Annotated in this window: 114 protein-coding genes, 2 tRNA genes and 1 pseudogene (1 of these 117 only partly in view); 66 read left to right on the top strand and 51 right to left on the bottom strand. The window is 41.6% G+C overall.

Translation table 11 applies throughout. From position 1 onward, the window contains the following. Positions 1 to 168: 168 nt before the first annotated feature. The 7 genes from FET73_RS06525 (at position 169) to FET73_RS06555 (ending at position 4,771) form a co-directional block, all read left to right on the top strand. A complete protein-coding gene (locus FET73_RS06525) occupies positions 169 to 555 on the top strand; it encodes a VOC family protein (protein WP_154223148.1) in 387 nt (128 codons plus the stop codon). Between the two features lie 225 nt (positions 556 to 780). After that, positions 781 to 1,626, top strand: coding sequence for a pyrroline-5-carboxylate reductase (gene proC, locus FET73_RS06530; protein ID WP_154223149.1), 846 nt, complete (start codon positions 781 to 783; stop codon positions 1,624 to 1,626). Between the two features lie 77 nt (positions 1,627 to 1,703). Further along, complete coding sequence (locus tag FET73_RS06535) at positions 1,704 to 2,105, top strand: CPBP family glutamic-type intramembrane protease (RefSeq protein ID WP_154223150.1); 402 nt, start codon at positions 1,704 to 1,706, stop codon at positions 2,103 to 2,105. Between the two features lie 54 nt (positions 2,106 to 2,159). Next, positions 2,160 to 3,236: a M24 family metallopeptidase gene (locus tag FET73_RS06540; protein ID WP_154223151.1), complete on the top strand. Its 1,077-nt coding sequence runs from the start codon at positions 2,160 to 2,162 to the stop codon at positions 3,234 to 3,236. Continuing rightward, positions 3,236 to 3,745 carry a hypothetical protein gene (locus FET73_RS06545; protein WP_154223152.1) on the top strand — a complete coding sequence of 170 codons (510 nt, stop codon included), beginning with the start codon at positions 3,236 to 3,238 and terminating at the stop codon, positions 3,743 to 3,745. The genes FET73_RS06540 and FET73_RS06545 overlap by 1 nt, the downstream gene beginning before the upstream one ends. Continuing rightward, positions 3,732 to 4,115 carry a hypothetical protein gene (locus FET73_RS06550; protein ID WP_154223153.1) on the top strand — a complete coding sequence of 128 codons (384 nt, stop codon included), beginning with the start codon at positions 3,732 to 3,734 and terminating at the stop codon, positions 4,113 to 4,115. Before FET73_RS06545 ends, FET73_RS06550 begins: the two co-directional genes overlap by 14 nt. A 98-nt stretch (positions 4,116 to 4,213) precedes the next feature. Beyond that, entirely contained in the window at positions 4,214 to 4,771 is a 558-nt protein-coding gene (locus FET73_RS06555; protein ID WP_154223154.1) for a lipocalin family protein, read from the top strand. A gap of 10 nt (positions 4,772 to 4,781) precedes the next feature. On the opposite strand, the gene FET73_RS06560 is transcribed toward FET73_RS06555, so the two are convergent. Beyond that, positions 4,782 to 6,437 carry a serine hydrolase domain-containing protein gene (locus FET73_RS06560; protein WP_154223155.1) on the bottom strand — a complete coding sequence of 552 codons (1,656 nt, stop codon included), beginning with the start codon at positions 6,435 to 6,437 and terminating at the stop codon, positions 4,782 to 4,784. A 111-nt stretch (positions 6,438 to 6,548) separates the two neighbouring features. Next, the gene (locus tag FET73_RS06565; protein WP_154223156.1) at positions 6,549 to 7,079 is read right to left on the bottom strand and encodes a hypothetical protein; all 531 of its coding nucleotides are present in this window, start codon (positions 7,077 to 7,079) and stop codon (positions 6,549 to 6,551) included. 285 nt (positions 7,080 to 7,364) lie between these two features. Here FET73_RS06565 and maiA point away from each other — a divergent pair, with 285 nt between their 5' ends. The 4 genes from maiA to FET73_RS06585 are packed head-to-tail and all read left to right on the top strand — an operon-like array spanning position 7,365 to position 11,821. Further along, the gene (maiA, locus tag FET73_RS06570; RefSeq protein WP_154223157.1) at positions 7,365 to 8,018 is read left to right on the top strand and encodes a maleylacetoacetate isomerase; all 654 of its coding nucleotides are present in this window, start codon (positions 7,365 to 7,367) and stop codon (positions 8,016 to 8,018) included. A gap of 18 nt (positions 8,019 to 8,036) precedes the next feature. After that, entirely contained in the window at positions 8,037 to 8,969 is a 933-nt protein-coding gene (locus FET73_RS06575) for a DMT family transporter (RefSeq protein ID WP_154223158.1), read from the top strand. Next, entirely contained in the window at positions 8,956 to 10,149 is a 1,194-nt protein-coding gene (locus FET73_RS06580) for a BaiN/RdsA family NAD(P)/FAD-dependent oxidoreductase (protein WP_154223159.1), read from the top strand. Before FET73_RS06575 ends, FET73_RS06580 begins: the two co-directional genes overlap by 14 nt. Positions 10,150 to 10,180: 31 nt before the next feature. After that, the gene (locus FET73_RS06585; protein ID WP_154223160.1) at positions 10,181 to 11,821 is read left to right on the top strand and encodes an AMP-binding protein; all 1,641 of its coding nucleotides are present in this window, start codon (positions 10,181 to 10,183) and stop codon (positions 11,819 to 11,821) included. 5 nt (positions 11,822 to 11,826) lie between these two features. Here FET73_RS06585 and rnt read toward each other — a convergent pair whose 3' ends face one another. The 9 genes from rnt to pdhA form a co-directional block, all read right to left on the bottom strand. Next, complete coding sequence (rnt, locus tag FET73_RS06590) at positions 11,827 to 12,423, bottom strand: ribonuclease T (protein ID WP_484502568.1); 597 nt, start codon at positions 12,421 to 12,423, stop codon at positions 11,827 to 11,829. Positions 12,424 to 12,551: 128 nt separating this feature from the next. After that, the gene (locus tag FET73_RS06595; protein WP_154223161.1) at positions 12,552 to 14,723 is read right to left on the bottom strand and encodes an endonuclease; all 2,172 of its coding nucleotides are present in this window, start codon (positions 14,721 to 14,723) and stop codon (positions 12,552 to 12,554) included. A 139-nt stretch (positions 14,724 to 14,862) separates the two neighbouring features. Then, complete coding sequence (locus FET73_RS06600; protein ID WP_154223162.1) at positions 14,863 to 15,531, bottom strand: HvfX family Cu-binding RiPP maturation protein; 669 nt, start codon at positions 15,529 to 15,531, stop codon at positions 14,863 to 14,865. Continuing rightward, positions 15,528 to 16,283 (bottom strand): HvfC family RiPP maturation protein, encoded by a 756-nt coding sequence (locus tag FET73_RS06605; RefSeq protein WP_154223163.1) that lies wholly within the window; start codon positions 16,281 to 16,283, stop codon positions 15,528 to 15,530. The genes FET73_RS06600 and FET73_RS06605 overlap by 4 nt, the downstream gene beginning before the upstream one ends. Next, positions 16,270 to 17,148 carry an HvfB family MNIO-type RiPP peptide maturase gene (locus FET73_RS06610; protein WP_246172690.1) on the bottom strand — a complete coding sequence of 293 codons (879 nt, stop codon included), beginning with the start codon at positions 17,146 to 17,148 and terminating at the stop codon, positions 16,270 to 16,272. Before FET73_RS06610 ends, FET73_RS06605 begins: the two co-directional genes overlap by 14 nt. Then, the gene (locus tag FET73_RS06615) at positions 17,130 to 17,630 is read right to left on the bottom strand and encodes an HvfA family oxazolone/thioamide-modified RiPP metallophore (RefSeq protein WP_154223164.1); all 501 of its coding nucleotides are present in this window, start codon (positions 17,628 to 17,630) and stop codon (positions 17,130 to 17,132) included. Before FET73_RS06615 ends, FET73_RS06610 begins: the two co-directional genes overlap by 19 nt. Positions 17,631 to 17,837: 207 nt before the next feature. Further along, positions 17,838 to 19,127 carry a dihydrolipoamide acetyltransferase family protein gene (locus tag FET73_RS06620; protein ID WP_154223165.1) on the bottom strand — a complete coding sequence of 430 codons (1,290 nt, stop codon included), beginning with the start codon at positions 19,125 to 19,127 and terminating at the stop codon, positions 17,838 to 17,840. After that, positions 19,124 to 20,104 (bottom strand): alpha-ketoacid dehydrogenase subunit beta, encoded by a 981-nt coding sequence (locus FET73_RS06625; protein WP_154223166.1) that lies wholly within the window; start codon positions 20,102 to 20,104, stop codon positions 19,124 to 19,126. Before FET73_RS06625 ends, FET73_RS06620 begins: the two co-directional genes overlap by 4 nt. After that, a complete protein-coding gene (pdhA, locus tag FET73_RS06630; RefSeq protein WP_154223167.1) occupies positions 20,097 to 21,179 on the bottom strand; it encodes a pyruvate dehydrogenase (acetyl-transferring) E1 component subunit alpha in 1,083 nt (360 codons plus the stop codon). The genes FET73_RS06625 and pdhA overlap by 8 nt, the downstream gene beginning before the upstream one ends. Before the next feature lie 230 nt (positions 21,180 to 21,409). Between pdhA and FET73_RS06635 the strand changes: the two genes are divergently transcribed. Further along, positions 21,410 to 22,255: a tryptophan 2,3-dioxygenase gene (locus tag FET73_RS06635; protein ID WP_154223168.1), complete on the top strand. Its 846-nt coding sequence runs from the start codon at positions 21,410 to 21,412 to the stop codon at positions 22,253 to 22,255. On the opposite strand, the gene FET73_RS06640 is transcribed toward FET73_RS06635, so the two are convergent. Next, on the bottom strand, positions 22,250 to 23,023 hold the full coding sequence (locus FET73_RS06640; protein ID WP_154223169.1) for a hypothetical protein: 774 nt from the start codon (positions 23,021 to 23,023) through the stop codon (positions 22,250 to 22,252). The genes FET73_RS06635 and FET73_RS06640 overlap by 6 nt on opposite strands. Before the next feature lie 361 nt (positions 23,024 to 23,384). Here FET73_RS06640 and FET73_RS06645 point away from each other — a divergent pair, with 361 nt between their 5' ends. The 14 genes from FET73_RS06645 (at position 23,385) to pruA (ending at position 36,228) form a co-directional block, all read left to right on the top strand. Next, positions 23,385 to 24,119, top strand: coding sequence for a pyridoxine 5'-phosphate synthase (locus tag FET73_RS06645; RefSeq protein ID WP_154223170.1), 735 nt, complete (start codon positions 23,385 to 23,387; stop codon positions 24,117 to 24,119). Between the two features lie 104 nt (positions 24,120 to 24,223). Beyond that, positions 24,224 to 26,131, top strand: a complete 1,908-nt coding sequence (thrS, locus tag FET73_RS06650) for a threonine--tRNA ligase (RefSeq protein ID WP_154223171.1) — start codon at positions 24,224 to 24,226, stop codon at positions 26,129 to 26,131. An 18-nt stretch (positions 26,132 to 26,149) separates the two neighbouring features. Beyond that, on the top strand, positions 26,150 to 26,677 hold the full coding sequence (gene infC / locus FET73_RS06655; protein ID WP_179952174.1) for a translation initiation factor IF-3: 528 nt from the start codon (positions 26,150 to 26,152) through the stop codon (positions 26,675 to 26,677). A gap of 202 nt (positions 26,678 to 26,879) precedes the next feature. After that, positions 26,880 to 27,074: a 50S ribosomal protein L35 gene (gene rpmI, locus FET73_RS06660; RefSeq protein ID WP_154223172.1), complete on the top strand. Its 195-nt coding sequence runs from the start codon at positions 26,880 to 26,882 to the stop codon at positions 27,072 to 27,074. A 17-nt stretch (positions 27,075 to 27,091) separates the two neighbouring features. Next, a complete protein-coding gene (gene rplT, locus FET73_RS06665; protein WP_154223173.1) occupies positions 27,092 to 27,448 on the top strand; it encodes a 50S ribosomal protein L20 in 357 nt (118 codons plus the stop codon). Positions 27,449 to 27,595: 147 nt separating this feature from the next. Continuing rightward, positions 27,596 to 28,561, top strand: a complete 966-nt coding sequence (gene pheS, locus FET73_RS06670; RefSeq protein ID WP_154223383.1) for a phenylalanine--tRNA ligase subunit alpha — start codon at positions 27,596 to 27,598, stop codon at positions 28,559 to 28,561. A 15-nt stretch (positions 28,562 to 28,576) separates the two neighbouring features. Then, on the top strand, positions 28,577 to 30,946 hold the full coding sequence (gene pheT, locus FET73_RS06675; protein ID WP_154223174.1) for a phenylalanine--tRNA ligase subunit beta: 2,370 nt from the start codon (positions 28,577 to 28,579) through the stop codon (positions 30,944 to 30,946). Then, positions 30,943 to 31,251 carry an integration host factor subunit alpha gene (locus FET73_RS06680; protein WP_154223175.1) on the top strand — a complete coding sequence of 103 codons (309 nt, stop codon included), beginning with the start codon at positions 30,943 to 30,945 and terminating at the stop codon, positions 31,249 to 31,251. Before pheT ends, FET73_RS06680 begins: the two co-directional genes overlap by 4 nt. Beyond that, the gene (locus FET73_RS06685; RefSeq protein WP_154223176.1) at positions 31,229 to 31,582 is read left to right on the top strand and encodes a MerR family transcriptional regulator; all 354 of its coding nucleotides are present in this window, start codon (positions 31,229 to 31,231) and stop codon (positions 31,580 to 31,582) included. Before FET73_RS06680 ends, FET73_RS06685 begins: the two co-directional genes overlap by 23 nt. Positions 31,583 to 31,656: 74 nt before the next feature. After that, a tRNA-Pro gene (locus FET73_RS06690) sits at positions 31,657 to 31,733 on the top strand. 282 nt (positions 31,734 to 32,015) lie between these two features. Then, the gene (locus FET73_RS06695) at positions 32,016 to 32,231 is read left to right on the top strand and encodes a cold-shock protein (RefSeq protein WP_154223177.1); all 216 of its coding nucleotides are present in this window, start codon (positions 32,016 to 32,018) and stop codon (positions 32,229 to 32,231) included. Positions 32,232 to 32,364: 133 nt separating this feature from the next. After that, positions 32,365 to 33,339, top strand: a complete 975-nt coding sequence (locus FET73_RS06700) for a malate dehydrogenase (protein WP_154223178.1) — start codon at positions 32,365 to 32,367, stop codon at positions 33,337 to 33,339. 118 nt (positions 33,340 to 33,457) lie between these two features. Further along, complete coding sequence (locus FET73_RS06705; RefSeq protein ID WP_154223179.1) at positions 33,458 to 34,555, top strand: GGDEF domain-containing protein; 1,098 nt, start codon at positions 33,458 to 33,460, stop codon at positions 34,553 to 34,555. Between the two features lie 44 nt (positions 34,556 to 34,599). Continuing rightward, complete coding sequence (gene pruA / locus FET73_RS06710; protein WP_154223180.1) at positions 34,600 to 36,228, top strand: L-glutamate gamma-semialdehyde dehydrogenase; 1,629 nt, start codon at positions 34,600 to 34,602, stop codon at positions 36,226 to 36,228. A 68-nt stretch (positions 36,229 to 36,296) separates the two neighbouring features. Here the strand turns inward: pruA and FET73_RS06715 are convergent, their stop codons facing one another. Further along, the gene (locus FET73_RS06715; protein ID WP_154223181.1) at positions 36,297 to 36,863 is read right to left on the bottom strand and encodes an NUDIX hydrolase; all 567 of its coding nucleotides are present in this window, start codon (positions 36,861 to 36,863) and stop codon (positions 36,297 to 36,299) included. Positions 36,864 to 36,872: 9 nt separating this feature from the next. Beyond that, complete coding sequence (gene rsgA / locus FET73_RS06720) at positions 36,873 to 37,751, bottom strand: ribosome small subunit-dependent GTPase A (RefSeq protein ID WP_154223182.1); 879 nt, start codon at positions 37,749 to 37,751, stop codon at positions 36,873 to 36,875. 48 nt (positions 37,752 to 37,799) lie between these two features. Here rsgA and orn point away from each other — a divergent pair, with 48 nt between their 5' ends. Then, complete coding sequence (gene orn / locus FET73_RS06725; RefSeq protein ID WP_154223183.1) at positions 37,800 to 38,354, top strand: oligoribonuclease; 555 nt, start codon at positions 37,800 to 37,802, stop codon at positions 38,352 to 38,354. 44 nt (positions 38,355 to 38,398) lie between these two features. Here the strand turns inward: orn and FET73_RS06730 are convergent, their stop codons facing one another. The 15 genes from FET73_RS06730 to FET73_RS06800 form a co-directional block, all read right to left on the bottom strand. After that, positions 38,399 to 38,764, bottom strand: a complete 366-nt coding sequence (locus tag FET73_RS06730; protein ID WP_154223184.1) for a response regulator — start codon at positions 38,762 to 38,764, stop codon at positions 38,399 to 38,401. Positions 38,765 to 38,979: 215 nt separating this feature from the next. Continuing rightward, positions 38,980 to 39,927 (bottom strand): isopenicillin N synthase family dioxygenase, encoded by a 948-nt coding sequence (locus FET73_RS06735; protein ID WP_154223185.1) that lies wholly within the window; start codon positions 39,925 to 39,927, stop codon positions 38,980 to 38,982. Beyond that, complete coding sequence (locus FET73_RS06740; RefSeq protein ID WP_154223186.1) at positions 39,924 to 41,033, bottom strand: tetratricopeptide repeat protein; 1,110 nt, start codon at positions 41,031 to 41,033, stop codon at positions 39,924 to 39,926. Before FET73_RS06740 ends, FET73_RS06735 begins: the two co-directional genes overlap by 4 nt. Then, a complete protein-coding gene (locus FET73_RS06745) occupies positions 41,026 to 41,415 on the bottom strand; it encodes a cytochrome c-type biogenesis protein (protein WP_154223187.1) in 390 nt (129 codons plus the stop codon). The genes FET73_RS06740 and FET73_RS06745 overlap by 8 nt, the downstream gene beginning before the upstream one ends. Beyond that, positions 41,415 to 41,942 (bottom strand): DsbE family thiol:disulfide interchange protein, encoded by a 528-nt coding sequence (locus tag FET73_RS06750; protein WP_154223188.1) that lies wholly within the window; start codon positions 41,940 to 41,942, stop codon positions 41,415 to 41,417. Before FET73_RS06750 ends, FET73_RS06745 begins: the two co-directional genes overlap by 1 nt. Then, positions 41,939 to 43,882: a heme lyase CcmF/NrfE family subunit gene (locus FET73_RS06755; RefSeq protein WP_154223189.1), complete on the bottom strand. Its 1,944-nt coding sequence runs from the start codon at positions 43,880 to 43,882 to the stop codon at positions 41,939 to 41,941. The genes FET73_RS06750 and FET73_RS06755 overlap by 4 nt, the downstream gene beginning before the upstream one ends. Next, positions 43,882 to 44,349 carry a cytochrome c maturation protein CcmE gene (gene ccmE, locus FET73_RS06760; RefSeq protein WP_154223190.1) on the bottom strand — a complete coding sequence of 156 codons (468 nt, stop codon included), beginning with the start codon at positions 44,347 to 44,349 and terminating at the stop codon, positions 43,882 to 43,884. Before ccmE ends, FET73_RS06755 begins: the two co-directional genes overlap by 1 nt. Beyond that, the gene (gene ccmD, locus FET73_RS06765) at positions 44,346 to 44,558 is read right to left on the bottom strand and encodes a heme exporter protein CcmD (RefSeq protein WP_154223191.1); all 213 of its coding nucleotides are present in this window, start codon (positions 44,556 to 44,558) and stop codon (positions 44,346 to 44,348) included. The genes ccmE and ccmD overlap by 4 nt, the downstream gene beginning before the upstream one ends. Further along, positions 44,551 to 45,333 carry a heme ABC transporter permease gene (locus tag FET73_RS06770; protein WP_154223192.1) on the bottom strand — a complete coding sequence of 261 codons (783 nt, stop codon included), beginning with the start codon at positions 45,331 to 45,333 and terminating at the stop codon, positions 44,551 to 44,553. Before FET73_RS06770 ends, ccmD begins: the two co-directional genes overlap by 8 nt. Positions 45,334 to 45,341: 8 nt before the next feature. After that, positions 45,342 to 46,007 (bottom strand): heme exporter protein CcmB, encoded by a 666-nt coding sequence (ccmB, locus tag FET73_RS06775; RefSeq protein ID WP_154223193.1) that lies wholly within the window; start codon positions 46,005 to 46,007, stop codon positions 45,342 to 45,344. Continuing rightward, positions 46,004 to 46,648, bottom strand: coding sequence for a heme ABC exporter ATP-binding protein CcmA (gene ccmA, locus FET73_RS06780; RefSeq protein WP_154223194.1), 645 nt, complete (start codon positions 46,646 to 46,648; stop codon positions 46,004 to 46,006). Before ccmA ends, ccmB begins: the two co-directional genes overlap by 4 nt. 272 nt (positions 46,649 to 46,920) lie before the next feature. Then, positions 46,921 to 47,340, bottom strand: a complete 420-nt coding sequence (arfB, locus tag FET73_RS06785) for an alternative ribosome rescue aminoacyl-tRNA hydrolase ArfB (protein ID WP_154223195.1) — start codon at positions 47,338 to 47,340, stop codon at positions 46,921 to 46,923. Positions 47,341 to 47,444: 104 nt separating this feature from the next. Then, complete coding sequence (locus FET73_RS06790; RefSeq protein ID WP_154223196.1) at positions 47,445 to 49,076, bottom strand: AMP-binding protein; 1,632 nt, start codon at positions 49,074 to 49,076, stop codon at positions 47,445 to 47,447. Between the two features lie 226 nt (positions 49,077 to 49,302). Then, positions 49,303 to 49,683, bottom strand: coding sequence for a YkgJ family cysteine cluster protein (locus tag FET73_RS06795; RefSeq protein WP_154223197.1), 381 nt, complete (start codon positions 49,681 to 49,683; stop codon positions 49,303 to 49,305). Positions 49,684 to 49,727: 44 nt separating this feature from the next. Continuing rightward, on the bottom strand, positions 49,728 to 51,347 hold the full coding sequence (locus FET73_RS06800; RefSeq protein ID WP_154223198.1) for an ABC-F family ATPase: 1,620 nt from the start codon (positions 51,345 to 51,347) through the stop codon (positions 49,728 to 49,730). 114 nt (positions 51,348 to 51,461) lie between these two features. Here FET73_RS06800 and FET73_RS06805 point away from each other — a divergent pair, with 114 nt between their 5' ends. After that, positions 51,462 to 52,064, top strand: coding sequence for a DUF6265 family protein (locus FET73_RS06805; protein ID WP_154223199.1), 603 nt, complete (start codon positions 51,462 to 51,464; stop codon positions 52,062 to 52,064). A gap of 226 nt (positions 52,065 to 52,290) precedes the next feature. Here FET73_RS06805 and FET73_RS06810 read toward each other — a convergent pair whose 3' ends face one another. After that, positions 52,291 to 52,434, bottom strand: coding sequence for a hypothetical protein (locus FET73_RS06810; protein ID WP_154223200.1), 144 nt, complete (start codon positions 52,432 to 52,434; stop codon positions 52,291 to 52,293). Positions 52,435 to 52,708: 274 nt separating this feature from the next. Here FET73_RS06810 and FET73_RS06815 point away from each other — a divergent pair, with 274 nt between their 5' ends. The 3 genes from FET73_RS06815 to FET73_RS06825 all read left to right on the top strand — a co-directional run bounded on the left by FET73_RS06815 (position 52,709) and on the right by FET73_RS06825 (position 54,505). After that, the gene (locus FET73_RS06815; RefSeq protein ID WP_154223201.1) at positions 52,709 to 52,960 is read left to right on the top strand and encodes a hypothetical protein; all 252 of its coding nucleotides are present in this window, start codon (positions 52,709 to 52,711) and stop codon (positions 52,958 to 52,960) included. 12 nt (positions 52,961 to 52,972) lie between these two features. Continuing rightward, positions 52,973 to 54,214, top strand: a complete 1,242-nt coding sequence (locus FET73_RS06820) for a hypothetical protein (RefSeq protein ID WP_154223202.1) — start codon at positions 52,973 to 52,975, stop codon at positions 54,212 to 54,214. Between the two features lie 144 nt (positions 54,215 to 54,358). Then, on the top strand, positions 54,359 to 54,505 hold the full coding sequence (locus FET73_RS06825) for a hypothetical protein (protein ID WP_154223203.1): 147 nt from the start codon (positions 54,359 to 54,361) through the stop codon (positions 54,503 to 54,505). A gap of 77 nt (positions 54,506 to 54,582) precedes the next feature. Here FET73_RS06825 and FET73_RS06830 read toward each other — a convergent pair whose 3' ends face one another. Next, a complete protein-coding gene (locus FET73_RS06830) occupies positions 54,583 to 55,206 on the bottom strand; it encodes a sulfotransferase (RefSeq protein WP_154223204.1) in 624 nt (207 codons plus the stop codon). After that, a complete protein-coding gene (gene soxR / locus FET73_RS06835) occupies positions 55,199 to 55,687 on the bottom strand; it encodes a redox-sensitive transcriptional activator SoxR (protein ID WP_154223205.1) in 489 nt (162 codons plus the stop codon). The genes FET73_RS06830 and soxR overlap by 8 nt, the downstream gene beginning before the upstream one ends. A gap of 77 nt (positions 55,688 to 55,764) precedes the next feature. Here soxR and FET73_RS06840 point away from each other — a divergent pair, with 77 nt between their 5' ends. The 3 genes from FET73_RS06840 (at position 55,765) to FET73_RS06850 (ending at position 58,117) form a co-directional block, all read left to right on the top strand. Further along, positions 55,765 to 56,178, top strand: a complete 414-nt coding sequence (locus FET73_RS06840) for a VOC family protein (RefSeq protein ID WP_154223206.1) — start codon at positions 55,765 to 55,767, stop codon at positions 56,176 to 56,178. A 24-nt stretch (positions 56,179 to 56,202) separates the two neighbouring features. Beyond that, positions 56,203 to 56,388 (top strand): hypothetical protein, encoded by a 186-nt coding sequence (locus FET73_RS06845; protein ID WP_154223207.1) that lies wholly within the window; start codon positions 56,203 to 56,205, stop codon positions 56,386 to 56,388. Between the two features lie 73 nt (positions 56,389 to 56,461). Next, positions 56,462 to 58,117: a serine hydrolase domain-containing protein gene (locus tag FET73_RS06850; protein ID WP_154223208.1), complete on the top strand. Its 1,656-nt coding sequence runs from the start codon at positions 56,462 to 56,464 to the stop codon at positions 58,115 to 58,117. A gap of 110 nt (positions 58,118 to 58,227) precedes the next feature. On the opposite strand, the gene pepN is transcribed toward FET73_RS06850, so the two are convergent. After that, positions 58,228 to 60,861 (bottom strand): aminopeptidase N, encoded by a 2,634-nt coding sequence (gene pepN, locus FET73_RS06855; RefSeq protein WP_154223209.1) that lies wholly within the window; start codon positions 60,859 to 60,861, stop codon positions 58,228 to 58,230. Positions 60,862 to 61,086: 225 nt separating this feature from the next. On the opposite strand from pepN, the gene FET73_RS06860 reads away from it, so the two are divergent. The 9 genes from FET73_RS06860 (at position 61,087) to FET73_RS06900 (ending at position 72,909) form a co-directional block, all read left to right on the top strand. Then, on the top strand, positions 61,087 to 63,969 hold the full coding sequence (locus FET73_RS06860) for a serine/threonine protein kinase (RefSeq protein ID WP_154223210.1): 2,883 nt from the start codon (positions 61,087 to 61,089) through the stop codon (positions 63,967 to 63,969). Positions 63,970 to 64,057: 88 nt separating this feature from the next. Next, the gene (cobB, locus tag FET73_RS06865) at positions 64,058 to 64,738 is read left to right on the top strand and encodes a Sir2 family NAD+-dependent deacetylase (RefSeq protein ID WP_154223211.1); all 681 of its coding nucleotides are present in this window, start codon (positions 64,058 to 64,060) and stop codon (positions 64,736 to 64,738) included. A gap of 161 nt (positions 64,739 to 64,899) precedes the next feature. Beyond that, the gene (gene rpsF / locus FET73_RS06870; RefSeq protein WP_154223212.1) at positions 64,900 to 65,313 is read left to right on the top strand and encodes a 30S ribosomal protein S6; all 414 of its coding nucleotides are present in this window, start codon (positions 64,900 to 64,902) and stop codon (positions 65,311 to 65,313) included. Between the two features lie 3 nt (positions 65,314 to 65,316). Next, positions 65,317 to 65,571 carry a 30S ribosomal protein S18 gene (gene rpsR / locus FET73_RS06875; protein ID WP_154223213.1) on the top strand — a complete coding sequence of 85 codons (255 nt, stop codon included), beginning with the start codon at positions 65,317 to 65,319 and terminating at the stop codon, positions 65,569 to 65,571. A gap of 11 nt (positions 65,572 to 65,582) precedes the next feature. Further along, the gene (gene rplI / locus FET73_RS06880) at positions 65,583 to 66,035 is read left to right on the top strand and encodes a 50S ribosomal protein L9 (RefSeq protein WP_154223214.1); all 453 of its coding nucleotides are present in this window, start codon (positions 65,583 to 65,585) and stop codon (positions 66,033 to 66,035) included. A 139-nt stretch (positions 66,036 to 66,174) separates the two neighbouring features. Then, on the top strand, positions 66,175 to 67,590 hold the full coding sequence (gene dnaB, locus FET73_RS06885) for a replicative DNA helicase (RefSeq protein ID WP_154223215.1): 1,416 nt from the start codon (positions 66,175 to 66,177) through the stop codon (positions 67,588 to 67,590). Continuing rightward, positions 67,590 to 68,669 (top strand): alanine racemase, encoded by a 1,080-nt coding sequence (gene alr / locus FET73_RS06890; protein WP_154223216.1) that lies wholly within the window; start codon positions 67,590 to 67,592, stop codon positions 68,667 to 68,669. The genes dnaB and alr overlap by 1 nt, the downstream gene beginning before the upstream one ends. Continuing rightward, positions 68,656 to 69,942 carry an NTP/NDP exchange transporter gene (locus FET73_RS06895; RefSeq protein ID WP_154223217.1) on the top strand — a complete coding sequence of 429 codons (1,287 nt, stop codon included), beginning with the start codon at positions 68,656 to 68,658 and terminating at the stop codon, positions 69,940 to 69,942. The genes alr and FET73_RS06895 overlap by 14 nt, the downstream gene beginning before the upstream one ends. A gap of 105 nt (positions 69,943 to 70,047) precedes the next feature. Beyond that, entirely contained in the window at positions 70,048 to 72,909 is a 2,862-nt protein-coding gene (locus tag FET73_RS06900; RefSeq protein WP_154223218.1) for a penicillin acylase family protein, read from the top strand. An 80-nt stretch (positions 72,910 to 72,989) separates the two neighbouring features. Here the strand turns inward: FET73_RS06900 and FET73_RS06905 are convergent, their stop codons facing one another. The 7 genes from FET73_RS06905 to FET73_RS06935 all read right to left on the bottom strand — a co-directional run bounded on the left by FET73_RS06905 (position 72,990) and on the right by FET73_RS06935 (position 77,666). Beyond that, positions 72,990 to 73,796, bottom strand: coding sequence for an SDR family NAD(P)-dependent oxidoreductase (locus FET73_RS06905; RefSeq protein WP_154223219.1), 807 nt, complete (start codon positions 73,794 to 73,796; stop codon positions 72,990 to 72,992). Between the two features lie 69 nt (positions 73,797 to 73,865). Further along, on the bottom strand, positions 73,866 to 74,189 hold the full coding sequence (locus tag FET73_RS06910) for a c-type cytochrome (protein WP_154223220.1): 324 nt from the start codon (positions 74,187 to 74,189) through the stop codon (positions 73,866 to 73,868). Between the two features lie 12 nt (positions 74,190 to 74,201). Beyond that, positions 74,202 to 74,513 carry a c-type cytochrome gene (locus FET73_RS06915; RefSeq protein ID WP_154223221.1) on the bottom strand — a complete coding sequence of 104 codons (312 nt, stop codon included), beginning with the start codon at positions 74,511 to 74,513 and terminating at the stop codon, positions 74,202 to 74,204. Positions 74,514 to 74,619: 106 nt separating this feature from the next. Next, positions 74,620 to 74,922, bottom strand: coding sequence for a c-type cytochrome (locus FET73_RS06920; protein WP_154223222.1), 303 nt, complete (start codon positions 74,920 to 74,922; stop codon positions 74,620 to 74,622). A gap of 103 nt (positions 74,923 to 75,025) precedes the next feature. Further along, on the bottom strand, positions 75,026 to 76,021 hold the full coding sequence (gene murB / locus FET73_RS06925; protein WP_154223223.1) for a UDP-N-acetylmuramate dehydrogenase: 996 nt from the start codon (positions 76,019 to 76,021) through the stop codon (positions 75,026 to 75,028). Next, complete coding sequence (locus FET73_RS06930; RefSeq protein WP_154223224.1) at positions 76,018 to 77,022, bottom strand: quinone-dependent dihydroorotate dehydrogenase; 1,005 nt, start codon at positions 77,020 to 77,022, stop codon at positions 76,018 to 76,020. The genes murB and FET73_RS06930 overlap by 4 nt, the downstream gene beginning before the upstream one ends. 104 nt (positions 77,023 to 77,126) lie before the next feature. After that, on the bottom strand, positions 77,127 to 77,666 hold the full coding sequence (locus FET73_RS06935) for a TetR/AcrR family transcriptional regulator (protein WP_154223225.1): 540 nt from the start codon (positions 77,664 to 77,666) through the stop codon (positions 77,127 to 77,129). 317 nt (positions 77,667 to 77,983) lie between these two features. Here FET73_RS06935 and FET73_RS06940 point away from each other — a divergent pair, with 317 nt between their 5' ends. The 6 genes and pseudogenes from FET73_RS06940 to FET73_RS06965 form a co-directional block, all read left to right on the top strand. Beyond that, positions 77,984 to 78,469, top strand: coding sequence for a pyridoxamine 5'-phosphate oxidase family protein (locus tag FET73_RS06940; protein ID WP_154223226.1), 486 nt, complete (start codon positions 77,984 to 77,986; stop codon positions 78,467 to 78,469). 134 nt (positions 78,470 to 78,603) lie between these two features. After that, positions 78,604 to 79,113, top strand: a complete 510-nt coding sequence (tssD, locus tag FET73_RS06945; protein ID WP_154223227.1) for a type VI secretion system tube protein TssD — start codon at positions 78,604 to 78,606, stop codon at positions 79,111 to 79,113. A 31-nt stretch (positions 79,114 to 79,144) separates the two neighbouring features. Next, on the top strand, positions 79,145 to 79,375 hold the full coding sequence (locus FET73_RS06950; RefSeq protein WP_154223228.1) for a hypothetical protein: 231 nt from the start codon (positions 79,145 to 79,147) through the stop codon (positions 79,373 to 79,375). A 601-nt stretch (positions 79,376 to 79,976) separates the two neighbouring features. Beyond that, positions 79,977 to 80,045 (top strand) — tRNA-Lys (locus tag FET73_RS06955). A gap of 588 nt (positions 80,046 to 80,633) precedes the next feature. Then, the gene (locus FET73_RS06960) at positions 80,634 to 81,551 is read left to right on the top strand and encodes a slipin family protein (RefSeq protein WP_179952156.1); all 918 of its coding nucleotides are present in this window, start codon (positions 80,634 to 80,636) and stop codon (positions 81,549 to 81,551) included. A 229-nt stretch (positions 81,552 to 81,780) separates the two neighbouring features. Further along, positions 81,781 to 82,029 (top strand): annotated as a pseudogene (locus FET73_RS06965) (slipin family protein); the annotation flags it as partial. 47 nt (positions 82,030 to 82,076) lie between these two features. On the opposite strand, the gene FET73_RS06970 reads toward FET73_RS06965, so the two are convergent. Further along, a complete protein-coding gene (locus tag FET73_RS06970; protein ID WP_154223230.1) occupies positions 82,077 to 85,019 on the bottom strand; it encodes a carboxypeptidase-like regulatory domain-containing protein in 2,943 nt (980 codons plus the stop codon). 219 nt (positions 85,020 to 85,238) lie between these two features. On the opposite strand from FET73_RS06970, the gene FET73_RS06975 reads away from it, so the two are divergent. Next, on the top strand, positions 85,239 to 86,870 hold the full coding sequence (locus FET73_RS06975; protein ID WP_179952157.1) for a right-handed parallel beta-helix repeat-containing protein: 1,632 nt from the start codon (positions 85,239 to 85,241) through the stop codon (positions 86,868 to 86,870). Between the two features lie 145 nt (positions 86,871 to 87,015). Continuing rightward, positions 87,016 to 87,423, top strand: coding sequence for a hypothetical protein (locus FET73_RS06980; protein ID WP_154223232.1), 408 nt, complete (start codon positions 87,016 to 87,018; stop codon positions 87,421 to 87,423). Between the two features lie 26 nt (positions 87,424 to 87,449). On the opposite strand, the gene FET73_RS06985 is transcribed toward FET73_RS06980, so the two are convergent. Next, positions 87,450 to 88,109 carry a Bax inhibitor-1/YccA family protein gene (locus FET73_RS06985; protein WP_154223233.1) on the bottom strand — a complete coding sequence of 220 codons (660 nt, stop codon included), beginning with the start codon at positions 88,107 to 88,109 and terminating at the stop codon, positions 87,450 to 87,452. 363 nt (positions 88,110 to 88,472) lie between these two features. Between FET73_RS06985 and FET73_RS06990 the strand changes: the two genes are divergently transcribed. Further along, positions 88,473 to 89,933 carry a DUF11 domain-containing protein gene (locus FET73_RS06990; protein ID WP_154223234.1) on the top strand — a complete coding sequence of 487 codons (1,461 nt, stop codon included), beginning with the start codon at positions 88,473 to 88,475 and terminating at the stop codon, positions 89,931 to 89,933. 220 nt (positions 89,934 to 90,153) lie between these two features. Here the strand turns inward: FET73_RS06990 and amaB are convergent, their stop codons facing one another. The 6 genes from amaB to FET73_RS07020 form a co-directional block, all read right to left on the bottom strand. Continuing rightward, positions 90,154 to 91,671, bottom strand: coding sequence for an L-piperidine-6-carboxylate dehydrogenase (gene amaB / locus FET73_RS06995; protein ID WP_154223235.1), 1,518 nt, complete (start codon positions 91,669 to 91,671; stop codon positions 90,154 to 90,156). A 9-nt stretch (positions 91,672 to 91,680) separates the two neighbouring features. Next, the gene (locus FET73_RS07000) at positions 91,681 to 92,616 is read right to left on the bottom strand and encodes an electron transfer flavoprotein subunit alpha/FixB family protein (RefSeq protein ID WP_154223236.1); all 936 of its coding nucleotides are present in this window, start codon (positions 92,614 to 92,616) and stop codon (positions 91,681 to 91,683) included. After that, positions 92,613 to 93,365, bottom strand: coding sequence for an electron transfer flavoprotein subunit beta/FixA family protein (locus tag FET73_RS07005; RefSeq protein ID WP_154223237.1), 753 nt, complete (start codon positions 93,363 to 93,365; stop codon positions 92,613 to 92,615). Before FET73_RS07005 ends, FET73_RS07000 begins: the two co-directional genes overlap by 4 nt. Positions 93,366 to 93,475: 110 nt before the next feature. After that, positions 93,476 to 94,879, bottom strand: coding sequence for a hypothetical protein (locus FET73_RS07010; protein WP_154223238.1), 1,404 nt, complete (start codon positions 94,877 to 94,879; stop codon positions 93,476 to 93,478). A 139-nt stretch (positions 94,880 to 95,018) separates the two neighbouring features. Continuing rightward, positions 95,019 to 96,410, bottom strand: a complete 1,392-nt coding sequence (locus FET73_RS07015; RefSeq protein WP_154223239.1) for a M12 family metallo-peptidase — start codon at positions 96,408 to 96,410, stop codon at positions 95,019 to 95,021. Positions 96,411 to 96,556: 146 nt separating this feature from the next. Beyond that, positions 96,557 to 97,384 (bottom strand): DUF4097 family beta strand repeat-containing protein, encoded by an 828-nt coding sequence (locus FET73_RS07020; RefSeq protein ID WP_154223240.1) that lies wholly within the window; start codon positions 97,382 to 97,384, stop codon positions 96,557 to 96,559. A 96-nt stretch (positions 97,385 to 97,480) separates the two neighbouring features. Here FET73_RS07020 and FET73_RS07025 point away from each other — a divergent pair, with 96 nt between their 5' ends. From FET73_RS07025 to FET73_RS07050, 6 genes are all read left to right on the top strand, one after another. Further along, positions 97,481 to 98,110, top strand: a complete 630-nt coding sequence (locus FET73_RS07025) for a sulfotransferase family 2 domain-containing protein (protein WP_218944287.1) — start codon at positions 97,481 to 97,483, stop codon at positions 98,108 to 98,110. 422 nt (positions 98,111 to 98,532) lie between these two features. After that, positions 98,533 to 99,732 (top strand): RtcB family protein, encoded by a 1,200-nt coding sequence (locus FET73_RS07030; protein WP_154223242.1) that lies wholly within the window; start codon positions 98,533 to 98,535, stop codon positions 99,730 to 99,732. Positions 99,733 to 99,909: 177 nt separating this feature from the next. Continuing rightward, entirely contained in the window at positions 99,910 to 100,884 is a 975-nt protein-coding gene (locus tag FET73_RS07035) for a hypothetical protein (protein WP_154223243.1), read from the top strand. A 272-nt stretch (positions 100,885 to 101,156) separates the two neighbouring features. Then, complete coding sequence (dbpA, locus tag FET73_RS07040; protein WP_154223244.1) at positions 101,157 to 102,542, top strand: ATP-dependent RNA helicase DbpA; 1,386 nt, start codon at positions 101,157 to 101,159, stop codon at positions 102,540 to 102,542. A gap of 27 nt (positions 102,543 to 102,569) precedes the next feature. Continuing rightward, on the top strand, positions 102,570 to 102,815 hold the full coding sequence (locus FET73_RS07045) for a hypothetical protein (protein ID WP_154223245.1): 246 nt from the start codon (positions 102,570 to 102,572) through the stop codon (positions 102,813 to 102,815). Between the two features lie 163 nt (positions 102,816 to 102,978). Continuing rightward, positions 102,979 to 104,397, top strand: coding sequence for a DUF4407 domain-containing protein (locus FET73_RS07050; protein WP_154223246.1), 1,419 nt, complete (start codon positions 102,979 to 102,981; stop codon positions 104,395 to 104,397). Between the two features lie 88 nt (positions 104,398 to 104,485). Here the strand turns inward: FET73_RS07050 and FET73_RS07055 are convergent, their stop codons facing one another. Further along, on the bottom strand, positions 104,486 to 105,292 hold the full coding sequence (locus tag FET73_RS07055) for a M90 family metallopeptidase (protein ID WP_154223247.1): 807 nt from the start codon (positions 105,290 to 105,292) through the stop codon (positions 104,486 to 104,488). Between the two features lie 166 nt (positions 105,293 to 105,458). On the opposite strand from FET73_RS07055, the gene FET73_RS07060 reads away from it, so the two are divergent. The 5 genes from FET73_RS07060 (at position 105,459) to FET73_RS07080 (ending at position 110,704) form a co-directional block, all read left to right on the top strand. Further along, positions 105,459 to 106,244: an SAM-dependent methyltransferase gene (locus FET73_RS07060; RefSeq protein WP_343032277.1), complete on the top strand. Its 786-nt coding sequence runs from the start codon at positions 105,459 to 105,461 to the stop codon at positions 106,242 to 106,244. Between the two features lie 67 nt (positions 106,245 to 106,311). Beyond that, positions 106,312 to 106,485, top strand: a complete 174-nt coding sequence (locus FET73_RS07065) for a hypothetical protein (protein WP_154223248.1) — start codon at positions 106,312 to 106,314, stop codon at positions 106,483 to 106,485. Between the two features lie 45 nt (positions 106,486 to 106,530). Beyond that, positions 106,531 to 108,273, top strand: coding sequence for a GGDEF domain-containing protein (locus FET73_RS07070; RefSeq protein WP_154223249.1), 1,743 nt, complete (start codon positions 106,531 to 106,533; stop codon positions 108,271 to 108,273). Positions 108,274 to 108,291: 18 nt separating this feature from the next. Then, the gene (locus FET73_RS07075) at positions 108,292 to 108,798 is read left to right on the top strand and encodes a GNAT family N-acetyltransferase (protein ID WP_154223250.1); all 507 of its coding nucleotides are present in this window, start codon (positions 108,292 to 108,294) and stop codon (positions 108,796 to 108,798) included. Positions 108,799 to 108,940: 142 nt separating this feature from the next. Next, positions 108,941 to 110,704 carry a GGDEF domain-containing protein gene (locus FET73_RS07080; RefSeq protein WP_154223251.1) on the top strand — a complete coding sequence of 588 codons (1,764 nt, stop codon included), beginning with the start codon at positions 108,941 to 108,943 and terminating at the stop codon, positions 110,702 to 110,704. On the opposite strand, the gene FET73_RS07085 is transcribed toward FET73_RS07080, so the two are convergent. Then, the gene (locus FET73_RS07085) at positions 110,692 to 111,783 is read right to left on the bottom strand and encodes a pyridoxal phosphate-dependent aminotransferase (protein ID WP_154223252.1); all 1,092 of its coding nucleotides are present in this window, start codon (positions 111,781 to 111,783) and stop codon (positions 110,692 to 110,694) included. The genes FET73_RS07080 and FET73_RS07085 overlap by 13 nt on opposite strands. Then, a complete protein-coding gene (gene ovoA, locus FET73_RS07090) occupies positions 111,759 to 113,873 on the bottom strand; it encodes a 5-histidylcysteine sulfoxide synthase (protein WP_154223253.1) in 2,115 nt (704 codons plus the stop codon). Before ovoA ends, FET73_RS07085 begins: the two co-directional genes overlap by 25 nt. Before the next feature lie 156 nt (positions 113,874 to 114,029). Between ovoA and rsfS the strand changes: the two genes are divergently transcribed. The 3 genes in view from rsfS to FET73_RS07105 are tightly spaced (each overlapping or abutting the next) and all read left to right on the top strand, a layout consistent with a single transcriptional unit that may run on beyond the window. Next, complete coding sequence (rsfS, locus tag FET73_RS07095; RefSeq protein WP_218944288.1) at positions 114,030 to 114,392, top strand: ribosome silencing factor; 363 nt, start codon at positions 114,030 to 114,032, stop codon at positions 114,390 to 114,392. Continuing rightward, the gene (gene rlmH / locus FET73_RS07100; RefSeq protein WP_154223254.1) at positions 114,389 to 114,859 is read left to right on the top strand and encodes a 23S rRNA (pseudouridine(1915)-N(3))-methyltransferase RlmH; all 471 of its coding nucleotides are present in this window, start codon (positions 114,389 to 114,391) and stop codon (positions 114,857 to 114,859) included. The genes rsfS and rlmH overlap by 4 nt, the downstream gene beginning before the upstream one ends. After that, a protein-coding gene (locus tag FET73_RS07105; RefSeq protein WP_179952158.1) for a Maf family nucleotide pyrophosphatase crosses the window boundary here: on the top strand, positions 114,852 to 115,343 show its 5' portion. 129 nt of this gene lie beyond the right edge of the window; only the first 492 of its 621 coding nucleotides appear in the window; the start codon lies at positions 114,852 to 114,854; its stop codon lies beyond the right edge, outside the window. Before rlmH ends, FET73_RS07105 begins: the two co-directional genes overlap by 8 nt.

Consider the following 115,343-nt stretch of genomic DNA (forward strand, 5'->3'; position numbering starts at 1 on the left):
AATGTTTGTTCATTGGGGTGGTGGAAATTAAGAGCGGGTTAGAGATTGGTGGGCGGAGCCCACCCTACGGTTCTTATGGTTGATATTCAGTATAAGCAATGTCTCCAACCAGCTTGACCCTTTGTTTTAAATCTTTGATAATGATTGTTCTATTCAGCGGAAAGAACAATGGAAAAAGTTAGAGGCGTGGGTGGTTTGTTTTTTAAATGCAAAGAGCCCGAAAAATTAGCGACTTGGTATAAAGAAAATTTGGGTTTTGAGTTGGCGGCGCCGTTTTGTGCGGCATTCACACCGGGCAATCACAAAGTGGGTGACCAAACTATTTGGGGTGCGTTCAGTGCCGATACCACCTATTTCGAGCCATCAAAGCAGGATTTTATGTTCAATTTCATTGTTGATGACGTCGAAGCGATGTTGTCACAAGTTGAAGCGGCTGGTGCAAAACGAGCCGGTGACATTGTGAAAGAGGAATATGGTGTGTTCGGTTGGTTCCTTGATCCTGAGGGATTTAAAGTCGAATTATGGCACCCGATAGCAGAAGGGATTGATAAATAAAGGCGTCATTTCGAGGGAGCCTAAGCGAGTTGAGTAATCTCCATTAGGCATACGATGCAATTGTCATGATTATACGAATTCAGCGCTCAACAACTCTAAATGAGCAAGGGGTTGGTGTGGGTTTTACTGTGAACTGTATGAGGTCCCTCGGCTTCGCTCGGGATGACGGGGTTTAGGTGCTTCGCTAGGGATGACAGTTTATTCAATATCAGTTAACATCATCAAATGAAAAATATTACAGATTTACGCATCCGTTTTGTCGGTGCAGGGAATATGGCGGCCAGTTTGATTGGTGGTTTGATCAACAAAGGTTTGATGCCAAGTCAAATCACGGCCAGTGATCCAGGAAAGAACCAACGCGAGCACATTGAAAAACAGTTTCAAGTGCAAACCTTCAGTAACAATACCGAACATTTTGGCATGCCTGATGTGGTGGTGATTGCGGTGAAACCTCAAATCATGCAAATGGTGCTGGAAAGTGTTAAAGCCGATTTTGCTCAGGTTAATCCTTTGATTATTTCTGTTGCTGCAGGCATCACGACGGATCAAATTGCGCGTTGGACGCAAGTGGATGAGACAGATTTAAATCATGCCATTGTTCGTGCCATGCCAAATACACCGGCCTTGATTGGCCAGGGTGCCATCGGTATGTTTGCCAATGCGCATGTGACGGATGAACAAAAACACCAAACCGAACAATTGATGGATGCCGTCGGCACGTCGATCTGGGTAACTGAAGAAGTGAACATTGATGCAGTAACGGCTTTGTCAGGCAGTGGCCCAGCATACTTCTTCATGTTCATGGAGCATTTACAGAAGGCGGCGGAAGATCTGGGTTTGTCACCTGAGAATGCCGCCTTATTGACCAAGAAAACTGCCACTGGTGCGGCCTTACTGGCAGAGCGCAGCCCAGAGTCATTGCGCACACTCAAAGACCGTGTGACTTCACCGAATGGTACCACCTATGCCGCCTTACAAAGCTTTGAGCAAAGTGCGACTGATAAGACGGTTAAAACGGCATTACAAGCGGCCTTTGATCGTTCGATTGAGATGTCTAAGGAGTTTGATTGATGGGATTGCAGACATTTCCTGTTACCCAATTTTTGTTCAAACATGAGAATTCGGTTTTATATGTTTTAAAGGCTTACTTGTTAAGTATTTTATCCACCCTTCCCATCGTTTATATGGCTATGTGGTTGTTTGAACCTAAAGCGACACCAGAATTTGACCTGACCCGTAAAACGATTTTTTTGGCGGTTTTTCTGGCACCCATTCTTGAAACTTTGTTGATGGTTTTGATTATAAAAACCTTATCATTCTTTAGGTTGGCAATGTTGCCAACTGCTTTTATCAGTGCACTGATTTGGGCGGTACTTCATTCTCTGTCTGTTCCATTTTGGGGTGTGGGTGTTTTTGTTTTATTTTTTATCCTTTCAATAAGTTACTTAAATTGGCGGAAAAAATCTTTTACATCAGCTTTCTGGATAACTGTTTCAATCCACATGCTAAATAACGGGGTAATTTTTGGTTTCATGGGTTTGTTTGGTTAAGTTTAACAAGTAAAATAACCTGATGTTTTTAATGGCCATTTGATTTTTATTATCATGAAAAGATTAGAAAAAATCTTCGACAAGCTCAGCCTGAATAACTTGGATGCATTGTTGGTTTTCGATGACCACAACATCACCTACCTCAGTGGCTTTACGGGCCATGCGGCAACGGCTTTGATTTTTCAGGATGCCGCTTATTTGCTGACTGATTACCGCTATTTTGAGCAAGCCAAGTCTCAGTGTGATGATTTTCAAGTGATTTGTCGCGATCGGGTTAACCAGAGTTTAGCGGTTTTGATTTATGAATTGTTGTTCAAGCATGCGGCTAATAACTTGGCTTTTGAAGCTGATCACATCAGCCATGGTGTGTGGTTGGATATGCAACAACATTGGCCAGAAATTGAGTGTCACAGGGCATCACGCTGGGTTGAGGATTTAAGGTATGTCAAAGATGCAGGTGAAATTGAATCCATTCGAAAAGCGGCAAGCATTGCTGATCAGGCGTTAACCAACTTATTGGACATGATTAAGCCTGGGGTGACTGAACGTGAATTGGCGACCGAGTTGGAGTATCAAATGGCTTTACTGGGTTCAGAAGCGCCTTCATTTCCAACCATCATGCTGGCTGCGGAACGCAGTGCCTTACCGCACGGCATTCCGGGTAATAAAAAGCTGGCCAAAGGTGATTTGTTGCTGATTGATTTTGGTGCGGTTATCAGTGGTTATCATTCAGACATGACAAGAACTTTCTTACTCGGGAAGGCCGATGACAAACAGCGTGACATCTATCAAACCGTGTTTAAAGCACAACAAGCGGCCATCAATGCATTTAATGCAGAAATGACGGGTGCTGAGATTTATCATCATGCACTACAGGTGCTCAATAAATCGCCCTATGCTGAATACCAAGGTGAAGGCTTGGGTCATGGTGTTGGCATGGACTTGCATGAATTTCCGTTTATTGGTTTAGGTTGTGATTTAACCGTAAGAAAGCATTGTGTTATCACGATTGAACCCGGCATTTACATCCCAGGATGGGGTGGCGTTCGCATAGAAGATGATGTGGTGTTGACTGATAATGGACTTGAATATTTAACTCAATTTCCCAGAGACTTGATGGAGCTTCATTGATGAATGTTTATTTCTCTAAATTATTGGCTTTCATTGTTTTAGCTTCATTCTTGAGTCCGTTGTATGCATGTGGGCATTTAACATTTGAAGAAAGGTTTCAGCGTGAAAAAGACATCATTGAAGAAGAATCAGCATTTGTTATGGGTGTGGCTATGGAAGCTGATTTAATTTTTATTGCTTTTGTTATTGATGAAATATTAAGAGAGCCTAAGCAAGAGGTAGGTGACAATTTTTTTGACGTAGAATTTGATGAAATTCAAGTTTTAAAAGGTGAGTTTTATTCAAATATCTATTGGGTAGAAAAAGATTTAAGGGTTATTGTCAGTTGTGAAAAACAAATTAATCCCATTGGTTCGCTTGATGCTGCTGATAAATATTTGGTATATGTCAAAAATGGTGAGATTTTAAGAGCCAGACCCTTTGAACAAATGCCTGTGTTTACTGAGGCGGATGAATTGAAGGCACTTGATGCTGCGTTATCTAAAAGGAATATAAATGAATCAGATTAACCTCATATTAAAACTCAATGCCTTGAGCTGTTTGTTGTTCGGGGCTTTGTTTGTTTTTATCCCTGAAACGATTATCGCTTTTCTTGCTGACAACAATCATATGCCTAAATTGGTGTTGGTGGCTTTGGGTGTGGTGTTGAACTTGTGGGGCATGTTGCTGATATGGTTGTCTAACCGTGAACCGGTGCCGAATGTTTTGCTTTTGATTGTGGCTATGGGTGATTTTCTTTGGGTGGCGGCGACTGTGGTTTTACTGTTGATACAAGTTTGGGTCAATTCAAGTAACGGCATTGCTGCAGCTGGTTTGGTGGCGATGTTAGTGGGATGGTTTGGTTTACAACAGTTTCAGCATTATAGAAATAACAAATAAATAGGCGTCAACTAGGCAGCTAGTAGACCAGTCATTCGTTTCTACCTAAATTTCACATTGTCAGGATTAAACTGCGTCAAAATTAACAGGATTAGGGTATGAAGATTAAACATGTAATGACTTTAGCGGCGAGTTTTTTGATTTCAGGTTGCAGCAGCTTGGGTATGCCAGCATCGGTTAAACCTGTGCAAGGCTTTGAGCTGAATAGCTATTTGGGCACTTGGTATGAAGTGGCGAGGCTTGACCATTCCTTCGAGCGGGGTCTAGAGCAAGTCACTGCGACGTACAGCATGCGTGAAGATGGTGGTGTAAAAGTCATTAACCGTGGTTTTTCTACCAAAGACAATGAGTGGGATGAAGCCGAGGGTAAAGCCTATTTTGTTGAATCAAGTGAGCAAGGGTATTTAAAAGTATCTTTCTTCGGTCCTTTTTATGGGTCTTATGTGGTGTTTGATACAGATCCTACGCATCAGGAATATGCTTTTGTATCAGGGCCTGATACATCTTATTTGTGGTTGCTTTCGAGAACACCTGAGATCTCTGATGAACTGAAAAGTAAATTCACTTCACAAGCAGAATCTTTGGGTTTCGATGTGGATCAATTGATTTGGGTGAACCAAAAAGCCCCTCAAGTTAAGATAGGGTCACCCAATTGATGGTCTGTTTTTATTCAATAGGTACTATTTTTTTGGCTATAAAATCACTGCCCCAAAAAGCAGTCATGCTTTCGACAACCCCTTTGTCAGTGGTGTTAAAAGTAAACCTGATGTGTGAGTCACCCTTGAGGTAAAAATGATTATTTTCCACTGCCACCATTTCTCTTTTCTCTGATTTTGGAGCCATCAGGTACAAAATTCCATTTTCTATAATGACTTCAAAAATAAAGTCAGGGCGTAGTTCATAAAATCCAATGTATGTTGTTAATAGATTTTCAGGCAAATGTATGGCTGTTAGCTTGGGTAATGGCTTGTCAGTTTTGTCCCAAGTTTCATCTGGATAAATGCTTTTTAAAGTGACTGAATCTATTGTTCCTGAATTATTTCTGTTAAAGATTAATGAGTTGATGCCTGTTGCAAAAATAAAGTGATCCTTTGCAACAGCGAAAATTTCTTGTTTTTGAGTGCCTAAAGTAGAATAAAGTTTACCTTCCTCTGATGTGATTTGCCTTTCACTGCTGTCGTTACCACCCCTTAAATAGACGGCTGGGTACTCAGACATGGCCTGTTCACTTAAAGTGGTTTTTGTATTTTGATAAGGTTTGTTAATGGCCATGGCAGCGATTTTATAGGTTGTGTCATATGGCAGTTTGCATCCGCCACAATTGACAAGAAGTGCCACAAAAACATTTTCATTAGGTAAAAACCGTGATTCAGAAAAAAATCCGTCGATGCCGCCGTCATGGAAAATCATGGGTTCGCCTTGAATATTTCCTATAAACCAACCGTAACCATAGTTTAGCTCTGTGCCATCATTTAGCTTGCCTCTTTTATGTGCCAAGTCTCTGCTTTTTTTACTGATGATTTTGTCATTCATTACAGCTTGATTCCAGATATATAGGTCGTCAACAGAAGATCGCATGGCACCGGCAGCATAGGGTTGTGTCATGCTGATGTAGTCTGCATTGATAATTGCATTTTCCTCATTGAATTCATAACCTGCTGTTCTGTTTTTTATGATTTTTGTAGCAGAGTTATAAAAAGAATCGTGCATATTGAGTGGTTGAAAAATGTTGTTATTTATATAGCTCTCATAACTTTGACCAGAAACTTGTTCAATAATATAGCCAAGAATAAAGTAACCGGAGTTGTTGTATCGGTACTGGTCGCCCGGTGAAAAATTCATGGGTTGATCCATAAAAATTTCGATCATCTCTTTTGGTGCCAAATCCCTCTGTTTGAACGCCTTATCTCTGACCTCTAATTCTGTGTAACTTTTGATGCCAGATGTGTGACTCAATAAATGTTTGATGGTAATTTTGTGGCCATGGGTTGGGTAATCTTTGATGTATTTGCTGATGTTATCATCTAATTTTAATTTACCTTCTTCTGCTAGTTTTAAGATAGCGACCGCAGTGAACTGCTTCGTAATAGAGCCAATACGGAAGGTGTGTTCAGGAGTCATTTTGACGCCCAGCTCGATATTAGCCATACCAAAGGCTTTTCTGTAAATGGTTTTACCGTCTTTAACGACCAATGCCACAGCACCGGGGCCATTTGGGTCAAACATGTCATTAAGTAAAGCGTCAATCTCTGTGCTGAAATTTTTAGCACTAAGTTGAAAAGAGAGAAATAAGCTGATGATGTAAAAAGTCAATTTAATCATAAGGAGCTGTTATCAAAATGAATCATTCTAACAGATGCATGGAAAGATGGTTAATGCGCTTGTATAAGAACAAAGGGCGCAGGCTCTTTGTTCTTATACATGATTATATATTTAAGGAATAGGTAGGCAAAACAGTGTTTTATTAAATTTACCACATCGCCAGCCAAAACCCCAAACACAGGCTTTCCCTGATACATTCAAGCAAGCTTTATTGCCACTGAGTTTTAAGTTAAAACAAAGGTCAGCTTTAGCCAAGCCAACACTGGGTGAGTAGCAGATTTTTAAGTTGTGTGGATCAAATTGGTAACTGGTACACCAAACTTTTGAACCAGCCACTATCAGGCAGACTTTTAATTCGGCAGTCCAGTTTGAACTGTTGGTGCCGCATAAAGTTAAGTCACCACTGATGCCTATGACTTTGAATAAAGAGACACTGAAGGATTGCGTATGGCAATCTCCTGAACTCTTAACTGCTGAAATTTGTGGTGCTGGTATTTCGTCGGCTTGTTCAATTTGATCTAAATTTGAAAGTGCGTCAAGCAACTTAACTTTCAACTCTTCAGCTGGAATACCTGCATGTTCTGACATGCGTTGCCAGTCGGCGTCACTGACTCGAGATTTTAATGATTCTATTAAACTCATTACTTTTCTCCTAAATGCCTCAAATAAAGCCGTTAAAAAGCAGGCTGTGTTATTTGAGCTTCAGTCTTACTTTTTACCTTTCAGTGAGGCTTCTAAAAGGCGGCAGTTATGCATTAGCATCACCACCCAAGATTTGAACTTGAGTTTTTGTGAGGATGCAGTAGTAGGTGTTAGTTTGAGGGTAATTTTCTCAGCAAAATATGATAATGGTTGTGAAATGCCTGCGTTGCTTGTATTTGATTTGTGAAACGGCTAAGGTTCTGTTTTTGATTTATACAATATCAGATGAAGTTATATACCTACTGGCGCAGTACAGCGGCTTACCGTGTTCGCATGGCTTTGAACTTAAAAGGTTTGGCTTATGATGCTGAATCGGTGCATTTGGTTAAAGGTGGTGGTGAGCAACACAGTGCGACTTATCGGGCTTTGAACCCTCAGGGTTTGGTGCCCGCTTTAGTGACCGATGACGGTGATGTGATCACGCAATCGATGGCCATCATGGAATACTTAGAAGCCGAGCATCCTGAAGTCGCTTTGTTACCGACAGGTGCAGTGGCGCAAGCCCAATGTAGAGCCATGGCACAAATGATCGTTTCTGACGTTCATCCTCTGAATAACTTGCGCGTGCTTCAATACCTTAAAAGACCACATTCGGACAAAGAAGGTTGGCAACAAGAGCAGGTCGATGAATGGTATGCCCATTGGATTCACCAAGGTTTTACTGCATTAGAACAAATGATGACTGATTCAAAATATGACTTCATGAATGCAGATTATCCCTGTATTTCTGATATTTGTTTGGTGGCACAAATTTACAATGCCCAACGTTTTAATGTGCCTTTAGACGCTTATCCCAAGTTGTCAGCCATTAATGTGCGTTGTTTGACTTTGGATGCGATAAATCAGGCGCGTCCTGAAAACCAGTTTGATGCCACCTGAAGGCTGGGTTGCACTGATATGAGTCAACATTTGAAAGTGGTTTTGATGCTGTTGAGCCTGGTGATGGTTGGTTCATTGGGCAGTGTTTGGGCCAAGATGGTTTTAGATCAGATGTCGATGTTTACATTCTTATGGCTGATGGTAGCCTCGGGGTTGGTGGTTTTGCTGCTTTATACTTTTGTCTTTCGGCGTAAAACGGTTCCCATGCTAATTCTTAAAAGGCATGGTTTGAAGTTGTTGCTGATTGGTTTATCGTACTTTTTTATTTATCGACTGGCTTTTGTTTTTGCACTTTCAAAGTTACCGGTAACCACCCATGCTTATGTGATCAATTTTACCGGCTTGGTGACCATGATCTTGTCGGTGATCATGTTGAAAGAGCACCCAAGTCGCAGTCAATGGGCTGGTGGCATTTTGGCGCTTTCAGGCGTTTTTGTTTACTTCAATGAATTACCTGATTTGACTGAGATTTTGGCTTTGTCTGTTTTGAGCTTCGGGGTCTTGTGTTTGGCGCTGACCAATGTCTGGATTCGTCAACTATCAGCACAACAAGACAGTGGCTTGTCGAGCACCATGTTAGCGACCAGCACCATTGTATTGGGCGGTTTGCCTTTGGTATTGTATGGTTTGGCGACAGACTTACCTTTGGTGCCTGTTTCATCTTTTCAATGGTTTGTGATTGTTCTGAATGCATCAGTGGTGCTGGCTTTTGGTTTGATCATTTGGTCTTATGCTTTGCGCACCATCAGGTCGTATGAGGCATCTGTTTTGGCCTCGTCTGGGGTGATATTTGTTGCACTGTTTTCAGTGCCGATTTTGGGTGATCAAATTGAATGGTTTGAATGGTGTGGTATTGGCATCATGTTATTGGGTTTGATATTGATGCAAAAGCAGCCCAAAGCCAAAAATTTAGTAGAAAAGGAAGTGAAAGTTGTAAATGAAATTCTATGATGTGATTGTTTTAGGTGCTGGCGCTGCGGGCTTGATGTGTGCGTTGAAAGCAGGGCAGAAAGGTTTGTCAGTTTTGGTGTTAGAAAAGGCCAACAAACCCGGAAAGAAAATTTTGATGTCCGGCGGTGGCCGTTGTAATTTTACCAACCAGTATGCGACGCATGAAAACTACCTGTCTAAAAACCCGCATTTTTGTAAATCTGCTATGAGTCAATATACGGTTTGGGATTTTATTGCCATGGTTGAAAAGCACAACATTCCTTACCATGAAAAGGAATTGGGCCAGTTGTTTTGTGACAAATCCTCTAAAGATATTTTGAACATGCTGTTGGATGAATGTGATCGTGCAGCTGTAAAGTTAATGACAAGTTGCGAAGTCCAGACGGTTGACTTCATGGCTGACCAAGCGGTTTTATTGAAGACTGAAGTTGGTGATTTTGAAACTAGAAATTTGGTTGTTGCCACCGGTGGACTGTCTATTCCTAAGATGGGTGGATCGGGTTTTGGTTATCAGTTGGCCGAACAACTGGGCTTAGAAGTGTTGCCCAAGCGGGCAGGGCTGGTGCCGTTTGTTTTCAGTGACCAACACAAAGACCTGTTTGCATCCTTGTCGGGGACTTCTGTACTGGCATCATTGACGGCCAATGGCCAAACTTTTACCCACCAGGTCTTATTCACGCACCGTGGATTGTCAGGGCCGGCTGTATTGCAAATTTCAAGCTATTGGGATGTGGGCCAAAGTTTATCAATTGATTGGATGCCTGAAGTTGATGTTGCGGATGCTTTAATTGAAGCTAAGAAACAAAATGGCAACATGAGTTTATTGAATTGGTTGAGCCAGTTTTGGCCGAATAAATTGGCCGAAGCTTGGTTGGCGCATGAGTGTCCATCAATGACTCGTTTCACTTTACAGCAATTAAGTAAGCGACAATGTAGCGATCTGGCTGATTCTATTAACCGCTGTCAATTGAAGCCTGCTGGCACCGAAGGCTATCGCACTGCTGAGGTCACATTAGGTGGTGTGAATACAAATGCACTGTCATCAAAAACCATGGCTGTCAATAACCAACCTAATGTCTATTTTATCGGCGAAGTGGTAGATGTGACGGGGCATTTGGGTGGTTTTAACTTTCAATGGGCTTGGGCATCAGCCCATGCAGCTGCGTCCTCTTTATCTTGAAAAAAAGCCGGTTTTGGTGCATTATCTTTAAATGAGTAATGAAGATAAATTCCAATCACCGATAGACCGTTTATTTTTCTGGGCAGCGCAGCAACCTGACCAAATTTATCTTAACCAGCCAATAGACAATCAAACCATTACTTATTCATGGCAACGGGTGGCGCATGAAGTCGCTTGTATGGCCAATCAGTTATCCAGTTTACCTCCACAAAGTAAAGTGGCCATCATTTCACTCAATTGTGCCCATTGGATGATGGCTGATTGGGCAATACAAATGGCGGGCCACATTGCTGTGCCGATTTATCCTACCGCCACACAAAAGACCATTGGATATGTGTTGTCACATGCTGAAGTCATAGCAGTGTTTGTTGGTAAACTATTAGATTATGAGCATGTGATGCCAACGATTCCAGACGATGTACTGAAAATGGCATGCTATTTGCCTCACAGCGGTTTACCGTTTTGGGATGACATGGTGGCGAATAATCAGCCAATGATTTATCGTGCCGTTGAATGTCAGAATGAATTGATGAGTATAGTTTATACATCGGGTACGACAGGGGAACCAAAAGGTGTGATGGTTTCTTATGCCGCGGTGCACTGTTCGATGAGTTTGATAAAAGAAAGGGTGCGTATCACTGAAGATGACCGTTTTGTGTCTTATTTGCCTTTGGCGCATGTGGCAGAGCGGATGGCTGTAGAAATGTCATCACTTTATAAGGGAGCGCAGGTGTTTTTCGTCAGGTCTTTGGACTTGTTTGTTACCGATGTGGGGCGTGCCAGACCGACCATATTTTTTGGTGTGCCGAGGATTTGGCAAAAAATGAAGATGGCGGTTGAAGATAAGTTAGGCGGCGCTGAACGGGCTAAAAAAATCCTAAATATGCCCGTTTTGGGCGGTTTATTTAAGCGCTTGATTAAGCGACGTATGGGCTTTTCACAATTAAAGTTTGCTTTGTGCGCTGCCGCTTCTGTACCGAAAAACGTGCTTGAATGGTATCAAGATTTGGGCATTAAATTAAACGAAGCCTATGGTATGACAGAATCTTGTGGCCTTTCTCATATGACCAAAAATGAAGACACGCTCTTGGGCAGTGTGGGGCAAACATTGTCAGGCTGTGAGTGTCGAATCAGTGATGAGGGTGAGGTGTGTATAAGAAACCCTGCATTGATGATGGGTTATTACAAAAATCAGGTGATGACTGATGAAGCCATAGATCAAGAAGGGTGGTTACATACAGGTGATTTGGGTCATATTGACGACCAAGGTTTTTTATACATCACAGGTCGGGTGAAAGACATTTTTAAAACAGCCAAAGGCAAGTATGTGGCGCCTATACCAGTAGAACAACAATTGATCACTTTGTTGCCTTTAGATCAAGTCGTGTTGATGGGGTCTGGTATGGGTCAACCTATTTTGGTCGTGTCAATATCAGAACAAGACGTTGATATGGCGCATTATAAACAGCAATGCTTAACGGCATTGACTGTGTTGCAAACTGAATTAGAGGCACACGCCAAACCGAGTCACTTGTTTATTTCTCAACAGGAATGGACTTCTGAAAATGGTTTGTTGACACCGACCTTAAAAATTCAAAGACAACATGTTGAAAAACATTATTTACCTTTGGTTGAGCCACATTTGAAAAAACCTGGCATTTATATCATTTAAAATCGTTAATACATACCTTTTCGGTTGGCTTTGTTATAAATGGCGCAAAACAATTCTGCCGTTTTTTCAGTGTCGTACAATGCCGAATGGGCTTGGTCGGATTGCCACTCTATTCCGGCCTCTTTGATGGCCCTGGCCAAAACCGTTTGACCATAAGCCAGTGCAGATAATGTTACGGTATCGAAGCAACTGAAAGGGTGGAAAGGGTTTCTTTTAATGCCCGCGCGTTCAGCAGCAGCATGAACAAAGCCGAGATCAAAGTGGGCATTATGACCCACTAAAACAGCTCGGGTACAGCCGGTTTCTTTGATGGCTTTTCTGATGGGGGTAAAAATTTTTCCCAACGCTGCATTTTCGCTCAGCGCCATGCGCAAAGGGTGGTTCAAATCTATGCCGGTGATTTCTAGTGATTTCGGGTCGATGTTAGCACCTTCAAAAGGTTCAACATAGGCATTAATAGACTCACCTTTGACAAAATTACCATACTCATCCATTTCTATGATGACGGCTGCGATTTCCAATAAAGCATCGGTTTGGTTATTGAAACCACCAGTTTCTACGTCGACCACAACGGGTAAAAATCCTCTGAATCTGTCTTTGATGCTTGGCATGTGTGCTGTTTTTTTCAAAGGCTTGATTGTAAATTATTGAAGCAAGAAAAGACAGTAAGGTGTTTTTTATAAGGCACAAAAAAGGGCGGAAAAACCGCCCTTCATGGAATTGTCAGTGTTTATTGCTGTTCAAATCCGCTGGTAAAAATAATGTCATTACTTTCTGTTGTGCATTCTCCACCATTTACAAAAATACATTCAACCCACTCAGGGTGGTCAATGAATGGGTTTCTGTTTTCTTGGTAGGAATAAATGCGTTCATTTCTGTCGCGCTCGATGTCATCAACTGGGTCGGCTTCATGCCATTCCAATAATACAGACAATAAACCCATATAAGGGTCATCTTGGTTGATGAGATTGGGGTTGTCAGTCAGTTGTAAATCTACTTCTCCTGGCACATCTCCGGAATAACGAACGTCCATATAAAACATGGCACGCGCGATGTCACCTTTGCGGAAGTCCCAAACTTCATAAGAGTTAGTGTCGTATTTGTTACTGATTCCGGCGCCACCTTGACCGTGGTTTGCCGTCGTGACATCTTCTGTGCAGCCGCTTGAACAATTATCAAAGTATAAATTATCTCGATGTTGGTTGTAGATTTTGTCTGACATCATTAAGTGGTGACCATCGGTTCTGGCTGCATTATTAGTTCCTAATGCAGCAACTTTAAATCCATAAGATTGTGGCCAGGTATGCTCTCTGTTATACACCTGGTCTCCGCCACCAATAAATGTGTAAGAGTTGTTTTTGTAAACCATCCAAACTTTAGTTTGATCTGTTGGGTCTTCGTCAGCAAATGAAAGCATGTCCCATGTGTTAAACGCTGATGGGCCACTGGTGTAATTGCCCTTAACATGGTCATCGATGATTTCATGTAATGAAGTACGCAAAGTGCTGGCATCTGTGTCATCAGCTGTGGCGTAATATTCGCCAATGGGACACAGGCTGTTGGCCAAGCCAGGAGTAGGGTCAACGGCTTGGTAGGTTAAGCTGTTCAAAGACCCGCCAGAGCCATTTGGACAACGCGCTAATGATTCAGATGCTGCATTGCTGTTGGCATCTTCATTGACCTGTGCTTGCCCTATATTCATCAATGCCAACAGGTCTGTGTCATCAGATTGTCCAGAACCATAAACCAAAGCATCTAAGATGTCGGTACTGGTGATGGCGGAGCCATTAGGAAAGTTCGCCACATCTGAATAATATATCGCTATAGCATCAGCACCATCAGCAATGCTGTCAGGTGGTAATAAGTAATTGGGTGTTAAGCTGCTGTCACCGATTAGGAAATAACCTTCTGCAGTAAATGTGTTGCCTGATAAGTCATAAGCATCAGACACTTGGTTTGTGCCACCGTCATACATAACCAAAGTCACACCATCGGTACTGCTGTTAGGGGATCCTTTTAATTCGATGAATTCAGCGGTGCCTACGGCATCTAACTCATTGATGATGATTTGAGGTGCTGGTGGATTACCGGCAGCGGCATTGGGTGTGGGTGTAGATTCAAAGAATGTGTTGTTCAAGTCTTCTGAGGTTTCATCACTGCCTGTGATGCCATTACCGCCAGTTGTGGTTTCATTGCCTTCATTCATGTTGCTGCGTTGCCATGAGTTTCCATCTGCATGTTCAAATGAAGTAAAAATTGCTTGATTGGCAATGCTGGTGTCGTTTTGGTAAGTGCTGCTGTTACTGTCACCGTCTGGGCCATCAATTGACACACCGGTTTTATCAATGGCTTCGGTTTTGTCTCCCCATAATACGTAGTCAATGTCTTGCATCAAATCACTTTGGCCATTCCAATAAGCTAAAACCACGACTTCGCCATCATCAGTTAAGCCACTGTTCAATCCATCTATTGAACCTGTGCGTGCTTCACGCATGTCAGGTACCGCACTGGTGTTAGCAATTTCATAAGTGGGGTCTATACCGTATGCTGTGTTGAAATCAACGGCGCCATTTAAAGCCACTGTTTGGTATGCACCTGGTGCAATGGAGGCACCATCCGGAAAACGTGCATAGAAATCGGCAAAGCCACCGCCACCGCCACCGCCTGTGACTAACTGGTAATAATAAGTACCACCGTTTGAATATGTGGCATCCGTTAAATAAACGTTACTTAAATCGATTGGAGCCGCACCTTTGTTGTGAATTTCAATAAACTCACCTGTGGCGGGTTTGGCTGCGATTTCTGTGATTAATAAGTTGGCTTGTTCTGGGGTGCCGGCATCAACGTTGAAAGCGGCAAAAGAGGCTGAAATTGCAGCCCAAAGTTGTAAATTTTTTTTCATTGTTTTAAAAGTAGGGGAAAATCGGGAAAACGATTCTACAATGAAAAATATGTCAAATGTGTGAATTGGAGATAATTATTAAAAATTATCCCCGGTTTTTATTAGTTTTGAGAAATTTGTCGGTGCTGTACGCTTAAGTTTAACCCATGGGTGTAATCAACTTGTCAAAAATGGCAAGAGCAAATCCGGCTATTAACAGTGTTATGCCAACGACAGGCATAACAAAATACAAAGTTAAACCCATAACGGCCAGAGCCAAACCTTTAGATGTAAAGTCTGATTGTGTTCTACCAAATTCATTGGCATTCATTAGTTTTGCTGCTAAATAATCTAAGCTGAATTTGCCGCCACCGTTGAATACCAATGGCATCAACATGATGACAAACAGCAGTGGCAGCTTGAAGTTACCAAAACCATCGTCACTGATGGCGTAACCCTGCCACAACTCAGCCAAAGAGCCATAGTCAGCTGGCCAATGTACGGCTGCGGTGGCTACAGAAGTGATGACGATAAGTGAGAAGGCCGCAAATCGAGTGCCCAAGCCAATCAGCAACATCACCGCAAAAACCATTTCACCCCATGTGGCCATAAACCAAGAAATCTCTGTGTCAATGTAGTTAAAAGGGAAAGGAAAGTTGTCTTTGATGTGACTGAACCAATTGTCTCCGCGGTATTTTTCTATACCAGATTCAAAGAATTCCCAAAATAATATCAACCGCAGAAAAAGTGGCGGTAACCACTCGCCGGCTGAATTCAGTCTGGCCATTTTTACTTGGGCTAGGTTTTGTAATTTATTGAAGGTATTCATGATGTGGTCCTGATGGTGTTTATGATGTTTTGTTGATGCCAATGTTTCAATGTTTGAAGGCCAAAGTTGATAAATTGATTGGTGTCTTGTGCTTTGCTTTGTTTTGCTAATCCCGTCAAATGCTGGCGGCCACTTAAGCTGTTGTTGTTTTTAAGTTGTTCAAATAACAGCGCTGAAAAAGGCTGGAGTTCGGTGAACTTCACCTGATTGTCTTTGTTTCTCCACAGCAACAAAAAAACAGGCTGTTCCAATGGTTTGGTGGGCTGGTTGTTGGCGGAGATTTGGTGAACTGGAAATTGATAGGCTTGCAAAGATGATACTGTATTGATAACTGGAATGTCATCGAGTAAATCTTTTTCATTGACCTTCAGATTAAATTCCACTTCATTTAAATGTTTATCTAAATGTAATTCAAGCCATTCATACAAGGCCAGTTCATAGGTGAAAGGCCTGAGCTGATCTTTTGGCAGTTGTTTCACAAAAGACACAAATTCACGTGGAATTTCTGGGAAATGTGGTGTTTTGTTGTGTTTGGCTTGAAAGAAGTTTCGAATCAACTGTTCCCATTCTTTGTTGCTTAAAATGGTTTTTAAAACAGGAAATGTACCAGCAATCAAACTGGAAATACTGTTAAAAAATAAGTTTCTGTAAATTTCTAAGCGCCTGTCTTCTATGCCACTTGGGGCTTCCTGGGTATTTGGGTTGCGAAGGTGTGCTGCAAAATCCAGTTGAGCTTGCTTAAAGGTGGGCATGGTTTTTGTTGGTTGATTGGTATTGATTTTGCAACGTGTCAATGCGGTTAACTTCTTTCAATAGTTCTGCTACAGGTGGAAAATTGAAGTCGCGCTCTAACAACGTGGGAAAAACACCGTAATTTTTATAAGTGTGTGCTAACAGTTGCCAAACAGATTCTATGACTTCATCGCCATGGGTGTCCACCTTGAGGTCATCAGCTTCATCGAAGTGACCTGCAATGTGAATGTAAGCTATTTTTTCGTGTGGCAAGCGGTCTAAAAAATCAAAGGCATCGTAATTGTGATTGATGCTGTTGACATAAATGTTGTTCACATCTAAGTGAAGTAAACAGTCTGATTTTTCAATGACCAGATTAATAAACTCCAGTTCAGACATCTCTGAACCAGGTTGCGTTAGGTAATAAGATACATTTTCTAAAGCCATGCGCTCACCTAAGATGTCTTGGACACGGAGTACGCGGTCTGCAACATAAGATGCTGCGGCTTCAGTGAAAGGTATTGGCATCAGATCATACAATTGACCGCCATCTGAGCAGTATGACAGGTGTTCAGAATAAATAGGTGATTGTATGTCTGCTTTAAACTTTTTGATGCTTTTGACTAAGGTTTCATTCAGTGCATCTGGCCCACCAATGGATAAAGACAAGCCGTGTAAAACCATGGGATACTTAGACGCAAAGGCCAAAAAGTCTTTTTTTGATTGGCCACCTACTGTGATCCAGTTTTCAGGTGCCACTTCCATAAACTGCACAGGATTAAGGTCGCCAAATGATTGAAACGGCGCAACCAGGCCCCGTCTCAATCCAATTCCTGCGCCTTGTAGCTCAGAAAGCTGCATGGTGCTTATGCTTTGCCACCACATTTACCTTCGGCATCTTTCTTATGGTCTTCGCCGCATTTACCTTCGGCTTTTTTATCTTTGGCTTTGTCGTGACCACCGCATTTGCCTTCACCACATTTGCCTTCGGCATCTTTTTTGTCACCGCCGCATTTGCCTTCACCACATTTGCCTTCAGCATCTTTTTTGTCACCGCCGCATTTGCCTTCACCACATTTGCCTTCGGCATCTTTTTTGTCGCCGCCGCATTTGCCTTCACCACATTTGCCTTCACCACATTTGCCTTCGGCTTTTTTACCTTCAGCATCTTTTTTGTCACCGCCACATTTACCTTCGCCATCTTTACCATCAAATTTTGCGATGGCATGGCCTTCGGCATTCTCATAACCTTGGCTTAAGTCATTTTGACCAAAAGGATTTGAATCGCTCATCATAGAAGCTGAGCCTACTAAAGTAACTGCTGCAGCAATGGCTGCTGAAACTGGTTTTATTTTCATGTCTTTCATTGTTTTCCCTCCGAAGGAATGTTTTAAATTATATTCAAAGCCGCAGATTGAGTGCGGTTTGAACCAATATATTGGCATATTCTGTGTAAAAAGTCAGTTAACTTTTTTTCACTGAATTCAATCAAAAGACCATAAAGCGTTAAAAATATTGCAAAAAAAAAGCGCTCAACTTTCATTGAACGCTTTTTTGAAGGTTTTTAATCGTTCTTATTTCGATTGATTTAAATCCTTGATCATCGCCGCTAAAAAGCGTGCTGCTTCGCCACCCGTCACCGCGCGGTGATCGAATGTCAGAGACAATGGAATGGTTCTGTGCGCTTCCATACCGCCCAACACAGGCACCACTTCATGACGCAGCTTACCTGCAGCAATGATTGAAACACATGGGGGTGTAATCACCGGTGTCGCATACCTGCCAGCATAAACGCCGAAGTTAGACAACATGATGGTGTAATCCTTCATGGCTTCAGGTGGAATGCTGCGTGATTTGACTTGGCTTTTAATCACGTTCATTTCGCCACGAATTTGTTCTGGCGTCAATGACTCGCAGTTACGCATGGTGGGTACAAATAAACCATCTTCTGTATCCACAGCAATACCAATGTCAACATGTCCAATGATGCGACGCGCTAATTTTTCACCATCAAACCATGCATTCAATGCAGGTTCTGCTGCAGCAGCAACAACCAAAGAGCGAATCAATCTACCGGTTATGTCTTGGCCAGGCAACCAAGCATGAATGTCTGCATCGTCCATGATTGTTGTCGGAACGATGTTGGCATGTGCATTCTGCATGACGCGAGCCATGGTTCTGCGTGAGCCTTTGACTTGTTGCCAGTCACCTGTTGCTACAGCAGGTGCCGTTGGTTTTGGTGCAGCTGGAGTAGGGGTTGGCGCTACAGGTGCCGCCGCAGGAATTGGTGCTGGTGTCGGAGCAGCAGGTGCCGCTGGCTGTGGATTTGCCGCAGCTTTTTTCACATCACTCGGGCGAATCACACCGCCAGTACCTGTGGCTTCAACTGTGGCCAAATCAACTTTTAATTTTTTGGCCAATGCACGAACAGCAGGTGCCGCTTTCTTACCGCCGAAGTCTTGCATGCTGTTGATGACTGTATTTGAAGCTTCCATTTGACCTACAACAGTACCAATGGCTTCTTCTTTTGCAGGTTCATCATTGTCTGAGCCGTCTTTTAAGTCATTCAAAACTTCTTCGGCTTCTGCACGCAATTGTGAGGGTGTGTCTTCAGTGCCAGCAGATGTACCGTCAGCTGAAAACTCAATCAAGGGTGCGCCTGTATCGATGACATCACCGGGCTCACCATACAGTTTGGCTACAACGCCTGCTGTAGGAACGGGAACGTCAACTACGGCTTTGGCTGTTTCCATAGAAACCATCGGTTGGTCAACTTCTACAGTATCGCCAACTTGAACGTGCCACTCAACGATTTCTGCATCTGGTAAGCCTTCGCCTAAATCGGGTAATTTAAAAATACTCATGATACCTCCATCACTTTGCGTACTTGATCAATAATTCTGTCTGCGGTTGGCATGTATTTCTTCTCCATCTTGAATAAAGGCATGATGGTGTCATAACCTGTTACACGTTTAACTGGTGCCATTAAGTTGTACAAACCTTGGTCTGCCAAATTGGCAGCAATTTCTGATGACAAGCTGCAATGTCTGGCAGCTTCTTGGATAATCACACAGCGGCCCGTTTTTTCAACAGATTCATGTATGGTGTCCATATCCAATGGACTGATGGTTGCGACATCGATGATTTCAGCAGAAATGCCTTCAGTGGCTAATTTATCTGCAGCTTCAATGGTTTCTTTCATCATCGCACCCCAGGTAACCAAAGTCACGTCAGTACCTTCTCGGTCTACGAAACACATGTCCAGTGGGTACTCTTCACCATCGTCTTCCACTTCTTCTTTATTTAAGTGGTAAACACGTTTGGGTTCTAAGAATAATACTGGATCAGGGTTTCTGATGGCTGCCAATAACAAACCGTAAGCACGGCTTGGAGATGAAGGTGCGACCACACGTAAACCAGGAATGTGTGCAAACATGGCTTCTGTGCTTTCTGAATGGTGCTCTGGCGCATGGATACCGCCACCGTACGGTGCGCGGATAACCAGAGGACAAGTTAATCTTCCACGAGTTCTGTTTCTGAACCTTGCAGCATGACAAACAATTTGTTCAAACATGGGGTAAATAAAGCCCATAAATTGTGCTTCGGCTATGGGCTTCATGCCTTGGGTTGCCATGCCGACGGTTAAACCTGCAATCATGGCTTCGGCCAAAGGCGTGTCAATCACTCGGTCTTCACCAAATTCTTGAGCCAAACCATTGGTAGCTCGGAATACGCCTCCATTGATACCAACGTCTTCACCCAAGATAACCACATCTTTGTCATTTCTTAATTCGTGTGCCAATGCCATGGTTACGGCATCTACCATCGTCACTTTAGCCATTAGACTTCTCCTCTTGCTCTAACGCATACCTGCGTTGGGCTTCCAGGTCATGCGGTAAATCGGCATACATGTAATCAAACATGTCAGTGATTTCGGGTTTAGGTACATTTAAATACTCTTCTACCGCTTCATCCACTTCCGCTTTACAGGTTGCTATCAATTGATTTTCTAATTGTTCATTCCATTGACCTTGGTTGGTCAAATATTTTCTCATGCGCTTGATGGGTTCGAACTCACGTGCGTTTTCTACTTCATCATCTGGTCTGTAGCGAGAGGCATCATCCGCAGTGGTGTGATCACTTAATCGGTAAGTAATGGCTTCAATCACTGAAGCGCCTTTACCTTCTTTTGCACGTTTCAATGCAGATTTAACCGCGGTGTAAACTGCGATGTAGTCATTGCCGTCTACTTGAATACAAGGTAAACCGCCAGCGACACCTTTTTGAGCCAATGTGCGACCAGCACTTTGTTTTTTGCGTGGTACAGAAATGGCCCATTGGTTGTTGACGATCATTAACACCATGGGCAGTTGGAAGGCACTGGCTGCATTGATGGCTTCTAAGAAGTCACCTTTTGAGCTGCCTCCGTCTCCAACGACGCTGACAGCTGCACGTTGCTCACCGCGCAGTTTAAAAGCCAAGGCGGCGCCTGCTGCATGCATACATTGTGTCGCAATGGGTACGCACCATGGGAAATCATGTTGCGGTCCAGAAAAGTTGCTGCCACGCTCGTCGCCACCCCAGTAATTCAAAACTTCAGACATTTTAACGCCACGGTAAAACTGTGCGCCGTACTCACGGTACATGGGAGCAAAGACATCGGATTCTTCCATTGCTGCGCCAATACCAATGTGTACCGCTTCATGGCCTAAGCAAGATGCATAGGTGCCCATTTTTCCGGTTCTTTGTAGTGCCACCGCTTTGGTGTCAAAAGTTCGCGTCATTACCATCAATTCATAGATGGATTTCAAATGCTCGTAATTAGTAGCAATGTTGGGTTTCTTGTCACCCACTAAATCACCATTAGGTGACAAGTATTGCAAGTAATTGATCTCAAAAGATGCAACAGTAGTCAAGTTCACTCTCCGTTAGGTTTGGATTTGGGACTGTGGTTTGGCGGCATATGGGGCGCGCCATGTGTTTTGTCATGAGCCAAGTTTAATATGGTCATATGGTGGACAAAACTTTATAATTTGACTTGTTGCTTACCAAGGTAGGCAACAAAGCGGCAGTATTATAGTTGAATAATGAAAAATAATAAAGGCCAAGGGTCTTAAATAGCGTGCGGAAATAGAGGACTGATTGAATGTCAGACGAAAACTTAAGAAATTTAGAACAGGGCATCAAGCTGGATGTGTCAGAACGACGCAACTACGGTGGCTATTTGTGTTTGGATACGTTGTTATCAGCACAACATCCATTGAGTGAGCCGCCGCACCATGATGAAATGTTGTTCATCATTCAACATCAGACGTCAGAGTTGTGGCTGAAGTTAATTGTTCATGAATTACAAGCCGCCATTGAATGCATTCAATTGGGGCACGTGGGTAGGGCGTCAAAAATTTTGGCTCGTGTGAAGCAAGTGCAACGACAGTTATTTGAACAGTGGTCTGTTTTAGAAACTTTGACGCCGAGTGAGTACATGCAGTTTCGTCATGTTTTTGGTAATGCGTCTGGTTTTCAGTCCGTTCAATACCGCATGGTAGAGTTTCTGCTGGGTAATAAAAACGCCAAAATGACAAAGGTATTTCCCGAAGGTTCTAAATCCAGAGCGCAACTTGACGGTGTTTTACATGCCCCAAGCGTGTATGATGTATTTATTTCCTACTTGGCAAAACAAGGTTTTGATTTGCCTGATGATTTGTTGAATCGTGACTTCAGTCAGCCACATGTGTTTAATGAAGCATTGATGAGGCAGTTGGTTAAGGTGTATCAGCAGCCAGATGCACATTGGAAGGTGTATGCCTTGTGTGAACAATTAGTGGATGTTGAAGAGTCGTTCCAGTTGTGGCGATTCAGACACATGAAAACTGTTGAGCGAATCATTGGCTTTAAACATGGTTCAGGTGGGTCTTCTGGTGTCAGTTTTTTAAAGAAAGCATTGGATTTGACTTTTTTTCCGGAGTTGTTAAGGCTAAGGACCGAGTTATAAATTGTTTTTTATTTGCTTTCTGGAATCAAATTGAAATTGGGCAAAACCGACATTGGCAAAGCTTCCTGCCTTGACATTGGTTTCATGTTCTTCGATGAGTAGTTGCATTTCTTTTTGAAATGCGAGCATTTTTTCTTCGATGATTTGGTTGATTTTGTCATGCTTGCTGTCAGGGATGCGGCCAGAATACACCGATGCCAGGTTCAAGTGTTCAGCTTGATTCTGTGAATACATCTTCTGATAGAAGGTGTCAAATAACCTTTTGGTTGTGACATCTACTTCATCAGCTAAGTCTTTTTGTGTGCTGAGTTGTTGGTACAAAGCTTGGTTAATGTGAAACTTGTTGTTAATTTTGCTGATCACCTCTTTAGACAATAATTCTGTTACTACGGCTTTGGCTCTGATGTGGCCACCGTATATATTATCTATCAGTTGATTGAGTTTTGATGCGGGAAGGTCTGTTGTGCCTTGGTTTTTTAACCTTTGTAGTGCTTCTAAAACCAAGTCCATTTTATTCATGCTTTTTTCTGGTGTTTTGGTGATCTTGTTGAACTCTGCAATGGCCCGTCGATCAATGCCGGTTTTCACGGCGATTGCCTGATTGGTTGGTTTGATGCCTGATTCGTTCAATAACTCAATAGCCGCTTGAATGTAGGCCAGTTGAATGTTTTGCTTGAATTCATGGCAGTGTAACCCGAATTGGATAACCATTTTGCTGACAGGAACCAGCGCTTTTTGAAGTGATATTTGTGGTGTTTCTCTTTGCATTACGTTTTTTTTGCGCACATATTTGTACGCAATATTATCATCAATCATCATTTATGTAAAATAAACCCATCCTTATGTTACGAAGTCATTTCTTTCTCATTTCGCAATTTCGTAACGGGGGGAGGTAGGGTTCTTTCTCCAAATGTTAATATGGACACATTAAGTACCTACAGCAAAAGCAAAACAATACAGAGTTTTGTGGGTTGACGTTTTCTCTCTGTGTTGTTTTGTTTTTTTTTATGCTTAAAATAAACGTCAATTCTGAGATTATTTACTTCCTTTGTTTAGCTCATGCTTATTAGTTCGTGGCTATTTCTCTTGAATGTTGTAGAATTCGTTTTTTTGTATCAGTGACAAATGAATGACAGCATTGAGTGTCAATTTAAATAAAATTGCTTTGTTGCGGAACTCTCGCGGTAGAGATTATCCCAATGTGGTTGCCTATGCGCAAAAATTAATCAACTTAGGCGTGTATGGTCTGACCGTGCATCCTCGACAAGATGAACGCCATACCACTCGCCAAGATGTTCGTGATTTAGCGGCATTGATAGCACCGCTGGAAACTGTTGAGTTTAATGTTGAGGGTTATCCCTCAGATGACTTTATGGCGCTGATAGAGTCCGTAAGGCCTGATCAATGCACATTGGTTCCAGATGCACCAGATCAACTGACATCAGATCATGGCTGGGACATGCACCAACATGCTGATTATGTGTCTGATTTATCAAAGCAGCTTAATGCTTGGGGTGTGCGTTGTTCAGTGTTCTTGGATCCAGATGAATCTCAGGTGCGTTTGGCCGCAAAAGCAGGGGTTGACCGCATTGAGTTATATACCGAAAGTTATGCACATGCACATGTAGCCGGTGATTTTGAATCCTCATTGTTGCAATACAAAAATGCGGCTTTATTGGCCAATGAATTGGGACTGGGTGTCAATGCAGGACATGATTTGGATTTGGTTAATTTAGCCGACTTCTTAACGATCCCAAATATCCTTGAGGTTTCAATCGGTCATGCACTGACAGTGGAGTCTTTAGAATATGGGCACAAGCAAGTCATTGCTGACTATTTAAGAATTTGCAAAAACGCGGCGTAAAACTGTGTAATAGTGTCAATTAAAATTTCAATCTTGGGTGTGCATGATATAATTTCACGCTTTTTTAACAATAACAACGGCCTTGAGCCTATTTTTTCATTCAGATGATCACAGTAACCCTAACTGACGGTAGTCAAAGAACTTACGAAAACGCTTTAAGTGTTTCAGATGTGGCCATGGACATAGGTCCTGGTTTAGCCAATGCCGCACTGGCTGCAAAAGTCGACGGTGAAATGGTGGATTTGTCCTATGTTGTAGACAAAGATATACAATTGGCGATTGTCACACCTTCATCTCCAGAAGGCTTGGAAGTGGTCCGTCACTCAACGGCCCATTTGATGGCACAAGCTGTTCAGCGCTTGTATCCCGATGTTCAGGTGACTATTGGTCCTGTGATAGAGGATGGCTATTACTACGATTTTGCGACTGAAGCACCTTTTCAAGAAGAAGATTTGGCAAAAATCACAGCTGAAATGAAAAAAATCGTGAAAGAAAAGCTGCCCGTTGAGCGGTTTGAAATGTCACGCAATGAAGCGGTGACATATTTTGAGTCAAAAGGCGAAAAATATAAAGCGGAAATCATCAGAGACATCCCTGAAAGTGAAACGCTGTCCTTATATAAGCAGGGTGAATTTACTGACTTGTGTCGTGGGCCGCATGTGCCCAATACGGGTAAACTGAAAGTTTTTAAGCTGATGAAAGTAGCAGGTGCGTATTGGCGTGGCGACAGTAACAATGAAATGTTACAACGCGTCTACGGTACGGCTTGGACAGATAAAAAAGATTTAAAAGAATACCTGTTCCGTTTAGAAGAAGCGGAAAAGCGCGATCACAGAAAATTGGGTAAACGCATGGAGTTGTTCCATTTTCAAGATGAAGCACCTGGTATGGTGTTTTGGCATGATCGCGGTTGGTCTATTTACCAGTCAATTCAACAGTACATGCGTGCAAAGTTAAATGGTAAGGACTATAAAGAAATCAATACACCTTCCGTGGTTGATTATTCTTTATGGGAAAAGTCAGGGCACGCAGATAAATTTGGTGATGACATGTTTACTGTTGAGTCTGAGCACAAGCAGTTTGCGATGAAGCCAATGAATTGCCCTTGTCATGTTCAGGTGTTTAATCAAGGTTTGAAATCTTATCGAGATCTGCCTATACGGTTAGCTGAATTTGGATCTTGTCACCGGAATGAACCATCGGGTGCCTTACATGGATTGATGCGGGTTCGTGGTTTTGTTCAAGATGATGGGCATATTTTTTGTCAAGAGTCACAAATTGGGGCAGAGGTTTCAGAATTCATTGACTTTTTGCATGAAGTTTATAAAGATTTTGGTTTTAATGAAATCATTTACCGCATATCTACACGTCCAGAAAAGCGTGTGGGCAGTGATGAAATTTGGGATAAATCTGAAAAAGCATTGGCCGATGCATTGGATGACAAAGGCATTGCTTGGGAAGAGTTGCCCGGTGAGGGTGCTTTTTATGGGCCCAAAATTGAATTTTCTTTGAAAGATTGTTTGGGCAGGGTATGGCAATGTGGCACCATCCAAGTTGATTTTTCAATGCCAAACCGTTTAGAAGCGAGTTACATTGATGAGCAAGGTGACAAACAGGTACCTGTGATGTTGCATCGTGCCATCTTAGGTTCCTTTGAAAGGTTTATTGGTATTTTGATTGAACAGCATGCTGGAAATTTGCCACTTTGGTTGGCGCCTACGCAGGTTGCTGTACTCAATATTACGGGTCAACAAGCCGAATATGCGGAAAAAATTGGCCAAACATTGAAAAATAAAGGTTTTAGAGCGATTTTTGACTTGAGAAACGAGAAGATCGGCTATAAAATTCGCCAGCACACTTTAACCAAGACTAATTACTTGGTCATTGTGGGTAACAAAGAGCTAGATGAAGAAACCATCACTGTGCGTTCACATGATGGAAAAGATTTAGGCTCGATGAACCTTGAATCGTTGATTCAGTTATTGGATCAACAAGTAAAGGATAAAATTTAATAATCGGAGGATTGACAGATCGCTAAAAATGACAAAGTACGCAGAAACCAGCAAATCAGAGTTTCTGAAGTTAGGTTGATTGACCAAAACGGAGAGCAGGTGGGTGTATTATCTACCGCTGAAGCTTTGGCTAGAGCCAAAGGTGCAGGTTTGGACTTGGTAGAAATATCTCCCAAAGCACAGCCGCCCGTATGTAAAATTATGGATTTTGGTAAGTTTAAATTTGAACAAGCCAAAAAGAACCAGCAGGCCAAGAAAAACCAAAAGAAAGTTCAGCTTAAAGAAGTTAAATTCAGACCGAACACTGAAGAAGCTGATTTTCAAGTCAAGCTCCGCAATTTGAGAAAGTTTATTTCTCAAGGCAATAAAGTCAAAGTGACGATTCAGTTCCGTGGACGTGAATTGGCACACAGAGACATCGGTTCAGATATGTTGGATCGTTTGGAAAAGGAATTGGTGGACGAAGTGACAGTAGAGCAACGTCCAGCGAAAATGGAAGGTCGATTCATGATCATGTTACTGGCACCAAAGCCTGTAAACAAGTGATTGAGCAGTGAGGTTCATTCCTCACAAAGCGTGACAATCGATACGCTTAGGCAATCGTCATTGAATTGCCTACAAATTGGTTGATGTGGTTTGGATGTACAAGTTGTGCATTTAAACCTCATATGAGCACCTGTGAGTTAAGGTTAAGAGAAAGTCAGTTTTGGCTACTTGCAGGCGTATAAAATGATAACAGGAGGGCATTATGCCTAAAATGAAGACTAAAAAAGGCGCACAAAAGCGCTTTAGAAAAACAGCGAGCGGCTTCAAAAGAAAGCACGCTTTTAGAAGTCACATCTTGACCAAGATGAGCCAAAAACGTAAACGTAATCTACGTGGAACCAGTTTGGTACATGAAGCTGATGAAGCTTCAGTAAAACGTTTGTTACCTTACGCATAATTAAAAGGAGTTAAATCATGGCAAGAGTGAAAAGAGGCGTCCAAGCACGCAGAAGACATAAAAAAGTATTAAAATTAGCCAAAGGTTATTACAACGCGCGTCGTAAGATTTACCGTGTTGCTAAACAGGCTGTTATTAAAGCAGGACAATATGCTTACCGTGACCGTCGCGTCAGAAAAAGACAATTCCGTGCTTTGTGGATTACACGAATCAATGCAGGTGCAAGAAACAACGGCATGAGCTATTCACGATTTATCAATGGCTTGAAAAAAGCTGATATCTCTCTGGATCGCAAAGTGTTGGCTGACATGGCTGTTCATGACAAAGCAGGTTTTGCTGCTGTTGTTGAGCAAGCCAAGGCTGCATTGGCATAATCATTAATCCTTTTCAGTAAGGACTGGCTTTAAAAATTAAAGCAACATAATGATCAAGAAGAGGAATCAGGTGTATATCTGATTCCTCTTTTTTATTTCATAAGGTGAAAAAAAGTGAACGATTTAAAACAATTATTAGCAGACGGCTTGGTACAAATCAACGCCGCCGACTCAACCCAATCATTGGATGACATCAGGGTACAATTTCTGGGCAAAAAAGGTTCAATAACCACACAATTAAAAGAGCTGGGTCAATTGCCTGCAGAGGAACGTAAGGCAGCTGGTGCAGAAATTAATCAAGTTAAACAACAATTGTTCACTGCCATTCAGGCACAAAAAACTGACATTCAGGCCAAAGAACTGAATCAAAAGTTAATGTCCGAGGCTATAGATGTGAGCTTGCCAGGCAGAAAAAATGCCGTCGGTGGAGTTCACCCAGTAACGCGCACCATGGAGCGCATCATAGAATTATTTTCGCAAGTTGGATTTGATGTGGTTACAGGTCCTGAGATTGAAGATGACTTTCATAACTTTGAGGCCTTGAACTTTCCTGCGCATCACCCTGCGCGAGCGATGCACGACACATTCTACTTCCCAGATGGTCATTTACTGCGTACGCACACATCACCGGTTCAAATTCGAGCCATGAAGACGATGAAACCACCCATCAAAATCATCGCACCGGGTAAGGTTTACCGTTCTGACTCAGATCAAACACATACGCCGATGTTTCACCAGGTTGAAGGATTGGTGATTGGCGAAAATGTCACATTTGCCTCTTTAAAAGGTGTGTTGAGTCAATTTGTTAATGCCTTTTTTGAAGACGACTTACAAATCAGATTACGGCCTTCGTATTTCCCTTTTACTGAACCTTCTGCAGAAGTGGATGTGGAGTGGAAAAAAGGTGATGGCAGCATCGACTGGTTAGAGGTGCTGGGTTGCGGTATGGTACATCCAAACGTGTTGCGCTCAGGTGGTATCGATCCTGAAAAATACACAGGTTTTGCGTTTGGCTTGGGTGTTGAGCGATTTGCCATGTTACGTTATGGCGTACAAGATTTGCGTAACTTCTTTGAAAATGACATGGGCTTTTTGAGCCAGTTTCAATCGTAATTAAAGGGATTTATCATGAAAATTAGTGAAAATTGGTTAAATGAATGGGTCAATAACGATTTGACTACCGATGAATTAATGGCGCAATTAACCATGCTAGGCTTGGAAGTTGATGGCGTTGAGCCTGCAGCCGGTGTGTTTTCAAATGTGGTGGTTGCAGAAATCATTTCTTGTGAGAAGCACCCTGATGCTGACAAACTGAAAGTCTGTCAAGTGAATGCGGGCACTGAAACGGTACAAATCGTTTGTGGTGCGCCTAATGCCAGAACAGGGTTGAAAACTGCTTTGTCACAAATTGGTGCCGTGTTGCCTGGCAATTTTAAAATCAAAAAATCAAAATTGCGTGGTGTGGAATCTCATGGCATGTTGTGTTCTGAAGTTGAATTGGGACTGAGTCAAGAATCAGATGGCATCATTGAGTTACCTGCAGATGCACCAGTGGGTGCTGATGTGGCTGAATACTTACAAACGGCGGATCAAATCATTGATATTGACCTGACCCCTAATCGTGCTGATTGTTTTTGTATCAGTGGTGTGGCTCGTGAAGTGGCAGCAATGAATGGCTTGACACAAACGCCGCCTTGCATTGATGTGGTTACAGAAAGCATTTCTGATCAAGTCAATGTTCAAATGAAAGCTGTTGAACAATGTCCAGTTTATATCAGTCGTGTGGTTAAAGGCATTAATAACCAAGCGGTAACCCCGCTGTGGATGAAAGAAAAATTACGTCGTACAGGTGTTAAGTCAATCCATCCAGTGGTTGATGTTACCAATTTTGTGATGATGGAATTAGGGCAACCCATGCATGCTTTTGATAAAAGCAACATTGAAGGTGACTTGGTTGTGCGCATGGCGAAAAAAGATGAAGGATTGGTGTTGTTGGACGAATCAGAAGCCAAGTTGACTCCAGAATTCATCGTGATTGCGGATGAGAAAAAAGCTTTGGCAGTTGCTGGTGTCATGGGTGGGTTGCACAGTGGTGTAACAGCCGAAACAAAAGACATTGTTTTAGAATCGGCATATTTTGATCCTGCAACCATCATGGGCAAATCAAGAAAGTTGGGTGTGCATACAGAATCGGCTTTACGCTTTGAACGTGGTGTCGATGTCGCATTACAAGCCCAAGCGATGGCGCGTGCTACTCAATTAATTGTTGAAATTTGTGGTGGTGAAGTCGCACCAATGAATGTCAATGTTGATGAAGCCAATGTGCCTGCAAGTCAGACCATCACTTTAACTGCTGTAAAATTAAAACGCGTATTGGGTTTTGATGTTGCAGATGAAAGGGTGACTGCAATTTTTGAAGGTTTGGGTTTGGTGACAACATTTGATAATGACACTTGGACAGTCGAAACACCCAGTTGGCGTTTTGATTTGGCCATTGCAGAAGACTTGATTGAAGAGGTCGTGCGAGTGGTTGGTTATGATCAAATGCCAGCCTTGCGGTTACATTCGACTGACGCCATTCGCGTCATTCCAGAACAAATGCGACAAGACAAGCAAATCAAAGCGCATTTAGCTGACTTGGGTTATCAAGAAGTCATCAACTATGCTTTTGTTCCAGAAAAGCAATTACAAGATTTAGGCGTGGCAGACGGTGGTATTGCTTTAGCCAATCCGTTAAACAAAGACATGGCTGTCATGCGCACACAATTGTTGGGTGGTGTGCTTCAAAATATCAAATCAAACTTGGCCCGTCAAAGCGGTGATTTGTCATTGTTTGAGATGGGTAAAGTGTTTGTTGAAAACAAGGCTATTCAACAAAAAGATTATTTGTTGATGGCACGTTGTGGTATGAATCGTCCTGAGCAATGGGGCGAAGCCAGTAGAAAAGTTGACTTTTATGACATGAAAGGCGAAGTGGAATCGTTACTTGGAAAAACCGCTTTGTTATTTGAAGTCAGTGAAGAAAAATATTTACACCCGGGCAGGCAAGCTCAAGTAACTTCTGAAGGTGAGGTTTTGGGTTATGTTGGACAAGTTCACCCCAGTATATGTCAAAAATTAAAAATCAAACAAGACGTGTTGGTTGCGGTGTTTGACGTGGCAGCCATTAAATCCATCAGTTTGCCACAATGGGAAGCGGTGTCTAAATTTCCTTCAGTAAGACGCGATTTGTCAATTATGGTAAAAGAGGATGTGACTTGGTACGACGTTCAATCTGCTGTTAGAAAAGCACTTGGTGCTGATGTTGGCGTGATGAAAGACTTGAGTTTATTTGACGTCTATCAGGGTGAGCACATTGAAAGTGGATGTAAAAGTCTGGCCATGGCACTGATTTTTCAAGAAAATAATCGCACTTTAGAAGATAAAGAAGTGGACAATCTGCTATCAAAAGCGGTATCCTATTTGACAGAACATCTGAATGCGGAATTGAGAACATGACCGAAACGATAACAAAGACCGATTTAGCGGAAGTTTTGTATATGGAAGTTGGCTTAAACAAACGTGAAGCCAGCGAATTTGTCACGGCGTTTTTTGATACCATCAAAGAACAGCTGCTGGCAGGGCATGGTGTTAAGTTATCTGGATTCGGAAACTTTGAATTAAGAGATAAGAAATCAAGACCTGGAAGAAACCCCAAAACATTGGAAGAAATTCCAATCACAGCCAGAAGGGTTGTGGCGTTTAAACCAGGCCAAAAACTGAGAAGTACCATAGAGACCTATGCTGGATCAAGGCCACAATAAAACCCTGCCACCCATTCCTGCTAAGCGTTACTTCACCATTGGTGAAGTGAGCACTTTGTGTGACGTTAAGCAGCATGTGTTGCGCTATTGGGAAAATGAATTCGATAACCTAAACCCGGTTAAACGGCGTGGTAATCGCCGCTACTATCAGCGTAATGATGTGATGATGATTCGTCAAATTCGAAGTTTGTTATATGATCACGGCTACACCATCAATGGTGCCAAACAAAAGTTATCTGGTGAAGTGCCTGAAAAAGAAGCAAGTAAATCTTATCAAGTGATTCAACAAACTCGAATTGAGTTGGAAGAAATTTTAGATTTATTAAAATAAGCAATTGATTTTTTCTGCTTTGTGTTAAAATACGCGACCCAATTAGGCGCTGGCTTAATTGGGTTTTTTTATGTCGGAACGTAGCGCAGCTTGGTAGCGCACCACAATGGGGTTGTGGGGGTCGGAGGTTCAAATCCTCTCGTTCCGACCAAATTTATTTAAATTTTTGATCATCCTTCTGTTCTTTGTAAATTCATACTAAAACTACGCTATTCTTAGCATTCGGCCCGCTTTTTGATAACTTTTAATAATAAAGTTTGCATATTTTTCAATAATACCTATACTTGCCTCCCAGAAGAATTGACCAAGTAGTTAATGTCCAAGTGGTATTGAATATGATTGAGGTTTTATTTTTCCATTTTTTATTTTGTGTTGTTCTTTAAAATTAAAGTCCGCACAGATAAGTTTTTAAATTTTTATATTGAGATACACCATGTCAGAAAGAGTTACCGGCACAGTCAAGTGGTTTGACGAGTCAAAAGGGTTTGGATTTTTAGAGCAACAAGGCGGCAAAGACGTCTTCGCACATTTTTCAGCTATTGTTAATGATAACGATGGATTCAGAACTTTGACCGAAGGTCAAGCAGTTGAATTCGCAGTTGTAGATGGACCAAAAGGCCCACAAGCTGCTGAAATCAAAGTAATCTAAATTCTAGTTTACTGAATTCATGAAAGGTTGGTTACGCAAGTAACCAACCTTTTTTTGTGGGATAAAGAAAAGTACACAGCTGCGTGATATAATGCGCGCGATTTAAGTTTCTTAGAAAATTTTGGAGATCCCAATGAAAGCACCTGTAAGAGTCGTCGTCACTGGCGCAGCCGGTCAAATCGGTTATCAATTGTTGTTCCGTATAGCAGCTGGCAACATGTTAGGTCCAGATCAACCTGTTATTTTGCACTTATTAGAAATTCCACCTGCCATGAATGCTGTTCAAGGTGTTGTAATGGAATTAGAGGACTGTGCATTCCCATTGTTACATGGTGTTGTGGCAACTGATGATGCCAATGTGGCCTTTAAAGATGCTAACTATGCTTTGTTAGTAGGTGCTATGCCACGTGGTCCAGGTATGGAGCGAAGTGATTTGTTGCAAGCCAATGCCAAGATTTTTTCGGTACAAGGTAAAGCGATGAATGACCATGCATCAAAAGACATTAAAGTTTTGGTGGTGGGTAATCCTGCCAATACCAATGCACTGATTGCTCAACAAAATGCACCAGACATTAATCCTGCACAGTTCACGGCCATGACACGCTTGGATCATAACCGAGCTTTGGCTCAATTGTCTGGTAAATTAGATGTGCAAACCAATGACATCAAAAAAATGACCATTTGGGGCAACCACTCATCTACACAATATCCAGATGTCTCACAAGTTTTGATCAACGGTGAAGCCATGAGCGACGTCGATCAAGATTGGTATGTTAATGATTTCATTCCAACAGTTCAACAACGTGGTGCTGCCATCATTAAAGCACGTGGTGCTTCATCTGCAGCTTCTGCGGCTTCTTCTGCTATTGACCACATGCGAAATTGGGCATTAGGTACAAACGAAGGTGACTGGGTTTCTATGGCGATTCCAAGTGATGGCAGTTACGGTATAGCACCTGGTATCATCTTCTCATACCCTGTGACTTGTGCTAATGGCACATATACCATTGTTCAAGATTTACCAGTTAATGAGTTTTCACAAAGTCGCATCGATGCAACTGAAGAAGAGTTGCGCGAAGAGCGAGCTGCGGTTGAGCATTTGTTCTAAATAAATTCTCTTCAAGGCAATTTGAGGCCGCTTAATGCGGCCTTTTTTTTATGTGTAAGCTTTTTTGTAAAGATTAAAATTGTGATAGTATGAAATGGCTTGATATCCCGACCTGATAATGAATGAATTAGTAAAAACTGAAAGTGTTTTATTCCAAGATTTAATTAACAAATCTGTTATGTCTTGGTTGGTTTTTAGTTCTATGGGTTTGCTCATGGTATTTTTACGTTCTGAGATCACAGGATGGGGTGTAAGAGAAACTATTCAGGCTGTACTCTGGATTGCCACTTTGTTTTTGGGGGTGTTTAAAGATAAATTAACTGTACGTTTTAAAGCTGGATCTATGGCTATGATGCTTGGCGTGCTTGCATTACTTGGTGTTTATACTCTGGGTGTTTTTGCCGCTTCGATGCATTTCATTCCTTTGATTGGAATTTTACTTTTGTTGTTTTTCCCAAGTGTGATTGCAGAAAAATATTATTTAATCATTTTATTTTTCATGTCAATTGCTGGTTTATTGTTTGTTTCAATGTGGATTGAGCCCTCATTTGATGCCAATTTATTGATTTCTAGCTGGGAACATTGGGTCATTGTTATGATGTGCTTTATATTTTTTATTTACTTCACAACTTCTGCACTCTTGTTATATAAAAAAAGATTGGTATCGTTATTAACCCATTTAGAAGCCCAAAATCGTCGACTCAAAGATACCAGTTATATTGATGCCATGACGGGATTGCCTCTGTTAGAAAGGGGAGAGCAGTTATTTGAAGCGCAAATTACTGAGTGGAAAGCAAACGGTGATCAAGTGGCTGTTATGTATTTGGATTTGGATCAATTTAAAGTTATCAATGAGGTTTATGGGCATGAAATAGGTGATTGGTGCATCAAAGAAGTATCTTCTCGTTTAGAGGTAATGATGACTGATTGTGGTTTTGTGATGCGTGTGGGCAGTGATGAATTTTTAGTTGTGTATTATGGATTTGATTTAAAAATGCATGCCGTTTCATGGGCTACAAAAATGTTGTCAGAAATTCAAGCGCCCGTCATACTGAATCATGTTAATTTAAAATTAAACAGCAGTATCGGCATTTCTTTCTATCCTGAAGATGGAGATACACTGAGCGCATTAAGGAGAAAAGCTGATTTGGCCATGTACCGGGCTAAAGTTGATGAAAACTTGTCTATATCGACATACAAAAGTGCTACAACCTAGACAGTAACTTCAATATAATGGGGCTTTTGATTTGAGGTCTCCAAATGATCAGTGCAAACATACCGCAAACACCTGCGGTCATTAATGAACCCGTAAGAAACTACATACCAGGCAGTGAAGAGGTCTTGTCTTTACAGCTAAAAATGGATGAAATGGCAGCTGAAGTGTTGGACATTCCCTGTATTATTAATGGTCAAGAAGTTCGCACTGGCCGGACAGAAGCTGTAGTTATGCCTCATAACCATCAACATGTCTTAGCAAACGCCCATTTGGCAGGCAAAGATGAGTTGAATGCAGCGGCAGATGCAGCAGTTGCAGCACAGGCTAAGTGGCAATCACTGCCATGGCAGTCACGTGCAGCTGTTTTCTTGAAGGCTGCAGATTTATTAGAAGGCCCTTACCGCAATGAAATCAACGCGGCCACCATGCATGGTCAATCTAAAAATGTTTTTCAAGCAGAAATTGATTCGGCTTGTGAGTTGATTGATTTTTTGCGTTTCAATGCAAAATTTTATGAACAAATCATGTCACAACAACCGGTTTCATCAGCGGGTGTTTGGAATCAACTGGATTGGCGTCCATTGGAAGGTTTTGTTTTAGCCATCACACCATTTAATTTCACCGCCATTGCAGGTAATCTACCAGCAACACCAGCGATGTTAGGTAATACTGTGGTTTGGAAACCATCAGGTACTCAAATGTATTCAGCGCACGTCATCATGAAGGTGTTTATGGAAGCAGGGCTTCCTGATGGTGTGATTAATATGGTAGCAGCCAATGGCCCTGATGCGGGTGCAGCTTTGTTACCACGTCCAGAATTGGCTGGTGTGCATTTCACAGGTTCAACACCAACATTCCAACACATATATGCTGAAGTAGGCGGTAACATTTCACGTTACAACAGTTACCCACGTTTGGTGGGTGAAACAGGGGGTAAAGACTTTGTTTTTGCACATGAGTCTGCCAATCCCATAGCGGTTGCTACTGCTTTGTCTCGTGGTGCTTTTGAGTACCAAGGTCAAAAATGTTCAGCGGCTTCTCGTGCCTACATCCCCTCATCGATGTGGCCTGAAGTAAAGGCACAACTGTCGACTGATTTGGCGAGTTTTAAAATGGGCAGCACACGTGACTTTTCAAACTTCATTAATGCTGTCATTGATGAACGCTCTTTTGACAAAATCAAAACCTACATAGATTACGCACAGGCAGCTGACGATGCAGAAGTCATCATTGGCGGCACTTGTGATAAAACCACAGGTTATTTTGTTGAGCCTACCGTAATTCTCACCACAGACCCTAATTTTAAAACCATGAGTGAGGAAATTTTTGGTCCCGTCTTAACCATTTTTGTCTATGATGAAAAAGATTTTGAAGCGACATTGGACTTGTGTGATCAAGGTTCAGCTTATGCGTTAACGGGTGCCATCTTTGCACAAGACCGTTACATGATCAATCACATGGCTGATCGTTTGCGTTATGCTGCAGGTAATTTTTATGTCAATGACAAGCCAACTGGGGCTGTAGTTGGGCAACAACCTTTCGGTGGTGGGCGTGCCTCAGGTACCAATGACAAAGCGGGTAGTGCTTTGAATTTGTACCGTTGGTTGTCTCCAAGAACAATCAAAGAAACGTTTGTTACGCCAATAGATTATCGTTACCCATTCCTTGGTTAATAGAAAGTGGAAACAAAAAAGGCGTCAAAAGGCGCCTTTTTTTATGGTTTTTTATTTACCTGAATCAATCAAACATCAAATTTTTTAAGCATCTCGTAGTCAATAACTATGTCTTGTTCTTGGATGCTAAAATCACCCGATTCCATTTCCTTGATGTACCGTTTCAAGGCAGTGATGCCAACAGGGAAAGCCAGTTCATCCCAAGGTATGTCTTCAGGTGCGAATAATTGGGCATCGGAGGTTTCTGCACCCGCACCAAAGTGAGGGTGGGCTAATTCACCTCGAAAATAAACATGCACCTGGTTTCTTTGAACGATGTTGTAAACGCCAAACAAGGTCACATTTTTTAAATCAGCCAAAACTTCTTCTTTGACCTCTCTGATGGCACCAGTTCTGGTGGCTTCACCATTTTCCATAAAGCCTGCTGGTACATTCCAACAACCAATTCTTGGTGCAATGGTACGCTTACCTAATAATATCTTTCCATCATGTTCAATGATACAAGCATTCACGATTTTGGGGTTTTGGTACTGTATGTGACCACATTGGGTGCATACCGCTCTGGGTTTGTCATCACCTTCAGGGATGCTTTGTTCTGATGTGGCACCACAAAGGTTGCAAAAATTAATCTCCATAAAATCTCCTTAAGCCCAATACTTCATAGAATCCACAATTCTTAAATAAGATTCGAACCGGTTATTTTTAATTTTACCTTGCTTTACAGCGAGTTCAATCGCACACCCAGGTTCATGTATGTGTGTACAATTACTGAATTTGCATTGTCCCATAAAATCATCGAAATCTATAAAACCTGCCGCAATTTCATGGGCCTCCATAGACCACAATCCATATTCCCATACGCCGGGTGAATCAATAATATTGGCATTCAACGTGCTGTCATGGTACATCTGAGTGACGCTGGTGGTGTGTGCACCCTTACCTGTTTTGTCAGACAACTTGCCTGTTTTTAATTTCACTTCAGGCATCATTAACTCTGTTAAAGAAGATTTGCCGACGCCCGATTGACCAGCCAAAATGGTGGTCTTATCAGCTAACTGTCTTTTTAAATCAACCACGGTTGATGGGTCTTGGTTATATGTCTTAAATGTCAAATACCCCAGTTTTTCATATTGATTGATGGTGTTTACAAAGAACAAAGGATCCATATCAGATTTATTGAACACCAACAATGGTGTGATGCCTTCTTTCTCAGCCACCACCAAATAACGATTTAAAATGTCTCTAGTGGGTTCAGGTTTGACAGCCATGACAATCATGATTTGATCGACATTGGCAGCAATGTGTTGTTTTCTTCCTCGACTGTCTGCCCGACAAAAGCTGTTGAATCGTTTGTTAATCCTTGTGATTCTGAATTCGCTTTTTAAGTGTTCGACCTCAACCTCATCACCGCATATTGGTTTGAGTTTTCTAGGGAAAAAGGCAGAAATGGCTTGATGATTTTCTGTATGAATCATGCTGGCGGTATTTTTTTGTGTCGAAGTGACGCGGTAAGTTTCAGTCATCAGGCCATTTTAGACTAAAATAGACTTTTTTATGCAGGAAATAATGCCATGGACAAGAAGTCGCATTTGATTTGGATTGATTTAGAAATGACTGGATTGAATCCGATGAAGGACAAAATCATTGAAATCGCCACCATAGTCACTGACAAAGACCTTAATACCATTGCTGAAGGTCCGTCATTAGCAGTTCATCAGCCTGAAAGTGTGTTAGAAGCTATGGATGATTGGAATACCGAGCATCACAGTAATTCTGGCTTGTGGGATAGGGTGGTTTCTTCAGATATCGGCTTAAAAGATGCTGAAGCCATGACGATTGAATTTTTACAAGAACATGTGGACATCCATACGTCACCCATGTGTGGAAACAGTATTTGCCAAGACAGGCGTTTTTTAGCCAAATGGATGCCTAAATTAGAAAACTTTTTTCATTATCGACAAGTGGATGTCAGCAGCATCAAGGAATTGATCAGGCGTTGGAATCCGCAATTGTTAGAAGGGTTCAGTAAAAGTGGACAGCATTTAGCACTGGCAGACATTCAAGAGTCTATTAAAGAGTTGGCTTATTACCGCCAGTTTATGGGTGAAATATCAGGATTGAAATAACCCAAGCAATCAGCACCCCGCGCAAGTCGGGGTGCCCATTAATCTTATTCGCTTAAGTTGGCTTCAATAACTGCTTTCAGTGATTTTTCTGTCACAGGTTTGACCAAATATTCTTTGGCACCTTGTCTCATGCCCCAAACACGATCAGTTTCGAGTTTCTTCGTAGTGACGATAACAATGGGGATGTGCGCTGTGCGTTCATCTTTGCTGATTTTTCTGGTGGCTTGGAAACCATTCAGGTCAGGCATCACCACGTCCATCAAAATCAAATCAGGCAACTGCTCTCTGGCTATCTGAATGCCCTCTTTACCATTTTCAGTCAAAATGGTTTCATGGCCCAGCTTTTCAACAATTTTTTGCATGCCGTACAATTGAGAAGGAGAGTCATCTATGATTAATATTCTTGCCATAATTATTTTGGTATTTAACTTGTTAGTTATCTTAAAGAATATTGCAGAAAAAAGCAAAATAATGTTTTTTTAAAGACGTTTGTGTTTATGTCGCTCAACAAGGGTGAGATTCAGTGAAGGCAGAAAAGTATTGTGCTTTGGCGATGGTGTGCAAACATTGCCAATAATTGTCACAACAAATGGCCATAACGACCATTTGTTGTGTAAAAAAATATTTATTTAGTTAATCCGATCTCTTTCAGGCGTTGGTTCAAAAAATCACCGGCTGTGATGTCTTCATATTTGGCACCATTGCCTTTGCATGAAGGAATGCAACTGAGCATGGCATTAGAATGTGGGTGACAAAAGAAAGGCATCGAGTAACGTGCACTGGTGTCGTTTATAGGGTTAACCACGCGGTGTGTTGTTGCAGGAATGACTTCATTACAAATTCGAGACAACATGTCGCCAGAATCGACCACAATTTGTCTGGGCGTACTGTCAACAGCCAACCATTTGCCATCACGATCCAGTAATTCCAGGCCACTTTCTGTGGCTCCAACCAGTAAAGTAATTAAATTGATGTCTTCATGGGCTGCGGCTCGCAAAGAGCCGGGCAGTGCAAACTCAGTCATTGGTGGGTAGTGTATGGCGCGTAAAATTGAATTGCCGTTTTCTGTCATTTGAGCAAAATAATCCTGAGGTACATCCAATGCGGTGGCCAAAGAACGGAACATCGCCAAAGCTGTTCGGTCTAATTGCTCATATAAGGCATAGGTGTTTTGATGGAAGTTCGCGATCTCTTCAGGCACCACATTGTCACCGTATTCTGCATACAATGGGTGGTCTTTAGCTACATTTCTTCCCACGTGCCAAAATTCTTTTAAATCTGGCTTGTCATTGTTTTTGGCATGTTCTTGTAACATGGGCACATAACCACGGCGGCCACCATCGTGGATGTTGTACTTTTGTTTGACTGCTGTTGGCAGTGCAAAGAAATCCTTAAAGATTTGGTAGTTGGTGTCAACCAAGTCAAAATCAAAGTCATGGGGGTTCAACACGATAAAACCGTAATCGACCAAGCCGTTATAAAAGTTATCAACAAATCGTTGTTTTTCTAATTCGGTACCCTCTAGGTAGTCAATCAAGTTTAACTCGGGGACTTTGCGTACTTCGCTGCTCATTGTTGTTGTCTCTTTAAATTCAAAGTAATTTTATTGTTTGGTGCTGACTGTTGTGAATCAGATTGCCATTGTTTGTCTTCTATGGCGCCGCTCATGCTGATGATGGCTGATAATTCAACGGTTTCAAATTGGCTGAGCAAACGGTTACCTTGTAGGCTGTCGCTGTCAGATAGTGAAATGGTGACTGGCCATTGAAATGGTCCATTTGTTTTCTTAGCGGCTATGGGCATCGGCATACCATCAGTAGATTTAGCAAAGACAAACAAAGTGGCTTCATCAGGGATCTGCTTTCCAAAGACTTCTATGTTGTACAGTGCGGGCTCAGCAGCAGCTTTCGTTTCTGAGCTGACCAATGCGTTTTTCCCTTGTGCTTCACGGGCTTGATTAACTTGTTTAAGTAGTGTGTTTCGTATACCCGGGCTGTCAACCATGGCCAATAAATCGGTCCAAAGCGTTTCAGCTGCCGCAAATTGTTGTTGTTCATACAGCACAATACCATACAGCCACATGGCCTTTTGGTGTTTGGGGTTCAGTTCAATGGCTTGGGCCAATAAGTCACTGGGCTGTCCTAAAAAGCTGCCTGTGTTGTTTCGGAAAGCCACTGCTTCGGCCCATTCTGTCAGGATGGCTGCATCATTGGGCTGCAATTGGTTGGCTTTTTCATAGGCCTTTGCCGCGACATCATAGCGCTTCATCGCTACCATGCTTTGTGCATATAACAATTGGCCTTGGATATCATCTGGGTTTTCTGCCAGTTTTTGTTCCAATTGTTTAATGGCAGATGCCAAATCCGGTGTTTGACCTTGGGTGTTGGTGGCCGATTGTGTGATTTCTGGAGCGTGTTGGTTATCAAACCACAAAGCTTGGAATAACAAAGCAACAGGCGTGATTAACAAAATGGCAAGAAGTAAACCCTTGTGCTTGGCTTGAGGGGCTTGATTAACGCGTGACAGTGCTTCGAGCAAAACCTGTTTGTCTTCACCCGGAGATTGTAACTGCTTTAATAACCAAGACTTTTGATCCTGGCGTTGTTGTGGTAACCAAAAAGCATAGCAAAGGGCACTGACAGACAGGCCGATTAAAAGGTACCAAATCATTTCAGTCATGCTGTGTTCTCCTGATTTTGAAAACCAATATGCCACCACCAATCAACAACAAAACCAAAGGCGAAAGCCACAAGAACAACGTGCTGGCATTCAAGGGTGGCTCATAACTGACAAACTCACCATAACGATCTATCATGTATTGTGTGATTTCATCTTTACTTTTGCCCTCCATGACAAAAGCCGCAACCTTGTCTTTCAAGTCGGTGGCTAAGCCAGCATCAGAATCAGCCAAATTTTGGTTTTGACAAACCAAACAGCGAAGCTCCTTGGTTACATCTTGGTACAAAGCTTCCTGAGCTTCATTTTCAAAAGGATAAACTTCAATCGCAAGCGCCGATCCACAAAAAAGTGTTAAGCCCAAACAAAGTGACAATAATTTCATCATTTCAATTCCTCAATCAAAGGCATCAGTTCATTTTGAATGATTTCTGGCGTCAGGTTACCCACCAATTTATAGCGAATCACACCCGCCTGATCAATCAAAAAATTCTCAGGCGCACCATAAACACCAAAGTCAATAGCCACATCACCTTTGAGATCGACCAAAATTTCATCATAAGGGTTACCAAACTGCTTTAACCAACGGTCGGCATCAACAAATTCATCTTTCCAATTAAAACCGATCACTTTGACCACGCCAGACTCGGCCAGTTGTGTGACCACAGGGTGTTCAACTCGACAACTGGGACACCAAGAACCAAACACATTCATCAGCCAGACTTCACCTTCGAAATCTTTTGGGGTCAGTGTTTTGTTACTGTAAAGGGTGTTCAATTTAAAATTTGGAACAGCTTTACCAACCAGTGGAGAAGGCAATCGCTCTGAGTGAGTGCCCATGTTGACATAAAGCAGCACAATCAAAGTGACAAACACGCTCAGAGGCAAAACGGCAAAAAGTATTTTTTTCATTTCAGTTCCAAAGCCTCACTCATCAAACGATCATGTTGTTGACGTTCGGCTCGTTTGATGCGTGCACTGAACAAAGCGATTAACGCACCAGATAACATCAAAATACCGCCAAACCACATCCAACGGATGAAGGGTTTAATGTAAATACGAACGGCCCAAGCACCTTGGTCATTTACCTGTTCTCCGAGAGAGACATAAATATCTCGTGTGAATCCTGGGTAAATACTGGCTTCAGTCATTGGGTTTTGTTGTTTTGGATAATGGCGTTTTTGAGGACGCAAGGTATCAATGACTGTGTTGTCTTGGGATACGATGACCTGACCTTGTTGGGCTCGGTAATTTTCCTGTTCAACCCATTGAACGCCTTTGAACTCAAAAGACAAGTCATTCAATTCAATCACTTGACCCGGCTTCATTAACACGTCTTTTTCGGTATCTGCATGTTCGACCATCGACATGCCAAATAAAAACATGGCCACGCCCCAATGTGCCACCGTCATGCCAATGAAGCTGGCATTTTTCTTACCACGGTGTTTGATCAGTTGGCCTGTGGTGGCGACAAAAACCCAAAATGCACCCAAGATGCCTATCGAACCTCGAACATTCAAATCACCGACAAGCCAAATAACCAAGCCAGTCAAAATCAATGTCATAACAAAATAAGGCATCAATTCACGTAAGCCTGCTTTCAATGAACCTTTGTGCCAACGAATTTGTGTACCTAATGGCAATAACATGGCCATAGGAATCATGATCAAAAAGAACATCAAACCGAAATAGGGCGCACCAACAGATATTTTCTGGCCCATGGCTTCGAAAATCATCGGGAAAATGGTGCCAAGTAATACAGTAAAAGTAGCGACTATAAAAATCAGAGAGTTACACAACAACATGAATTCTTTAGAATCAAAATGGACAGATTCAGTTGATTTTAATTTATTGGCTCGCCAAGCGAACAAGGTCAACGCACCACCTGCAAACAGGGTTAACAAACCCAATATAAACAGACCACGCGTGGGGTCTGCTGCAAAGCTGTGAACTGATGTGATGCTGCCTGAGCGCACCAAAAATGTACCCAATACACTCAAAGAAAATGCAGTGATGGCGAGTAAAACAGTCCAGCCACGAAATGCATTTTTACGTTCGCTGACTGCTTGTACATGTATCAAGGCGGTGCCGGCAAGCCACGGTAAAAATGAGGCATTCTCAACCGGATCCCAAAACCACCAGCCGCCCCAGCCGAGTTCATAATAGGCCCACCAGCTGCCTAATATAATGCCCATGGTCAAAAAGGCCCAAGCCAAGTTGGTCCATTTGCGAGACCAACGAATCCAATGTTCATCAATTTTGCCACCGATTAAAGCCGCCACCGACAAAGCGAAAGCCACTGACAAGCCCACATAGCCGAAATACAACAATGGTGGATGAACTATCATGCCGAAATCTTGCAACAAGGGGTTCAAGTCATTGCCATCAAAGGGGGCAGGGAAAGTGCGTTCAAAGGGGTTGGATGTGAATAAAATAAAGGCAATGAATCCAGCTGTTATGATGCCCAATACAGACAGCACACGAGCAATTTCATCAAGTTTCAATCCTTTGCTGAATTTAGCCACAGCGGCGACCCACAAGGCCTGAATCGTAATCCACATCAAGATTGAGCCTTCATGTGCGCCCCACGTGGCCGTGATGCGGTAGCGCAAAGGCAATGTCAGTGACGAATGCTTCCAAACATAAGTCACAGTAAAATCTTGTAAGACAAACAAGGCAATCAATATCAAAAAAGATATGAACACGACGATAAACAGCACATAAGCCAAAGGTTTCGCCAGTTGCATCCAAGTGGTGTTGTCTTTGGCATAGGCCACCATTGGCACTATGGCCAGTAACAAGGCCAGGACAAAGGCAACAATCAAATTAAATTGTCCGATATTGGCTAACATCAGTAGCTTGCTCCTTCTTTGTCTTCTGACTTCGCCGCCGCTTTTTTGCCAGCCTCTAATGCTGCAGCAGCTTCAGGGGGCATGTAGTTTTCATCATGTTTTGCTAACACTTCTTCAGCGACAAACAGCTCACCAGTCTTCATGATGCCGATGGCCACTACACCTTGGCCTTCTCGGAACAAGTCTGGCAGGATGCCTTCGTATTCAACCGTGACGTCATGTTGGTGGTCGGTGACAACAAAAGTCGATTTCAAAGAATCTTCAGCTCGGGTTAAAGAGCCGTCTTTAACCATGCCGCCGATACGGAAGCTGCGTTGTTGTGGAAAATCACCTGCTGCAATTTCAGTTGGACTCTTGAAAAACATAATGTTTTCTTTGAATGCCAAAAGGAAAATGCCTGTGGCAATCGCAACGCCGACAAAAACCAATAAAATCAATAACAAACGTTTCTTTCTTGTGGGTGTCATGAGTTATGCTCCTGTTGACTGCTGGGTTTATTTATGGCTTGTTTGGCTTTGCGGTTTTTTGCTTTTTTGTGCATGGCTTTGACCTGCCGTTCCGCTTGTTTCTTCTTCAGCTGCAGACCCAAAAAGTCATAAGCCATGATGACAAAAAAACAGGCCATTGAGCCCCAGACGTAAAATTCATAACCACCCATGTGGAATAATTCAGACATTATTGTCTCCTTTTTCGGTGGTTTGAGACACTTTTAAAGCATCAGCTATCCACTGTTTTTTGGCTTCTGTTTTTAATAAGTAACTGCGTGCACGGTGAAGTACCGAATACCCGTAATAAAATTTGGTTGCCAAAGCCATGACTAATAACGGCCTCAACATGTCCCAATCTTTGATGCCCGAACCGCCAGTCAAACTGACACTTGAGCCTTGGTGGATGCTTGACCACCAATAAACTGAGTAGTGAATGATGGGTAAGTTGACCAAGCCAATGATGGCAACCAGGGCTGTTAAGCGTGCGGCCTTGCGCGGTTCATCATCAAAAGCGGCGTACATGGCCAGCACACCGATATACAAAAACAACAGAATCAGTTCTGACGTCATGCGCGCATCCCAATCCCAGTAAGTTCCCCACATTGGCTTGCCCCAAAGCATTCCGGTGACCAAACAAATAACCGTGAAAGCCGCACCAATGGGCGCTGAGGCAATCATCACAGCTTCGGCCACTTTCATGCGCCAGACGTAAGCCATGATGGCTGCAACGCCCATCATCGCATAGATAAACATGCTCATCCATGCCGCCGGTACGTGTACAAACATGATGCGGTAAGAATCTTTTTGTTGGTAATCAGTGGGTGCAAAAAACAAGCCATCGATCAAACCATAAGCGGTTAATCCCACAGCCAAAAGCAAAAATGGCAGAAGGAAATATCCTGCAATTCGGTAAAAGCTGGGTGGAGAACCCAGTTTGTGGTAAAGCTTTACTAATTTATTCATACCAAATATCACTCTAAATTCACTTTAATTGCTGCACTGGCCGCCAATGGCGCCAAAGTCAGGGTCATCACAAATGAACCCATCAGCAGCAATAAATGACCTTGGGCGGAATTGCCCAAAGCCGTTTCCAGCACCGCGCCGGCGCCAAAAATCAAAACAGGTGCCAAAAGTGGCATCACCAAAACACTGAGTAACAGACCGCCAGAACGCAGATTCAATGTCAAAGCAGAACCGACAGAGCCCAATAAACTGAAAATCGGTGTGGCCAATAGCAGCGACAACATCAACACGCCATAAGCCTGTTCTGGTAAGTGCAGCAGCACACCGATGACAGGTGCAAATATTATCGCAGGTAAGCCGGTGGTTATCCAGTGGGCCAAAGCCTTACTCATTACCGCCAAAGGCAAAGACATTCCTGATAATAGATACAGCGACAAAGAACCATCTTCATAGTCGTCCTTGAAAATGTGTTCCAGTGTGATTAAAGTACCCAAAAGTGCCAAAATCCAGACAACGGCTGGTGCAATTTTTGCTAAAGTCTGCGCCCCTGCGCCCAATCCTAAAGGAAATAAAGTCACAATCAACAGTTGGAATACCAAGGGCTGGTAAATGCCAGATTTTTTGCGCCATGCTGAAATTAAATCTCGCTGACATAAATGCCAAAAACGGTTCACAGTTGGACCTCATCTGGCTGGCTGACTATTAAATCAATGTGGTGGTGCGCCAACTCATGAATCTTCTGTTGGTCATGCGCTGTTAACATCACAGCACCACCTTGGGCAATGTGAGCCGCTATTGTTTGATACAACCAATCACAGCCGGCATGGTCTAAATTGACAAAAGGCTCATCCAAAAGCCAAAAAGATTTATTCAACAGCAACAAACGACTCAAGGCCAAACGCTTTTTTTGGCCAGCTGATAATTCTGAAGCCAAATGGTATTCATAACCGGCCAAATCCACGGCTTCTAAGGCCGCTTCCATTTGTTCAGTTGAGGCGTTGACTTGATTGATTTTTAATGCGAAAGACAGGTTTTCCAAACAGCTTAAGTTGCCCTTATTGCCCAGTTTATGGCCTAAATAGTGACAGTTCGCTAACCACAGAGCGGATTGTTGAGAATCATTGAATGACATGTCCCCTGAGGCCAAAGGCCGCATACCTGCCAAAGTCTCCATCAAAGTGGTTTTTCCTGAACCATTGGGCCCTGCAATCACCGCCAATTCACCTGTATGCAACAGGCAAGAAACAGGTTCAAACAAGTCCTCGCCACCGCGGGCACAAGTGATGTTCGAAATATGTAAATGATGGTGACTCAAAATATGAAAAACCGAATCGTCAGGCGCAAATTAAACAGCCGCCAATTTTAGGTACAAAGCCCCCAGAAGTAAAGGATAACCCACAAATCCGAACGCTTGTTTGGACGTTATATGATTTGGGTCATGATGGATAAATGATGGCACTAAAATAAGTAGGTTGAGTTAAGCTTGCGTAATCTAATAAAACGTTTCACTTGGTGTTGTGTTGTCTTATCTTATAGGAGCTTTACTTGATAAGCATACAAACGAGCATACAAAATTGGGGAGAAGGTTCAATCATCACGAGATACAGCTTTGCGTAGGTTTTTGGTCTGGCCACGTTTGGTTTTTGCATCCAGTCGGCGTTTTTTAGATGCTTTGGTGGGCTTGGTGGCTTTGCGTTTTTTTGTTTGTGCTACTGCTGACTTGATTAACAGTATCAGTCTATTCAGGGCGTCTTCTCTGTTTTGTTGTTGTGTCCTGAATTGTTGGGCTTTGATTATGATGATGCCTTCTTTGCTGATGCGTTGATCTGAGAGGTTTAACAAGCGCTCTTTATAAAACTCGGGCAAGCTTGAGTTGACCACATCAAATCGTAAATGGATCGCACTGGATACTTTATTGACGTTCTGACCGCCTGGGCCTTGGGCACGAACGGCGGTTAATTCAATTTCTGAATCAGGTATTTGTACGGTTTGTGACAGAATTAGCATTTCACAATATCAGCATATCGGCGTATCGGCGTATCATGCCAACGAGTCATGTTTTGGAGAAGTATCATGTCAGCATATCATGTTTCGGAGAGGTGGTCTCAAAATCATTCCCAAATGATGTTTTCTGTCAGTTCTTGGTCTAAATAGTGGCTGTATTTGTTCTCTATTTCATTGCGTTTGACTTTCATGGTTGGCGTGAGCAAACCATTGTCGATGGTCCATTCTTCCTTTAATACAATAATGTGGTCAAGCTTTTGGTGACTTTCTAACTGGGCGTTGACACGCGACAAAACTTTTTCTAACTTTTCTGTCATTGACGCAGATTGGCTTGAACTTGGTTGGCTCAGAACCACAACAGCTATGGGTTGTTTGCGTCCTTGTCCCATAACGCAAACTTGTTCAATGTTTTTGCTGTGCGACAGCAGGGTTTCTATTACTGCGGGCACAACATATTTGCCTTTGCCTGTTTTGAATTGCTCTTTGAGTCGCCCGATGATTTGATAAACACCATCTTGTGTAACAGTTCCCATGTCTCCGGTATGGAACCAACCATCGGTAAAACTTTCTGCTGTGGCATCAGGTCGCTTGTAGTATTCTTTAAAAACCGCGGGGCCTCGAATCAGTATTTCTTGGTTGTCGCCAATTTTCATTTCAACACACTCACAGGCTTTTCCAATGGAGCCGAGCAATGCCGCATCATAAGGCATGTTGCTACAGGCCAGACCCGATGTTTCTGTCATGCCCCAGCCTTCAGAAATGGGGATGCCAATTCGGTCATACCATTGAAGGATACTGGGTGATATGGGGGCTGTTCCTGAGCCAAACATAGTGGCGTTGCCTAAACCCAAGCCTTTGCGAATTTTTTTAGCTATCAGTTTACCTATCAACGGAATTTTCAATAAAGTTTGTAATTTTTTATCTGGGATGTTGTTTAAGATTTCAATTTGAAACTTGTTCCATAACCGAGGAACAGACAGGAATGAGGTGGGTTGTGCTACTTTTACATCATCAATAAAGGTGTCCAAACTTTCTACAAAAAAGATTTTATTGCCTGAATAATACGACAGCACTTCAATTAATGTGCGTTCGGTGATGTGTGCCAAGGGCAGGTAGGACATGGTAACGTCTTGAGTTGTGACTTGCATCAAATTCACATAAGCAGTTGCAGCAGATGAAACATTACCGTAACTGAGCACCACACCTTTGGGGTTGCCCGTGCTGCCAGATGTATAGCAAAGACTGAACGTGTCACTCAACTTAGGTTGGTTGATGATTTTTAATGGTTTGGCTTTGATTAATTCATCCCATTGGTGTTGACCTTTTACGGTTGGGTAAGGGTATGTAATTCTTTTAATATCAGGGGCAATGCCTGCATCAGCTTCATCTAAACTATCTAACTTGCCTACAAAAATGGCCTTGCATTCACTTTGCTCAATGACAAATTGGATGGTATCTCGACCTGCCGTAGGGTAAATGGGGACGGACACCAAGCCAGCCATCATGATGGCCAAATCGCTGATGAACCAATGAGCACAATTTTTAGATAAAATGCCGACCTTGTCTCCCTTAACCAAACCCAATCCCAAGAGGGCAGTGGCCATTCTTCTTGCTTCATTATCGACTTCTGCCCAAGTGAAAACTTTAAGTTTTCTGTCTATCGGTTGATGCAAAAACGGCACTTCAGGCTGTGAGTCAACAAATGCGCTGAATTGTGCCAAAGGGTGGGTATTGTTCATCGGTTTGCCTACTTAAGAATGTTGATGTGATTTAAGGATAGCATATACTATTTAAATTACAGTGTTAATTGTGAGTTAAAAATCTATTGGGGGCAGTAGGCGGGCTGGTGTATCCGCCTCTTGTTAATTTATTACCTCAGAAACCTTGAATTTAATGTTAATAATGCTTCACTTTGGTAGTGGGTTTCAAAATGAATACTCACTATTTAAATAGGGAGAAAAGTATTCAAGCACAAGGTGGTCGGCTGTCTTCCATCAGTATGTCTAACTTGATTTGGGCTTGTTTTGTGTTGTTTAAATCATCGGGCTCTAGCATTTCACATTCATCTAAAAACATCTGATCAATGGTGACTGGGTAAAACCGGCAATCCTCTGGACGATCATGGTAAATGCCACAGCTGTATATATTGTCTTCGGATTTGATTAAGAAAGGGCAAAGGTTCAATTGTTGGCCTGTATTTGGATCGAACCATAATTCGTTGTTGTTGACGTATTGGAATATATCAGGACGTTCAGCTTCCCAAAAAGCTAAATCTTCTTGAGAAGCAGTTAAACCGCCTTCACTGTAATTGATGCAGCATTTACCGCATTGGGTACATTGTTTCAAAAAACATCTCACTGTGCTTTGTTTTCAATACAGTTTTAAAGCTGTTAAGCCACATGGACACTTCTCGTTTGAGTGTTCAAAGCTTGATTGGCTAAATATTCATCATAAGTACCGTGGAAATCGACCACTTTTTGGTCTTTGATTTCGATGATTCGCGTGGCCAGTGTGGAAACAAATTCACGGTCATGGCTGACAAATAACAAGGTGCCGTCCCATTCTTTCAGGGCATTATTCAAAGCTTCAATGGCTTCCATGTCCATGTGATTGGTGGGCTCGTCCATGATCAGAATATTGATGTCGCTCATCATCATTTTGCCGAACAACAGGCGGTTTTTTTCGCCACCAGAGCAGACCTTGGCTTTTTTGTTGAAGTCGTCTTCATTGAATAGTAAACGGCCCAACATGGCGCGAATTTTCAAATCGTCATGTTTGGGTGTGCGCCATTGTGACATCCAATCGAACAATGACAGTTCGTTATCAAAATCTACACTGCTGTCTTGCGGACAGTATCCCAAAGTGGCATTTTCAGCCCATTTAATCTTGCCTTCATTGGCTTCCAACTCATTGACTAAGCAGCGCAACAAAGTGGTTTTTCCCACGCCATTTTCACCAATGATGGCCAGTTTTGCGCCCGCTTCTAAAATTAAGTTACCGTCTTTGAATAATGTTTCATCATCAAAGCCCATCGCAAGATCTTCTAAAATCAAAGCATTGCGGTGCAGCTTTCTGTCTTGTTTTAAGGTGATTGAAGGCGTTCTTCTGCTTGATGACTTAACTTCATCTAAGCTGATTTTTTCTAGTTTTTTAGCACGGGAACTGGCTTGTTTGGCTTTCGAGGCATTGGCTGAGAAACGATTAACAAAACCTTGCAGTTCTTCCATCTCAGCGGCTTTCTTGGCATTACCTGCCAATAATTGTTCTTGGATCAAAGAAGAGGCCGCCATAAATGCTTCGTAGTTTCCAGGGTAAATGCGCAGCTCACCGTAGTCAATGTCGGCCATGTCGGTACATACCGCATTAAGGAAGTGGCGGTCATGAGAAATAACGATCATGGTGCATTTGCGTTGATTCAGGACTTCTTCTAACCAACTGATGGTGTGGATGTCCAAGTTATTGGTGGGCTCATCAAGCAATAAAATGTCAGGATTAGCGAACAAAGCTTGTGCCAACAAAACCCGCAATTTCCAACCCGGTGCCACTTGAGACATCAGTCCAAAGTGGTAGCTTTCTTCAATGCCCGCTTCTAACAGGATTTCACCCGCGCGACTTTCCGCAGTATAACCATCCATCTCGCCAAATTGGGCCTCAAGGTCGGCCACACGCATGCCATCTGCTTCGCTCATTTCTTCCATGGCATAAATGGCTTCACGTTCTTGCTTCACTTCCCAAAGCGCTGCATCACCCATGATAACCGCATCAATAACTGAATAGTTTTCGAAAGCAAATTGGTCTTGACTCAATGTGCCGACTGTCGCACCATCTTTGATGGATAAATTACCTGATGTTGGGGCCAGTTCACCGCTTAAAATTTTCATGAACGTTGATTTGCCACAGCCATTGGCTCCAATCAAACCATAGCGTCTGCCTTTGGCAAATTTAGCAGAAATATTTTCGAACAACGGCTCGGCGCCGAATTGCATGGTGATATTAGCAGTAGAGATCAATTGAGTATTCCTGAAATGTAAACAAAAAGCTATGGTGGGCGGCGCGCACTATAGTGAATTGTCAGCTGAAAGTCGAGTAATGATGAACAAATTGGTTTGATTCTCATGAACTGAATGGAAAAAAACCAATTAAATGTCGAATACGTGGTCGTTCATTCGTTGTATTATTGTTGTGTTTTTCTGTTAGAGATTGACTTGAAGTTATCAAAATATATTTTACTTTTAATAGTTGTCATTGCTGGAATGGCCAGTGCGCAAGACCGATTGACTGAACACACCTACAGTTTGGCTAAAGATGCTCCAATGGGTAAAGGTAAATTGGCAGATGTGGCATGGTTGGTAGGGTCGTGGCAAGGCACTGCCTTTGGCAGCCAATTTGAAGAAGTTTGGAACCCGGCCTCTGCAGGCTCTATGATGGGCATGTGGAAACTGTACGATTCTGAAAAGGGCGTTAATTTTTATGAGTTATTGCTTTTAAAGGAACAAAGTGAAGGTTTGGTTTTATTGGTCAAACATTTCAGTGCTGATTTTGTGGCTTGGGAGGATAAAGCAGATTTTGTGACATTCAGACTGGTTAAGGTTGAAGAGAATGCAGTGCATTTTTCAGGTTTGAGCTTTTACAAAAGTGAGCCAGATAAAATTGATGGTTACATCGTAATGACACAAAAAGATGGCAGCAAGACTGAGCATAAAATTGCTTATGAACGGGTAAAATAGCCACACTATCTTGGCTTCATTTTAGGCTGGTTTATTTTGTTAAAAGGTGGTCATGGCAAATAAGTTTATCCATATGAGCGGGTATGAGATAGAAGCAATGGGAGCCCTCTCTTTATTGAATGTTTCTTTTGTTTAATAGATGCTCAACCTGGTTTTTATGAGCTTTTGCTTTTGGGTTGTTGAATACCTTAAAGACAAGAAAAACAGGGATTAATCCGAAAAAATCTCAATAATTCTTAGCGACACCATAAATGATAACGCCGAACAAAAATCCAATTAATGTGGCATTGATGAGTTGAACGGATTTGATTTTTTTTGCTTCATTGAGTAATTCTTCATCTGAAAACTGATATAACTCTTCTGGGTTCATAATTGTTAAAGTCTTGGGCGTTGAAATGGTTCTAGATATCTTACCAGAAAATTGATTTACCTCATGGTATTAAAATTCAAGCGTTATATGGCGTGATGATTGTTTTACTTGTTCTTTGTCTTGAGGTTGTACTGATAGGTTACAAACTTCATATGAAGCTATAAAAATCAGCTTGGTTAGAGATATAATAATAAATGATGCAGTTTTAAGAATTGTAGTTTTGACAAAAGAGATTATGTCGAGTAAAGGTGTTTTTGAATAAAAGGATAAAAGTATGAAACTATTAATAAAAATCATTGGCATTGCTTTGCTTTTTTTATTAGTTGATGTTGCTTATGGGCAATATGCTATGAAAAAACAAAGCATCAGTAATGGTGGCGGAAAATTGTCAGGCGGTCGATTTGAACTGACAAGTACGATTGGGCAGCATGATTCCAGTAAGGAATTGTCAAATGGAGCTTATTCACTTAACGGTGGGTTTTGGCACGAAAATACAGATTTAATTTATCAAGATGAGTTTGAATAACGGGAAATTATAATGAAAATAAAAATAATCAGTTTGTTAATCCTTTGTATCATTGGGTTTAATCTCAACGCGCAAGTGGATCACAGTTTTACTTATCAGGGAGAGTTGTTGGATTCAGGGTCACCTGCTTCAGGCACTTATGATATTACAATTCTGGCTTTTGCAGACGCTAACGCCTCTGGAAATAGTTTGGCTACCTCAGTACATACTGGAGTTTCTGTGGAATCTGGGCTTTTTACAATAGAAGCTGTTAATTTGGGCAGTTTAATTTATGACGGATTAGATGTGTGGTTACAAGTCCAGGTTAAAGAAACTTCTGAACAAAATTTTACAGTTTTGGCACCTTTACAAAAAATGCATTCAGTACCTTATGCCAATACCCTGGTTGATAATGGTGCCACTGAAGGTCAAGTATTAACGTTTAATGATTCGGCGGGGTGGGTGCCAGCTGCGGCTGACATCGGTACAGACGATCAAAATATAACAGGCTTGTCTCTATTGAATACTTCACTAACTGTAGGTATTGAAAATGGTAACAGCCAGACAATAGATTTGGCTCCAATACAAGATGGTACAGGAACAGATGACCAAAATATTTCCGGTTCTGCTTTGAATGGAACTAATCTAACCATAGGAATTGAAGGCGGTAACAGTCAAGTTGTAGATGTGTCTTCTTTACAAGATGGAACAGGTACTGATGATCAAAATATATCGGGTTCTGAGTTAAACGGTACTGATTTAACCATTGGTATAGAAGGTGGCAATAGCCAAACTGTTGATATGGCGTCGATGATTGATGGATTAGGAACAAAGCTTATACGCGTTTCTGACTCTGCGGTTTTGGGTAAAGTCATTGGGGTGTCTTTTGGTACAAAAGAATGGACAGTTATCAACAACAATGGTTTCCTTATGCACATTAATGCCGACGGGGTGCCAAAATCAGAATCAGCACTCTACAATGATGGCGCTTGCGCCGCAAATCCTTTGTATTTACAGTTTGTTGCGAACTCTAATGCTTCCGGATCAATAGTTGCTGCTCAAGGTATGGTTTTTACTATTACAGATGTAGGCACTTATTATGTGCCTAAAAATACCACTTTGATTGATAATGCCATTTATAACAAGAGAAGAAACTCACCTACCAATTGTCAAACTTTAACTCAACCAATAAATACAGTAATTCCAATATTGGTTAATAATGAAGTTGTCACTGGCGTGCCTGAAGGCGGATACGGGCCAGTGACTGTTCAGTGACTTAATTACAGTGATTTAATTACAGTGATTTAGGGTGAGAGGGTGCTGGTTTGAAAGTTCCTTCTTACTCTAAAATCTTGTGAGCAAGGTCGGTATTTACAATGGGTTTTGACCGGTGATGCTGTTGGCCAGGTTAAAACATTGATGACAAGCGTTCATGAGCTTGAAGTTTTTTGCAGAGATAACAGTGTTTGTGTTGATGGCCGGCAGACAAATTCTGAAAGCCCAATGGACGGTGTTTATAGAATTACTTTGAATGACCCTACTTTGGGTGACGATGACATGCTGTAATTGGAATGGTTTGATGTGATGTTGAAATGTGACTTTGAAGGTTAACAGATAAGTTATTATTAGCGTTATTAATTTGCTCAGTAATCTAAAAACTTTCTTCGATCTTTTCCTGAAGCATTCGAGTCGATTTTATTGGGGTGTTTGATGTCTTTCCATGCGGTTATCATGCGGCCACTATTGAGGTGTGGAAACTCAATTGATGTTGGGGTTGTGGTTTTAATGAATGAACACAGATCGCTTAAACTGTTTTTGTGTTTGATGTTTATGCGAAGCAAATCTTTTCTTTTGGAAAAATATTCAAATACTTGATGCTGGTGGTTTTGATAACAGTAACTTAAGTGCGCATCAGATAAAGTGTCAATTTCGTTTTTTAATTCAAAAGTGTCAGTAAAGCAGCGTTTGAGGACGGGGTTGAAATGGTGGGGCTTATCAAGGTATGGCTGCATTTTGGTCAATAGCATACGAATAGAAGGAATCCATGACTTGATGTCACGATCAAGGTAAACAAATTTAGAGCCTGGGAACAATTGATCCAGTTGGCGATAATCACAAAAGCAAGGTGTGTCTGAAATGGCATCAGCAAGCTTGAATGATTCCTTAGTCAGTGCGGTATGAGCCACTTTCAATCCACCGTCGAGCAATGCGGCGCTGACGCTGGTTGTTCCTGTCCTTGGCAAGCCAATAATAAACAGTTTATTCATGCTTCTTTGATGATTCTGTCATTTTTTGGGCGGCTCGATCTAATAAAACGGCGCCAGTTTGATTTTGCCCGAGTTCATCATCGGGATTATACAGTGGACATTTTTTTAATGACAAGCAGCCGCAGCCAATACAGTCTGTCATGTTGTCTCTGAGTGCGGTTAAAGCATTAATTTTTGTGGTCAGTTGATCGTTCCATTGTTTTGACAATTTTCCCCAATGTGCTTTTGTGGGTGCTTGATCAGTAGGAAGAAATGACAAGGCTTCCTTTATGTCATTTAAGCTGATGCCAACCCTTTGTGCCGCTTTTATCACTGCGATTCTTCTTAAAACATCTGAATAATAACGCCTTTGATTGGCTGTGTTTCTTATTGAATGAATCAAACCTTTTTCTTCATAAAAATGAAGGGTGGATATGTTGACATCACTGCGTTGAGCCACTGCGCCTACTGAAAACCTTGCTGTTCTTATTTTTTTTGCCATTGGGGCTTGACCTCAAGTTAGCTTGAGGTTGTATTATGGGCGTAATAATTATCGAAGTAAACACTCAGGAGAAAATAATGGCACGTTTAGAGCATGTAAATTTAGTAGGGAAAGATATTGAGAAAAGTTTGGCTTTTTATCAAGCGGCCTTCCCGCATTGGTCAATAAGAGCTGAAGGTGAGGGCGAATGGTATGGCAAGCCACGCCGGTGGGTGCATTTTGGTGATGACCATCAATACTTGGCCTTCAGTGATTTTGGCGAAGGAGAAAACAGGGATTTAACTGGGCACAGCATGGGTTTGGCGCACATCGCATTTGCTGTAAATAATTTAGATGCAGTGATCAAAAGATTGAATCAATCAGGGTTTCCAATTTATAAGAGCGGTGCAGATTCGTTGCACAGAAAAAACATTTACTTTTTAGACAATGATGGCTTTGAGGTTGAATTCACAGAATACCTTTCGGACATCCCTTCAGAAAGAAATTCATAAGCCTGAAAAAAAACGGAGAAAATGATGAGTTACAGTGAGATTAAAGTGTCACAAATTGAATTGAACCCAGATCAATCGCTGGAAATAGAGAGCCAACATTCTGAGCACTTTAAGCACAACACAGTGGTGCCAGTAGTGTCAGTTACAAAACCCGTAAAAAAAACATGGTATCAATGTTTCATTGAGAATTCAGTGAATTTAATGAAATAATATTTAGATGACTTAATGCACTGCAATACGATCTATTCAGTTTGTTATAATAATTGTTTCTTGAAAGGGGTAGATGAAAGTGAAAAAAACAGTATTAATGATCTGTGTCCTGTTAATAGCGACACCGCTGCTGGCGAAAAGCAAAAGCAAACAAATGGATGAATTACTCAATGGGCTGTTTGAACCAAACGGTCCAGGCGGTGTTGCATTGGTTATAAAAAACGGTAAAATCGTTTACCGCAAGGCTTTTGGAATGGCCAATTTGGAATTAAACGTTGAAATGGAGCCAGAACATATTTTCCGTATTGGTTCTATAACCAAGCAATTCACGGCTGTCGCGATTTTGAAGTTGGCAGAAGAGGGGAAAGTTGATTTAGATGCTGACATCACTGAATACATCAAAGATTACCCAACCCACGGTCATAAAATAACCGTTAAACATTTACTTAATCACACCTCAGGTATTAAGAGTTACACCGGCATGTCTCAATGGACCAGTGAAACCCGAAAAAAAGATTTTGAGTTGACTGAATTGATTGATTATTTTAAGAATGAGCCGATGGATTTCGCGCCCGGTGTCGATTTCAGATATAACAACTCAGGTTATATTCTTTTAGGTCAGATCATTGAGGTGGCATCAGGTGAAAAATATGCTGACTATATTCAGAATCATATGTTCACGCCGTTAAAAATGAACAGTTCTTATTATGGTTCGACATCCAGAATCATAAAAAATCGTGCATCTGGTTACGATAAAGCGGATGAAATGTATAAAAATGCAGATTTCTTGAGCATGACACAGCCGCATGCTGCCGGTTCCTTATTATCAACTGTGGATGATTTGAGTACCTGGTATCAGTCGGTTTTAAATGACGAAATCATCAGTGCAGAAAGTCGTAAAATGGCCCACACACCTGAAACTTTGAATGATGGTGAAACACTTGATTATGGTTACGGCTGGGGGATAGGTAATATCCAAGGTGTACCCATGATTCAACATGGTGGCGGTATCAATGGTTTCTTATCGGCTTCGCTGGTTTTGCCAGAAGAAAAGTTATTTGTAGCGGTGTTGTCGAATTGTAATTGTAACCGACCTGGAGCAGTGGCTAACAAAATGGCAGCCATTGCGATTGATAAACCCTATAACTGGGAAAAAATCGACCTTTCTGATGAAGAATTGCAGTCTTATCAAGCTGTTTATGAACAGACTAAAAAAGGTATGGAAACCGAGAATTTACGAACCATTACTTATGAAAAAGGACAGTTGTTTTCATTAAGGTCAGGTGGCACACGCTATAAAATATTTCCTTATGCCAAGGACCAATTTTATTTTGAAGACAGCTTGTCTACACTTGAATTCAATCGCAATGCAGAAGGTGAAATTGAATCAGTAACTATGAAATCGACCAGAAGTGATCAAAATTGGCAGAGAACTGACAAGCCAATGCCCACGCTAACAGAAGTGGACATGAGCCTTGAAACTTTTGCCAAATACATTGGTAAGTATGAATTAGCGCCAGATTTTTATATTCATATTTTCAGTGAAGGTGGTACTTTTTATACGCAAGCCACGGGTCAGCAAAAAATAGAGTTGATTGCCACTGACGTCAATAAATTCACTTTGAAGGGTACCGATATCAAGCTCACCATGAACAGTAATGATGCTGGTGAGGTCAATGAGTTGGTGTTACATCAAAACGGAAACCACCCTGCAAAAAAAGTAGATTAACTTCAGTCAGCTTAAATGAGGGCTTTTGATAAATGGAGCATTTTGGGGTTGAGTTTAACTCAACCCCAAAGTTTTAATTGCTCAATGATAGGGTTTTTGTTGTGAGCAAATCACAAGCCTTTGACACAAGCTTCTGCTTTCTGTACATTTTCTGAAAGAAAACGGTACAAAGTGGTGCCGATGGTTTTCTTATCTGATGCTGTTTGTATCAGCTTCAAGCCATTCTCCGTGCAAATACCAGCAAACAAGTCACGTGCATAAGAGCGCTGGTAATAATTGTCTCTGTTGCGTTTTATCATAGGCAGGGCCGCTAACATTTCTGTTAACAGTTGTTCTTGCAATGCCACTTGATTGGCAGGGAAAAGGGATTCCATGGCTTTTCTTTGGTGAGACAAAGGCAATGGATTGTCATTGTTTAAGAATTGATCAACCCATTGCTTTTTAATGGCCAGCACGGGCAATGCCGCTTCTGCAGCAATCGCCGCCAACATGCCTGAGTCTGATGGGTCTTTTGTTTTTTCATTAGCAATCAGCGTTTTTGATTCAGGGTGATTTAAGCCTGCCAAACGACTGATCATTTGCCACCTGAAGCCTTGGGTTATGGGTATTTCATTTATGGTCAGTTCCCCAGACAGTAGTTTCAATAAAATGGCTTGTCCATTTTCAGAACGCACGACTGAAAAGAAACTTTGTAGCTTAATGAGTTTGATGTTTTTTGAAGTTTCTTTGGCTTTGATTTGATTCCAAAGCATTTCTTCTAGCGAATGCGACAATGCCATCAAATTTGGGTCACCTTGACGTTCTTTGGTGTTCAATTTGCTGATTAAACTGTTTTGAATTTGGTTGATGATTCGGTCATTTTTCTCAACATACAAAGCATCAATAACCTTCAACAGATTAATTTGTTCATCTGATAATAAAGAAGTCCACAGCATGGAACGCATCAATGGATCTTTAAGTTGGGTAAGGGCGTCAAAGGCATTGTTTTTGCTGACTTCATCCAACTCGACTTCCACAAAGCCCCAGCCTTGGTAGTTGGGGTAAGCAAGGGTTGGACAGTCAAGCCCAATAACAGCAGGTACCTGTGTTGATTCACCAGTGACTTGCAATGGAGTGATGTGATAGGGCTTTAATTCATTGTCTTGCAGCTTGAACAGCGCCAGTTGGGTTTTCTGAGTACGCAGCTGCGGGTGTTTTTCGTCAGCGGTTTGATTGATTGTGAAGCCACTGATTTTATCCGCTTCACATTGAAAATTAATTTTGAATGTATTAACACCTGCTTGGTATAGCCATGATTTTGACCATTCAGTTAATTCGATGCCAGATTGTTTAGATTGTGCAGCAACAAAGTCTTCAAGTTCAGTGTTTCCCCAAGCATGTTGCTTCAAATAATTCGAGACCGCCAAACGAAAATTTTCTTGACCAACAAAATGAGACAGTTGGTTCAGAACAGAGGCGCCTTTTTGATATGTTATGTCGTCAAAAACCTGGAAAAAGTCATTGGTGCTGTTAACAGGGACTTCTATAGGGTGAGTTGATATCATTTTGTCGGCAGTGATGGCACGAAGGTTTACATTCAAATAAAAGTCGTGCCACAGGTCTTTGAATTCGGGCAATTCAGACACCGCAATAGCCGACATCAATGTGGCAAAGCTTTCGTTCAGCCACAAGCCATTCCACCAGTCTTTAGTCACTAAATTACCAAACCACATGTGGGCCATTTCGTGCAAAATGATACTGGCGCGTCGTTGCCTTTGAAACCGATTAGATTCACCGCGTTGAATGACACTCTCAGTGAAAGTTACAGCTGCGACATTTTCCATGGCACCAATATTAAAATCTGGCACGATCACTTGGTCGTATTTTTCAAAAGGGTAGGCAATGTCAAAATAGTTTTTGAAATGACTCAGACCCATTTTTGTGTACCCCATCCACTCTTCAACGGGGACATATTGCGCCAAGGATTGTCTGGCCAGCAAACGAATCGGCACGTCGCCGGCTTGGTCTTCCCATAGCTGATATGGGCCTGCATGCAGTGAAAAGATATAACTTGAGAACTTTTTAGACGGTGGAAAGTGCCAAGTTTTAATGTCATTTGTTTTGCTTACATCGTCTTCGGTCATGGCAGAAACCACTTGCCAGTTTTCTGGTGCTTGAACGGTTAATTCATATTGGGCTTTTAAGTTGGGTTGGTCAAAATTGGGGAACAAGCGATTGGCATAGTATGGCCACAAGTAAGTGTATAAGTAGGTATTTCCATCTTCAGGATCAACAAATTTATGCAGGCCTGTTCCATCTTGGTTATATGGGTGTTGATAGGTCAGGGTGATGCTGTTTTTACCTTGTAACAAAGCGTTTGAAGGCAATGTGACGAAAAAGCCATTGTAGTTTACATCTACATGATTGTTATTTATGGTCACTTCAGAAACTGTACCACCTGTGAAATCTATGGTCAAATCTTCAGTGTTAGCGTTCAGGTTGAACTGAACAGTAACTTGTCCGAGGTAGGCATCTTTGTTTCTCACCAAGTCAACATTGAGAACATAGTTGATGTCAGACAGCCTGTTTTTTCTGGATTGAGCAGTTTCGAGGTTCAATAAGTCAGCTTTGACTCTGCTTTTTGAAACTTGCTTTTTGACTGTTGTTGAGGTTTTTGTTGTGGTGTTATCTGAAATAGGTTGTTGTTGGCAACCCAACAACAAAGTCAACAGCAAGAACAGCGGGTATTTAACGTAAATTCTCATGGCGTCCCTTAATTAGATATGAAATGGTGGTAAGTATTATGATGTTGATTGTATCTTAATACTTTGTGACATTGGTGGTTTGAGGCTTCAGATTCCAAGATTGAAGTTGATTGGTAAATAAATGGGTATGGGTTAATATAGGTAGTGTAAAAAAATTTCAGTTAACTGTTTTGGTATGATTAATGTCTTATCAGCAGAGATGAAACATGATTGGGAACATGAAAATTGAGTGATTCAGACAAGCCAACTATCAAATCTACTGAATCTGGTTCATTGGCAGATGAACCAACGGTGTTGATCGATACTGAGGGAAAGGCCATATTGGCCAGTGCTTTTTCCGGTACATTGTCTCCAGGAACCCGAATCAACCGAATCGTGATAGACAGCTTGATTGGTCAAGGCGGCATGGGGGCTGTGTATTTAGCCTATGATGAGAAGTTACAAAGACAAGTGGCGATTAAATCGATTCGTCCTGAGTTTTTAACCAATCCAGACACCCAAAAACGCTTCATGAGAGAAGCCCGTATCCTGTCTAAAATCAACCACCAAAGCATTTGTCACATTTATGATTACATTGAAACTGATGTGGGTGATTATTTGGTTTTAGAATACATCAAAGGGCAGCAAATTTATCACTCCAGTTTAGACAAGTCAGAAACATTAGATGCATTGATTGCATTGGCAGAGGCATTGGATGTGGCTCACCAACATGGTGTGATTCACAGAGATTTAAAGCCTGACAATGTCATGGTAACGACATCGGGTCAAATCAAAGTTTTAGATTTTGGCATTGCTCAGTCCATGAGTAACATTCGATCGAATCGAACTACTGAAAATTCAACATCAGAAAATAAAACTGTGTCATCGGAATTAACAGAACAGGGTTCATTGGTGGGCACCATACGCTATATGAGTCCAGAACAGGCCCGAGGTGAGGTGCTGACTCCAGCCAGCGACATATATGCTTTGGGTGTGATGGCTATGGAAATGTTAAGTAAAAAGCCAGCCTATGCGGTACTTCAAACTGAGGAGTTGTTAAGAGATGTTCAGAAAGGTAGGTTGCAGCCAGCAAAGAATTTGGCGCCAGACTGTCGTTCCTTGGTGACAGCGTTGACGGCTGTTGAATTTGAATCCAGACCATCAGCTAAACAAGCCGCTGAATCATTCAAAAAAATAAAACAAGCACCTCAAATGAAACGCCGAAAGCGAACTAAATGGTTGGTGCTGTTTTTTGGGTTTGTGGCAACAGGGTTTATGATCTGGCAATGGCAAGTGTACAAATTGAAAGAACAGCAGGCCAATCGAATCATGCGTTATGAAGGGGCAATAAATCAATTGGTGATGGCGAGAGATCAAGTGTATACCTTGCCAATTCACAATGTGACCCAAGAAATCAACGATTTATTTAGCCAGTCGGCTGTTCTTTTTCAAAAAATCAATGTGGATGAAATACTCAATCAACAGCAAATTGATCGATTACATGGTTTGATATTTTTGAAATCAGAACAATATCAAATGGCCGTTAAAAAATTAGAATCAGGTTTGGCCAGTAATGAGCACATGGCACGAGCATGGGTGGGTTTGTACATCAATAAGGTGGCTGCTTATTCGGAAAAGCATGGATACATTGGTGCTGTTCAATCGAGGGATATGCAGTTGAATTTTTTAAGGCCGGCGTTGGATTATGTAGAAAAAGCGTTGTTAGAAGCAGCAGAAAGAGAAGAGTCACAAGACACAGTACTCAAAGCCTTTTGGGTCGCCCACAGTCAAGGAATTTATGGCGCATTGCGGGTGTTGGATGACACCTTAAAGGGCCAGATGTGGAACCATGAACTGGTTAAGTTAAAAGCTTTGTTGTTGTCCACTCTGGCATTGGACTTTGAAGAAAAGGCACAATATGAGTTGTCCTATGACGCAATGAAGAAAACAGCAGACACTTATCGGCAGGCGATTGATATGGCGAGAAGTTTTCCATACAGTTATCACAGCCTGTGTGCCACTGAAATAAACTTAGTCGTTGATGCGGTAAGTAGAACTTATCTTGAGTTTGATTTACACGCAGCGCATGCCATTGAAGCTTGTGAGAATTACCTGTTGGTAAGCCCTGGCTCTACTGCAGGTTTGAATCAGTTAACGCTGTTAAGTTTAATGAAAGCTTTCTGGCATATTTTACATGGGCAGTCGCCCAGGAATGACATTGAGCAGGCTGTCATGTTGAATCAAAAGTCATTATCAATCGCCAAGTTAGCCCAAGCGAAAATATTGACTGCCTACATTTATGCTGTTGAAGCAAGTTGGCTTTCAGCGCAAGGCCAAGGTGTCGAAAACACTTTAGATCAAGCATATAATGCCCTGTCTGTGCTGGTCAATGAGGGTGAAATGTCAGAGGATGATTTGGCCGTTGATTTTTTGAATGTCATCAACTTAAAAGCGGAACAACAGGTTCGCCTATTAGACCCCCTTGATGACTTGATTAATCTGGCGGAAAAACATTTCAATACAGGCATTAATGCGTCATCGTTGTTGTATGAAAATAAAAAGGGTCTAATGGGCAGTATCTTACACACATATACCCAAAACACCTTGTTTAAAAAGCACACAAAAGGTCGTGTTCATGAGGTGGCTTCTGCCTATTTACCTCAGTTTGAATCATCCTATGAGTACATAAAATTCGACCCCAACAGCCTTCTCAATTATGCCCAATTACACCTCTTGATGGGTGAGTATGGCGAGGATGGCAAAATGGCTTACCATGTTAATATGGCACAAAAGTTTGCTGATGAAGCATTTGCTATAAACCAAAGTAGTCAAGCCGTGTTATTGGCTCAAGCAGTGATCATGAATTGGCAAGTTTTTTTACAATCAGGCGAATTTGAATCTGTAGATCAAGCTTTTGAAAAAGCCATTGCAGTTAATCCTGAATGGGCTCAAGCATATCAGGCTTGGGCTGAAGCCAAGTTGATCCAAGCACGCAATGCAGAATCTGAGGTAGAAAGACAAAAAGCGGTCAAAACGGGCATTGAAAAAATAAGCTCAGCGATTGAGAAAGACCCTTTGAACCAAACTTTCCGGGTCACCAAGTCACGTTTAAAGGCATTGAATCATTGATAAAGTTACAGGATTAATTATAAAAAAAGACTCTTGGAAATGGTTACATTAAAATGGCAAAAAAATAAAGCAGAGGCACTGAGTATATATGAAAGTTGTGGTATTAACAGGCGCAGGTATTTCGGCAGAAAGTGGCTTGTCTACGTTCAGGGACAATGATGGCTTGTGGGAAAATCATCGGGTAGAAGAGGTGGCCACGCCAGAAGCATTTGATAGAAATCCAGAATTGGTTCAGCGCTTTTATAACATGCGTCGTGCCAATTTGAAATCTGTTGAACCGAATGCAGCACATGTGGCTTTGGCCCAAGCAGAGCAACAATTTGAATCATTTTTGTTGGTCACACAAAATGTCGATGACCTACATGAAAGGGCAGGGAGTAAAAATCTTTTACACATGCACGGTGAATTATTGAAACAACGTTGTGTTCAATGCCATGATGTTTCAGAAATAATCGGTGAGTTGTCAGTTAATGCGATTTGCCCTAATTGTGACGGTGTGGGTTCGTTACGACCAGATATTGTCTGGTTTGGTGAAATGCCTTATTTTATGGATGACATCATGGCGGCTTTAATGGATTGCGATTTGTTTGTTTCAATTGGAACATCAGGTTCGGTATATCCTGCGGCTGGCTTTGTACAAATTGCCAATCAATCAGGAGCCAGAACAGTGGAATTAAATCTTGAACCAGGTGATCTACAGAGTGAATTTCAACAAGCACAATACGGCAAAGCAACCGCTGTAGTCGGTGAATTTTTTGGCAACCTATGAATAAAGCGAATCGAGCTGCGCTGTTTTACGCCTATGTTTGAAATAATGTTTGCAAAATAGGCTTTGAATCCATATAATCCGCGGACTTTTCCTTGCTGCACCGGCTTGAGTGGAGTTGTTCCATTGGGTTCGGGTGGCATTTTAACCGTAAGGAGTTTTTAATGAGACATTACGAAATTATCATGTTGGTTCATCCAGACCAATCTGAGCAGTTACCTGCTATGATCGAAAGATACAGCGGTATGGTAACTACTGGTGGTGGTACTGTTCACCGTTCTGAAGATTGGGGCCGTCGTCAATTGGCATACTCAATCGAGCGTTTACACAAAGCACATTATTACTTGTTGAACATCGAATGTGGTCAAGAAGTGATTGATGAGATTGTTGACGCATTCCGTTTCAACGATGCCATCTTGCGTCATATGGTTATGGCTAAGAAGGAAGCTGTTACTGAAGCTTCACCTTTGAAGAAAATCGAAGATGAAAAACCAGCAGCTAAAGAAGAAGTAAAGGAAGAAGTTAAAGCAGAAGCTAAAACTGAAGCCAAAGAAACTGAAAAAGCAGAACAGGAGTAAATCATGGCTAAACCACAAAGAAGAAGACGCCCCGCGCAAAGAATCATCAGCCGCAACTGTAAATTTACAGCTGCTGGTATCAAAGAAGTTGATTTTAAAGATTTGGATTTGTTGAAGCAGTTCATCACTGAAACTGGCAAAATCATACCATCAAGAATCACTGGCACAAAAGCAAAGTATCAAAGACAATTAGCAACAGCCGTTAAACGTGCTCGTTACTTGGCTTTGGTTCCTTATTGTGACCAACACGGTAAATAAAGGAGTCAACCATGCAAGTAATTTTATTAGAAAAAGTACAGAATTTGGGTGATTTGGGTGAAATCGTTAATGTTAAAAACGGTTTTGCTAGAAACTACTTGATTCCACAAAGCAAAGCTTCTCGTGCCACTGAAGACAACATCAAAGCATTTGAAGCCAAGAAATCAGAATTGATTGCGAAAGCCAAAGAATCTGTTGCTGCTGCTGAAGCACGTGCAGAATCTGTTAACGGTTTGGAAGTGACAATTGCTGCCAATGCAAGTCCAGAAGGTCACTTGTACGGTTCAGTTGGTCCACGCGAAATTGCTGACAAATTAACTGAAAGCGGTTATCCAGTTGACACAAGCGAAGTCTTGTTGTCAGACGGTGCTTTCAAAGATGTTGGCGCACATGAAGTTCGTTTGAAATTCCATGCTGACGTTGAAGCAACGTTTACAATGAACATTGAAGCTGAAGTTGAATAAACTACAAGGCTGACATAAAGCATTGAAAAGCCGGTCTCATGACCGGCTTTTTTATTGTTTGAAAATTAAACTGATTATCGCGACAAGTTTCCAATATTTGTTATAAAATTCTACCCCTACTTTTTTCTTGTAACCGACCATGCCTGAATTTAATAAAGCCCGTTCTGCTGCCGATGATTTAGACCAAATTAAGATTCCCCCTCATTCAACTGATGCTGAGAAGGCGGTGATTGGTGGTTTGTTGTTGGTCAGTTCTGCTTGGGATAAAATTGCGGGTTTTTTGAGTCAGGAAGACTTTTATCACAACAACCACAGGCAAATCTTCAAAGCCATAGAACACATCCAAGAAAAACAAGAAGCCTGTGACGTGGTTACTGTCAGTGATTGGTTAGATGCCCATGGTTTGGCGAGTCAAACTGGTGGGCTTGAGTATTTGGCTGGCCTGGCTGCAAATACCCCGGGTGCATCAAATATTGATGCATATGGCAAAATTGTACGCGAAAAATCTGTTTTACGACAATTGATTAACATTGGTAATGAGTTGGCTGAAAAAGCGTTTAATCCTGAAGGGTTGGACAGTGATGAGTTGCTAGAAGAAGCAGAAAGGTTGGTTTATAAAATTCGTGAAAAAACCCTGAAATCAAAATCTGGGTTTCACGATTTAAAAGAAGCATTGATTAACACCTTTGAACACATTCAAGAATTAAGTAAAACGGATCAAGAAATAACAGGGCTCCCATATGGTTGGGGAGATTTAGATGGTAAAACAGCCGGTTTGCATAAATCTGATTTAGTGATTGTGGCGGCCCGTCCTGGTATGGGTAAAACAACTTTTGCTATGAATATTGCTGAAAGGGCGGCTGTAACAGGCGCTTCTGTGGCTATTTTTAGTATGGAGATGTCGGTTGAACAAATTTTGATGCGTATGTTTTCATCATTGTCTCGCATCAATCAAGGCGATTTAAAAACCGGTAAATTGTCCGATCAAGATTGGCCTAAAATCACCCAAACGCTGTCTTTGTTGAAACAATCCAAGTTGTTTATTAATGACACGCCAGGTATGACACCGAATGAAATGTTGTCACATTGTCGCCGGTTAAAAAACAGGGAAAGTTTGGACTTGATTGTTGTCGATTATTTGCAATTAATGCAAACCAAAAACACCCAAGAAAGCCGTGTGAATCAAATTTCTGAAATTTCTCGAAGCCTGAAAGGTATGGCAAAAGAATTAGAAGTGCCCGTTATTGCCCTGTCACAGCTGAGTCGTAATGTAGAGCAGCGACCGAATAAACGTCCCATCATGTCAGATTTGCGTGAATCGGGTGCGATTGAGCAGGATGCCGATATCATCATGTTTATATACCGTGACAGTTATTATAACGAAGACTCTCCAAAGAAAAATGCCTCTGAAATCATCATTGGTAAACACAGGAATGGTGAGACTGGGTCGGTTGAACTGGCTTTCTTAGGACAGTACACGCGATTTGAAAACCTTGACAAGCACATTTACATGAATGATGCAGATGAGGTCCCAGAGGCGAGTGATTTCTACTGATGAGTCACGCTCGGGAACGAGGCGCACAAGCCACCATTAACAAAAAACATTTGAAGCACAATTTAGCTCAATTCAGGGCAATGCATCAAGGCCCGATGATTGCAGTGGTTAAAGCCGATGCCTATGGTCATGGAATAGAAAATGTGGTGCCGGCCTTAGGTGCAGTAGATGCTTATGCAGTGGCTACCATAGATGAAGCTTTACAGTTGCGTTCCTTATCACCGGACAAGCGAATTATCTTACTTGAAGGTGTGTTCAATGAAGAAGAGCTGGCTTTGGCTGTTGATAATAACTTTGATATTGTTGTTCACCAAAAATACCAATTGGCTCTGTTGAATCAAATACAAAAAAATAAAAAACTAAAGGTTTGGTTGAAAATTGATACCGGAATGAATCGGTTGGGTTTTGACATGTCGCTATCAAAATCAATCATTGAAGTTTTAAAGCATAATGACTTGATTGATTTACATTTAATGAGTCATTTTGCCCAGTCAGACCAACCCATATCAACCCAAACACAGCAACAAATCCGCTGTAATGAGTGGATTGAATCCCAAGGCTTGCCATTTTCATTCAGTAACACAGGTGCTGTCCTTAATGGCATGTCTCAAGATAAAGAGTGGATTCGTGTGGGTATAGGCTTGTTTGGAATTTCTCCAATGCCTGGGACCATGGGGTCAGACTATCAGCTCAAACCTGTGATGAACTTGGCATCAAAGGTCATTGCAACCAAAAACATCTCAAAAGGTCAGGCTGTTGGTTATGGTGCTCATTTTGTTGCACCCCATGACATGCACTTGGGCATTGTGGGTATTGGTTATGCCGACGGTTACCCTTGGTCTAAATCAGAAAGTATGTCAGTCATGTTGGGCCAGAATCCATGTGCCGTGGTGGGGCGGGTGTCAATGGATATGCTGGCAATAGATTTATCAAGGCATCAAGCGGTTGAGCCTGGGGCAGATGTTCAGTTGTGGGGAGACTGTTTGCCTGTGGAGTCATTGGCTGAGCAATTGGGTGTGATACCCTATGCTTTGGTTTGTGGAATCACCAAAAGAGTAAAGTTTAATGTCATTGAATAAACTGACGCAGTATTTTAAGCAGCAAGTGGCGCCAGGTGAGTGGCCTTTGTTGTTGGCTTCATTTTTATATTTTTTCTTTTTACTGAGCGGTTATTTTCTTATTCGTTCCATTCGTGAACAGATGGGCGTGGTGGCCGGTGTTGAAAATTACCATTGGTTGTTTTTAGGTACGCTTTTGGTGACCTTGGCGATTCAACCCATTTATGGTCGCATTGTTTCAAAATATACCCGCAGGGTTTTTCTTCCTTACATTTATGGCTTCTTTGCATTGGTGATTTTGGTGTTTTGGTTGTGCTTTCATTATTTTGGTATTACCAAAGGTTTGGCACGCAGCTTTTTCATCTTCATCAGTGTTTACAATGTGTTCATTGTTTCCTTGTTTTGGAGCTTTATGGCTGATGTATATACCAAATCACAAGGCAAGCGATTATTTGGTTTAATCGCATCAGGAGGCTCGGCTGGGGGTATCGTTGGTCCATTGCTGGGTGTGGTGTTGGTTGATGTAGTTGGTGCCATAAATTTAATTTTCGTTTCTTTCTTATGCATGTTGCTTGTATTATGTATGCTGTTCATTGTCAGAAGGCATGCGTCAGACTCACAGGTGGATCGAAGCGCACCTATGGGAGGGAGTTCAATAGAAGGTTTTAAATTGATATTTGAATCCAAGTTGCTTCAACAAATCGCTTTAATGACTGTCTTGGCGACCTTTTTGGGCAGCCTGCTTTACACTTTACAAGGCATTTATGTCAGTCAATATGTAGAGGCTGGTAACCAGCAAACCAAAGCGTTTAACCAAATCAATTTAATCACCAACAGCCTCACTTTGTTTTTTCAATTGGTGTTAACACCCTACTTGTTACAGCGCGTTAAAATTCATAAAACATTGGCCATATTGCCGACGTTGTTGGTTTTTGTTTTCGCATTGATAGGTATGGTGCCTATTATTTATGTGGTACTGGGAGGTATCATCATCCAAAGAAGCGGGGCTTATGGCATCATGAAGCCACCTACCGATTGGTTGTTCACTGGATTGGATGCGAAAACAAAATACAAATTCAAAAACTTCCTTGATACGGTGGTCTATCGAACAGGCGATACTTTGGCGCAGTGGATCATAAAAGGCATAACAACAATCACTAAGAACATCCATGTTTTGGCGGCGGTTGGAGTGATCCTTGCAATCTGGTGGGTAAGAAACGCTTGGCGTGTGGGTAAACTTGCTGATGAGCATTATAAAAATAACGGGCGAAGTGAAAAACCCTTAAGTGATTGATTTGACATATTAATTCTTTATTTTTATCCTTGTATGTAGTATAACAATTAACGAAATCATGCAGACAGTTATGATTTTTTACTACTACTCAGGAGACAAATAATAATGAAATTACACCACAAAAAATCGTTGGCCGCGGGCTTGCTTTTGGCCTTGGCTGGCAGTACCCTTGCGGGTGATGTTGTGCTTAACCACAGCAGACTCAGCGCCACAGCCGAAGTCATTTATAACGACACACAAATCCCAACCATTAAGGCCGCAAACGAAATAGATGCGGCATTCGTTAATGGTTATATTCAGGCCAAAGACCGTTTGTTCCAAATGGACTACACCAGAAAGATTGCCCAAGGTAAAGTGGCAGAATTGTTGGGGCCGCCTGCCATCAGTAATGATGTTCAGTTCAGAACCATTGGTTTTGAACGTGCAGCACGTCGATCTATTGCGGAAGCCTCGCCCAAAACCCAAGCCATCCTTCAAGCATTTGCCGATGGTGTGAATGCCTACGTTGCTAAAAATGGCCTACCAGCAGAATATGCAGCATTAGAAATTGATGCTTTTGATCCATGGAAAGGTTTGGACTCTGTCTCTATTGGTAAAGTTGTGGCATTTAATTTGTCCAGTGATATGGAAGAGATTGATTGGACCATTGCCATAAACACGTTCCAACAAGTGGGTGCACAAGCTGGCTTTGATGGTACGGCATTATTTATGGATGATTTGTATCGAGCGGCACCACCGGATGATCGTGTGAGTATTCCAGGTTTTTTGGGTATGATTGGTGGGGTGGGTAAATCCGCACCACAAAATAAAGCATTTACAGATTTTTCTGTTGAATTGGACAACACACAACTGAGTCTACTGAAAAACATTCAAAATGGGTGGAATGCGACAGATCTATTAAAGTCTTTTAAACGAGATTCGTCTGATAAAGGTTCAAACTTTTGGATGGTCAGTGGTGATAAAACAGAAAATGGCCTGCCATTGATTGCCAATGACCCACATTTAAGCCTCAGTTATCCTTCAACCTTTTATCCATTTCATATGAATACCGAGGATGGCCTGAATGTCGCGGGTGTGGGCTTTCCTGGTGCCCCCATCATAGCGCAAGGGTGTAATGACAATTTATGCTGGGGCAGTACAGTGCACCCTGTGGATGAAACTGATTTTTTCTTTGAAGAGTTCACAACGAACTTATTTGGTTTGCCTACACACACCATCTATCAAGGCGAGAAAGAACCTGTTCAATTGATTTTTCAAGTGTACAACGCCAACATCATCGGTGATGGCGTGATGAATAACAAAGAAAATCAGAACGTGGGCTATACATCAGGTGGTTTAACCATTATCGTTCCCAGAAGAAGTAATGGCCCTATTCTAAGTTTAAACTTAGAGACTGGAACAGCCATTTCCATGCAGAATACTGGCTTTAATGCGACACAAGAAATTGAGTCTTTTTTGGAAATGGGACATGCTAAGAATTTTGATGAATTTCAAGAAGCTTTAAGTAAGTTTGACTTTGGCTCACAGAATTTTGGTGTCGCAGATACAGATGGTAATATTGCTTACTTTACCGGCTCAGAAGTGCCGATACGTGAAGACTTACAAACCATGATGGCACCAGATGGTGTACCACCTATGTTTGTTAGAGATGGTACCGGTGTTCATAAAAATGAGTGGGTGCCTGTGAGCAATCCTGGCAGAAATCAGGCAACACCACATGAAGTGATTCCTGAGTCTGAAATGCCACATTGGATTAATCCTGAGCGAGGTTATATTGCCAATGCCAACAATGACCCTGTGGGTTTGTCATTGGATAACAATGTATTGAACCAGCTGAGACCGGGTGGTGGTATTTACTATTTAGGTCAAGGTGCATATTCATCTTATCGTATGGGACGCATCGATCGTTTAATCAAAGATAAAATTGACGCCAATAAGAAAATTTCACATGCTGACATGAAGGCATTCCAAGCCAATCATCAATTACAAGATGCGATGTTGATTATGCCTCATATTATGAATGCTGTGAGTCGAGCCAGTGCCAGTGATGCGTGGCCAGGAATCGCACAATTTTTAGCCAATCCTAAAGTACAAGAGTCAGTGGCTTTGTTTGCTGATTGGGACTTTTCAACACCGACTGGAATCACTGAGGGCTATGACCCTAATGACAACCCATTCGATTTAAGAGATCCTGATGACAATGAAGTGAAAAACTCGGTTGCAGCCACAATATATTCAGTGTGGCGCTCAATGGCGGTTCAAAATACCATAGATGCAACCATTGATGGCATAGATGCGGCGATTGGTGCTGAAGTATTGGGACCTCAACGCCCAGGCAGCACGCTGGCGTTCAACGCATTCAAGAACCTGTTAGACCAATTTGAAACCATGCAAGGATATGGCGCTTCTGGTGTTAATTTCTTTACTAACCCAGCTGCGCCAACACCTGCTGATGCAAGAGATTATATTTTATTGGCTTCATTGCAGCAGGCTTTAGATAAATTGGCAGGAGATGATTTTGCAGCTGCATTCAGAAATTCAGAAAACGTTATGGATTACCGTTGGGGCATGTTGCATCGCATCAGTTTTAACCACACTTTGGGTGCATCATTAAGTGTGCCTAATGGTTTGTTTGGGTTTTCAACTGTCGATGGCTTGCGTGGCGTTCCTAGGTCAGGTGGGTACCAAGTTCTGGATGCTTCTTCTCATAATGTCAGGGCGGACCACGCTGATGGTTTCATGTTTGCTCACGGGCCTGCGAGGCGGTTTGTTTCAGAAATGGCACCTGATGGACCATTGGCAGAGCAAATCATTCCTGGTGGCCAAAGCGGCAATATCATGGATGGCAGTAATTATGTCAATCAATTACCTTATTGGCTAACCAATGCTTATTTACCTTTGATTATTGATATGAATACATTAGAGGCAATTAAGAAAGACACTTATGTATTTGAACCCAATGACTAAATAGATAATATTTAGTTTTAAATAAAGCGCTGTTAGTAATAAGCTGGCAGCGCTTTTTTGATGTAACTGATTAAATTTGTTCAGCGTTTACGGAATTTACTGATGCTGCTGCCCATCAATACGCGGGTAATGCGATCTGGTAATATTTTAGTTAAGCCATAAATCATTTGGTTACGCCAGCCATTGATTTTAACTGCTTGATTTTTTTCGACCGCTTTTAATCCTTGGTCTGCCACTTTATCGGCGGTCATCCATAAGGATTTGGGCAGCTTTGAAACCATTGGACGGGTGCCATTGACATCATGAAACTCGGTGTAGGTAAAGCCAGGGCAGAGTGCAGTGACGTGTACGCCATGGTCTTTACCCTCTAGGTGCAATGCATGACCAAATTTAACCAGAAAAGATTTAACTGCGCCGTACAATGTGTGTCCAGCAGTAGATGGTGTTATACCTGCTAATGATGCCACTTGAATGATTCGTCCATACTTGGCTTGTTGCATCAGTGGGTAAAATAAGTGTGTCAGTTCAACCACCGAATTCAACATCACTTGTAACATGGCGTTATGAGTCTGCCAATCTACCGCTTCAAAGTCACCTGGAACACCATAGCCGGCATTGTTAATCAGCATGGAGACATTCAGTTGCTGATCTTGGCATTGTTGAAAAATATTTTGAGAAGCTTTGGCTTCAGCCATATCTTGGCAGATAAATTGGCAATCAATGTTGTGCTGACTTTTTATTTCTTCGGCTAAGTTTTGCAAAACTTCTTGTCGTCTTGCCACTAAAACGAGGTTCCAGCCTTGTTGAGCCAATTGCTGTGCAAAGCTTTTTCCAATACCCGCAGAAGCACCAGTAATTAAAGCGTATTTATTATTTATATTGGTCATATGTGTTTTTTATGGGTTAAAAAAAACGCCAGCATGTGCTGACGTTTTAGGTATTAAATTATGTGATGATCATTTGATGCTTAAATCCGACAATCTATTTTCTTTCAATGACGAGTAATACAAGGCCACATTGGCAATGTCTTCATCAGTCAAAGTGGCAGCAAAACCCGCCATGATTGGGTTGGCCCGATCGCCTGAGCGATAATCTTGTAAAGATTTTTCCATATAATCCGCAAACTGACCTGCTAATTTAGGATAAGTTGCATCAATCCCCATGCCATCCATGCCATGACAAGTTTTACAAACTTGTTCTGCCTTGGCCTTGCCTTTTTCAACATCAGCTGCTTGTGAACCAAAGGCCAAAACCATGCTCAATAATAATAGTTTTTTCATGTCAGGTTCTCCTTATTTTTTATCGAGTGAGGCAAAGTAGGCTGCAATGTCAGCAATGTCTTGGTCGGTTAAATTACCTGCTTGTGCTTGCATGGTAGAATGGCTTCTTTCTCCATTGCGGTATGCTTTCAACGCGCTGACAATATAAGCTTCATTTTGGCCGCCTAATCTTGGCACACTGTAGCTAGGGTAAGTGTTTTGATAAAAAGGAATGCCGTGACAGCCTGTACAGGTGTAAGCAATTTTCTTACCATTGGCAACATCACCTTCGGCAAAAGTTTGAGATGACATGAGTGTCATCATAATCAATAAAGTTTTTTTCATTTGAACCCTATGAAAATAAAAGCCCACATTATAAGCGCGAGCAGTAGGATTCTCAATAAAAAAGGGGACGTAAACGTCCCCAATTGTAGCTTTGTTTGTCAGGTGCTTATTTTAAGCTGGCGTAATAAGCCGCTAAATTGTCAATATCTGCATCTGTTAAGCCAGCAACCATAGGTGCCATTGATGGATCTTTTCTTTCACCATTTTTGAAAGCTCGGATTTGTTTGGCTAAATAAGCTTCTTTTTGGCCAGCTAGATTTGGCCACAATGGGCTGGCACTGATGCCATCAGCACCGTGACAGGCGGCGCATATTGCAGCTTTGGCTTTACCAGCTTCTATATCAGCAGCTTGAGAAAATGGTGCTGCAACGGTGCCCAAAAGGGCCAGTAATAAAGTAGATTTTTTCATGTGATACCTGTGTTTAATCGTTTGTGCTTAGTTTATGGTTGAAAGTGTATTACTCAAGTCAGATGTCTTTGATTCTTGACATAGGTCATGTTTTTGTCAATATTTAGAGGACCCGGACTTCTTCTTCTAATATGACTCCAAACTTATTTTTAACTGTGCGTTTGGCAAGGTTGGCCAGTTTTTGTAGCTCTTTACCCGTGGCTTGACCGTGGTTGACCAATACCAGCGCGTGGTGCTCATAAAACCCAGCATCTCCTTCGCGAAAACCTTTGAAACCACATTGTTCTAATAACCAAGCGGCACTGGTTTTATAGTGACCTTTTTCGTCTATAGGGAACAATGGAAGGTCTTTGTGTCTGCGTTGAATTTTTCTGATTTGCTGATCAGTCAACACAGGATTCTTAAAAAAGCTGCCTGCATTGGGTAATATTTCAGGGTCTGGTAATTTACTTTGTCTGATTTTTATGACGGCATTGGCAATGTTAGCAAAATTAACTGCTTCTCCAGTTTGAGCAAAATGATCAGCCAATGGTTGGTAGCTTATGTTGGGTTCAGCATCTGGCCTGAGGTCGAGCGCAACACGGCTGATTATCCAAGGTTGATCATGGTATTTGAAAACACTGTGACGGTAAGTGAACATACATTCTTCATTGCTTAGCCTGTGGTAATGTCCTGTTTGCCAGTTATAAACTTCCACCCACACCAGAATGTCTTTGATTTCTACACCATAAGCACCGATGTTTTGAAAAGGCGCCGCGCCAACCAGACCAGGAATTAAGGCCAAATTTTCTATACCACCGTAGCCACGGTTTACCGACCACATGACCAAATCATGCCAAACAGTACCAGCCCATGCAACAACTAAATTGTCTACTTGGGTAATGTATTTTCTTGGCTTGATGTGTGCCACAAATCGAGGTAATGGGCCCGTAAATAGGAAGTTGCTGCCAGCACCTAAAACCAACATTTCTGTTATTTTTATGTCTCTAGGTAGGGCTTCCAAGTCACTCAAAGAGTTGATGGCCGCATAATGATTACACTCACAGTCAACCTGTAAAGTGTTGTCGTGAATCAAGTTGTATTGTTCTGATATTTTCACTTCAAAGTGTTATTAATTTCTCTTATTAAACCGTTGCCTTTGTATACAAAACCAGTATAAATTTGTACCAGATTTGCCCCCAATTTTATTTTTTCAACGGCATCTTTACCAGACATGATACCACCAACTGCAATGATTGGGAAAGTGCTTCCTGAAAACTGACGAACAAGTCTCAAAGTTTCATTGGCCTTTTTGGTTAATGGAGAGCCACTTAAACCACCTGCTTGACTGGTCAACCCTACATCTGATTTTAAGTTTTCTCGGCTCACTGTGGTGTTGGTGCATATGATACCGTCCATGCCTGAAGCTATGATCTGATCAGTCATGAATTTTAATTGATCTTCATTTTGGTCAGGAGAAATTTTAACCAAAATGGGTGTGTATTTTTTTGAATCTTTCTGAGCTTTGACTTGTGCGGCTTTCATGCCTGAAAGCAGCTGTGTTAACTGTTCATCATTTTGTAGTTCACGTAAATCAGGTGTGTTCGGAGATGAAATATTTACGGTAATGTAATCACATAAAGCGTGTGCTTTTTCAAAGCAGTGAACATAGTCGTCAAGCGCATGTTCATTCGGAGTGACTTTGTTTTTACCAATGTTGATGCCCAAAACACCTTTATAGCTGCTTTTTTTAACTTGATTGACTAAATAGTCTATGCCTTTGTTATTGAACCCCATGCGGTTGATGATGGCGGTATCGGCTTTGAGGCGAAACAAACGTGGCTTGTCATTCCCTAACTGTGCTTTGGGAGTGATTGTGCCTATTTCTAAAAAGCCAAAGCCTTGTTTGCTCAATCCATGTAACGCATCACCATTTTTATCAAAGCCAGCAGCTAAGCCAACAGGATTGGGAAATGTGATGCCCATTAATTCAACAGGATTATTGATGCCCTTAACTTTAGACAATGCTGATAATGGTGAGGCCAAGGCTGAAATGGCTAAATCATGGGCCATTTCTGGCGGTATTTTTTGTAATGTTTTTCTGGCCAATAATTCAAACATAGATGGGTTATATCAAATAATAATTATTATTGTAAATCATTCAAAGTCATAGCGACAGTCTTGTTTTATTATGTACAATATGGTTAGGCAAGAATTAAAATTTGCTAGTGTAAATAATCTGAAAACATTAAGTCTAACTCTTCTCGTGTTAATTCTCGGTAAAAACAATCTATGCCAACGACCAAGGCATATAAAATCAAAGCATGCTTTTTAACCTCGACAGGGTCTTTATAAATGCCTGAAAGTAATTTGATTAAGTACTGGTGTCTTTGTTCATATACAGAGGTGACAAATGATTTAACTTTTTCATCCTGAAGGGACCAAGCATTTATCTCAAACTCCAGTCTATTTCCATTCAACGCCCCTTCAATACATTGTTCTCCGAGTATGGCGAGTTTTTTTTTACAATTTTTCCCTTTTTCAGCATTTTTAATAAACCCTTGTGTGTATCTTTGTTTCCAATAATTCAATAACTGTAATTCGTATTCGCGTTTAGATTTGAACCAATGGTAAAAACTGCCTTTGGTCACTTTCAATCTTTCACACATGTCCTTGATTTTCAATGCCCTGAAACCCAATTGGTCCAATGTATAAATGCCCATTTTAAGCCAAGCCAGTTGGCTGTCATTTTCACCATTAATCATGTTGCTGCTGCTTTTTTCAATGATTTATCTCTCGCTTTTGTGATTTCAGTACTTGGTCTTGGTATATCACAGCGGTATCTGATATCAATTTTTATAAGGTTTCTGTTTAAATTATTAGGTGTTAAATTGCGACATACCCAAAGGTATGATACATTGACTCCCTGCATACCTCAAGGTATGTTGTTGCATTGAGGTATTTAAATGCCTGGCAATTCGATTAGTACCTCATTTTATGGATTGATCGATGGCATTGCATATTGTCTTCAATGAGTCTATCAAGCCAAAGATAAAAAGCACATGAAGTATAGGAGTAAGTGATGAAGGTTGATGATTTAAAGTTCAGAGAAAAAATAAAACCTGTGTTTTCACAAGCCGTGTTTTGTTCAGTGGCCACTGTCAACGCCGAAGGCATACCTCATGTATCACCTATAGGCAGTGTGGTATTGAATGACAGAAATTCTGGCTGGTTTTTCCAAAAATTCACTAAGAATATACCCTTGAATGCCGAACACTGTGAATATGCAACCATTATGGCAGTCAATTCGGGGCGGTGGTTTTGGCTGAAGTCATTGATAAAAGGTTCATTTAAACAGCCGCCCGCTATGCGTATTTTGGTCAAGCTTGGTCAAGTGCGGCCAGCCACTGAGAAAGAGGGTCAAAAATTTAAACGCAGGGTTAACATATTCAAGCGTACCAGAGGTTTTGACATGATGTGGAAAGACATGTCTCACATCAGGGATTTTGAAGTCATTGAATACAAACCAGTGTTCATTGGTCAAATGACCAGAAATCAATTTAAATAACAGAATTAGACTTAATTTCAACGCCACTATAATGTGATGGTGTTTTAATGATGTTGTTTCAAGTTGCCTATTTAGCTTGGGTATATCATTTGTGTTACCCTAATAAGTGATTTTAATTAACTGGGGTGGCCGTTGTGATAAAGCCAAGTAAAATATATGTTGTCTTTGTGTTGTTGTTTTTTAACTTTCAGGTATTGGCGGCACTTGATGCCTATATGATGATTAAGGTGAATGGTGGCGTTATCCAAGGGGATGTGACCAGAACTGGATTTGAAGGTTTTTTTGAAGTTAATGAAGTTCATCATTTAATTAAAAATTCGGCACAAACCGAGCACAAACCCTTGATACTGACCACCCGCATGTCCAAAGGCATGCCACTGCTTTTTCAAGCATTAGACCAAGGAAGCCTTGTTGATCTTGAGCTCAAATTTTTGAGGCCAACTAATTCAGGGCAAGAAGAACACTTTTATACCATTGAAATAGAAAATGGAAAATTGGTGGCAGCTGAGCCCATCATGTTAAATAACAATTATCCAGAAAATCTAGTGCATGCTGTCAATGTTCGTTTGCGATTTGACTACGAAAAAATGGAAATTACTTATGAAGATGGTGGAGAGACCGTCATTTTAACAGTGCCTCAGTAACATGCGCCATTTTTTAATAACAGGTCTATTGATGCTATCAATGAATTCTTTGGCATCTGAAATTGAATACCAAATAGATTATGATTATCAATGGCAGGGTGCTGGCTGGTATGGACGTTCAGGCAATGATGATTATAAAACCGATTATGACTCACAAATGGCCATAGGCACACTGCAAGGCGATGATTTTTGTCATGGCTATGTACCTCAAATGGTCAGTATGGATGAACGACCAGAAGCAACAAGAACCAACCAATCCTAATCAGCTTATACCTTTTATTTTGAAGGTGGCAGTCGTTGTTTGGACAATGAATTACAACCATTTGATTTGATATTTGAGGATGGTTTTGAGGGTGATTTCTAAAAACAATGTTAATTTATCGTTAATTATTCTTGACATCTGATATTCGAGGCGTAGAATGCGCTACCAAATTGAACAAGGGCGATGCCCACGAAGTACAAAAAATATTATGAAAAATTATTTTATCAACATACTAGAAAATAAACTAGATACAAACGGCCAGCCGAGTCATCGCTCGTGCATGGTACGCAGTTGATTTAATGCCCTTCAAAATCTTGAAAGGCATGGATGGCCTTTCAGGGAAAATGTAAACCCGATCGGTCAGCCGCATCGGGTTTTTTTATGTCTAAAACATTTCAAAACCCCACAAACATGTCGATTGGGTGATTACCCAATTGACTAACAAATCCAATTCATCTTTGGTCTTGTCTCTGTATGGCAAGCCGGTGCAGCCAGTGTGACTGGCGTGTATGCCGATGAGTGGGTAATAGATAGCCAAGTGGAATAGGCGATTGATTTAGATTCAATTTATTTTATATTCGGAGGTTCGATTCCTTCTCTAAAGTTGATAGCTCAGCGGGTAGAGCAGCAAACATTTAATTTGCGGGTCGCAGGTTCGATTCCTGCTCAAAAACCAGCCGAAAGGCACCACGGCGAAAGCCATATCTATGTTGACGCGTGACGTCATTAAACATCACAGGTCAGTTTCAGTTCGGTGGGCGAGATGTCCTTTGTTGCTGAGCATGTCATCGCATTATGTCGATGGCATCCAAGTGATGACAGCGCAGCAGCTGTCGAACAACGGCCACCAGGAACAGGTGTGAGGTGTGAAAGCATGTGCATGCGATGTTCAAGCCAACAATGCATTGGTCTGCAGTTTGAGCCTATTCAAACTGAGAAGCAAATGAATGAAGCCATAATGCAAGGATGCATCAGACACACAGGGTGAGTGGTGTGGTTTTATGAACTTGTGGAGCCAGAACAACCCATTGTTGACCACTGGTTGGTCGTGAAACTGACTTTTTAATATTTGGATTTCACTTCGGTGAAGTACAAAGCCAACGCAAGAAGGCTTGCGGTGGTGCGGTAGGAGAGGGAATATTTTAAGGTGTCCTTTGGACAGTATTTTAAATTTATCAACGAGGTTTTAATGACTGAGTTTACATAGTTGCGAATGGTCAAACGGTTGGTTTGTCTGTATCGCACAGGAAGGAAGAAAATGATTTTTAGAAAAAGAATAGTGATTGCTGATAATGAACGTGGGTTGTTGTTTCGCGATCGACAATTAACCGAAATTTTAACTGCTGGTGTGTACCAGTTTTGGGACTTTGAAAACCGCATTAAGGTGCGTGTTTTTGATGTCACAGCGACTGAAATAACCCAGAAAGACATCAAAGCGTTATTCAGAAACAAAAACAGCTTGGCTGAAGAGCACTACACAGTGATTAACACCGACGAAAATGAGGTGGCATTGATTTACGTTGATGGTCAGTTTGTTGACTTGATGAAGCCTCAATCTGAAAAATGGTTTTGGAACACCGCTGCGAAAGTAGAAGTGCGTCGCATCAACGTCACTGAACAGATTGAAGTGTCTAACAAAGACATCAATGTGTTAGCAAAAGCGGCCAAGGCATCGGTATTATCCAAAGGTTTGGTCATCAAGGAAGTGGTGAACCAGCAAGTGGGTTTGTTGTTTATTGATGGAAAATTGGAGCGTGTTTTGAAAGCCGGCAAATACGGTTTTTGGAACTTTAACCAAACTGTAACTGTTGAAATCGTCGAAACACGTGCGCAACAATTAGAAGTGGCCGGTCAAGAAATTTTGACCAAAGACAAAGTGAGCTTGCGAGTGAATTTGTCTGCGACTTTCAAAGTTGAAGATGCGGTGAAAGCGGTGACCGAGTTGGCCAATTACAAGGAGTTTTTGTACAACGAGTTGCAGTTGTCTTTGCGTAAAGCAATTGGCACCAAAGTGTTGGATGTTTTATTGGCAGACAAGGAAGCCATTGATACTTTTGTTAAAGCCATTGTGGCTAAGAAAGTGGCTGAATTTGGTTTGCGCTTGATTGAAGTGGGTGTCAAGGACATCATTTTGCCAAAGTACATTAAGCAACCTATAATATCATTAGCAGCGTAAATCTGGTTTATCAGAACAAGGCATTTTTATGAAGCTATAGTCTTTCTCTATCAAATAGAAATAACGAAGTGCTGGTGAACCAGATTTGCGCCCTTCGGGTGAAACATTAAGCCGTCATCTACTTTGTTATTTTGATAAGAAAGAGACTGCTTTTACTTAAAAAAATGCCTAGTATCTGACAGCTTACTGTTTCACTGATAAAGGTATTTTAGGCTGTTTAATGTACTGTATGAAAACCATTTTAAACCAAGTGGTTGAAGCTGAAAAAGCGGCCAAAGCCAACATCATCAAACGACGTGAAGAAACCGCCGCGACCCGTTCTTTGTTGAACACCGCCAAGTTGATGGATCAAAGCGAAACTTTGCGCCGATTGAAAGAGTTGGAAACTTTGGAAAAAGTGGCCGATAAAGTCAACAACATCACCGTGTTTGGCGGCTTAGAAGGTTTGACCAAAGACAGCATCAAAATTAACGTTTGATGCCAATGACAAAAGCCTGTCGAACTCAGTTCGACAGGCTTTTTTGTTTATTCAAATGTGTTTTGAAATATGGGGTCTCCATCCATTAAAAATTGTATGATTTGTGGAGCGTCGGGATTGCTTTCAATGTTTATGATATTTCCTTGCTGCAAATCACACAGGTTAGAGAAAACAGACCCGTCAGGACATTGTTTGTTATCGTAAACTTCATTGAACAAAAAATCATCAATGCCAATATCTGTAGAAAGTTTATAATCATTGTTGCTATATAAATAAGTTGGAGATACGCCCCTTCCTAAATCGTTCAAAATGACACGCTCTGCCAAGTTTTGGTTTTGCCAAATATCGACTGTGGCACCGTTGATGGGTGTTTGGGTCCGGTTATCGAGCAGTTCAAAATACAATCCATTTTTTCTATATGTCGTAAAATCAATTGTTTGGCCAGCGATGTTATCAACGGTTTTTATGGTTGAGACATCACAGCTGCTTAATGAGTTGTAGTGACAGCGGTTGTTTGGCCAAGTCACAGGGTGATTCCAGCTTGAGTCAACCAGAAAATAGTAGTCACCGGGCTCTAAATGAATTTGTTCGTTGTTATTCAGATAAAAAGTTCCTATGTATGATTGACTGTCATCATAAACCTTGAAGTCAAAGCTGGAAATTTCGTCGGTTGTAAATTGGTCTCTTAAGCTGACATTAATGACTGGATTTTCAGACATGTCCATACTGATGTCATTAATGTCATTAAGTGCCACTGAGACACCATTGCCATCATTGATATTGCAACCAGATCCCAGCCCGCCTGGACAGGCGAAATCAGGGTATAAAAGAGTCTGATATTGAAATCCAGAGTTAGATTGAGCTACAAGGTAATAAACTCCTGAATTTAAATTATTTATTTCAGTGATTCCAGCACCGTTACTGAACCCATAAGCAACCCTTTCTGCCTGGTCATTATAAGCAGATACAATCATATTGGTTATGGGTTGATTTTCAAATGTTGTTGTAACATGAATACTTCCTAAGGTATTGAGTACGGCATCTGAAATCACAACTGTTTGTCCCGCTTCAGCAGTGATGGTTTGACCTTGGTTTAGGCACTCTGAGGTTAAATATGATTCGCAAACAATACCAGGGTAAACACCATAAATACCGTTGTAACTGAAAGACAGTTTGAAGTTTTGAAAAGGAATGGACCAATTTAAAATTTGTCCAAGTTCATTGGTATAGGCAGAAGTATTTGTATTTGTACTGCCAATGGGGTGTGCTCGAACACGGACGCTTTCAGCTATATCGCCACCATAGTATGTAAGGTAATCAATGCTCAGTTTGCCTTTTGATTTTAGTTGAATATTAGCTGCAGTTGTTTGATTTGGTGTGATAGTCAATGGATTGTAATCACTCACGACACAGCTGTCATCACACACGATTCCACCGTTAAAAGTGTCGAGGTGTTCGTTGTTCCCCAATGCTTTTGTTACATATTCGGCGTCTGTAGGCAAATCCCCAATAAATGTATAAAAACCATCCTCGTTCGTAGTTGTACCGGCCAGATAAGCTAAGTTGTTTTCATTGAGGGAGTATAAATGAACAGAATGATATGGCATGAAGTCACCGTTTGCATCCCTTACTCTGCCTCTGATTTTCAGCCTAGAAGCGAGCACCATGTTGATGGTTTTAGTTTGTCCCAGTTGTGCATTGATGTTACTTCCTTGGTCAATCTGACAGTTATCAAAACAGCTGATGTTGTTATAAAGTTCGCTGTTATAGCCCGCCAAATCGACTTTTAATTTGATGTTGCCTGAAGCTTGAATGAAAGTGTTAGTTGGGTTCGAATATTGTGTGAATGATGTCAATAAGTTGTTATCTTTGTATATTGAAACTTGTGGCCTATTGTTACCAACAGTACTGTAGCTGTTAATGTTTAAAATAAGCTCAAACTTGGAATCAAATTGCATGTTGTAATTTCTGTATTGACCTGTAGATATTGTCGTTGTTGAAGCTTCATCAGGGTCACAATCGCTGGTTTCAAAGCAGCTTGTACCACCCCAATATTTAGACATGTGAATGCTGTCATCATCAAATGAAAAGAAAAAGCGATAATAACCTGTTCTTAAAGTTTTTGTGATTGATTGTGAGCCTTGCGGTAAGAAAACAGTGTCTACTGTATAGTTGTTGTTTGCATCAATAATCTGTAAATACCCATTATCTTGTAATTCATTGTAATTGAATGTGACAGATGCAATGGGTGCCATTTGAAAGTTTTTTCCAGAAACATGGCTGTTATAGTTGGAAATTGAAATGGTGTTACCCAGTGTGGTCTGACAAGAAGTTGTTGGGCAAGGAATGTTGTTATAAAGCTCGGTTATGTGATTATAAGCTTTGGCTTTGATTTTATAACTGCCTGGGACCAAGCCATGAAAAGTATAGTTACCATCCTCTAAGTAATGGTTTGAGCTTGAAAAGTACAGTTTGTATGAGCCAGATTGGTTGCGTTTATATATGTTAAGAGTAGAGATTAATGCTTCGTTTTGATTGTCAGTAACCCTGCCAGAAATAGAAGAGCCTTTAATTAACGTGATGTTGATGTTATTGACACTTTGGCCCTGAGATACTTGTATCGGTGTTCCAATGGTGACATTGTCACATCTATAAATGGGGCTTTCAGGGTTTATGCATAACCGGTTTCCATAAAGGGTTGGTAAACCTTCATAATTTATTCCCCAAAATGTTTCATAGCTGTAACCTAAAACATAATAACGACCGCTGTTTAAACCAGTGAATGAATAGTTACCATTGCTTAAGCTGCTTCTTTTGACCCAATTTCCATTAGTGTCATACAGTTCAACCCTTAAATCACTGCTGTTGTTTACTCCGGTTAATGTGCCAGAAATAGAGGCTGTGTTAGCAAGTTTGGGGTTGTTTTTTGTGTCTGCACTCGGTTGTGAAGAGAGGACAAATAATGTCATGAGGAGGATGAGCTTTTTCATTGTTATTTCTGTAGAAAACTGGGGGCGTATTATATAGGTATTTAAGTGAAAAAGTCAGAATGAACTAGAATTGTCATTTGAAATTTTATTTTTCAGAAAGACAAAACAGTTCAGAAAGATTGTTATGGGGTGCTATACTCATAATATTAAGCTAAACAATCTGGTACAAATGGAATATTCATTATTCTAATGCCTTTGCTAATCAAATTATTAATAAATATGAAAATAACTTTAATCACGGCTTTGATCTTGATCAGCCAAATAACAACAGCAACAGAATACTTTATTTCGCCACAAGGTGATGACAATAACAGTGGTACTTTGAACAGCCCTTGGAAAAGCTTGTCTCACGGCTTCAACCAAGTTCAAGATGGAGATACATTAACCCTGAGGGGAGGTGTTTATCGCTTGATTGAAGAAACGGATTTAAATACCATCAACACACCGAACCTGACCTTACAATCATACTCAGATGAAACAGTCGATATTTTAGGCTCTTATGGCACAGCAAATGATACCTGGGAAATATATGACGCCAATATTTGGCGAATTTCAGCCGAAGTCTTGTCGAGTGATCCCAAAGGCATGTTCAATGGCCATACACGGGTCGATCATCAATCCGATTTAGACGGTGGTCGTGACCATGACCATGTCAGTAACCTTGTTGAGCCCAACCATTGGACGAAAGCTGACATCAATGGCACACAATGCTTTGCAGATAATGCGGGCTGTTATATTTATTTGTATCCAGCGATTGGAGAAGTGCCAAACAATGAAGTCTATGAATTGTCACAACGCAGCTTAGGCCGCGTGGCCGCCAATGGTCATCACATGGTGGTCCGTAATTTGAATTTTTATTATACCCAAAGTGCCCCCATATTTTTTGAAGGCGCTGATTTTATTACCCTAGAAAATAACAGTTTTGGGCACACCTCAAATGGCAATGACAATTCTTACGCCGTGCGCATTTGGGATTCAAAAGGCAGTGTGGTGCGAAATAACAGGGTTTTCGATTCTGTCTATTGGGGTGGCACATCAAACAGTAAAGGCATCAGTTTCATGGTTACTAAACCGGGTGAGCCGAACATTGTTGAATACAATGAGATTTACGACATCCCAGGTCGTTCAGCAGTGGGTACCAAAGGCGGAACCTCAAACTTAATCGTTCGCTACAACTATATTCATGATGTGTTCATGGCTTTCGAGCCGGGTAGTTTTCGTTGTGTATGGTCCTCAAGTAATAATGATGGCTGTCAAGAAACAGATGAGGAATACAGACCTGCAGGTGACTGGAAAATTTATGGAAATATTGTAGTCCGCTCTGAAATAGGCTTGTGGCTGCCTACATACAATGCCGATAATGACAATAATTTATTATACAACAACGTTTTTTATGATGTTAAATCGGGTGTGCAAATTGGTTGGGACGATACATTTGGCACCGTCATCAGTAATAACATTTTTGTTAACAATGAAGTGGGTATCTACTTATACAGTGGAGGCACCACCACCACAGTAGATGATTATCTGGATCAGTTCGTTTCTCACCACAATTTGTATTTCAATAACAGTCATGCAGACATACATTTAAGGCCCAACTGGGGCGGAAACTTTTACAGCGGAACACCTTATGATTTAGCCTCATTCAGTAGTCAATTTTCTGGCAGAGAATACAACTCGTTAAATGCCGACCCTGAATTTACCAACACCGTTGATTTTGAATTGATGGAAAGCAGTCCAGCAGTGGCTGTAGGAGATGGTTCATTATGGAATTTACCCTCGGTGGATATCGGTGCGTATCCATTGGGCTCGAGCCCTGATTTGATTTTTAAACATGGCTTTGATGACTGAAGCTGTCTACAGTGCTTCATGAAGAAAAATCAGGTACTTTGTTTGGTGGTGTGGTTTCAGTAGTGTACAAAAAACGCTTTAGTTTAAATCAGATGCTGTATATGATGGTGAGCGTTTTTTTACAGATAGCATGTTGGGTTAAAATATGAAAAATTTGTTGTTCTATGCGTTTTTTATTTTCATCGCATACAAAGGCTGGACGCATTTTGTAGGATCTGAAATTGAAATGGATAAAAATGAAAATGGATTCTCTGACATATACATGCCGAATAACTTTAAATCAGACGTGGTTTATATCGTCGCCCCAAAAAACTGTCCTAAAAAGGCAGGAAAAAGAGCAGATGCCTTAGAGCTGGCGCTCAAAAGTCGTGGTGTTACTGTTGTTAGAAGTAACAGTGTTAGCATAAATGCCATTGAACCCAGTGAAGAAACCATATCTAAAATTGAACGTTCATCGACGGTGTTGAGGGGAACCATTCCAGCAGTATTCTTCAATGGTATGGCCAGTTCAAACCCTACTGCTGATGAAGTGTTTGCTCAGTGGAGAGGATAATAAATACCAGATTGTTTGATAAGCCATCAATCATCTCCAAAGCCCAAAGAGTCGAGTAAAGAAAGCAGGTGGGCGTGTAAACCAACAATGTCTATCAACAATTCAAATCCTGCGATGGCTGAGGAATCCTGTTCATCATGATGTAAAATGATCTGGCTTGTGTCATAAAGTATCCAGCCAGAAAATGCCAACACCCCTAAGCCACTGATAAACAGGGTAAAAAAAGGAATGTCGATGAAGATGGACACAAGCATGGCACCAATGATGATGTAAAAAGCCATGTTCAATATGCCCAAAAGGAATGAAAAGTCTTTCTTTGTGCCCCAAACATAGCTTGATAAACCAACGAAGCCCACAATGGTCATCACGCTTGCAGTAAAAAATACGTCAGGTTTCTCATGAGCAACCAAGCCCAAAAATAAACCAGTAATGACTGTGAATAAAGGCATGACAATTTTAATGGGATTGCGCCAACCAAACCAACCACAGGCTACCCAAATGGCAATGTCAGCAAAGAGTAAAGGCCACTTCAACGCGTCTGGAAAAAAGTTGTATGAAAACAAGCCCAGAACGAAAATTCCAAACAACGACAGCAACAAATAACCATACGCTTCAGCGATGAATTTATTCACACCTTGTGGAAACTCTTTGATTTCTTCAGCGGTTAATTCTGATACATAACTCATATAAACTTCCTTGTATTTTTTTCGATTAAATTATAGCTTGGCTTGTATAAAAAAACATACAACAGGATGCAAATATTCAAATTCATGTTACTGAATAACGGTAGGATGGACTTCGCCCATAATTTTCTTTTTTTCTTCTGTTGGATAAAAGAAAGTGGCATTACTACAGGGTGAAATATATCAATCAATGTTGTGATGGGCAAAGCCCAAGTTACCTTACTTTAGGTTTTGACGCCTTAAGGTTTTGGCCCCTTATGGTTTTGACACCTTAAGGTTTTTTTAGGTGGTTCTAAAAGGAGCAAAAAAATTGACTTGGCATAGATTCTGTTCGAGAATAAATATAGACTTTATTTGGTGAACAGCATGAACAAAGCAGGTTATTTATTGATTTTTGTGAGTATTTTAGCTTTTGCAGGCAATACGCTATGGACAGTACAACAATCACCCACAGCGGAAGTTTTTAATGGCATTTCTTCGTCCGATCAAAATTTCACGGTAGCTGTTGGGAATAATGGTGTCATTGTGCATTACATCGATGGCGCGCCAGGCACATTGATACCATCGGGTACCACGGAAAATCTATATGACGTTTATGTGGGTTCTAAAAATTTGGCCATCGCTACAGGCAATGATGTTGTTTTGAGGTGGGATGGTGTTGTTTGGGAAGAAGTGACTTCAGGCTCAAACGACATTCCTTTTACAGGCACTTGGATAACGCCAGAACAAGATGTCATGTTCTACCAAAGTTTAGGCTTTTTTAATTTTATATGTCCAAACCTGCCAGGTGTTGAACCAGGCGATCAACCATTCTGCCGGGGTTTCAATGAACCCATGTTAACAGCCTGTGGAAACAGTGGAGACATAAAGTTTATTTTCGACAACGGAGATATATTGCAATTGAATAATAACTTAGGAGAAATCAATGGCGATGGTTTGGTTCATGATGAAGCCAGTGATTTGTCATTGACTGCAGCTTGGGTAGAAAATAACAATTGTACTTTTGGTTTTGTTCCACCTCGAGAAATTATGGCCATCAGAAACACCAACGAATTTTGGTTGTTCGACGGCAGCTCTTGGTCAAATTTAAACGTCACAGTTCCAAATGATCAAACGCTGTCATGGTTGGGTGGCGTTTCTATCAATGCCCTTTGGGCAGTCGGTTTTAAACCAGACGGCAATGGCGGGAATGAAGCTGTGCTTTGGCATTATGACGGAGCCACTTGGGTTGAAGATGCTTCCTTGCCTGCAGGCATGCCAGGTTTAACGGACGTTGCAGTACATTTTGGTCTGGTGGATTTAATATTTACTGATGGTTTTGAACCCATAATTCAAAGGGTTCCAGAATTAGGTGCATTTACCATTGATATTTTGGCTGCTGCTGAAGAAGGGAAAATGATTAAAGGTGAAATTGCATCACAATTTTTCACCACAACTGTAGCCGATATTAAAGTTACTAAATCATTATTGACCGCAGAACCTATAAGCCAGAATGACGTCATCACCTATGAGCTAACCATTGAAAATTTGGGCCCCCAATCGGCTTCATCAGTAACTTTTGGTGACATGTTTCGCAAGAACATGCATCTGGTAACTGATGGCTGTACTACAGAGGAAGAGTTTGATACCTTGGACGTTCAAATGAGAAAAACGGTCATACCGCTTCTTGAGGTTGGTCAATCTATCACATGTACCATGTCATTTTTGGTTGTATCAGCTGCAGGAACAGAACTGGTCAACAGTGCCCTCGCTACTGATAATTCTGACAATAATGTTGATTTCAATAAATCAAACAACGTGGTTACGATCAAAACGATGGTGCAGTAAATTGGGGCAATATATCTGTATAAAAAGGGCGAATCGATATATGAAGTCTTTTGATGGAATTTAGAATGGTCAATAAATGTAGGTTGGACTTCGCGTTGCTCGCCTAAGGCGCCTACTTGCCTTAAAGGCCCTGTTGTTGGTTGGCAGACTAACCTACCAAATTTCATTTACAAGAAAAGGGCCAAAGCGGCCCTTTTTTATTACCTTAATTTACAAAGGACTAGATATCGAATTTGATGCCTTGGGCCAGTGGTAACTCGGTAGAGTAGTTGATGGTGTTGGTTTGTCTGCGCATGTAAGCTTTCCATGCATCAGAGCCGGCTTCGCGGCCGCCGCCTGTTTCTTTTTCACCACCGAATGCGCCGCCAATTTCAGCACCTGATGTACCGATGTTGACGTTTGCGATGCCACAATCGGAACCAGCTGATGACAAGAATTGCTCGGCTTGACGCAGGTCGTTGGTGAAGATGGCAGATGACAAGCCGTGTGCCACGTCATTTTGTGCTTCAATCACAGCATCCAAGTCGTTGAATGTCATGACGTACAAAATGGGCGCGAATGTTTCGGTTTTAACCACTTCCCAATCGGCTTGGGCTTTGATCACACAAGGTTCAACAAAATGACCTGGGCCATCAACTTTATTACCACCTGTTAATACTTCACCGCCAGCGGCTTTGGCTTTGGCCACGGCACTGAGGTAGTTGTTGACAGACGTTTCGTCGATCAAAGGGCCCATTAAAGTGTCTGTGTTTAATGGGTTGCCGATGGGCACTTGCTTGTAAGCGTTGACCACTTTTTCAGTCAATTCTTCGGCGATGTCTTCGTGAACGAAGAGACGACGAGTGGTTGTACAACGTTGACCGGCTGTACCAACTGCACCAAATACAATCGCAGGAACGGCCAATTTCAAATCAGCTGATTTATCAACGATCAAGGCGTTGTTACCGCCCAATTCCAACAAAGAACGGCCCATGCGTTTGGCCACTTGAACACCCACTTGTTTACCCACTTGGGTAGAACCTGTGAATGACACCAAATTAACGCGCTTGTCATCGACAAATTTCTTCGCCAATTCGTTGCTGTTGTCGTTGAACAGTAAGAAAATCGGTGGGAATCCTGCATCTTTCAAAGCTTCGTTACAGATGTTTTGGACAGCTACTGAACACAAGGGCACTTTTTGGCTGGGTTTCCAAACAGAAACATTACCACAAATGGCGGCAACAAAAGCATTCCAAGACCAAACGGCCACTGGGAAGTTAAAGGCTGAAATGATGCCAACCACACCGAGTGGATGCCATTGATCATACATCCTGTGACCTGGGCGTTCTGAGTGCATGGTGTTACCGTACATCATGCGAGATTGACCCACGGCAAAATCAGCCATGTCGATCATTTCTTGAACTTCACCGTCACCTTCAGATTTGATTTTGCCCATTTCGGCAGCAACCAATGAACCCAAAGCATCTTTGTGCTTACGCAAAGCTTCGCCGACCAAACGCACGGCTTCGCCACGCAATGGGCCGGGCACTTTACGCCATTCTTTGAATACTTCTTCTGCTTTGGTGATGACGTTTTCGTAGTCAGCATCGGATGCTGAAACGACTTTACCCATCAATTCGCCAGTGGCAGGGTTGTGTGATTCAATCAAACCAGCTGAATCGTCAGTTGACCATTCGTTTGGACCAGTACAAGTACCGTAGTTAACGTCTTTTAGTCCTAATTCTTTCAAAAAATCCATAATAACCTCTTAAAGTTTTTCCATCATTTCTGGAATGATGGTAAATAAATCACCAACCAAACCGATGTCAGCCACTTCGAATATCGGAGCGTCTGCATCTTTGTTGATGGCGACTATTGTGCCGGCATCTTTGATACCGGTTAAATGTTGGATGGCACCTGATATGCCGAAACACATGTATAAATCAGGAGCGATGATTTTACCTGTTTGCCCCACTTGCATGTCGTTAGGCACGTAGCCTGCGTCAACGGCTGCACGTGATGCACCCGTGGCGGCACCAATTTTGTCGGCCAAGTTGAAAACGATTTCAAAGTTTTCCTCTGAACCCACGCCACGGCCACCTGAGATGACTTTGCTGGCTGTTTGTAGGTCAGGGCGGTCTGAATTGCCTGATGATAATTCAACAAATCTTGTGTGCGTGGCGGCAGTTTCTAAGCTTGATGAAACAACGGATGCACTGCCACCTGAGGTTTTGTCCGCAGCAAAAGATGCAGTTCGCACTGTTGCAACGTTATTAGCAGCTTCGGTACTGACGGTAACAATCGCATTACCCGCATAAATAGGACGCTTGAATGTTTTGGCGTCGATGACTTCCATCAAGTCACTGATTTGGTTAACGCCTAATAAGGCGGCAACGCGTGGCATCAAGTCTTTACCGAATGTGGTCGATGGACCCCAAACGTAATCATAGCCTTTGCCCATTTCAGCAATCGTTGGTGCAATTGATGCAGCCAGTTGATCGTGGTTGTCAGAACAAGTAACCGCGTTCACTTGGTTAACGCCTTCAAAAGACGCGATGTCAGCGGCTAAAGTGTCGGCGTTTGCAGCAAATAAAACCACGTCGATGCTGTCTGCGCCGAGTTGTTTGGCAGCTGTTAATACCTTGGCTGTGCTTTGATTAACGCTGTTACCGTTATGTTCTGCAATAATTAAAACTGAACTCATGATACCAACCCCTTTTCTTTCAATACGTTGACCAATTCATCCACAGATTCAACCATGATGCCTTTTTGGCGTGGTTGCGGTGGCTCATGTTGCGATACCATCACTGGTGCGCCATCAGATGAAGCGACCAAGTCAGCAATGGCTTGCACGTCCAAAGGCTTTTTCTTGGCTTTCATGATGTCAGGCAATTTAACAAAACGAGGCTCATTCAAGCGCAAGTCTGTAGAAATAACAGCAGGTAAGTCAACTTCAATGGTTTCCAAACCGGCATCTACTTCACGAGTGACTTGGGCTGTCTCGCCATTCAATACCAATTTAGATGCAAATGTGGCTTGTGGGCGGTTCCACAAAGTCGCCAGCATTTGAGGTGTTTGGTTGTTGTCATCATCAATGGCTTGTTTACCCATGATGACCAAGCCAGGTGCTTCTGCTTCAACCACTTTCAATAACACTTGTGCTGCGTGCAAAGGCTGGATGGCTTCGTTACTTTCAACCAAGATTGAACGATCGGCACCCATGGCCATCGCTGTTCTTAATTGTTGTTGGCTGTCGTTGCTGCCGATGGTGACTACCACCACTTCGTCAGCATGACCTTGTTCTTTGATTCGTAAGGCTTCTTCTATGGCGATTTCATCAAATGGGTTGATACTCATTTTGACACCGTCTGTGGCAACGCCAGAGCCGTCAGGCTTGACCTGAACACGCACGTTGTAATCCACGACGCGCTTGATTGCGACCAGTATTTTCATGGGAAATTCTACGCTGTTTAAAAGGCGTCGGATTATAGCACAATGCCGCTGGCTTTAAAACTTGGAGTCAGTAAACCAGCGGCATGTTAATGGTGGTGAGTTAATGTGGTTTAGTTTAAAGCCAGTTTTATATTGACTGGTAAGTATTTATCTTCAAATCTTAAAGGGTTGATTTGATTTACAATTTGTTGCTTTAAAGGCAACCATTTCTTTGGCCAGACGTTTTTGTAACCAATGAGGTATTCAATTATTTCAGCGTGGTTTTGCTCAAAATAAGGTGATGCTATCAAAGCTTTTAAATAGCGATAACTGTGTTCACTTTCTTTGTTAAAAGCATAGTGCATAAAACGATTGAGTTCTTTGTCAGATGGATCAGAGGCCAATGACTCTAGTAGAAAGTCGGCTATTTTTTTATCAAAACCAACTGCCGATACATATCGGGAAGCTTGTTTCATGTCTGTAAATGGTGCTTCCAATTCAGCCATCTGTTGGTATTTTTCATTGTGTTTCCAGCTGTTAAATACATATTTTAATTGTTTGAATACATGCGTTTCCGCTTTCATAGACAAAACAAGAGGTTTGATTTTAGGGTGTGAGACATTCAACTGATCGAATTTTTTCTGAGCCCACATGTCAGGAACTTCAGTCAAAACTTGCTTGATTTGCTCAGCTGATAAGTAATCGACAAACAAATCCAAAGCGGCCACCACAGGCACTAATTGGCCTGTGTGTCGAATACATCCCGAACCATAAGTGTATTGAATTTCATCTTGTAACCACAAGGAATGGTCGACCACTGTTTTGGCGACTTGTTTTGGTGCCAGTCTAGATAGAGCCACCCAGCTGCCAAGGGCCACTTCGAAGCTTTCATCTTTGATCAAAGGCAGTAAATCATCAGCATTGGTGTGCATCGCTATGCGGTTAATGGCTTGGTACCTGAGTCTTTTGCCTTGGTAATCATCTTGATTCAATAAAGAGGTGGTTTTTAATTTATCAATGGCGTCGTCCAGTGACAGTTGTTCTTTGCTGGGGTATTTAAAAAGGTTGTCCCAATTGACCTGTTTGGTTAAGTTTTTGGCGTAAATTGGATTTGTTCTAATATATTCGAGTGAGTGTAATTTACTTTGACGAGGCCAAGCTTGGTAGGCATTGTTGGCCACTTGGTCATATACCGGAATTGATGGGTTGTTCTTTCTTAATAAACCCGCCTCAACGTAAGGCCAAAGTTCATCTTTGTCTAGGAATTGACTCAAGGCATGCAGTAAAGCATTGGCTTCATTGGCTGGGTCTGATTTGATGATTTTATACCAGTCTTTGGTTTTAACTTGATGACCTTCTAAGTCTGAATAACTGTTGACTTCGTGCCAATCATTGCGCTTCATTTGATAGAGATTGCCATTAAACTCTTTGATGACCAATTCAGAAGGATCGGCCACCATCATGGCATGGGATACAGGAAACAGTATGGTAATCAAGCTGAGGACAAGGACAAAGACCCAGGTATTTTTTTTCATATCAAACTCCAGTTATCAGTAATAAGTCGGACATGAAAAAATTCAAATAGGTTCAAACTGATTTGATTTGTTATGAATAAAAAAGTGTAATGCCACTGTTTTTAAGAGTTTACAGTGGCATTGTTGTTGGAGAAAAATATTAATTTTCAAAGCCGTTTTCAAAAATTAAATCAAAACCAAATGGTGCAATACATGAAGGTGAGTTGCTGGCCAATCGGCTGTCAAATAAGTCAATAACGGTTGGATGAAATTCATCATCACTTAAGCCACAACCTGCACCATTAGGAGCGCCAACATGGCAATAACTCATAATCGTACCTTTGCCGCCAGCCGGGCAAGTGGGCGTGCCACCAAAGCAGCTGCCACCTTCACCATTGTAACAATTGTCTAAGGCAGGGGTATAACAATGGGTGTGTGGCGATCCCATGTTGTGTCCTATTTCGTGGGCCAAAAATTGTGCAATAAAACCTGTGCCAGCATTAGAACCAATTCGGTTGACACTGTAACTGCCTACTGTGGCTGTTCCACCATTTGCTAAAAAACCATTTTCACAATACTGGTTAATCCAAGCAATACCAGAGAAACTGTTGGCATTGATGTTTTGTCCACTGAGTAAAGCGGCAAAATTACGGTAGATATGTGATTGATTGACACGCCAATGTTCACCGAAATCTGTCAAAGCTTTGCTGATGTCCGGCTCGTTTGGATAAGGGTCGTTATTGGTTCGCAGTGTTACATCGCCCATTAAGAACTTCACAGAAGCGTCCCTTTCAAAATAAACGTTCATGTTAACAAATAAAGTGTTGATGTAATTCATGGCGGTGTTGACGTTATTAGATTTCCCGTCCATCCATTCAGTATCTGTATCTATAGCCAATATGGCTTCGTAATCGATGCTACCTTGTAAGTTTGTTGAGAGGTTGTGGGATTTCATGGCCATTTTCATATCAGCCAAAGGATCACCCGGCTGGTTTTCAATAGAAGATAAGCAAGAGGACGAGGCATCATGTGAATTTTTTGGCACTGAATTAACTCGGAAGTCGAGGCCTGTTTGTAAATTACCTGTGATATTAAAGCTAATCCCTTTTTCAATCACCATGCCGGTTACATCTCCAGTTTTAGCATCAACCAACAAACCTAAGCCATGTTTGGCTGCACTGAATGCCATTACTTCTATAGGCGCAATGATTTGTTTGCCTTGGTCGCTCAGTAACGTTATTTCTGCACCTGGTGCCATCAACTCATAGCGGGTTAATTGTATGTTTTGTATGATGGGTGAAAATTTTTCATTTTCAAGTTTAACCAATTGAGGGAAACCATTAACTTGAATGGCTTGATTAACGCGGGCATCAAAAAGCTGATTCTTTGTTTTAGGGTTGATATGCCAACTTTGTTCAATGGGTGTTTTATCAGGTGAAATTGTCGGTGGTGCTTGTAAAGCATTGAGAACTGAGCTGGTTTCACCGGAAACTATATGGGAAAAGATAAGTAATAATAGAAATAAAATGAAGTTAAATAGTTTGGTATACATGGGTGCTCTTCAAAATAGTGGTGTTCAATGATTTTATCAGAGCTATAGAGGGCACTCACTAAATTTTGGACATATTTTTTGAGCGGGTGAGGGTGTCAGCCAGCAACCTAGAAAACGGTTGCTGGCTGATGTTAAGTTATATCTGGCTATTTTGAGTATGGTTTTCCATTCACTTTGACGTGTCCAGATCCGTCGTCAATTAACTTAAATTCTCCTTGTAAATCAGTGATGTCAATTGATCCTGATCCATCGTCAACGGTGAAGTCGCCAGCCACATGTTTCGCTTGGATTGCGCCTGAGCCATCTTCGATATTAACATTACCACCCATTTGCTTTAATTTAATTTCCCCAGAACCATCATCAATGGTGAATTCGCCAGTGATGTCTTTGGCAATGACATTGCCGGAGCCGTCATCAATTTCTACTTCTGATTGAATGTTTGATAATTCTATGTGGCCAGAACCATCATCAATTTCTACTTCGTCTTTGATGTTGCTTAACTCGATATGACCAGAGCCGTCATCAACTTCAACAGAACCGTCTATATCAGAAATTTTTATGTGACCAGAACCGTCATCTACGATCAAGTCAAACGACTGTGGTACTTGAATGGTTAAATGAATACTGATTTCAGGGTTTGAAAACAGCTTGTCTTTACTCTTTGCTTTCAATAAAGCAAAACCTTGGTCGCGTTTGAGTTCAAATTCCATGTCATCGGCAAAAGCAGATTCAAAATCATCCATGTCATTATACTTGTCTGATTCAATCTTGGCCTCAACTGTAATCACATCGACATCTGCGCCCACAATTTCCATGTGACCGGCACCGGCATCAACTTCTAAACCGTCCACACGGCTGGCTTCTAGAGTCAGTTGTCGATCAAATGACAGGTCTTTGCCTGCATAGGCAGAAAGCGCCAAAGTGATACCAGCTGCCAAAATTATTGTTTTACTTTTCATGCCTAATTGATGCATATAGTTTTCCTCTGTTTTTGTTTTCAATACCATTATAAACGCATGATTTAATACAATGTTACAATGCGTTTTGATTTTTTTGGGAATAGATTAACCATGCTGATTTCAGACAGTCACCAATTTATTTTTGTTCACGTAAGGAAAGCCGCAGGCACCAGTTTGCGACAGATCCTTGAGCAGGTGTCCTTACCGAAAAACAATCAACTTTGGTATAAATTATTGAGCCGGAACGGCTTTGCTGTTGATTACCATAACTACAGTTTTCGCAAACATTCTGCCTTGATTGAAGCAGAAAAAAGCATGCCCGCTGAAAAGTATCAAAACTATTTTAAGTTTGCTTTTGTCAGAAACCCTTGGGATCGATTGGTATCAGAATTTGAATACATCAAAACCCAAAGCACGCATTCTCGGCATAAAAAGTTAAGCCAAATGACTTTTGAGGACTACATTACTTACCAGGGTCAAAGGCCGGCCGCGCATCAGTTCAATGTGCTTTGTAATCAACAGGGTCAATTGGATTTGGATTATGTCGGAAAGTTTGAGCACTTGCATGAATCACTGAAATACATCAGTGAAAAAATAAAGCTAGACTGTACCCAAATACCCCACATCAACAAAATCAAAAAACAACCATTTCAAAGTTATTACAACAAAGAAACGCAGCAAAAAGTGGCGAATATATGGGCCAAAGACATTGAGACCTTTGATTACCATTTTGAATATTAACGAAAAAATAACAATTATCCGTTGACTTTAAGACATTTTTAAACATAATCATCAGACATTGGCGAACGGTCGCCATTTGAATTAATAAATAAGTTCCAAACACAGACGCTAAAGGAGGCTTTCATGAAACAACAATTTAACTTAAAAAATGTATAGCCAACTTACGAACAAAATTCGTTTGAAAGGCTAGGACGCCATTCAGACACACTTTATAGAAAAGCCTGAATGGTTCCATTCAGGCTTTTTTTGTGCCTGCAGTTTTATCTCTGCACTAATACCACAAAATCAGCCAAAATTATTTTGATATGACAAGTTTGCCTTTAGGGGCTTATGTCAGGGGCTTTCGGCTGCCTGAAATAAACCGGCAGTGTATTTCATTGTTGGGGTTTGAGCCTTGTCATTCAGTGATCAGGAGATATGCCATGGGCATACAGATAGAAATAAACAAAGCGCGCGTGCCGATAAAAATATACACAGAGGACGTGGCGCCACAGGCGATTAACCAGTTGGTTAACATCGCGAATTTGCCGATTGTGCACCACCACATCGCAGCCATGCCAGACGTGCATTTGGGTATTGGGGCCACCGTAGGTTCAGTGATACCCACTTTGAATGCGGTGATACCCGCTGCAGTGGGTGTAGATATTGGTTGTGGCATGAATGCGGTGAGAACCAGTCTAACGGCCAAAGACCTGCCTGACAACTTGTACGGTGTCAGACGTGAGATTGAAAAACGTGTGCCCGTGGGCTTTAACCACCACAGCAAGACGGTGGTTAACCGTTCAACGGTTAATGGTTTGGATAAGCCACTTGATGACTTGGTGGCCAAGCATCCTGCTATCATGAAAATGTTGCGTAATTTCAACAGAACATGGCATCGACAATTGGGCACTTTGGGTGGTGGAAACCACTTCATTGAGTTGTGCTTAGATGAAAACGATGACGTTTGGATCATGTTGCACTCGGGCTCTCGCGGGATTGGCAATGTGATTGGTAGGTACTTTATTAATCTGGCCAAGAAGGACATGCAGCGACATCAGCAACATTTGCCTGATGTGAACTTGTCTTACTTGCGTGAAGGTTCGAAGTATTTTGAAGACTATGTGGCAGCTGTTGACTGGGCGCAAGAATATGCCTGGATCAACCGCATGGAAATGATGAATTTGGTGGTGGATGCTTTAAAGGCGTCGAAACTGCCTGCGTTCAAATTGACCAAGAAAGCCATTAACTGTCACCACAATTACATTGCGCATGAAACGCACTTTGGTGAAAAAGTTATCGTAACCCGCAAGGGTGCGATTCGAGCAGGCGAGGGTGAATTGGGCATCATTCCAGGATCAATGGGTGCCAAATCCTTCATTGTCAGAGGCAAAGGTTCGGCGATGAGTTTTTGTTCATGTTCACATGGTGCGGGCAGAAGCATGAGCCGCACAGAAGCCAAGCGGTCATTCAATACGCGAGATTTGGATGAGCAGACACAAGGCGTTGAATGCCGCAAAGACAAAGGCATGTTGGATGAAATACCCAGTGCTTACAAAGACATAGATCAAGTGATGGCCAACCAGAGTGATTTGGTGGACATTGTCCACACATTGAAACAAGTGGTTTGTGTCAAAGGCTGAGTAAGCGAAGAACATGTCCATGATGACCATGTTAATGATGACCATGTTAATGATTAACGAGCCTCAAGTCAGTAGCTTGGGGCGCTTATAAGAGATTGAATATGAAAGTAATAAGTAAACAGATGAAAAAAGAACTTAAACACTTAAAACAAATTAAAGAAATTTTAGAGAATTGTCATGGACAAAGAATTACTCGACGAGTTGATGTATTGCTTATCTGAGGATAAAACAAAAATACACTATTTCAAAGACAAGTACTGCTTGTTTTTGTTACAACAAATAGTCAAAGAAAAAACAAAAGTACACACATTAAAACAAGGTGCCATGGCACATTTGTTCAATAAACCAGTGGTTAAAAATTGGTTGGCATCATGCGGTGGTCAACAAATTCACCCGTGGATGGTTGAACAACTGTGGGGTCTGGATTTACATCACTTTACCTTGACTTTAGGGTCTTGGGGTGGTGATTCACCCAGCTGGCAACAAACCTGTAGAAAAGGTCATAACCTGGTGTTGCAGTTGAACTTTTCATCACAGCATGACCGCTTTTTGGATAAGTTGTCTACAAGAAACGGTGACCAATTTAAATGCCACAGCCACCCAATTCACGCCCAAAAGCAAACGTTGGCTTGGGCCAGATTGGATGTTTCAGATGACTTGTCTGAGGTGTTGATAGAAGAAATTCAAAATGATTGGTTGCGCAAAGCCTTGGGCTGGCATGATTTTTTATCGGGTGAAGAAATGCAAGAAGAGGCTGAGTTTCATGGCTTTGTAAACTGGCAACTGTTGGACCGTTATGTGAATCGCTTCATCAAACCTTTGTTGTCTGTATGGCACGAGGCGATGTTGTGTACAGCGGTGGAATTCATCCGCAATGAAATTGGTGCCAAACGTATTTATATGTATGAACACCAAACTGGGTGTGCTTTGAAACAGATAGGGCAGTATTCACAACCACCCAAGTCATTGTATACCAAGCTGCCCAAGCAATTTGGCTTCAAGTTGTCAGAACAAGCGCCTGATTTTTTGCAACAAGACCGTTTTGCTGCTAAAAAAATGAAACGCTTTGAAAAACAACACAAAACCAAATGCCAATGGTTCAATTTGAACTTAAACACAAACTTAACAGAGGAGCTAAAACATGCCTCGTAGAAATAACATAACCATCAGACGCACTATAAGAAATCCCGTGGCACGTGCGGCCAGTATGCACAAAGGCGGGGCTCATGAAAAAACCGAAAAGGCCAAACGGCAACAGCGCAAACAAGCGCTGAAGAAAAAATTAAAGAGTCGAAATTTCGACTCTTTTTTTTGCTTAAATAACGCAGTCAAACACATTATAATTAAGTATTGCGTGTACAATGCGCCAAAATTATCATAACAATCAAATTAATTGGGTTAACGCCCGCCATCAGGAATTACTCATGTCATCTCGTCAATTCAGTCAATTAAAACTCAAACCCGCTTTATTAGAAAACCTCAAACGATTGTCTTTTGATGAAATGACACCGATTCAAGGTGAGGCTTTGCCTAAAGTATTGGCTGGAAAAGATGTGATTGGTCAAGCCAAAACTGGTTCTGGTAAGACGGCCGTTTTTGGATTGGCCTTGTTGAATGATCTTGATGTTTCATTGTTGGCGATTCAGTCATTGATCCTGTGTCCGACACGTGAATTGGCCGATCAAGTGGCCAACAGCATCAGGCAACTGGCCACGGCCATACCCAATGTCAAAATCATCACCCTATGTGGTGGTGTGCCTTCTAGGAATCAAGCGAATTCGTTGGAGCATGGTGCACACATTGTGATTGGGACACCAGGTCGTGTTTTTGATCATTTGGAACGTGGCAATTTACTTTTAGACGAGTTGAATCATTTTGTTTTGGATGAAGCCGATCGCATGTTGGACATGGGCTTTCAAGATCAGTTGGATGAGATTATTCAGCGGGTGCCGAACCACAGACAAACCTTGTTATTCAGTGCCACTTATCCTAAAACGATTGCTGACATGGCCGATCGCGTGATGCGCGAACCCGTGATGGTCAAAGTCAAGGGAAACAACGACAGTGACATTTCGCAGCATTTTTATAAAGTTTCAGACAACCAAGAGCGCATCGATGGCATTAAGTTACTGTTGTTGTCTCAGCGACCAGAATCTGCTTTGGTTTTTTGTAATACCAAGGCCGATTGTAAAGACGTGGCTGTGGGTCTGTTGGACAAAGGTTTTCATGTTAAAGCCTTACACGGTGACTTAGAACAAAAAGACCGCGACCAACGATTGATTCAATTTGCCAACAAGAGCACCAGTGTTTTGGTGGCAACCGATGTGGCAGCCCGTGGTTTAGATATCGATGCTTTGGACATGGTGGTTAATTACCACATTGCCAGTGATTGTGAAGTGCATGTGCATAGGATTGGTCGAACAGGTAGGGCAGGTAACCAAGGTTCAGCACATTCTTTCTTTGCGAATAAAGAAAGCCACAAAGTGAAGCGTTTGTCTGATTATTTGAAACAAGATATTGAAGCAGAATCATTACCACCTAAATCGTATCTAAGACAACCAGGTTACCAACCACCGATGATGACCTTGCGCATTTCGGGTGGTAAAAAACAAAAACTGCGTGCAGGTGATATTTTAGGCGCATTGACAGGTAAGCAAGGCATTGAAGGTAAACAGGTGGGTAAAATCAATTTATTTGACCATTGTGCCTATGTGGCCGTGGCTCGCGAAGCGGCAGAAATCGCACTGAAGAAGTTGCGCAATGACAAAATAAAGAGCAAAACATTTAAAATCTGGCTGATTAAAGACTAAGATAAAGCATTATCCCAGAGCGTGGTTATGAAAGATATATTGAGTGTGTTGTTGTTTTTATCGTTGTTGGCCTGTGGTTCAGCAACAGAAGACAGTCAAGCAAAACAAGTTAATAAAGTCCATGCAAACAAAGTCCAAGCAAACAAAGGCAAAGACCAAAAGACCCACATGTTGTCTGAACATGAACGAGCCTTGCAAAAAGCCAAAGAAGTGGAAAAAGAACTTAAAAAAGCAGATGACAAAAGGCGTAAAATCATTGATGACAATGGTTAGTTGAAGCTAATAAAACATCATATTGATTGGGGCTGTTTTCAGCCCTTTTTTGTGCCTGCGCTAAAATATTGGAACCTTTTGACTGTTTTGTAGTCGTAAATTAATAGGTAACTTTTTGCCCAGCACGACGTTACTGTTTAAATGTATACAAAAAGAGGTCAATATGGGAACGTCCGTTGAAAAAGAATCATTGTGGTTTCGTGTTTGTGCCTTTCTGTCCTTAACCGACAGCGAGGTGTTAAAGGAAAGCGGTCGTTATGATCGCATGTTGGCTTTTGCCATGGTGTTTCGGCAATTGGTGACCTTCGCGTTTACCTTCTTATTGTTTTCTTATGGTGTGTCTTTGTTTTTGTCGCCAGTAGGTGCCTATACCATCGGATTTGTCTTTGCTTTGACTTTGTTTTTCCTTGATCAAGCCATCATTGGTTCTGATTGGGCTTTGCGCAATCCGTTCAAAAAAGGCATTCCATGGCGCATGATGATGGGTTTGATTCCACGCCTTGCTTACTCCTTGATCATTGCGATAGGCTTGGCGACACTGGCTGAAATTTCTTTGCAGGCCAATGCGATTGATGAACGGATTCAAAAAGATGTGGTAGAGAACAACCAAGAATACTTCAAGCGCATGGGTGACTATGAAATGGAGTTAGATACCACAGTCGATGCCACGGCTTTGAAAATTGAACAAGCCAGAAAACAAATCACTGACATCACTACTCGCCAAGAATTGATCAAAAATGCCGATGAAGCTTACGATGAACAAACCATCGCCAGCAGCATAGACCATTATCAGGTGGCTTTGGAAGAGTTACAAAAAGACCAGAAAAATACCATCAATGCGATTGGAAATTTGAATGAGCGATTAAACCAATCCCGAACAGATTATCAATACTGGTTCAATGAGGCCATCTTAGAACGAACTGGTAAAGACGGCAGGGCACCGACCGAGGGGCCAAAGTACCAAAGGGCAGTGAAAACCTATACAGAATTAGAGGCATTGATGCCCATCATAGAAGCAGACATAGCAAGTAACAAAGAGCGTTTGGCATTGATTGAAGCAGATATTTTAGCCACCACCGAGCAGCTGAATGACTTTCAGTTAAAGAGCAATGCCTTGAGCGAAAAAGAAACCCAAGTCACCGTGAATGATGATCAACTGCTACAATTAAGCGCCGATTTAACAGCTTTGGAACAGCTTCAAACGCAACAAATCCAAGACAAACAAACCAAACTGGCAGAATTTCGAACCAAATTAATCAATGATGGCTTGTTTTATGAACAGAAAACAGGCCTTCTGGTGCGTTATTTGGCATTGAATAAAATCCATGCTGATCCTGAACTGGGTGAAGTGGCGACTTTATTCAGCACCATGTTGAAAATATTCTTTGTGGCCATTGAGCTGATGCCAGTCATCATTAAACTGTTTTTCTCACCATTCAGTTTTTACTCACTGAAGATGTACCGCAAAATGCAAGTGGCCTTGTTAGAAGAGCAGTCCTTATTAGAAGCCGCAGAAAGAGAAATAAAAAACAGGAATGCCGAACGTGCTCCGCCGATGATTACGGTTGAACAGCAAATTTAACCCATAATAAGCCAGGCATGTGACAGCATGCTTGGCTGTTAAAATGGGCTTTAGTGAACCTGATAAAAAATACAGTTTGCTTTGAGTGTTAGTCTGCCCAATCAATGGGGTCGAGCTTGTAGTATTTCGTCAGTTCGGCATATAAATCAGGGTGCTTCTTTTTGAACGTTTTGGGTTGTTCAAAAAAATGTTCAGAAATTACGGCAAAAAATTCGGCCGCATTGGTGGCACCGTATTTGTTGAAAAAGGATTTTCTTTTACATTTCTTTTTGATTTTTAAACTATTGAATTCTTTGCTTAAGACTTTGGCCCAAGTCCTTATGTGCCCATGTTCCAGCATCGGTGTACCATCGCCGACGCCATCTTCTTGGTCTAATTGGTGGGCAAATTCATGGATGACCAAATTGCTGCCATCATTGTCATTTTTACCACCGTGCAGACTGTGTCCCCAAGACAACACAACTGGACCACGTGTCCAAGATTCGCCAAGGTTTCCTAAGTGAGCCTGTTCGGAGTTTGGGTTTCTGAATGCAGATGGGTACATCATGATGGTTTTTAAATGAGGGAAGTAGTTGGTTTCTCTGTTGAGTAATAGCAGGCATGCTTGGGCTGCAACCACCACCCGCATTTCGTCGGTGATTTCAATGCCATTGTGACCTTCAAAATATTTTTCAGACAAAAAGACATTGATGTGACCTTTCAATTCATCTTGTAAAGCTTGTGGTAAAGATTTATAAAGTGAGACATGTTTGGTGATATGTGCTTCCCATGCCGGAGGAAAAGGCAGCTTGAAAGCAGCTTTTCTTCTTCGTTTTTTTATCAAAGAAACAGCATAAAACAATGCAGCCAACAGCAGCATGATCAAGACAAAAATTAAAGCGAGTTGATTGCTCATAAGAAAATAGGGTATTGTAGCATCGAGTTTGGACTCAAATTAAAAAAAACACTTGGGTTCAAAATTATCAGTCTAGCAAATAATAATAAAACAGCACATGGCAAAAAAGCAGGCATATCATGATTTATGCTAATAGTGTGACATATACAAAACTTGGGAGAAAAAAGTGTCCATCAATACAAAAGGTTCATTGGTTAATGTGGGTTTAGGCATGACCTTGGGGTCACACATCACGCCCTTGTCCAGAACATTCATAGAACAAGCCGATGTGGTTTTTGTTTCGGCTTCAAACCGCTTGATTGAACAGTGGGTTGAATCAATGAACCCGAACATCATTAGCTTGCAGTCTTTTTACAATGAAGGTAAATCTCGCCTACAAACTTACCGAGAGATGACTGAAGCCATTCTGAATGAGGTGAGGGCAGGGAAAAAGGTTTGTGGCGCATTTTATGGTCACCCCGGCGTGTTCGCCTTACCACCACACGAAACCATCAAGCAAGCCAGAGCAGAAGGCTATACCGCGCACATGGAGCCCGGCGTTTCTGCGGAAGACTGCTTGTATGCCGATTTGGGTATCGACCCAGGAAAGCATGGTTGTGCGCATTTTGAAGCCAGTCAGTTTTTATTCAATCACCGACCTTTCGATCCCAGTGCCTATTTGGTGTTGTGGCAAGTGGGTGTGGCTGGAGATAAAAGCCTGAAGGTGTTTGAAACATCTGAGACCAAGCGACAATTGCTGGTGGACCTCTTGCTTGAAACTTATCCGGCTGACCATCAGGTTACCTTATACGAGTGTGCGGTGCTGCCGATTGAAGAGACTTGGACATTAACGGTTGCATTGAAAGATTTGGCTTCGCAAAAAATGAGCATGAAAACGACCTTGGTGATACCGCCCAGTGAAAAGAAAGTGCCACGCTCAGAAGTGATTGATTTGGCTGAAAAAATCGATTGATAATCTCTTGGTATTTTGTTAGGATTTATTGGCGTGTAAATCTAATTAATAAATAAAAAGAGGAATTATGAATATCATACAATCATTAGAAAAAATGGGTCAAAGCAGTTCATTGAAGCAATACCCTTCAATCAAACAGATGTTAGCAGCCAACGACCAAGACGAAAAAATGATGGCCAAGGCCATGATTCATAGTGAAGAAATGGTGTGTTTAGTAGCGCCTGATGATGATGAAGATTAATTTTTGAATCACTGGATATCATTTTTTAAAAACACTATAAGGCCATTGAATATTTTCAGTGGCTTTTTGTTGTTTATGGTTTTTAGTTGTCATGCCGATAATAAATCAATTGAAGAATTGTTTGTTAAAGCAGAGCAAATTAAAATTTCTGACCATGAAAAATTTAAAAACATCCTCAATGAGTTAATAAAACAAAAAAGCGATTTAGAGCCAGACCAAAAGGATGAATTAGAATATTTAACTGCTTTTGTTGACATCGCTTCAGGTGAGTATGACCAAGCCAAATCTAAACTAAACACAGTTTTTCAAAAAACCCATAACTTAAAGGTAAAAATAAGGTCGCAGCTGACAATATCAAACCTCCATGCTTTTACCGGCTCTTACGAGCAAGCTTTCTTAAGCTTAAATTTTGTTTCGGAACATATAGAAGAAGTGAAGGAACAAAAATTGGTAAATTTAATTTTTTATGCAATTGCCAATACATACTTATTAACCAACCAATATGAATTGAGCTTAAAATTTTCTCAATTGTTAATGAATCAAGCAACAGATACTTGGGAGTTGTGTCGTGCTCAAACACTTTATGGTTCTGCCTCTTTAAAGGGAGAATTAAAAGATTATTCTGAGGCAGATATTAATTTTACTTTTAATCAGTGTGTAAAAAATGGCCATAACACAATGGGCCATTATCTTAAGTTGATTTGGATATCCAAACAATTAGAGAAACTAATTAGGCCATATGATAATCAGATACTTGAGTACTATCTTGGAGAGTTAAATAGTAATGCTCAGATAAGTACAGTAAAACTTTTGAAAAGTGTCGAACTTACTGACATGAGTTTAAGGGCAAAAATGCATTGGATGCTAGGTCAGGTTGATGAAGCGGCTTTGTTGGCCAAGCAAGTCATTGATTCGCCAGACACCATGGGTGATAACGAACCGCGGGTGATGGCTTATAAAGTCCTTGAGTCCATCGCTGCTGAAGCAGGAGACCATGCCCAAGCTTATTATTACTTGAGTAAATTGGCAAAGATAGAATCAGAATTGAATCTAGATAACCAATTGAAACAAATGGCATTCATGAATGTGCAGCATGCAAATTTGGCCAGAGAGTTAGAAAATGAACAGCTGAATAAGACCAATAATTTACTTAAAATTCAGCAACAGCTGGACCATCAAGAAGCGATGAATAACAAGTTGTTACTGGCTTTGTTGCTGTTTGTTTTGTCGGTATTGGTTTATGTGGTCTATCGCATGAAAAAAAGGCATGATGAATTAGAGTCGCTTGCTGCTATGGATCATTTAACCAAAGTGTTGAACAGAAAAGGGTTTGAAGTGGCGTTTGCTGAAGTATTGGAGACGGCAAACAATTCAGGTGATGAAACGCATTTGGCGATACTTGATTTAGATTTCTTCAAAAAGGTCAATGATGAACATGGTCATTTGACAGGTGATTGGATTTTGAAGCATGTGATTTATGAGGTTAAAAAACATTTGGATTCTAAAATGGTCATTGGCAGATTGGGTGGAGAGGAGTTTGGAATCCTGGGAAGCGCAATGAGCAGCAAGGAGATGGATTCAAGAATTGAGGGCATAAGAGGATCAATTGAAAAATTGGATTGTTCTGAGTCTGGCCATGACATCAAAATCACAGCAAGCTTTGGTATCACATCAAGCGAACTGTCGGGACACACCATGCAAATGATGTTGGGCCATGCCGATTTGGCCCTATACCAAGCCAAATCCAGGGGCAGGAACCAGTGGGTGCGGTATCAATACATTAATTAACCCCCTTTCAGATTTTCAATGAACATTTCTTTAAGGCCGATGGTTCTGGGAGATTGGGATTTTTATCGTTCATTGTACATGAGTCCTGAAACCATGAAGTTCATAGCTCAGCCTTTAACTGAAGCAGTGTGCAAAAAATATTTCGACTATTATTTTTCTGAGAGGTACTTAGCCAGTAAGAATAAGTTGTTTTTGATTGTGGCCACAAGTGAATCAAAAGAAGAAATCAAAGCCGGAATTATTCAATACAGTTTTAAACCCAAATGTAAATTTTCGGCAGAGATGGGCATCATGTTGTCAAGTGGATTAACGGGCCATGGTGTGGGCAAAAAAGCCAATCATCTGCTGTTCAAAAAAGCCTCAGAAGTGGATGGTCTGCAGCTTATATACGCCAGAATCCATGTCAACAATGTCCATGCACATAAGTTGTACCGACAATTAAATTTCAGACAGTTAAAAAGCCAACAAAAAAACAGCACAAACAGTGACTTGTGGTTGGCAGATAGAAGTGTTTTTGCTGCTTGATCAGCTATTATGACAAACGAGGGTATAGCCAACTGTATAAAGGAAGCACAGTCTACTCTGGAGATACCAAGTGGTTGTTTATCATCATGAGTTCAGGTGATTCATGATATAATTAAAAAAATAGCAAACATAAGGGGAGTCAATGTACAAATGGTGGTGTGTGATTGTTTTGCTTTTTGTGGCGTTTTTATCATTGGCCCAAGAACCTAAAAGCCTCAGTGCTGAAGAAATTGACAATATACTGTTAAAGGCGGAGGATCAGAGAACAGGGGATGTGAAGAATTATGAAAAACTGCTTTCAGAAATCAATGCCCATAAATTTCAATTCAATGATTATCAACGCTGTTTTTATCATTATTTAGAACAATACAACCATGCCTTGTTAAACGGATTCAATCAATCTTTGACAGGTTTTAAGCAACTTTTTGAAGCCTGTGAAGATCCCAGGGTCAGAATCCGCATCAAAAACATGGAAGCCAACATATACAGCTACATGAAGCGTTATAAGGCCGCCATCGAAGCTTTGGATTATTCATTAACTCACGTTTCGGATGTGGATGACAAGCATTTGCTTACGGTGGTTTATTCAGCTGCTTTCATCGTTTATTCCTATATTGAACAATACCCTTTAAGCTTACAATTCTCTGAGTTGTTAATGGATGAAAGTGACAAGCCATCTGATCAGTGTAAAGGGAAATACAACCGCGCGTATACATACATGAAACAAGGGAATGCTCAAGTTGATGAAGCGGAAATCAATCAAGTTTTTGATTATTGTTATTCTGTAAAAGAACCTATTTATGCCTATTTACTTAAGTTGGAATGGTACAGTTATTTAGTCAAAAGTGGCCGAGAGGACATTGATTGGAATGAATTGTTGGCGGAAATTGTCAGTCATGAAGATGCAATCAATAGGATTGCTTATCCTTATTTATCACGAAACCTTTTGCTGGTTAAGTCACAGCTTATGTTTAAATTGGGTGACGAAGAAGTCAAATTGCATGTGATTGATGAACTGTTGAATGAAAGTAATAATTTTGAAAATTCAGAAAATAAAATTGTCTATCTTAAGTTAATGGTTTCTCATTATAAAAACAGCGGTCAAGTCGAGAAAGCGCTGGAATATATGGAGTTGGTTCAACATGAAATGGAGCAGTTTTATAAGGACAAACAAAACAAACAAGTCGCCTATCAAATAGTCAATCATGAATCCATGGCGGGTCAACTGCAGAATGAAATATTGAGTAAACAAAATAAAATATTGCATATTGAGCAAGATTTAGCACAAAAAAACATGTTGAACCAACGCTTGATCACCGCTGTGATTTCATTGCTGGGTTTGTTGTTGATTTTTTGGGCTGTGCGTTTGATGCGCAAGCACAAAGTGGTTAAAGAAGCAGCCGCAAAAGACTATTTAACCGGTTGTTACAACAGGCAAACTTTTGAAACACAGGTGAAGTTGATGTTGAACCGGCTGGAGATTAAAGATTTAATTCTACATTTGGCCATCATGGATTTGGATCATTTCAAATCAGTGAATGATCGATTCGGTCATTTAAAAGGTGACTTGGTGCTGAAAAGGATTATTGCCTATTGCCAAACTCAGTTGTCTGACAGGATGTTGTTGGGTCGTTTGGGAGGTGAAGAGTTTGGCCTGTTTATCATTGAAACCAACAGTCGGGATATGATGAATAAATTGAATCAAATCAGAGAAGGGATTGCTGCTTTGGACTTTTCTGACATTGATGCTGATTTGAAGATGACGTCCAGCTTTGGTGTTGCTTCATCTTTGACTTCGGGATACCAATGGCAAACGTTAATCAGCCATGCTGATGAGGCCTTATATCAAGCCAAAGCAAGAGGCAGAAACCGTGTTTACCGTTTTGACTTGGCTCACACTGAATAATTAAGCCAAGTATCCATGGTTTGTTTGAAATTCTTTTGACCAAGGGACAGTCTGAAACCTTGCTTTTCGGTGGCAAAACAAAATCCGGGTAACAATTTCAATTGGTGATTTTGGGCCAGGCTTGCTGTCCATATTTGATCATTTTGACACCCAATGAAACAGGTGGCGGATGCGGTACCCATTTGGCAATGGAATGTGGGGTGATTAATCAGGGCTTTTTGAAGTAACTTCTTGTTCTGGTTGGTTAAATCGACACTGCGTTGCCATATCAATTCATCAAAAGGCACCATTTTTTTCATGAATGCCACATCAAGACCGCTGACACAAATTGAAAGGTGGTTTTTAATCTCCAGCATCTGTTGGTAGGTGTTTTTATCTTGGCATACCAGCCAGCCTAATCTGATGGCGGGTAGGGCAAAGGCTTTAGACATCACCCCCAAGCTCACGGCTTGAGGATAGATGTTAGCAACAGCCGGTAAACGGTCGTTTTTGTTGTGTTCAAGTCCTCTGAAGACTTCATCAGACAAGACCCAAACACCGTATTTTTCGCATAATTGAATGATTTCTTCTAAGATTTCAATACTGATGTGCGCACCTGTTGGGTTGTGAGGGAAGTTCAGTACCAGCAGTTTGGCATGATCTTTCAGTGCATCCTCTAGGGCATTGAAATCAATCTCCCAGTTGCTGCCCAAGGGCAGTTTGGTGACCCGTGCACCTATTTGCTCAGGCATCAGAATCAAAGGTTCAAAGGCGGGTGTAAAACAGACGACATGCTCGCCAGATTTAACCAAGGTTTGAAAAGCAATGAACAGCGCTTCTTGCGCGCCAGCACACAGCATTACATCATTGGGCTGGCATTTTGGGTACCATTGTTGGGCCATGTCAGAGCGCAAATTAGGGTCGCCTTGGGCTGTTTGGTAGTCCAAATCATTCAATGGCAATGCTAACCAGTCTTGACCCGTTAACTCACTCAATTCTGCAGCCGTAAATGGTTCTGGGTTGCTGTTTGATAAAGGCATTGCATTGGGCCAGCGGTCAGACCAGCTCATCATGGTCAGGTTTTTGAAGTTTTTTTCCATAAGCTGAATTGTGCCAGTGTGTGTTGGTGTTTTCGAGCAGTTTCACGAATAACAAAAGGAATGTCCTGATGGTGAACGAGTTCAAACTCAGGAGAGAGCAGTGCTTTTAAATGGTCCAAAGTTTGCACGTTTTCACCATTTTTCTTGTAGCCACCGAGCCAATTTTCCTTGTTTGTAAACTCTTCAAGCCAAGTATAAGGGGAAGTGATGGCCAAATAGCCTGCAGGATTGATTCGTGTTTTGATGTCATGAATAAATGATGCAGGTTGATACAGTCGGTCAATCAAATTGCCTGCAAACACCAAGTCATAATTTCGGTATTTGTCCTTCAGGTTACATGCATCACCTTGGGTGAATTCAATGTTGTGCACCTTATCTCCCAAGTTTAATTGCGACAACTGAATTTGTTTGGCTTCAGTGATGTCACCTTCAATAGGTATCATGTATTTGATTTCTTGGTGCTTGATGAGGTTGATGGCATTGCGTATGAATCGTGTGGAAAAGTCAACCGCATCGACATGCTGAGCATAATGCGCGAGTTCAAAGCTGCTTCTTCCCACGGCGCAACCCAAGTCCAAGACTCGGTTGAAGCTCTGTTTGTTGCTGTGTTTAATGATGGTGTCAATACAGGCTTTGGGAAAGTTGGCTACGCCAAAGTATTCCTCGCCGTAATGAAACTCTAGGTATTGTGAAATCAGTTCATCTGTTTCGTATGTGTTGAAATGTTGAGTGATGGTTTGCTCCGATTCAACATACCTGAAACCGGCATGTTGGAAAAAATGACGCCTGAATGCGTATCGAGATTCAGGCAGTGCTTCATTGCCTGTGCTGGCCCAAGAACCGCCTTTTATTAAGTTGTGGCGACCATCGAATGTGGGCACTGAAAAGTCGTCATAGGCAGGGTGTACTTTAAATCCCGGCAGGGCATCTATGGCGGTTTCGCACCACTGCCACACATTACCGACCACATCGCCAAACTGCTGTTCTCCAAAAAGAAAACGGTTGACTGCGACCGCGGATGCGCCATGTGCCAAGTGCAAATTGGCCGTTTTAGCCTGTGGGCTTTCATTGATATTGATGCCTACAAATTGAGCCAATGCATACCATTCGGCTTCACTCGGTAAGCGAATGGGCTTGCCCGTTTTGGCAGCCAGCCAGTGACAAAAAGCTTTGGCCTCAAGGTAATTAACATCCACAGGAAGCTGCCAAATCATGTCATGCCAAGATAGCAGGCTGCGGTATTGCCATTGTTTACCAACACGACGCCAAAAATGTGGATGCTGTGCTTGGGTATAGGCCAGCCAAGAAGCACCTTCTTCACACCACCATTGTGTGTCCTGATAACCGCCATCATCGACAAATTCAAGAAATTCAGCGTTACTGACCAGAAATTGACTGGCTTTGAATGCGTTGACTTCTGTGGTCAGTTGGCCGTATTCATTGTCCCATCCATAGGTTTTATTGCTTTTGGTTTGAGTGACTGTTGTGGCATCGACATGCAACAATTGATTTTTGAGTGCAGTGGACTCATCCTTGCCGAAGGCTGTTGGCCAATTTTCACTGGCTTTGAGGAATTTTGTGTCTAACTGCCTGAACAACACAGATGAGGTTTCTAAATGTATCCGTTCATGTTCTATACCCATCAGAATAATCCAAAAAGGGTCATTCCAAGTAATGGGTGTGGTCAATGGCAGCGAGTCTATCAATTCTGATACCAAGGTTTTTACTTTTTGTCGGTATTGATAAACGGCCGAAACTTGGGGCCACTGGTAATTGGTTTGGTTTAAGTCATCCCAAGACATTTCATCGACACCAATGGCCATCATCGATTCGATGGCGTCATCTATTGAATGGTTTATGATTTTTGCTACCTTTAACTTGTTAGCAAAGAATACCGCCGTGTGACCGAGGTAAAAGATAATGGGGTGTCGAAGTGGTTCAGGTTGCTGATAATAGGCTTTATCTGAGGTCAAAGTTTGGTGTAAAGATTCAAATTTTTCAAAGCCCATTAAAAAGTGACTTTTAATTTGGTTGCGTAAGGATGTCGCATCGCACACATCAATGTGCGGCGTATGTGTGTGTTTTTGCATCTTGTGAGTGTGGTTGGTAAAGTGACAACAGACAATATCTTAGCAAGTTTTCTTTCATAAATATAGCCAGAAAACATCGGTACAATAGGGATAAGCGAACACTTAAAGCCATAATCCATGATAAAATGCGACAATTGTTGAATCATATATAAACACGTGCAAGAAAATTTAAAAACATCAGACCATTCAAATACCGTCATGCAAACAGTGGAAACTGCTGTTACAGATGCCAAAGCACAAAATGTGAAAGTTTTGTCTGTTAACCACTTAACGTCAGTGACTGATCATTTAGTGATTTGTACTGGTAGCTCTAATCGTCACATGAGGCATTTGGCGGAAGAGGCGATTAAAGCATTGCGAGATGCAGGTTTAGAAGTCTTAAATACCGAGGGCATGGATTCCAGTGACTGGATTATTGTTGATGCTGGAGATGCGGTGTTGCATGTCATGAGTGAAGAAGCTCGCGGTTTTTATCAATTGGAAGGGCTTTGGGACATTGCAGCTACGGATGAAGCATGAAGCTTCGCTTGTTGACGCTGGGTCACAAGATGCCCGATTGGGTGGGTGAGGGTTTTGAACTTTATAATCAAAGATTACCTCATCACCTCAAAGTCAATTTAGTTGAAATCAATGCGGTAGTACGCCAAAAAACCCAAAGTACTGCGCAAATAAAAGCCATCGAGGCTGAAGCCATTCAAAAACAACTGCAGCCCGGTGATTACAATATTGCCCTTGATGAAGCTGGCCAATTGATTTCAACGAAAGGCGTGGCACAAGCCATGGCTGATTGGCAAATGATGGGGCAAAATATCAACATCATCATAGGTGGTGCCGATGGCTTAGATCACAGCATCAAGCAGGTGGTGGACAAAACGTGGTCTTTATCTCGATTGACCTTTCCTCATCAATTGGTCCGAGTAGTCATAGCAGAACAAATCTACCGAGCGCACAGCCTGTTAACCAACCACCCGTATCACCGTGAATAAAACTGATGCGGCAATCATCTTGGCCTCTGCCTCTCCAAGGCGCAAACAATTGTTGGCACAAATAGGTGTCAATTGTCTTTGTCAACCTGTGGATATAGATGAAACGCCATTTGAAAATGAACCAGTGGTTAAATATGTCAAACGGTTAGCCAAAACGAAAGCAACGGCAGGTTGGGAACAAAGTGATAAAAGCTTGCCAGTTTTGGGTGCCGATACCATTGTCGTTCACAACAATCAATTAATGGGCAAACCACAAAATAAAACACAAGCGGTTGCCACATTAAAGCAATTGTCTGGTCAAAGTCACTATGTTTACTCTGCCGTGGCGGTTGTTTCTAAAGGTAACCACCGCTTGGTCATCAGCCAAAATGAAGTGGTGTTTGATGACATACCTGCGGACATGATTGAATCCTATGTGGCATCTGGTGAGCCAATGGACAAAGCAGGCAGTTACGGCATTCAAGGCATGGCGGCACTTTGGATT

Origin of the sequence: Marinicella rhabdoformis, assembly GCF_009671245.1 — a bacterium.
GTDB classification, from domain to species: Bacteria; Pseudomonadota; Gammaproteobacteria; order Xanthomonadales; family Marinicellaceae; genus Marinicella; species Marinicella rhabdoformis.

What these genes read in the sequence shown, in the direction of transcription:
- FET73_RS06525 (WP_154223148.1), top strand. Translation starts at nt 169, where the DNA reads ATGGAAAAAGTTAGAGGCGTGGGTGGTTTGTTTTTTAAATGCAAAGAG.
- proC (WP_154223149.1), top strand. Translation starts at nt 781, where the DNA reads ATGAAAAATATTACAGATTTACGCATCCGTTTTGTCGGTGCAGGGAAT.
- FET73_RS06540 (WP_154223151.1), top strand. Translation starts at nt 2,160, where the DNA reads ATGAAAAGATTAGAAAAAATCTTCGACAAGCTCAGCCTGAATAACTTG.
- FET73_RS06545 (WP_154223152.1), top strand. Translation starts at nt 3,236, where the DNA reads ATGAATGTTTATTTCTCTAAATTATTGGCTTTCATTGTTTTAGCTTCA.
- FET73_RS06550 (WP_154223153.1), top strand. Translation starts at nt 3,732, where the DNA reads ATGAATCAGATTAACCTCATATTAAAACTCAATGCCTTGAGCTGTTTG.
- FET73_RS06555 (WP_154223154.1), top strand. Translation starts at nt 4,214, where the DNA reads ATGAAGATTAAACATGTAATGACTTTAGCGGCGAGTTTTTTGATTTCA.
- FET73_RS06560 (WP_154223155.1), bottom strand. Translation starts at nt 6,437, where the DNA reads ATGATTAAATTGACTTTTTACATCATCAGCTTATTTCTCTCTTTTCAA.
- FET73_RS06565 (WP_154223156.1), bottom strand. Translation starts at nt 7,079, where the DNA reads ATGAGTTTAATAGAATCATTAAAATCTCGAGTCAGTGACGCCGACTGG.
- maiA (WP_154223157.1), top strand. Translation starts at nt 7,365, where the DNA reads ATGAAGTTATATACCTACTGGCGCAGTACAGCGGCTTACCGTGTTCGC.
- FET73_RS06575 (WP_154223158.1), top strand. Translation starts at nt 8,037, where the DNA reads ATGAGTCAACATTTGAAAGTGGTTTTGATGCTGTTGAGCCTGGTGATG.
- FET73_RS06580 (WP_154223159.1), top strand. Translation starts at nt 8,956, where the DNA reads ATGAAATTCTATGATGTGATTGTTTTAGGTGCTGGCGCTGCGGGCTTG.
- FET73_RS06585 (WP_154223160.1), top strand. Translation starts at nt 10,181, where the DNA reads ATGAGTAATGAAGATAAATTCCAATCACCGATAGACCGTTTATTTTTC.
- FET73_RS06595 (WP_154223161.1), bottom strand. Translation starts at nt 14,723, where the DNA reads ATGAAAAAAAATTTACAACTTTGGGCTGCAATTTCAGCCTCTTTTGCC.
- FET73_RS06600 (WP_154223162.1), bottom strand. Translation starts at nt 15,531, where the DNA reads ATGAATACCTTCAATAAATTACAAAACCTAGCCCAAGTAAAAATGGCC.
- FET73_RS06605 (WP_154223163.1), bottom strand. Translation starts at nt 16,283, where the DNA reads ATGCCCACCTTTAAGCAAGCTCAACTGGATTTTGCAGCACACCTTCGC.
- FET73_RS06610 (WP_246172690.1), bottom strand. Translation starts at nt 17,148, where the DNA reads ATGTGGTGGCAAAGCATAAGCACCATGCAGCTTTCTGAGCTACAAGGC.
- FET73_RS06615 (WP_154223164.1), bottom strand. Translation starts at nt 17,630, where the DNA reads ATGAAAGACATGAAAATAAAACCAGTTTCAGCAGCCATTGCTGCAGCA.
- FET73_RS06620 (WP_154223165.1), bottom strand. Translation starts at nt 19,127, where the DNA reads ATGAGTATTTTTAAATTACCCGATTTAGGCGAAGGCTTACCAGATGCA.
- FET73_RS06625 (WP_154223166.1), bottom strand. Translation starts at nt 20,104, where the DNA reads ATGGCTAAAGTGACGATGGTAGATGCCGTAACCATGGCATTGGCACAC.
- FET73_RS06635 (WP_154223168.1), top strand. Translation starts at nt 21,410, where the DNA reads ATGTCAGACGAAAACTTAAGAAATTTAGAACAGGGCATCAAGCTGGAT.
- FET73_RS06640 (WP_154223169.1), bottom strand. Translation starts at nt 23,023, where the DNA reads ATGCAAAGAGAAACACCACAAATATCACTTCAAAAAGCGCTGGTTCCT.
- FET73_RS06645 (WP_154223170.1), top strand. Translation starts at nt 23,385, where the DNA reads ATGACAGCATTGAGTGTCAATTTAAATAAAATTGCTTTGTTGCGGAAC.
- thrS (WP_154223171.1), top strand. Translation starts at nt 24,224, where the DNA reads ATGATCACAGTAACCCTAACTGACGGTAGTCAAAGAACTTACGAAAAC.
- rpmI (WP_154223172.1), top strand. Translation starts at nt 26,880, where the DNA reads ATGCCTAAAATGAAGACTAAAAAAGGCGCACAAAAGCGCTTTAGAAAA.
- rplT (WP_154223173.1), top strand. Translation starts at nt 27,092, where the DNA reads ATGGCAAGAGTGAAAAGAGGCGTCCAAGCACGCAGAAGACATAAAAAA.
- pheT (WP_154223174.1), top strand. Translation starts at nt 28,577, where the DNA reads ATGAAAATTAGTGAAAATTGGTTAAATGAATGGGTCAATAACGATTTG.
- FET73_RS06680 (WP_154223175.1), top strand. Translation starts at nt 30,943, where the DNA reads ATGACCGAAACGATAACAAAGACCGATTTAGCGGAAGTTTTGTATATG.
- FET73_RS06685 (WP_154223176.1), top strand. Translation starts at nt 31,229, where the DNA reads ATGCTGGATCAAGGCCACAATAAAACCCTGCCACCCATTCCTGCTAAG.
- FET73_RS06695 (WP_154223177.1), top strand. Translation starts at nt 32,016, where the DNA reads ATGTCAGAAAGAGTTACCGGCACAGTCAAGTGGTTTGACGAGTCAAAA.
- FET73_RS06700 (WP_154223178.1), top strand. Translation starts at nt 32,365, where the DNA reads ATGAAAGCACCTGTAAGAGTCGTCGTCACTGGCGCAGCCGGTCAAATC.
- FET73_RS06705 (WP_154223179.1), top strand. Translation starts at nt 33,458, where the DNA reads ATGAATGAATTAGTAAAAACTGAAAGTGTTTTATTCCAAGATTTAATT.
- pruA (WP_154223180.1), top strand. Translation starts at nt 34,600, where the DNA reads ATGATCAGTGCAAACATACCGCAAACACCTGCGGTCATTAATGAACCC.
- FET73_RS06715 (WP_154223181.1), bottom strand. Translation starts at nt 36,863, where the DNA reads ATGGAGATTAATTTTTGCAACCTTTGTGGTGCCACATCAGAACAAAGC.
- rsgA (WP_154223182.1), bottom strand. Translation starts at nt 37,751, where the DNA reads ATGACTGAAACTTACCGCGTCACTTCGACACAAAAAAATACCGCCAGC.
- orn (WP_154223183.1), top strand. Translation starts at nt 37,800, where the DNA reads ATGGACAAGAAGTCGCATTTGATTTGGATTGATTTAGAAATGACTGGA.
- FET73_RS06730 (WP_154223184.1), bottom strand. Translation starts at nt 38,764, where the DNA reads ATGGCAAGAATATTAATCATAGATGACTCTCCTTCTCAATTGTACGGC.
- FET73_RS06735 (WP_154223185.1), bottom strand. Translation starts at nt 39,927, where the DNA reads ATGAGCAGCGAAGTACGCAAAGTCCCCGAGTTAAACTTGATTGACTAC.
- FET73_RS06740 (WP_154223186.1), bottom strand. Translation starts at nt 41,033, where the DNA reads ATGACTGAAATGATTTGGTACCTTTTAATCGGCCTGTCTGTCAGTGCC.
- FET73_RS06745 (WP_154223187.1), bottom strand. Translation starts at nt 41,415, where the DNA reads ATGAAATTATTGTCACTTTGTTTGGGCTTAACACTTTTTTGTGGATCG.
- FET73_RS06750 (WP_154223188.1), bottom strand. Translation starts at nt 41,942, where the DNA reads ATGAAAAAAATACTTTTTGCCGTTTTGCCTCTGAGCGTGTTTGTCACT.
- FET73_RS06755 (WP_154223189.1), bottom strand. Translation starts at nt 43,882, where the DNA reads ATGTTAGCCAATATCGGACAATTTAATTTGATTGTTGCCTTTGTCCTG.
- ccmE (WP_154223190.1), bottom strand. Translation starts at nt 44,349, where the DNA reads ATGACACCCACAAGAAAGAAACGTTTGTTATTGATTTTATTGGTTTTT.
- ccmD (WP_154223191.1), bottom strand. Translation starts at nt 44,558, where the DNA reads ATGTCTGAATTATTCCACATGGGTGGTTATGAATTTTACGTCTGGGGC.
- FET73_RS06770 (WP_154223192.1), bottom strand. Translation starts at nt 45,333, where the DNA reads ATGAATAAATTAGTAAAGCTTTACCACAAACTGGGTTCTCCACCCAGC.
- arfB (WP_154223195.1), bottom strand. Translation starts at nt 47,340, where the DNA reads ATGCTAATTCTGTCACAAACCGTACAAATACCTGATTCAGAAATTGAA.
- FET73_RS06790 (WP_154223196.1), bottom strand. Translation starts at nt 49,076, where the DNA reads ATGAACAATACCCACCCTTTGGCACAATTCAGCGCATTTGTTGACTCA.
- FET73_RS06805 (WP_154223199.1), top strand. Translation starts at nt 51,462, where the DNA reads ATGGAAAAAAACCAATTAAATGTCGAATACGTGGTCGTTCATTCGTTG.
- FET73_RS06810 (WP_154223200.1), bottom strand. Translation starts at nt 52,434, where the DNA reads ATGAACCCAGAAGAGTTATATCAGTTTTCAGATGAAGAATTACTCAAT.
- FET73_RS06815 (WP_154223201.1), top strand. Translation starts at nt 52,709, where the DNA reads ATGAAACTATTAATAAAAATCATTGGCATTGCTTTGCTTTTTTTATTA.
- FET73_RS06820 (WP_154223202.1), top strand. Translation starts at nt 52,973, where the DNA reads ATGAAAATAAAAATAATCAGTTTGTTAATCCTTTGTATCATTGGGTTT.
- FET73_RS06825 (WP_154223203.1), top strand. Translation starts at nt 54,359, where the DNA reads ATGACAAGCGTTCATGAGCTTGAAGTTTTTTGCAGAGATAACAGTGTT.
- FET73_RS06830 (WP_154223204.1), bottom strand. Translation starts at nt 55,206, where the DNA reads ATGAATAAACTGTTTATTATTGGCTTGCCAAGGACAGGAACAACCAGC.
- soxR (WP_154223205.1), bottom strand. Translation starts at nt 55,687, where the DNA reads ATGGCAAAAAAAATAAGAACAGCAAGGTTTTCAGTAGGCGCAGTGGCT.
- FET73_RS06840 (WP_154223206.1), top strand. Translation starts at nt 55,765, where the DNA reads ATGGCACGTTTAGAGCATGTAAATTTAGTAGGGAAAGATATTGAGAAA.
- FET73_RS06845 (WP_154223207.1), top strand. Translation starts at nt 56,203, where the DNA reads ATGAGTTACAGTGAGATTAAAGTGTCACAAATTGAATTGAACCCAGAT.
- FET73_RS06850 (WP_154223208.1), top strand. Translation starts at nt 56,462, where the DNA reads ATGAAAGTGAAAAAAACAGTATTAATGATCTGTGTCCTGTTAATAGCG.
- pepN (WP_154223209.1), bottom strand. Translation starts at nt 60,861, where the DNA reads ATGAGAATTTACGTTAAATACCCGCTGTTCTTGCTGTTGACTTTGTTG.
- cobB (WP_154223211.1), top strand. Translation starts at nt 64,058, where the DNA reads ATGAAAGTTGTGGTATTAACAGGCGCAGGTATTTCGGCAGAAAGTGGC.
- rpsF (WP_154223212.1), top strand. Translation starts at nt 64,900, where the DNA reads ATGAGACATTACGAAATTATCATGTTGGTTCATCCAGACCAATCTGAG.
- rpsR (WP_154223213.1), top strand. Translation starts at nt 65,317, where the DNA reads ATGGCTAAACCACAAAGAAGAAGACGCCCCGCGCAAAGAATCATCAGC.
- rplI (WP_154223214.1), top strand. Translation starts at nt 65,583, where the DNA reads ATGCAAGTAATTTTATTAGAAAAAGTACAGAATTTGGGTGATTTGGGT.
- dnaB (WP_154223215.1), top strand. Translation starts at nt 66,175, where the DNA reads ATGCCTGAATTTAATAAAGCCCGTTCTGCTGCCGATGATTTAGACCAA.
- alr (WP_154223216.1), top strand. Translation starts at nt 67,590, where the DNA reads ATGAGTCACGCTCGGGAACGAGGCGCACAAGCCACCATTAACAAAAAA.
- FET73_RS06895 (WP_154223217.1), top strand. Translation starts at nt 68,656, where the DNA reads ATGTCATTGAATAAACTGACGCAGTATTTTAAGCAGCAAGTGGCGCCA.
- FET73_RS06900 (WP_154223218.1), top strand. Translation starts at nt 70,048, where the DNA reads ATGAAATTACACCACAAAAAATCGTTGGCCGCGGGCTTGCTTTTGGCC.
- FET73_RS06905 (WP_154223219.1), bottom strand. Translation starts at nt 73,796, where the DNA reads ATGACCAATATAAATAATAAATACGCTTTAATTACTGGTGCTTCTGCG.
- FET73_RS06910 (WP_154223220.1), bottom strand. Translation starts at nt 74,189, where the DNA reads ATGAAAAAACTATTATTATTGAGCATGGTTTTGGCCTTTGGTTCACAA.
- FET73_RS06915 (WP_154223221.1), bottom strand. Translation starts at nt 74,513, where the DNA reads ATGAAAAAAACTTTATTGATTATGATGACACTCATGTCATCTCAAACT.
- FET73_RS06920 (WP_154223222.1), bottom strand. Translation starts at nt 74,922, where the DNA reads ATGAAAAAATCTACTTTATTACTGGCCCTTTTGGGCACCGTTGCAGCA.
- FET73_RS06930 (WP_154223224.1), bottom strand. Translation starts at nt 77,022, where the DNA reads ATGTTTGAATTATTGGCCAGAAAAACATTACAAAAAATACCGCCAGAA.
- FET73_RS06935 (WP_154223225.1), bottom strand. Translation starts at nt 77,666, where the DNA reads ATGATTAATGGTGAAAATGACAGCCAACTGGCTTGGCTTAAAATGGGC.
- FET73_RS06940 (WP_154223226.1), top strand. Translation starts at nt 77,984, where the DNA reads ATGAAGGTTGATGATTTAAAGTTCAGAGAAAAAATAAAACCTGTGTTT.
- FET73_RS06950 (WP_154223228.1), top strand. Translation starts at nt 79,145, where the DNA reads ATGCTATCAATGAATTCTTTGGCATCTGAAATTGAATACCAAATAGAT.
- FET73_RS06960 (WP_179952156.1), top strand. Translation starts at nt 80,634, where the DNA reads ATGATTTTTAGAAAAAGAATAGTGATTGCTGATAATGAACGTGGGTTG.
- FET73_RS06970 (WP_154223230.1), bottom strand. Translation starts at nt 85,019, where the DNA reads ATGAAAAAGCTCATCCTCCTCATGACATTATTTGTCCTCTCTTCACAA.
- FET73_RS06975 (WP_179952157.1), top strand. Translation starts at nt 85,239, where the DNA reads ATGAAAATAACTTTAATCACGGCTTTGATCTTGATCAGCCAAATAACA.
- FET73_RS06980 (WP_154223232.1), top strand. Translation starts at nt 87,016, where the DNA reads ATGAAAAATTTGTTGTTCTATGCGTTTTTTATTTTCATCGCATACAAA.
- FET73_RS06985 (WP_154223233.1), bottom strand. Translation starts at nt 88,109, where the DNA reads ATGAGTTATGTATCAGAATTAACCGCTGAAGAAATCAAAGAGTTTCCA.
- FET73_RS06990 (WP_154223234.1), top strand. Translation starts at nt 88,473, where the DNA reads ATGAACAAAGCAGGTTATTTATTGATTTTTGTGAGTATTTTAGCTTTT.
- amaB (WP_154223235.1), bottom strand. Translation starts at nt 91,671, where the DNA reads ATGGATTTTTTGAAAGAATTAGGACTAAAAGACGTTAACTACGGTACT.
- FET73_RS07000 (WP_154223236.1), bottom strand. Translation starts at nt 92,616, where the DNA reads ATGAGTTCAGTTTTAATTATTGCAGAACATAACGGTAACAGCGTTAAT.
- FET73_RS07005 (WP_154223237.1), bottom strand. Translation starts at nt 93,365, where the DNA reads ATGAAAATACTGGTCGCAATCAAGCGCGTCGTGGATTACAACGTGCGT.
- FET73_RS07010 (WP_154223238.1), bottom strand. Translation starts at nt 94,879, where the DNA reads ATGAAAAAAAATACCTGGGTCTTTGTCCTTGTCCTCAGCTTGATTACC.
- FET73_RS07015 (WP_154223239.1), bottom strand. Translation starts at nt 96,410, where the DNA reads ATGTATACCAAACTATTTAACTTCATTTTATTTCTATTATTACTTATC.
- FET73_RS07020 (WP_154223240.1), bottom strand. Translation starts at nt 97,384, where the DNA reads ATGCATCAATTAGGCATGAAAAGTAAAACAATAATTTTGGCAGCTGGT.
- FET73_RS07025 (WP_218944287.1), top strand. Translation starts at nt 97,481, where the DNA reads ATGCTGATTTCAGACAGTCACCAATTTATTTTTGTTCACGTAAGGAAA.
- FET73_RS07030 (WP_154223242.1), top strand. Translation starts at nt 98,533, where the DNA reads ATGGGCATACAGATAGAAATAAACAAAGCGCGCGTGCCGATAAAAATA.
- FET73_RS07035 (WP_154223243.1), top strand. Translation starts at nt 99,910, where the DNA reads ATGGACAAAGAATTACTCGACGAGTTGATGTATTGCTTATCTGAGGAT.
- dbpA (WP_154223244.1), top strand. Translation starts at nt 101,157, where the DNA reads ATGTCATCTCGTCAATTCAGTCAATTAAAACTCAAACCCGCTTTATTA.
- FET73_RS07045 (WP_154223245.1), top strand. Translation starts at nt 102,570, where the DNA reads ATGAAAGATATATTGAGTGTGTTGTTGTTTTTATCGTTGTTGGCCTGT.
- FET73_RS07050 (WP_154223246.1), top strand. Translation starts at nt 102,979, where the DNA reads ATGGGAACGTCCGTTGAAAAAGAATCATTGTGGTTTCGTGTTTGTGCC.
- FET73_RS07055 (WP_154223247.1), bottom strand. Translation starts at nt 105,292, where the DNA reads ATGAGCAATCAACTCGCTTTAATTTTTGTCTTGATCATGCTGCTGTTG.
- FET73_RS07065 (WP_154223248.1), top strand. Translation starts at nt 106,312, where the DNA reads ATGAATATCATACAATCATTAGAAAAAATGGGTCAAAGCAGTTCATTG.
- FET73_RS07075 (WP_154223250.1), top strand. Translation starts at nt 108,292, where the DNA reads ATGAACATTTCTTTAAGGCCGATGGTTCTGGGAGATTGGGATTTTTAT.
- FET73_RS07080 (WP_154223251.1), top strand. Translation starts at nt 108,941, where the DNA reads ATGTACAAATGGTGGTGTGTGATTGTTTTGCTTTTTGTGGCGTTTTTA.
- FET73_RS07085 (WP_154223252.1), bottom strand. Translation starts at nt 111,783, where the DNA reads ATGGAAAAAAACTTCAAAAACCTGACCATGATGAGCTGGTCTGACCGC.
- ovoA (WP_154223253.1), bottom strand. Translation starts at nt 113,873, where the DNA reads ATGCAAAAACACACACATACGCCGCACATTGATGTGTGCGATGCGACA.
- rlmH (WP_154223254.1), top strand. Translation starts at nt 114,389, where the DNA reads ATGAAGCTTCGCTTGTTGACGCTGGGTCACAAGATGCCCGATTGGGTG.